The organism is Ensifer sp. KUDG1 (assembly GCF_050434285.1).
Classification (GTDB): Bacteria; Pseudomonadota; Alphaproteobacteria; order Rhizobiales; family Rhizobiaceae; genus Ensifer.
Genome location: NZ_JBNDIG010000011.1, coordinates 56,205 through 171,547, shown reverse-complemented (window position 1 = coordinate 171,547; position 115,343 = coordinate 56,205). Strand labels below are relative to the sequence as shown.

Here is a 115,343-nt window from a genome sequence, read left to right as displayed (position 1 = left end):
TGACGGAAACGACATCGAGCAGCTGATGAAGGCGGCGGACATTGCGCTCTATGCCGCCAAGAAGGACGGACGGGGCCGGGCAAAGACCTTCAGCCGCTCCATGCTGATCGTGCTGGAACAGCGCGAGATGCTGCGCCGCAGTCTGCGCACCGCGCTGCAGGACAGGCAGTTTTCGATCGAGTACCAGCCGCTCGTCGAACCACCGTTCTCGATCGTCGGCTTCGAGGCATTGGTGCGCTGGCACCATCCGCTGGTCGGCACGATCCCGCCCAACGTCTTCATCCCGATGGCGGAAGCCGACGGCCTGATGAACGAGATCGGCCAATGGGTGCTGGAGGAGGCCTGCCGGCAGGCCGCCACCTGGCCGTCGCACTTCACCGTCGCCGTCAACCTGTCGCCGGCGGAGTTCCTGCGCGAGGGCCTGACGGACCGGATCGCGCAGGCGATCGACATGGCGGGCCTGAGGGCCGACCGGCTGGAACTGGAAGTCACCGAATCGGTGCTGCTTGAACGCACGACCAACAATCTCGACACGCTGAACACGCTCAACGTGCTCGGTATCCAGATCTCGCTCGACGATTTCGGCACCTTCTATTCGTCGCTCAGCTATCTCAAGAATTTCCCCTTCGATACGATCAAGATCGACCGCTACTTCATCAAGGATCTGGAAAGCGACGAAAAGAGCCAGACGATCGTCCGGTCGATCATCGGCCTTGCCCACGGTCTCGGCATGCGCGTGACCGCCGAGGGCGTCGAGACGATCGGGCAGGCCGTCTGGCTTCGAAAAGAGGGTTGCGACCGTCTGCAGGGTTATTTCCTGGGCATGCCCATGCCTGCAGACGCGATCGGCGCCTATCTTCGCCGCTCATCGGCAATGGCGACGCTGTAGCCCCCCGCATCCGTGCGTTGCGCCAGATGCGGCGCGAGGCAAAACCCGGGTTGTCTTCATGCAAGATCCCGGGGTTGCGTGGTTAGAAATCATTATAGAAAGTCGCGTATGGCCGTGGCAGAGTTCGGGGTGCGGAGGGCATTGCTGCATGGGTGCTAGTGTCAACAAGACCACGGAAACGGCTTTCGAGCCGTTGCTTCAGTTCGACATGGAGATGGAAGATTTCCTCTCGGACTGGCACCATTGCGATCATGTCTCGAGCTACCTCGCCCGGATGATCAGCCACAACAGGACCGATCCGGTCCGGCATTCGAACTTCTTTTCCTCCGCCCTCAACGAGCTTCTGGAAGTTTCGTTTCGCGGCGGTACCACCGACGGAAAGATCGGCCTGTCGATCTATCGCCAGGGCGCCACGGAGCGGGTTCAGCTGAGCTTCCCATGCCCGCCTGGTCAGGCGCGCTTCTATCGCGAGGCGGTCTCGAAAACCCGTGAGAGCGATGCCCAGGCCCGCTATCTCGACGCCATCTCCAACGACCTTGCCCCCAGCCGGGAATCGGTGCTTCTGGACCTCGCGGTCAATTATGACGCCCGGCTCCGGCTTGACGAGGATGCCGCTCCAGCCATCACCCTGATTGTGGATCTTCCTCTTGAAGGAATGGTGAGTTGATCGCGGCGAGCCTTCCTCAGCGTTTCAAGGTCGATTTCGATCCGAACAGCCAGATCTTCTCGCTTGCCGGAACGATCCGTCCGCGTTCGATCGATGAGATCGCCGAGAGTATCCATGCGCTGAGGGAAGCGATCGATACGGTGCGCGGCGTTCTCTATATCGATGTGAAGCGCCTCATCCAGATGAACAACACGGCCTTCCAGGCCTTCATCCGGGTGGCCCTCGACGCCTGCCGGGAGCGGTCGGACCTGCGCCTGATCGTCGTCACCTCAAGCGTCGTCAGCTGGACGACGCGCATGTTCCGGCACCTGAGCACGATCGAGCCGCAGATCTCCGTCGAGGTCTACGATTCGATGTTCTATCCCGGCCAGGACTATTTCGAGGATACGAGCTTCATTCCAATCCTGCGCGCGCAGACGAAATTGACCTGGCGTCACGAGCGCACCATCCTGCCGCGCCACGGCATGCGGCCCGGCATCGCCGTGGCCGACATCTGCTGCGGCATCGGCGATTTCGCCGTGCTCGCGCAGAAGGAGTTCCAGCCGTCGCGGATCGTCGCCCTCGACCACTCGAAGCCGAGCCTCGCCTATGCCCGCAAGGTGGCCGCCGAGTTCGGCGTGACGGATATCGAATACACCTACGGCGACGCCTCGGAGATGCTGCTCGAGGACAATCAGTTCGACTTCGTGAGCTGCCGCCACTCGCTGCAGGTCTTCAATCAGCCGGAGCTTCTTCTCAAGGAACTCTATCGGATCGTGAAGCCGGGCGGCCGCGTCTACATCACCAACGAGAAGAACTCGCACTGCCTCGGCGAGCCGCGGGCGCAAAGCATCCAATGGACCTACAATGAGCTCGCGCGGCTTTTGACCAATTTCGAGATCGATGTGGAGTTCGGGCCGAAGAGCCGGCGTTATCTTGCCGACACGGGCTTCGACGACATCCTGGTCGAATCCTTCATGGTCACCAATCTGGACGGTGACCCACAGGATTTCGCCGATATCATCGCCGGCTGGGAGAAGATGTTTGCGGACATGGCGGTGAAGCACGGCGAAACACCCGAATTCATTGAGCGGTTCCGTCAGGGCTTCCGGGATCACGTCTTCGCTGCCCTGCATCCGAAGGGTTATGCGGGCTGGCCGATCTGGGCAGCGTCCGGGCGCAAACCACTATGAACGCGAGCAATATCCAACGTCCCCGGTTCGGTTTGAGATCCTTTCGCGCCAAGTTCGTGCTGGTGGTTGGCAGCGCCGTGCTCTTCGACCTCCTGCTGACAGGCGGCCTGGCGCTCTGGAACGTTCAAAGGCTGTCGCGCGACGCGACGGCGGAGGTCGGACAGGGCCTGCAAAACGCCAACGAAGATTACATGCTCACCTATGCGGAATCGACGGCCGCGCGGGTTAATCTTCTGCTCGGCCAGGTTCACGCCGACGTCGCCACGCTCGCAGGCGTAATCCAGGCGCAGATCGACCGCCCCGTGCGCCGCTCCGACGTCGGTGAAGCGCTTGCGCGGCATGCACCGGAATCCGTTACCGTCACCTACGATGCCAAAGGTGGATGGGCGCAGAACCTTCCGGGGCAGCTCTCGAGCGTAAGCGTGTGGAGCTATCTGCTCGGCCCCGACCACCGACCCCTGCCCGAGGTGCAGGCCGATATCGAGAACAGTGCCGTTCTCGATCTGGTTGCGCCTGCCTTGCTTGCGCACGGCCGCTCCAAACTGCAGATGTACTACGTCGGGCCAAAGGAACGGCCGATCTTGCGGATGGCGCCCTATGCGGACCAGGCGCAGACGTTCGACCGTCTCTACCCCGGCCATAACGAAGCCAACTTCTGGAACTTCTTCTTCCCCGGTCTCTACGACTCCTGGGAGGAATGGGCGAAGAACCCAAGCCTCAGGCCCGTTGCAGCCGATACCACGCAGACGGCGCCCTACACCGATGCGGCCTCGGGCAAGCTGATCGTCAGTTTCTTCCAGCCGCTCTGGACACCCGACCGCAAGGGTGTCGCCGGAGCGACCGGAACCGATATCACGCTCGACCAGCTGGCCGAGGTTGTCGAAAGCGTCAAGGTCGGCGACAGCGGCTTCGGATTTCTTGTCATGTCCGACGGCAACGTGCTTGCCATCAATCCGGTCGGCGAAAAGGTGATCGGCCTGCGGCGGTCCAGCGACACGGGTGGACAAGGCGTCACCGGACTGGAGCGCTCGCTGCGCCGCAGCGCGCAGCCCGCAATCGCAGAGCTGCCGCTCGGCACCGATGGCGCCATTCAGCGGGTGCTGCTCGACGAAGCCGGTGAGAAGGTCCCCTATCTCATTCTCTTAAAGCAGCTCGAGCCGGAGAACCTCTGGGTATCCGGCCCTGTGCGCCGCGAGACCATGTCGATCGGCATCGTCGTGCCGGAGCGGGAGATCTACGCCTCGCTGTTTGCGGCACAGGCGAGTATCTCCGAAGCGACGAACCGCATCCTCATCTACCAGATCCTGGCCCTGCTCGCTTCGCTGCTGTTCGTCACGCTCGCCGTGTTCGGCATCTCCAAGCGGGTGACCCGCGGCATCAGCGCGCTCGCCGGAGCGGCAACCAGCATCGAAGCGAAGGACTATTCCGTCCGTGTGCCCATCACCACGCGCGACGAAGTCGGTGAAGCCGCTATCGCCTTCAACAGAATGGCTGAGGAGATCAGCTACCACACCGAGAACCTCGAAAACCTGGTGACCGAACGCACCAAGCAGCTCGAGGACGCCAACCATCAGATTTCGACGCTGAACACACAGTTGCGCAGTGAGAACCTTCGGCTCGGCGCCGAGCTTGCCGTTGCCAAGCAGATCCAGATGATGGTGCTGCCGAAGGCAGGCGAGCTCGCGGAAATCGCCGATCTCGAAATCGCCGCCTATATGCGACCGGCCGACGAGGTGGGCGGCGACTACTACGACGTGCTGCGCGACGGCGAGCGGCTGAAGATCGGCATCGGCGACGTGACCGGTCATGGCCTTGAAAGCGGCGTATTGATGCTGATGGTGCAGTCGGTCGCAAGAGCCCTGCAGGAAGCCGGCGACATGGACCCGGAGCAGTTCCTCAACCGCCTCAACCGCGCCATCTACAAGAACATCGTGCGCACCAACACCGACAAGCATCTGTCGCTCGCCTTCCTCGACTACGACGCCGGCCGCCTGACGCTGTCGGGGCAGCACGAGGAACTGATCGTCGTGCGCAAGGGGGCTGAAATCGAGCGGATCGACACGCTCGACCTCGGCCTGCCGATCGGCCTGGAATCGGACATTTCGCGCTTTGTTGCCACCCGCGAGATCTCCTTCGGCCGCGGCGACATGATCGTGCTGCACACGGACGGCGTGACCGAGGCTGCGAACGCCAAGGGCGAACTGTTTGGCATCGAGCGACTGTGCGAGAGTGCCGGAAAGTTTTACGGACAGAGCGCCGAGGACGTCAAATCGGGTATCATCGAGGACCTGATGGCGCATATCGGCAAGCAGAAGATCTACGACGACATCACACTCGTCGTCATGAGACACAGGTGATCAGATGACCACGCTCTACGGACTGGCGGACCTGACGATCGGCGCCCACCAGAAGATGACCCGGCTGCGTCTTTACGACGGGCCGCTGGATCTCAGCTGGAAGCATTGCGCCATGGCTTCGGATTTCGTCGCGGAACTGGCGGCGCTGCGCTACCGCGCGTCGCGCAACACCTATCGGGAAGTGCGCCACAACATCGGCTACCTGACCAACGAACTGGTCGAGAATGCCGTGAAGTTCCGCGCTTCCGGGTCCGTAGTCGTCGAGGCCGCCCTCGAGGCCCAAAGCTTCCGCACGAAAGTGTCGAACGTGATCGACAACGAAGCGGCTGCGCGCTTCCAGGATCTTTTGTCCGAGATCGCCGACGGCGACCCGGGCGATCTGCTCATCGAGCGCATCGAAGCCAACGCAACCGGGCTCGGCAAGAGCGGCTCGGGGCTTGGTCTTTTGACGCTGATGAGCGATTATGGCGTTCGTTTCGCTTGGGTTTTTGGCGCCCAGGGTGACGACGGCGAAACCTCATTGGAGACTTATGCCTCCATTGCGGTCCCAGACCTCTCGAACTGATGAGCCGGTGAACATGGAAAACAAGGACGAAGAAGAGTATCGCGTTTGGTCCGAAGGCAACGATATTCATTTTGAAGGCACGATGCGGCTGCCGGGAACGGAAGCCTACGCGCCGATCTTCTCGACGGTGATGGGCGTGCTGGAGACCGAGCCCGAGCACGTCACGATCGACCTCACCGAACTGCAGTTCCTGAACTCGTCCGGGATCAACCTGCTCGCCAAGCTGACGATCGAGGCACGCAACCGCCCGAACGTGCAATTGACGGTGCGCGGAACCTCGGAGATCCCGTGGCAGTCGAAATCGCTGCCGAACCTCAAGAAGCTGCACCCCGGTCTCGATCTCAGGCTCAACTGAGATCGCACCGTGCCGGGAACCCGTTCCCGGAGTTAAAGCCTGAGCATCGCGCGCCCCACCGGCGCGCGACTGCCGTTCTGCGAAGCTAAGGCTCACGCACCAGCCGCCGACAAATCCGGTCGCCGAGACCAGTCGTGCGCCCGCTACACCTTTCTCTCTCTCTCTCTCTCTCTCTCTCTCTCTGTCACGCTTGACTCTCCGAACGCCTCGCCCTATCAGTCAAATCATCTGATGACTTGATGAGCAGACGATGCAACCGATCAATCGTACGAGCCTTGCCGAGAGCGCTGCCGAAAGCCTGCGGGCGGAAATCCTCAGTGGTCGCTGGGCCATTGGCGAGCGCATACCCAACGAGACGGCGCTGACGGAACTCCTGGCGGTGAGCCGCGGGACCGTGCGCGAGGCCGTTCGAGTGCTGATTTCGAAAGGGTTGCTCGACGCCCGCCAGGGCTCCGGCACCTATGTCCGCTCGACGGTCGACAGTTCCGGCGCGCTTGACCGCGTCAAGCGGGCGAGCCTGCGCGACCAGTGGGAGGCGCGCGCGGCCCTCGACGTGGAAGCCGCCCGCCTGGCGGCGCTTCGGCATACGCCCAAGGACCTGGAACAGATGAAGCGCCTTCTTCTCGCCCGCGGCACGGTTGCCGATGACGGGCGTGAGGCCTTCGGCCGACGCGATATCGCCTTCCACCGGTCGATCGTCGAAGCCTCCGGCAACAGGGCGATCGTCGAGCTCTATGACTTTTTCACCTCGGCCATTCTCGAAACCATCCACTCGACGCTGTCGGGCGACCTGCCGGAGCCGGACGACCGGGCGCATGCGGCCATCGTCGAGGCCATAGCGACCAGTGACCCGGACAAGGCCGCGGCCGCCGTTCGGGCGTTCATGGCCCCCGTCCTCGCTGAACTTGATCGGCTACTTTCCCAATGAACCAGACTTTTCGCGACCCCCACAAAGCCGAAGCCGCCGAACCGCTGGACATCGAAGACCAGTTGATCGATGCCGAGGCCGACAGCCTGCCAGCCCCGCAGCCACCGGTGCTGAGCCGCAACGCCCGCATCCTGCTGGGCGCCAGCCTCGTGCTCATCGCCTTCAACCTCAGGCCGCTGTTTTCGAGCCTCTCGGTGCTGCTGCCCGAGGTGATGCAGGCGACCGGCCTTTCCACCGCCAGCGCCAGCGTGCTCACCACGCTCCCGGTGCTCTGCCTTGGCCTCTTCGCGCCGCTTGCGCCGAAGCTCGCCCAACGCTTCGGCGCCGAACGCACGCTTCTCGGGGTCCTCGTCCTGCTCACGCTCGGCACGGGTCTGCGCGGTGTTCAGTCCGTGCCGTTGCTTTTCCTTTCGACATTTGCCGCGGGCGCGGCGATCGCGATCGGCAACGTGCTGCTTCCCGGCCTCGTCAAGCGTGACTTTCCCGACCGAGCCGCGATGATGACGGGGCTCTACACCATGGCGCTGTGCGCCGGTGCTGCCAGCGCGGCCGGCCTGACGCTGACGATCGAACACCATGTGGTCGGCTCCTGGTCCGGCGCGCTTGCGGCCTGGGCGGTACCCGCCCTCATCGTGCTGATGATCTGGGCGCCGCAGGCGCTGCGCGGCAAGGCGCAAGCCCGCCACAGCGGCTTCCGCGTCGTCGGCCTCTGGCGCGATCGGCTCGCCTGGCAGGTGACGCTGTTCATGGGTCTGCAATCCGCGCTCGCCTATTGCGTCTTCGGCTGGATGGCCCCGATCCTGCGTGAGCGTGGCCTCGATGCCGCAACCGCCGGCGCGGTCGTCTCCGCCTCGATCATGATGCAGGTCGTCACATGCCTGCTCGTGCCTTCCTTCGCCGTCCGTCGTCGAGATCAGCGCGCCGTCTGCGTGGCGCTCGTCGCCGCTGCCGTCATCGCGCTGATCGGCATCCTCTTTGCGCCGCTCTCGACGGTGCTCGTCTGGGCCGTTCTGCAAGGGATCGGCCAGGGTGGCCTCATTGCCGCGGCGATGACACTCATCGTGTTGCGCTCGCCGGATTCCCACGTGGCGGCGCATCTCTCCGGCATGGCCCAGGGCGTCGGCTACGTGCTTGCCGCCATTGGCCCGCTGCTTGTCGGCTTCATCCGCAGTTGGACCGGCAGCTTCGCCGCCAGCGCCATTCTCTTCATCGCGCTCGGCATCGGCGTGGCGATCATGGGAATGGGCGCGGGACGGGCGCTGCATGTCGGTGCGCGAACCGTCCGGATAGATGAGCGCTAAGACGGACGGATTGGAGTTAGAACAATCCAAAGGGCTCCCCCTTCCCAGGCGGAGCCCTTTTTCTCGCGGTCAGCGATCAGATCAGGCCGCGGCCGCCACCGGCTGGTAGCGCGGCGCCGGCCGGAAGGTGAGCGCGATCAGGAACGCGCCGAGGCCGATGCCCCAGGAGCCGATGTAGAGCCAGGTGTAGCTCGCCAGCGCATCATAGATCAGACCCCCGGCAATCGGTCCCGTCGCCATGCCGAGGCTGCCGGCCATGGCCGTTCCGCCGATCACCGTCCCCATCATCCGCAGCGGGAAATTCTCACGCGCAAGCACCGCATAAAGCGGCATGACGCCCGCATAGATGAAGCCGAACAGGGCCGCGACCGCATAGAACGAGCCGAGCCCGGCGGCAAAGACATAGGCAAGCGCGCCAAAGGCCTGGGCCAGAAGCCCGAAAACCAGCACGCGCTTGGCCCCGAAACGGTCGCCGAGCAGACCGAAGACGACGCGGCCGCCCATGCCGGCGAGGCCCTCGATGCTGTAGATCGACACAGCCGCCATGACCGGAATTCCGCAGGTAATCGCGTAGCTCACCGTGTGGAAGATCGGGCCGGAATGGGTGGCGCAGCAGAAGAAGTTGGTCAGAAGCAGGATGATGAAGAGCGGCGATTTCAGCACCTGGCTGGTCGTCATCGACGACTGCGGCTCTTCCTCGGGCGACGCCGCGGCAGCGCCGCCGGCAAGGGCCGGTGCCTGGCGAACGAGGAACGAGACCGGGATCATGATGACGGCGACGACGAGCGCGATGATCTGGAGAGCGGTCCTCCAGTCGTAGGCGGAAACCAGCCAGGCGGCGAAGGGCGACATCGTCAACGGCGCCATGCCCATCCCGGCAGACACGAGCGAGACCGCGAGGCTCCGATGCGTGTCGAACCAGCCAGTCACGCAGGCCATCATCGGCGCAAAGATCGCAGCCGTCGCCGTGCCGACGACGACACCGAAGAGGATCTGGAAGGCGATCAGCGAAGGCGCCCAGCTTGCCGCCATCAGGCTGCCGGCCAGGAGCACCGAGCCAATGAGCACGATCGGGCGTGCGCCCCACCGGTCGGAAAGGCTGCCCCAGGCGATGCTGGCAAAGGCCATGGCCAGGAAGCCGATGGTCATGGCGCTCGAAACGCCGGTCACCGACCAGCCGGTGTCACGCGAAATCGGCAGCAGGAACACCGGAAGCGAAAACATGGCGCCGATCGCCAGGCAGCCGAGCAGCCCGCCCGCCGCCACGATGACCCAACGGTAATGCGAATTGGTCATTGCAAATCTCCTTGAAGCTGCCCGGCCGGTCGTCCGGCCACGCCGACAAATTATGCAACCTGATCGCGTGGCGGATCGTACCTGGGACATCCCCCGCATCCGCCCCATTGAAAGACGCTCGCGCCGGCACCGAGCCGACAGGAGCTCCGAAAGAATTTCATAATAGTTGCAGATTCACCTTCGATGCAGCCTTGAAGGCACGCATCGACTGCTTGCCCGACTGTTTCCGCTTGATTGTGCGGCCAAGCTTCTTTCTGTTGTCGGTTGCCACCGGAGAGATAGATAAAGGCTGGGACACGGCTTGCGGGAGTGACAAGTGTGACGGGATTTCGATGGATTCGCTGATCACGGCCGCAGCGCGCGCACTGGCGTCGGGCGATCCGCTCGGCGCGCTGAAGCGGGTGGCGCTGCGTGACGATCCGCCGGCACTGGCGCTGCGCGGCATTGCCATGGCCCAGCTTGGCGACTTCACCCGCGCAAAGGTTCTGCTGAAAAACGCCGCGCGCGCCTTCGGCCCCAAGGAAGCGGTGGCGCGGGCCCGGTGCATCGTCGCCGAGGCGGAGATCGCCATCGTCTCCCGCGATCTCTCCTGGCCGATGCGAGCGCTCGACGCCGCTCGCTCGACGCTCGAAGCCCATGGCGACCACCTCAATGCCGCCCACGCCCGCAATCTCGGCGCGCGCCGGCTGCTCTTGATCGGCCGGTTGGACGAGGCCGAGGGCCTTCTTGCCGGCATCGATACGGCTCGACTGACACCGCTGTCGAAAGCCGCCCACGAACTGGCGCTCGCCGGCATCGCGGTGCGCCGGTTGCGGACCGAGGCCGCCACCGCCGCCTTCAGGCGCGCGGACGCGGCGGCACGGGCGACTGGCATTCCCGCCCTGATCCTCGAAGTCGAAAACGCGGCCGCCGTACTCAGAGCGCCGGCTGCCCGCCTGATGGCGGACGGAGAAGAGCGTTCGCTGCAGCTGGGCGAGGTCGAAGAGCTGCTTGCTTCCGGCGCCCTTGTCATCGATGCCTGCCGGAACCTCGTCAGAAGACAAGCGACCCTGTGCACGCTTGCCACCCGGCCGGTGCTCTTTGCGCTGGCGCGCACGCTTGGCGAAGCCTGGCCGGGAGATGTCTCGCGGCGCACCTTGCTTGCCCGCGCCTTCGGCGCACGGCATGTCGACGAATCCCACCGGGCAAGGCTGCGCGTCGAAATCGGCCGGCTGCGCGAGGAGCTGCGACCGCTTGCAGATATCAAGGCGACGAGCGACGGCTTTCGGCTGGTGCCGCACGGCAAGCACAAGGTTGTCGTCCTTGCGCCGCCCGTCGACGAGCGGCATGCGACCATGCAGGCGCTGCTGGCGGATGGCGAGGCCTGGTCGAGTTCGGCGCTCGCGATCGCGCTCGATGCCAGCGCGCGCACCGTGCAGCGGGCCCTCGAAGAACTCGCCTCGCAAGGCAAGGTTATACCGATCGGGCGCGGGCGGGCACGGCGCTGGGTCGTGCCGCCCATTGCCGCATTCCCGACAGTCTTGTTACTCCCCGGCCCTTTGCCAAACGAATAGGATCAGACACATGAAAAGATCCGAAGCCGAAATCATCCAGATCTATGGCCCGTTCCCCGGGGCAGACCAGGTCCACGGCGTCACCTTCGACGGCCGCAACGTGTGGTTTGCCGCCGGTGACACGATCAACGCCTTCGACCCGGAAAACGGTGCGCCTGTCCGTTCGATCGACGTCGCCGCCCATGCCGGCACCGCGTTTGACGGCAAGCACCTCTTCCAGATTGCCGAAGATCGCATCCAGAAGATCGATCCGGAAACCGGGAAAATTCTCGCAACGATCCCGGCACCGGGCGGCGGCGGCGATTCCGGCCTCGCCTGGGCCGAGGGCACGCTTTGGGTCGGACAGCATCGGGGACGCAAAATTCATCAGATCGATCCCGAGAACGGCGCAATCCTGCGCACGATCGAATCCAAGCGCGTGGTGACTGGGGTGACCTGGGTCGACGGCGAACTTTGGCACGGCACCTGGGAACGCGACGAAAGCGATCTCAGGCGCATCGATCCGCAAACGGGAGCCGTACTTGAAACGGTCGCCATGCCGTCGGGAATGGGCGTCTCGGGCCTCGAGTCCGATGGCGGCGAACGCTTCTTCTGTGGCGGGGGGCCGAGCGGCGTCGTCCGGGCGGTTCGCCGGCCGAAGCGGGCGCGCTGAAACTCGCGATAAGATCCAGGGATCGGCGCGGCTGCGCGCCGCTGTCGGTGCGGCGCCGGCACTACAGCGCCGCGCGCCTTTGAGGCGCATAGAGGGCGCTGTAGCGCTTCGAAGCGCTGCATGTTCCGTCCGCAAAACCGGCGATGAATAGGGAACCATGCAGTAGCGTTGTCCCGGCACGGTCCGCAATACCCGGACACCGCGGACCGTGCCCGAGCTTTAGGCCTTAATGAAGGCGAGCAGGTCGGGATTGATGACATCGGCATGGGTTGTCAACATGCCATGTGGATAACCCTCATAGACCTTGAGCGTGCCGTTCTTCAGCAGCTTCACCGCCAGTCGCGCGCTGTCGTCGATCGGCACGATCTGGTCGTCGTCACCGTGCATCACGAGCGTCGGCACGTCGATCGCCTTCAGATCCTCGGTGAAGTCGGTTTCCGAGAAGGCCTTGATGCCTTCGTAGTGCGCCTTGGCGCTGCCCATCATGCCCTGGCGCCACCAGTTGCTGATGACGCCCTGCGACGCCTCAGCACCCGGCCGGTTGTAGCCGTAGAACGGACCGCTCGGAACGTCGAGGAAGAATTGCGCCCGGTTGGCAGCAAGCGCCGCCCGGAAACCGTCGAACACTTCGATCGGCAGGCCACCCGGATTGTTCTCGGTCTTGACCATGATCGGCGGTACGGCGCCGACGATGATCAGCTTGGAAACCCGGCCGCCGCCATGGCGGGCCACATACGCCACCGCTTCTCCGCCACCGGTGGAGTGGCCGATGTGGATGGCATCGCTGAGGCCGAGCTTGGTGGTCACCGCCGCAACGTCCTTCGCATAATGGGCGATGTCGTGGCCCTCGCTCACCTGCGTCGAACGGCCATGACCACGGCGGTCGTGGGCGATGACGCGAAAGCCCTTGTTGACGAAAAAGAGCATCTGCGCGTCCCAGTCGTCCGCCGACAGCGGCCAGCCGTGGTGAAAGACGATGGGCTGGCCCGAGCCCCAATCCTTGTAGAAGATATCGACGCCGTCTTCAGTCCTGACGAAGTTCTCGGTCATGGGAACGGTTCCTTTGTTTGGGTTGGGTACATGTCTTCGAGATCTGGCCCCCGGCGCGGGATTCGCGCCGGGACGTGCGGTCCGCGTCAACCGAGATGGGGATGGTTGATCGCGAGAAAGTGGTTGACGACCGGCGCGGCCGGCCCCTTGTGGTAGCGGCGGACGTCGTCCTGAATGTCGGCATCGGCCTTCGACACGCGCTTGTGCTGACGCAGGTGTTCGGCCCAGGATTCGACCATGAACCATTCAACGAGGCGCCCGGGATCGGCCGCGTCCTCGGTCACGCCCCAGCCATAAGCGCCGTCGCGCCGCCGCTCGTGCGACAGGCGGGCGAGCGCCTTCAGAAACTCGGACCGATCCGCCTTGTCGATCGTGTATTCGATCAGGACGAGAACCGGTCCGCGGTCGTGTTCGACCGGCTCGCTGGTCAGCGGCTCCGGCCAATGGTTGGAAGGAATGAGGTCCGCCTCGCCTTTCGGCAGCTTCATGGCGTGGAAGGCGAAGCCGACGCAGAGAAGGCCGATGGCCGCAACGGCCAGCGTGAAGGGCACACCGATCGCGGAGGCTGTCGCGCCCCAGGCAAGGCTGCCGCCGGTCATCGCGCCATTGAAGACGGTCAGATAGACGGCGAGCGTGCGGCCGCGCACCCAGTTGGGCAGGATCGCTTGCGCGGTGCTGTTCAGCGTCGTCAACGCCGTGATCCAGGCCGCACCACAAACGAGCAGCGCCGCCACCGCCACCCATTGCGCCGGTGCGAAGGAAAGCACGCCCATGACGGCGGCAGTCAGGACCGCCGACAACAGCAACAGCCCGTCGGCATCCATTCGCGCGCGCAGCCGCGGCATCAACAGCGCGCCGCCGATCGCGCCGGCGCCGACGGCGCCGAGCAGGATGCCGTAGAAGCTGGCGCCACCGCCGAGAAGCTGGCGGGCGACCAGTGGCAGCAGCGCCCAGATCGCACTTGAAAAGGCGAAGAACACGGCTGCGCGCAAAAGCACCACGTGCAGCTCGCGGCTGGCGCGCGCATAGCGCAGCCCGGCGCGGAAGGCGCCAAGAAAGCGCTCGGCGAGCGCGTCGTCCTCCGGCACCTGCCGCCGCCACCAGACCAAGGCGGCAATGACGAAGACATAGCTGATGACATCGACGCCATAGGTGACCGCGGCGCCGAACCAGGCAAGCAGCAGGCCGCCAAGCGCCGGCCCAATCGCGCGGGAGATGTTGATGCCCAGCGAGTTCAGCGCGACCGCACCCTTGACGTCCGGCCGCGACACGAGCTCCGGCACGATCGCCTGCCAGGTGGGGGCAACGAGCGCTGCGCCGATGCCGCCGACGAAGGTCAGCGCAATCAGCGAGGTCACCGACTGCAGTCCGCTTGCGGAGAGGAACAACAGGCAAAGGCTCGCGGAGGCGAGCAGGAACTGTACGACGATCAGGAATTTGCGGCGGTCGAGAATATCGGAGAGAACGCCGGCGGGAATGGCGAGCAGGAAGATCGGCAGCGTCGCGGCCGCCTGAATCATCGAGACGGCAGCGGGGGTTGCCGACAGGTCAGTGACAAGCCAGGAGCTGGCGACATCGCGGATGAAGCTGCCGGTATTGCCGATAATCGTCGCCACCCAGAGGACGGCGAAGACCTTCTGGCGCAAGGGCGCGAAGGTGCCGGCATTGTTGGTCGCTGCCTGCGTCATTGGCCGCCCCTCCCCGTGAATGCACGTTCGCGCAGATCATAGAGTGCAACGAGCACGAAGGCGCCGGCAAGGCCGATATGCTCGAAGAAGCCGTTTGTCGCCATCGCACGCTCCATGCCGGGCGGCAGCTCCCAGAAGCGGAAGGCAAGCAAGGTGGCGGCGAGCGTGAAGGCCGCAAGCGCGCCTGCCGCCGCCCAGCGATAAAATCCCGAGAGGATCAGCGCCGACATCATAAGCTCAAAAACGATGACGCCGACCGCAAAGAGCGGCGCCGGATGGAGGCCGAAATGCTCCATCTCGGCAAGCGCGCCCGGGAAGTCGAAGATCTTCGTCAAGGGTCCCTGGATGTAGGCCGAGCAAAGCGCCAGCAATCCGACGAACATGACGGGGTTGCCGGAACGGCCCGGTCGAAGGCGAGCAGCGAGATGGTTTTCGAGGGAAGAGAGGCTCAAATCTTTCGTTTCCTTGTCAGGCGGTCTTCGGCTTGATGGGCGGCAAGGCCGTCCTCATCGGGTTTTCGGCCACTTCAAAGGCGTGATCGCGCTCTGGGATATGCCCGGGTAGTAGGCACCGTGCTTTGCCGGTGGATGGTTCACGACGACTTTCGCAGAAGGGTGCCGGAGGCCCTCGGTTGGCGAGGCAGAGGCACCCTTCGGTCCGAGCGATGCGTTGATCAGGAGTGAGACCGCGGCCATCGCCACGGTACCGGCTATCGTCCGCATTTTGCGTCTCCCTTCCGCTACACCGCCCAGCAGGAACAGCCGAGCGCGCCGAAGAAGCCCTTGAGGTCGGCGATCGGCAGTTTCGACGTCCAGGCGCCGGCGTGGTCGTGACCATGGACGCCGCAATCGCTGGCGCAGCCGCAGGACGTGATCGCGGTGCGCCGGAGCGAGCGCTCGCCGGCGCCCTCGGGCTCACCCCAGGCGGCATAGCCGCCGAAGGTGCGAACCGGCGACCAGTCGGGCATTGCCGGCGGCACCGAGTTCTCGTCGTGAGAGGCGAAGTCGCCGGCCGCATAGACGATCTTGCCGCCGACCATGGTCAGTTCCGAGGTCAGGAACGAGATCTCGTCCTCGGCGCAGTTGAAAAAATCCTTGTTCGGTACGATCAGGTCGGCGAACTGCCCCTTCTCGATCCGCCCCTTCTTGCCTTCCTCGTTGGAGAACCACTGCACCTTTTCGGTCCACATCCGAAGCGCCGTTTCGCGGTCGAGGCAGTTGGCGCGCGGGTAGAGCTGCAGGCCGCCGACAGTCTTGCCGGTCACCATCCACGACAGCGAAACCCAGGGGTTGTAGGATGCGACGCGGGTCGCATCGGTGCCGGCGGAGACGTTGACGCCCTTTGCCAGCATCTTGGCCACCGGCGGCGTCGCTTCAGCGACACCATGGCCGTAGCGCTCGACGAAGTACTCGCCCTGATAGGCCATGCGGTGCTGCACGGCGATGCCGCCGCCAAGGGCGGCGATCCGGTCGATCGAGCGGTCGGAGATCGTCTCGGCATGGTCGAAGAACCAGTTGATGCCCTCAAGCGGGATATCCCGGTTGACCTTCTCGAAGACGTCGAGCGCACGGGTGATCGTCTCGTCATAGGTGGCGTGCAGTCGCCAGGGCCAGCGGTTCTCGGCAAGGATGCGCACGACTTCTTCGAGTTCGCCCTCCATCTCCGGCGGCATGTCCGGGCGCGGCTCGCGGAAGTCCTCGAAGTCGGCGGCGGAAAACACCAGCATCTCGCCGGCACCGTTGTGGCGGAAATAGTCGTTGCCCTGCTTGTATTTGACCGACGACGTCCATTTCAGGAAGTCGTCCTTCTCCTGCTTCGGCTTCTGGGTGAAGAGGTTGTAGGCAAGCCGCACCGTCATCTGGCCCTCGTCCGAGAGCTTCTGGATGACGGCATAGTCGTCCGGGTAGTTCTGGAAGCCGCCGCCGGCGTCGATGACGCTGGTGACGCCGAGCCGGTTGAGCTCGCGCATGAAATGACGGGTCGAGTTGACCTGATAGTCGAAGGGCAGCTTCGGCCCCTTGGCGAGCGTCGAATAGAGGATGCCGGCATTGGGCTTGGCCAAGAGCAGCCCCGTCGGGTTGCCGCTGGCGTCGCGAGTGATCTCGCCGCCCGGCGGGTTCGGCGTGTCCCTGGTGTAGCCGACGGCGCGTAGCGCCGCGGCGTTGAGCAGCGCCCGGTCATAGAGATGCAGCAGGAACACCGGCGTATCGGGCGCGACCGCGTTGATCTCGTCGATCGTCGGCAACCGCTTTTCGGCGAACTGGTGCTCGGTGAAGCCGCCGACGACGCGCACCCATTGCGGCGCCGGCGTGATCGCCACCTGCCGCTTCAGCATGTCCATCGCATCGGCGAGCGAGCGCACGCCGTCCCAGCGCAGCTCCATGTTGAAGTTGAGGCCGCCGCGCACGACGTGGGTATGGTTGTCGTTCAAGCCCGGCAGGACGCGCTTGCCTTTGAGGTCGATCGTCTTTGTGCCTGAGCCCGCCAGCGCCATGATCGTCCTGTCGTCACCGACAGCGAGGATCAGGCCGTCCTTAACGGCAACGGCGGTGGCCGTCGGGTTGGCGCGGTCGAGCGTCGTCACTTGGCCGTTGTGAAGGATCAGGTCGGGCGTCATCGAGGTATCTCCGGTCTGTTGGGCGCCGGCGGTGCGAGCCGACGGGAAGAGAGCGGGCAGCGCCAGCGACGAGGCAGCGCCGAGGAACGAGCGTCTTGTCGGCATCGTCAGGCCCTCTCGTCGTTGCCGGTTGCATCTTTCACCACGCCAGCCGCGGCCTGCCCGCCGGGCAGATGGCCGAACACATGCGGCATGCACTGCCGATTGAACCAGGAGAGGTTGACCGGCTCGCCCGACAGGGCGCGCTTGACCAGGGGCACGGACTGCTCCCCGATGAGAATGCCGAGCAGACCGATCAGCGCGATGACCGGCGGCGCCGGCGAGCGGACATTGAGCAGCGCATAGATGACGCCGACGAGCAGCCCGGCTCCGAGCGAGAGAAGGTACATCTTCATCGCCACAACTCCTTCACGGGAAAAAGGTGCCGCTCCGGCCGCAGCGCGGCGGCCAGAGCGTTAATCTAGAGCGCGGAGGCGTTCTGTCAGTGGCCTTCGGACGCGCCGAACATCGACTTGGCGTAGATGATGCCGAGGCCATACGAACCGCCGAACTTCTTGGCGATACCGGTGGTCATGTCGTAGGTCTCGGTGCGCGCCCAGTCACGCTGCAGCTCGAGCATGTATTGCAGCGAGGTCATCGGTCGGACGCCGGCCTGCACCATGCGGTCCATCGCCCGCTCGTGCGCCTCGTCCGAAACGTCGCCGCAGGCATCCGCGATGACATAGACCTCGAAGCCCTGGTCGAGCGCCGAAAGTGTCGGGCCGACGATGCAGACCGAGGTCCACAGCCCGCACATGACGAGGCGCTTCTTGCCGATGCGGTTGACCTCTTCGATCACGGCCGCGTCTTCCCAGGTGTTCATCGAGGTGCGGTCCAGCAGTTTCTGGCCCGGGAAGGCATCGGTGATCTCGGAGAACATCGGGCCGGAGAAGGTCTTTTCGGCAACCGTTGTGAGGATGGTCGAAACGCCGAAACCGGCCGCCGCATTGGCGACGAGTGCTGCGTTGTTGCGCAGGAGCACCGCATCGATCGACTTGGTCGCAAAAGACATCTGCGACTGGAAGTCGATCATGATCAGGGTGTGGTCCTTGGGCGAGACGAGGAGTTTGCCGGGGGTCGCTGTCGCAGACATGGTCGTGACCTCTTACTGTTGAAACTGAACTCCGATTGGAGAGGCCCAACTATGCCGCCGACCGGCGACCCGTTCTTGTCGCCAAAGGTGGATTTTTGAAAATTTCGCTCGCCTTCAGCCGGCGGGGCGCGTGTAGTTTCAGAGGGTTACGACTGCCGGCTGCGCCGCCACTGGCGCGGCGTGGCACCCGCGGCCTGCGCAAAGGCCCGGGTAAAGTGGCTCTGGTCCGAAAAGCCGCAGACGACCGCAATTTCACTTAAGGATGCGGGCGAGAACTGCAGCAGATCCTTGGCCCTTTCGATCCTTTGCTGCAGCAACCAACGATAGGGCGTGCTGCCCATGGTCTCGCGAAAGGCACGCAGAAAAGCCGCCTGCGACAGGTTGCAGGTCGCAGCCAATTCCTCGACGGTCAGCTCGCCATCCAGACGGGATTGCACCAGATCGCGGATCTTTGCCTGGCAGCGCTGCGAAAGCCTGCGTCCTCCGGCCAGGCTCTCGCCACGGCCATTGCCGTACTGCCGGACCATGTGCACGCCGATCGCCACCGAGAGCTGGTCGACAAACAGCGCGCTTCGATCCGTGTAGCCGTCCACCGACGCAAACAAAGCGCCGAGCATGCCGCCGAGAACAGGATCGGGCGAGCCGGAAACGGACCGAAGCTCGCTGACGCCGGAGGCATTTGCCGCATCTGCGATGCGCTCGAGCGCTCCGTGGCCGATTTCGAGCAAGGTGAAATCGAACGACCCTTTGAGATCGGCTTTATAATCGTCGGCAAAATTCCTGACGTAGACCGAGTTTTGGCTGAACTCTTGGATCGCCGAGTGGTGCGCTCCGAAAACCCGGCGACTATGACCGCCGACAAGCGACAGGCCGATCAGATAACCCCGCCCGTTGCCAGGTGTCCTGACCTGGCCCGGCGGTCCCGCTGTCGACCGCTTGCGGTGGAAGACCATGTCGCGGCCTTCGATCGTCCTGTCGTCATCAAGCTGATCGAGCGAGCATCCGAGACTGTCGCGCCGTCGCGCTCCGGCCGAGGCAGCGGAAACATTCGTCATCGTCTTCGCTCCTATGTGTCGAGACTGCCCGCCAAACCCTCCTGCCGAGACCACGAAAACGAAAGACGTAAGTCGCCGCGCGCAGGATAATCGTGCACGCAACTCAGTCTCGGATTCACCAAATCATCTGCAGGAGCGGCCCTATGATTGCCCCGGTCGCCGCATCATTCTTGCACGTTTTTCATCTGTTTTGAAAATTTTTCAGAGGGCGCGCCCTCTTTCCACGTTATTGCGGAGGTCGGTCCACAGCGACGATGACCGACCTGTTCCTTTTCCGGAAGCGCGCCGGCGTTTCCCCCGCCTGGCTGGTAAAAACCCGGGTCATGTGGCTCTGGTCGGCAAAGCCGCAATGGATTGCGATTTCAGCAAGGGGTGTGTCCTGAAGCAGACACTCCTTGACCCGCGCGATCCGATATTCGGACAGCCACCTGGACGGTGTGCGCCCGAAGCTCTCCTTGAAGGCCTTGTTGAAATAGCTGCGCGATAGCGCGCACTGGGCAGCGAGATCGCCGATCGAGAACGGCCTGTTGAAATGGGCGACCAGAAACTCCGTCGCCAGCCTCTCCTGCCATGGCGCCAGCGTCCCCTTCTTGTCGACGGGGAAGTGCAGGCCGCCATAGGCCTGGCTGAGATGGGCCAATGCAGCAAGATTGATCTGTTCGACGAACAGCAGATTGGCCCGGTCCGGCTCGTCGAGCGAAGGCAGCAGCGCCTGGGCAAGGCCGAACATGACAGGATCCACACGCCCCTGTACGGGAGAAAGCGACACATATTCGCCGCGCCCGGCCCTTTCGGTGAAGCTGCGCATCGAGGCAAAGGGGATGTGGAAGCGGACATTGTCGAAAGGCGATAGATGATGGCACTGCCATTGGTCGCGAAGGTCGGTGATCGCAAGCGAAGCCTTCGGGTGCCCACCCTCGTAAATGAGTTCGCCGCGCCGCCACAGGCGGTGCGCCTCGAAGTCACACATCTGGACAATGACGTTGAAGGCATCGGCGACCGGGATCAGCGGCCCGACTTCCAAATCGAAGCGATCCGAGAAGGTCCTCGTGACGGTAATGTCGCCGGCGCTGATCCGCTTGACGATTGGACGCGGTGTGCGTTCGTCTGCGCTCATTCCCTCTTGCAAGGCCATCGGTCAGGGTCTCCCGATTTCCAGCTCAGCCGCCCGCTTCAGCGGCCGGGCGGATGCTACAACGGTTGACTGTCGCAATGAAGAGGCGAATCCAGCGATGCATCGCCAAGCGTCAAAGTTCAGCATCATACCCTCACTGCAGCCAGCGCGCGCGCCAGACGGCGGGCGTCACGCCTGTCACCTCGCGAAAGGCCTCGATGAACCGGGCCTCGTCGGCATAGCCGCAACTGGTCGCGGTTTTGCCCAGCGACCATCCCTCTTCGATGAGATAGCGCTTGGCGCGACCGATCCGGTAGCGCATCAACCACTCTTGCGGCGTCTGGCCGGTCACGGATGCAAAAGCCGCGGCAAAATCCTCCTCCGAAAGGTTCGCAGACGCCGCTGCTGACGCAAACGAAAAGTCCTTGGCCCAATGGTCGATCATGAAGTCCTTGGCCGCCTTCTCCTGCCATACGGAGAGACCGGGGTCGCCGGATGCGGTGGCGCGATCCGGGTAGGAATGCAGAAGATGCGCGCAGATGGCGACGGCGATGTGCTGCAACACCGCACCCGGTTGCCCCTCGCCCTCGGCAAGAAGCGGCAACAGCGCCAAGGCGAGATTGTGCATGACGTCGTCGACCTCGCCACGACGGCACCTGAGACTGGTGGCGGCCGGAGCATGCGAAAACTCGCAGACTTCACGAAACAAGGCGCGCGGCAGATGGAAGGCGAGGGAATCGAGATCGCTGACAAGCCGGATACTGGCGCCCTCAGCGAGATCGACGAGACAGATCGACCCCTGCCGGTAGTGGCGAATGTCGCCTTCGCTTTCGCCCGGCACCAGGTCGCAATGCATGACATCCTTGAAGTAGAACATCAGGAAATAGGCGTCGTCGGCCGGCAGGGATACGATGCGGCTCAGTTCTCCGTTCAGCCGGCACTGCAGACGCGTCACCGAAAACCGGGCGTCCCGCACCGGCCGCACCATGAGAAACGGCGCCTTCGGCTCGCCGAAATACGTTCCAATGCCACTTGGCTCTGTCATCTTTCGTCCACCCCCGCCTTCTGGCGATGGAATTCACTGCACGCGCGCAATCCGCTTCGATATGCGAAAGACCCGACGCAAGGGGGCATCTCGCCATTGCCGCTCATATCCGAGAAAACATGGGGTGTGCTGCCAGTAATTTCTTGTATCCTTTGCTCACATTTGGCCGCAAACGGCGCTGTTTTGAGGTCCTGCCGCATGATCCAGCCGCTTCAAAGCGGCCGCGTCTCGGTGACGTAGCTCTCGAAGAAATCGGAGAACTTGGCAACCCTGAGCGGCAGCCGTTCATAGGGCGGATAATACAGGGTCAGCCACAGCTGCGGCGCCTCCCACCCGTTGAGGATCTGAACCAGCGCGCCCCGCGCCAGCGCGTCCTCGACGATGAAGAGCGGCAGAAGCGCGATGCCCTCGCCGTTCTCGGCAAGCCTGGCAACGAATTCGCCGTTGTTGGCGGCGAGCGACTGGCCCGCCCTCACCTTTCGCGTCCGGCCTTCGGACGAGAGTTCCCAGGTCTCTGCGACCGCCTCTCCATCATAGGCAAGGCAACCGTGGCGATCGAGATCATCCGGCGTCTGCGGGGTTCCGAACCTGGCGAGGTAGCCGGGCGAGGCAACGAGCACGCGCCGCACGGGACAGATCCGGCGCCAGATCGTGGATTTGTCGCGTGGCGGCTCCGACACCCGCACCGCAAGGTCGAAATCCTCAGTCACGATATCGATCAGCCGGTCGGTCAGGGACAGCGAAATCCGCGTGCCCGGATGCTCGGCGCGAAAGCCGGTGACAATGTCCGGCAGGATATGCTGGCCAAGCGACAGCGGCGCATTGAGGCGGATCAGCCCGGCGACATCGCCATGCTGCTCACGCAGGTCCTCCCGCGCCTCGTCGAACTGATGGATCAGGGGCTCGATGCGCGCCGCATAGACCGCACCGGCAGAGGTCAACGAGACCTGGCGTGTGGTACGCAGCAGCAACTGAACCCCGAGATCCGCTTCCAAGGCACTGACGGCGCGCGTGACGCTCGGCGCCGTCATCGAAAGCTGACGCGCCGCGGCGGTAAAGCTCCGCTGCTTCGCCACCGCCAGGAAAACCCGGATATCGCTCAAATCGCTCATGCGCTATAATTTCTGAAAATGAAATAATATTGTCAATATTATTACTATTCATTTCGGTTATGAATGCGCCGATCCTTTCATCGGGAGAAGCACATGGGTGCTGGCGGAGATCAGGCAGGCGTGAATGCTGCCACCTCGGCCCCTCGGTCTCCCAGAAGGGAGCGGCAAACATGACATTCTCATCGTCCAGCGAACAGAGAGAACCGTTCAGCCCCGACGCGCCGGTCGTATTCGCGTTCTGCGACCCCGCTCCGAACGATGCGGTCGCCCAGCTGATCGCCCATACGCTGCCGGGCTCCCAATTGGTTGTCGTCAACCAAGGCGCAGGCGATGCGGCGCACTCATCTGCGATCGGCGACGGCTTGTGCGATATCCGGGCACTCGCAGCTTCCGTGGAAGACCTGGCGCACGCGATCGGCAACAGGCGGCGGCTGTATCCGCGCCAAGCCGTCTATGGCATCGGCTACGCCACCGGCGCGACCCAACTCGCCGCACTCCTGGTCAAATATCCTGATCTGTTCGAGCGAACCGCGCTGTTGCATCCTCTCGTATCGTGGGTGCCGCCCGGCAACGCCGAACTTCAGGGCAAACGGATCCTCGTCACCGGCGGCCAGGACGATCCGGCCCGCCCATTGGCACTCACCGAGCAACTGGTCGACTATCTTGCGGGGCAGAAAGCGGATGTCCGGGCCCTCTACATCAGGGGCGGACACGAGATCGGGCAGGAAGAATTGATGGCGCTTCGGGATTTCCTTCAGGCGCCCAGAGACTGAAGCAAGGCGGGCCGCATCAGACGATGCGGCCCGCGGTCGATTTTTTACTGTGCCTTCGCTTCGATATCGACTTGCTCGAGCAGAAGCGCCGGGTTTTCAGCAGCGCCCATCAGTTCGAGCGCGCCGACGCCGGCTTCATCCTTGGCCTTGACCTTCAGCGTGAAGGTGCCAGGCTTGCTGATGAACTGGGTGAACGCCGTTGCGGCGTCCTGCAGCTTTGGCTGGGTGGCGGCAAAATGCTGCACGCCGGCGCTGGTCATCAACACGAGCAGGCCGCGAACGCTGTCCTCGGTCATGTGGTTATCTTCGGCATAGAGCTTGATGCCCTTGGCCATGATGCCCTTGTCCTCGAGCTTGAGCGTGACTTCGCGGGCGGTAAGACCGAACATCGCGATCTGCGCCGCATTCAGGTCGCCGGAGAAGAAGTCCTCCGAAGCGCCGCCCATGACGCCCGAGAAGGAGAGGCTGCCCATGTCCTTGCCATCAAGCGAAATCTGCTTGATGACGAAGTTCTCGTTGGGCTCGTCCCACGACAGTTCGACGTTGGACGAGAAGACCAGCTTGTCGAGGCCGATCTTGCGCAGCATCTTGAAGCCCTCTTCCTGCGTGTCCGCAGGGATCGGAACGCTGAGATCGCGGTAGCTGACGCGGACATCCGTCGGAATGCCGTTGCGCGGCTTCGTCAGCGCGACTTCATAGGTGTCGAGCGTGAAACGAACGCGTTCCGGAACGGACGGCACTGCCGACTGCTCTACCGGCGCCTCCGCCATCGGGTCTTCCGCCACTTCACCGGCTATCTCCGCGTCGCTCGCGGCTTCGCCATCGGTGGCTTCATCCGCCGACTGCTCTGCAGGTGCCTCGGACGTCGAGGCTTCTGCCGCATCGCCCGGGATCGCCGCGTCGCTGGCGGCTTCGCCGTCCGTCGCTTGATCCGGCACCTGCTCGGCTTCCGGCGCCTGTTCGGCGTTGGCCGACGGATCGACCTCGGTTTCGGTCGCGCTCTCGTCCTCGACGGTTTCGCTGTCCGTCACGGCTGCCGGGTCGCTGCCGGGCATGTCCACGTCGAGCCCGGCGATCTTGATCGTGCCGAACTCGGGCATCAGCGTGGTGTAGGGGAAGGTCTCGAACTCCTCCTCCTTCAGGCCTGCAAGCTTCGTCAGCGCCTCCATGGTCGGAGCCCAGGAGAAACCCTTGATGCTGGCTTCGGCAAACTTGAAGTAGTCGGTACCCTCGCCCGCGGTGACACCGTTCATCGTGCCATCAAAACTGCGGCCGTTGAGCTGGAACGTCATCTTGTCGACGGCGAGCTTCACGAGCTTGCCTTCGGTGCTTTCCTGCTCCGGCACTTCCATCTTCAGGCCGAGCAGTTCCATGTCGCCCTTTGCCAGCATGTCGACCAGCGAAAGGATGCGCTTGAAGAATGCCTGGCGTTCCGCCGGCGGCAGGGCTTCCGGGTCGCTGACCGCCTGGAGCTTCTCGAGCGTTTCGAGAAGCGGCTCGGTCGGCATGCGGACACTGAGGCCGCTGCTTTGCACTTCGTCATAGCCGAAACGCGACTTGCTGTCGGCAAAGGCAAGGTTCTTTACCGAGATCGGGCCGTAGAGCAGCTTCGGCTCCTTGTCCTCGGGACCGGCTTTCTGCGTATAGATGCGGGCCATGTAGGCCACATCGAAGCTCTCACCGGTGACGGCGCCCATGGTGCCGTCCATTTTCTCCCGCTTCGTTGCCCCTTCACCGTCAGGAAGATCCATGGAAAAGGCGAACGTGGCGCCGCTCGCCGAATAGCGCGCAACGCGGCCGCTGGCGATATCCTCGAGCCGAACATCCTTGTAGACCGTCTTCTGCTCGGCGCCTGCAACGTTCTGAACGACGGCGACTTCCGGCGCGGAGACCTGTTTTGCCGCGAAACGCTCGATACGCCTCAGCAGATCAGCCTTTTCCCCGCTTGCCATCAGGCCGGCGGCGAAAAAGTCGGGATCTTCAAGCGTTGCCGCCGGCACGGAAAGCTTTGCGGCCTTGAGGTCGAGCTCCAGGCCCTTCACGTCGAGCTTGCCGCTCAGAGAGAAGATCTTCGGGCGGCCGTCGATTGCCGCGATGCGCGCGCTGACGCCATCGGCGAAAGGAAGCGTGACGTCGCGCAGATGGATGCGGCCGAAGAAATCCGCTTCGACCGAGCCGGCCTTCCCGCCGCGCTCGGCGATGAACGTCCCGACCGCCTTTTCAAGCATGAACTTGCCGCCGGCTACGCCGGCAGCCGCGATCGCGATCACCGCGACTGCAGCCCAGAGCGCCTTGCGGCGGCCACTGCCGGTCTTCGTATCTGTCTCAGCCACGATGTCTGTCCTTTCACCACGCGAAAAATAGAAAGCTCTTGAGTCGTTGCGGTGTGACTAACCATTGGCGCTTTCTTCCGCAAGTTTGGCGGGAGTGCAGTGCAACAATTTTCTTGTATCGGCTGCAATCGGCAAACGGTCGCACGTCATCAAAAATGCATGGAGGGCTGCAAGCATGCACCTGCGGAGCCGCGTCCATTAGCCATAGGATTGCCTTATCGTCACAATCAGGAAATCCAACTTAAATTAATGGAACCACTTTGATAGAGTCCGCGGCACAATGAGGGAGACGCAGCCAGTGGCGACACCGCTTCGCGGAACGACAACCACCGACGGCACAAGAGATGCCGGGCCTCGCGCTCGGCTGGCTGCCGGCGCGCGCCTGGCGCTTTTCCTCTGACCCATCCAAAAATCACGTCATCTTGAAGGGAGACAAAAATGGACGCGAAAGCCGAAAAGACGGGCAAATGTCCCGTCATGCACGGAGCCCAGACGAGCGCTCAATCGCCCGGCACCTCGAACCGCGACTGGTGGCCGAACCAGCTCAACCTGAAGATCCTGCACCAGAACTCCTCGCTGTCCGATCCGATGGGCGAAGCCTTTGACTACACCGAGGCGTTCAATAAGCTCGACCTTACGGCGCTGAAGAGCGACCTCACTGCGCTGATGACCGATTCGCAGGATTGGTGGCCGGCCGACTTCGGCCATTACGGCCCGCTCTTCATCCGCATGGCCTGGCACAGCGCCGGGACCTACCGCACCGGCGACGGCCGCGGCGGTGCCGGCGCCGGACAGCAGCGCTTTGCGCCGCTCAACAGCTGGCCGGACAATGTCAATCTCGACAAGGCGCGCCGGCTTCTCTGGCCGATCAAGCAGAAATACGGCAACAGCATCTCCTGGGCCGACCTGATGATCCTCACCGGTAACGTCGCGCTCGAATCGATGGGCTTCAAGACCTTTGGCTTTGCCGGTGGCCGCCCCGACGTGTGGGAGCCGGAAGAAGACATCTACTGGGGCACGGAAAAGACCTGGCTCGACGATAAGCGCTACTCGGGCGACCGGGATCTCGAAAACCCGCTCGCCGCCGTGCAGATGGGCCTGATCTACGTCAACCCGGAAGGCCCGAACGGCACGCCGGATCCGCTGGCGGCTGCGCGTGACATCCGCGAGACCTTCGCGCGCATGGCGATGAACGACGAGGAAACCGTGGCGCTGATCGCCGGCGGTCACACCTTCGGCAAGACCCACGGCGCCGGCGATGCCGCCAATGTCGGCCGCGAGCCGGAAGCGGCCGGCATCGAGGAACAGGGTCTTGGCTGGGCGAGCACCTACGGCAGCGGCCGTGGCGGCGACACCATCAGCAGCGGCCTCGAAGTCACCTGGACGACGACGCCAACCAAGTGGAGCAACAACTTCTTCTGGAACCTCTTCGGCTACGAATGGGAACTGACGAAGAGCCCGGCGGGTGCACACCAGTGGACCCCGAAGCATGGCATGGGTGCGGGCACCGTGCCTGATGCCCATGACAAGTCCAAGCGCCACGCGCCGTCCATGCTGACGACCGACCTCGCGCTGCGCGTCGATCCGGCCTACGAGAAGATCGCACGGCACTTCTACGAGAACCCGGATGCATTCGCCGACGCGTTTGCCCGCGCCTGGTACAAGCTGACCCACCGCGACATGGGTCCGCGCGCCCGCTACCTCGGCCCGGAAGTCCCCTCCGAAGAGCTGATCTGGCAGGATCCGGTTCCGGCCGTCGACCATCCGCTCGTCGACGCCAGGGATGTCGCCGACCTCAAGGCGAAGATCCTTGCCTCGGGCCTTTCCGTCTCGCAGCTCATCTCCACCGCCTGGGCATCCGCGTCCACCTTCCGCGGCTCGGACAAGCGCGGCGGCGCCAACGGCGCACGCATCCGCCTTGCCCCTCAGAAGGATTGGGATGTCAACCAGCCGGCGGAACTCGGCAAGGTCCTGGAAACGCTCGAAGGCATCCAGCAGGCCTTCAACGGCACCCAATCCGGCGGCAAGAAGGTATCGCTTGCCGATCTGATCGTGCTCGGCGGCGCCGCTGCCGTCGAAAAGGCCGCCAAGGCGGCTGGCCACGAGGTCGAAGTTCCGTTCGCCCCCGGGCGTACCGACGCCACGCAGGAACAGACGGATGTCGAGGCCTTTGCCGTTCTCGAGCCGATCGCCGACGGCTTCCGCAACTACCAGCAGACCCAGTACGCGGTATCGCCGGAAGAGTTGCTGATCGACAGGGCGCAGCTCCTGACGCTGACCGCACCGGAAATGACCGTGCTCGTCGGGGGCCTGCGCGTTCTCGGCGCGAACCACGGCCAGACCACCCACGGCGTCTTCACCGATCGCCGGGAAACGCTGAGCAACGACTTCTTCGTCAACCTGCTCGACATGGCCACGGCCTGGACGGCGACGACGGACGCCAAGGATGTGTTCGAAGGGCGCGACCGAAAGACCGGCGACGTCAAGCGGACTGCCACCCGCATCGACCTCGTCTTCGGTTCGAACTCGCAGCTGCGCGCCATCGCCGAAGTCTACGGACAGGCGGATGCCAAGGCAAAGTTCGTACGCGACTTTGTCGCCGCCTGGAACAAGGTGATGAACGCCGACCGTTTCGACCTCGTCTGACGGCTCGATCCGGCAACAGTACAAGCTCGGGTCCCGGCATCGCGCCGGGGCCCGTCTGCCCGATGGTTCCGCGAAACCGTCACCGGAGGTTGCAGAACCGACGCGGCAATTGTGACGATGCGGGCACACGTAAAACGTTCGCCTTCACGCAACGCCCTCAACCGAACCCCGACAGAATCGGGCCGTCGCCCTTCCCTCGCCTTGCACCGGAGGGTGCCCAGCAAATCATTGCTTTTGTGACAAGTTCTCTCTGATCCCGCCTCTCGCGGGTATTTGCGTTATCTTTGCAAGCCCTCGCTTAAATCAATCAATGGTTGCGTGACTTGGGGCGGATAACATGTTCTGATTTCAATGCACTGCCCAGGCGACTGAAGTCATCGCCAGCTGTTTCGTTCAGGGGAAACGTTGCATGCGTCGTTCGAGAATTCTTGCCCTTTCACTTTCATCCGCATTGCTTGTCGCCGTCGGGTTATCCGCGCAAACGGCATTCGCGCAACAGGCGCCGGCCGTGGTCGTGGCGCCGGCCACCATCATGGACCTGCGCGAAAGCGTGGATCTGACCGGTAAGGTGACCGCGATCCAGAAGGTCGATATCCGGGCTCGCGTCTCGGGGTTCCTCGAAGCGGTCAACTTCACCGAAGGGCAGAAAGTCACGGCCGGGACGGAACTCTACCAGGTCGAAGACGGCGCCTACCGCGCCGCCGTGCAGGAAATCCAGGGGCAGATCGAAGCAGCCGAAGCCGCCAAGCAACTCGCCGTCCTCGAGCGCGACCGCGCCGATCAGCTTTTGACCACCAAGACCATTTCCCAGGCGAAGGTGGACGAGGCCAACGCCGAGGTCCAGAAGGCGGACGGTGACCTCACGCGCCTCAAGGGCAGCAAGGACAACGCCGACCTCAATCTCTCCTACACCAAGATCACGGCACCCTTCGACGGCATCGTCGGTCTGACGGCTGCCGATGTCGGCGCGCTCGTCGGTCCCGACAGCGGCCCGCTGGTGACGCTGACCCGGCTCGACCCGATCTATGTCCAGTTCCCCGTCGCCACCGCGCTCTACCTCACCTACCGCGAGCGCGTTCTGAAAGGCGAGATCAGCGGCGGCGCCAATGTCGGGCTCAGCCTGCCGAACGGAACGGAATACAAGCAGAAGGGTACGATCAACTTCATCGCCAGCAACGTCTCACAAGGGACAGACACGGTGATCGTGCGCGCCGAGTTCCCCAATCCGGACAGCATCCTGCTCGACGGCGCACTGGTGCGCGTGATCCTCGAGCAGTCGGACAAGCAGGATGTGCTCGCCGTGCCGCAGCAGGCAATCCAGCGCGACCAACAGGGCGCCTTCGTTCTGGTGGTTGACGCCAGCTCCAAGGTGGAGCTTCGCCGTGTCGACGTGACGCGCAACACCCGCGGCCAGGCGGTCATAAGCAAGGGCCTCAAGGAAGGCGAGAACGTGATTACCGAGGGCGCCGGCAAGGTGCGGCCCGGCATCACCGTCGATGCCGCCACGGCAGCAGGTGGCTAACCGATGATTTCAGAGATCTTTATCGATCGCCCGCGGTTCGCCACGGTCATCTCCATCGTGCTGACGCTGGCGGGTCTGCTTGCGCTCACCCGTCTGCCCGTCGCCCAGTTTCCCGACATCGTGCCACCGCAGGTGAGCGTCACCGCCAGCTATCCCGGCGCCGGCGCCGACGTGGTCGAAACCACTGTCGCCCAGCCGATCGAGAGCAAGGTCGTCGGCGTCGATGACATGCTCTACATGAAATCGACCAGCGGCGCCGACGGTTCCTACACGCTGACCGTCACCTTTGCGGTCGGCACCGACCCCGACATTGCAACCGTCAACGTGCAGAACCGCGTATCGCTTGCCGAAGCCGGATTGCCGTCCGAGGTCAAGCAGAGCGGCGTCAGCGTGCGCAAGAAGTCGTCTGCGCTGATGCAGGTGATCACCATCTATGGTGCTGACGAGAAACAGAATTTCGACAACCTGTTTCTGTCGAACTACGCGACCATCAACGTGCTCGACACGGTCAAGCGCGTGCCCGGCGTCGGCGACGCCCAGCTTTTCGGCGCCCAGGACTATGCGATGCGCGTCGTGCTAGACATCGACCGGATGACGAGCCTCGACCTGACGCCGACCGACGTGATCAACGCGCTGAAGGCCCAGAACGTCCAGGCCGCCATCGGCCGCATCGGCGCCCAGCCGATGACCGACGACCCGCTGTTCCAGCTGAACCTGCAGACGCAGGGCCGTCTTACCGATCCCAAGCAGTTCGAGGATGTGGTGCTGCGCGCAAGGCCGGACGGCTCCTATGTGCGCATCCGCGACGTCGCGCGGGTCGACCTCGGCGCATCCAGCTCGGACTCCAGCGCCCGCTTCAACGGCAAGCCGGTCGCCATGATCGGCACCTACCAGGCGCCGGGCGCCAATGCGCTGGCCGCCGCCGAAGGCGTGCAACAGGCGATGGAGAGGCTGTCGAAATCCTTCCCGCCGGGGGTCACCTACGCGATCTCCTACGACACCTCGCAATTCGTCGAGGCCAGCGTCGACAACGTCGAGGAAACGTTGCTGGAGGCCTTCGTCCTCGTCATTCTCGTCGTCTTCCTGTTCCTCGGAAACTGGCGGGCGACGCTGATCCCGCTCGTTGCCGTTCCGGTCGCGCTCATTGGCACCTTTGCCGTCCTGCTTGCCATGGGCTTCTCGCTCAATACCGTGTCGCTGCTCGCCATGGTGCTGGCGATCGGCATCGTCGTCGACGATGCGATCGTGGTCGTCGAGAACGTCGAGCGGGTGATGGAGGAGAATCCGGGCCTGTCGGCGGCGGAAGCCGCCCGGCGCGCCATGGGCGAAATCACCGGCGCCATCGTCGCCATTACGCTGGTGCTGCTTTCGGTCTTCGTACCGGTCGCCTTCATCCCGGGCCTGAGCGGCCAGCTCTTCCAGCAGTTCGCCGTCGCCGTCTCGGTGTCGATGGTGATCTCGGCAATCAACGCGCTGACGCTGAGCCCCGCACTCTGCGGCGTGCTTCTGAAGCCGCATCACGGGCCCAAGCGCGGCATCCTCGGCTATATCTCGCGCACGATCGACAAGGGGCGCGACGGATATGCTTTCGTCGCCGGCCACATCGCTCGACGCGCGATCATCGGCCTTGTTCTCCTCGCCGCCGCCTTCGTCGCCACCGGCCTGCTCTTCAAGGTCGTTCCGACCGGATTCCTGCCGGCGGAAGACCAGGGTGCGTTCTTCACCGAAATCCGCCTGCCGGAAGGTGCGTCCTACAACCGGACCGATGAGGTGGTGAAACAGGTCGAGACGATGCTTGGCGGCATCGAAGGCGTTGCCAACGTCATCACCGTCACCGGCTATTCCTTCCTTGACGGCCTTTCCAAGTCGAACTCGGCCTTCGCGATCGTCACGATGAAGCCTTTCGCAGAACGTCTGAGCCCGTCTGCAGGCGTCGAAGCGGCGATCCGCACGACCATGGGCAAGGCCCAGGCGATCCGCGGCGCGCAGATCTTCGCCTTCAACCTGCCGCCGATCATGGGTCTCGGTACAGGCTCGGGCTTCGAGTACCAGTTGCTCGACCTGCAGGGCCGCTCGGTCGCAGACCTTGCAGCCACGGCTGGCGGACTGATCATCGCCGCCAACCAGAACCCGGCGCTGGGGCCGACCTTCACCACCTACTCGGCAAGCTCGCCGCAACTCTACCTCGACATCGATCGCGACCGGCTGCAGTCGCTCGGCGTCTCGGTGAGCGACCTCTTCACCACGCTGCAGGGCACGCTCGGTAGTTACTACGTCAACGACTTCAACCTGTTCGGCCGCACCTGGAAGGTGACGCTGCAGGCGGCACAGGCCGACCGCGACGCGGTGGACGACATCCAGCGCCTGCACGTACGCAACGTCAACGGCGACATGGTGCCGGTCGCCTCGGTCGCCAAGGTCGATTACATCGTCGGCCCGCAGTCGATCGTGCGCTACAACAACTATCGCTCGATCACGCTGAACGGCCAACCTTCTGCCGGGCATTCGTCCGGCGAGGCGCTCGCGGCGATGGAGGCACTGTCGGCCTCGACGCTCCCGCCCGGCTACAGCTACGAATGGACCGGAACGGCATTGCAGGAACTTGAGGCCGCCGGCAAGACGACGGCGATCCTGGCGATGGCCGTGCTCTTTGCCTATCTCTTCCTGGTGGCACTCTATGAAAGCTGGACGATCCCCGTACCGGTGCTCTTGTCGGTCGCCTTCGGCGTCTCGGGCGCACTGCTGTCGGTGCTCGTCGCCGGCCTCTCCTTCGACATCTACGCCCAGATCGGCCTCGTCGTGCTGATCGCGCTCGCCTCCAAGAACGCGATCCTGATCGTCGAGTTCGCCAAGGCGCACCGTGAAGCCGGGGCAAGCATCATCGACGCGGCGATCGAAGGCGCGCGCGCCCGCTTCCGCGCGGTGATGATGACGAGCTTCGCCTTCATCCTCGGCCTGGTACCACTGGTGATTGCCAAGGGTGCGGGAGAACTCAGCCGGCGTGCGGTCGGCACCGGCGTCGCCGGCGGCATGCTCGCCGCCGCGGTCGTCGGCATCTTCGTCATCCCGGCGCTCTACGTCGCCTTCCAGTGGCTGCGCGAGCGCGGCCACAAGCTCGTGGGCATTTCCAGGCATCCGGCGGTCGAAGGTGAAGCGGCGGAAGGCAAGGCCGAGACGCCGGCCGGTCACTAAGGCCGGCCTGGCTCAAAGGCTGGGGGACGGGCCTCGCCGGTCCCGCGAGCTTCATCGAGACAGTGCCGGACGGCGACGCCTTTTCGGGAGGCGTTAAACAGAGGTTGCCGACAGGCGGATGCCTTGCTCGGCGAAGTAGGCTTCGAGGGCTTCCGGCCGTGCTCCCTCCGTCACCAGCGCCACGTAGGTGTCCGGGCGCACCAGATAGGCTGCATCCCGCGCCAAGCCCGCGCCCGCCTGTTGCGGCCCCCAAGGGAAGACGTGAAGCGGCACGTGCTTTGCCGCACACCATGTCCGGATGTCGCCGCCTGCTTCGCCGTAGACATGCACCTGCCACGCGATGGCTGCCAACGAAGCATAGTTGTCGAGGCCATTGACGCGTACCCAGGGCAACCGATCACCGCCTTGCACCCGACCGTGCGCGGTGCGGCTTAAGGGGCTGCCGCGATAGTTGAGCTGCGTCTGCGACAGGATGCGGAACAGGAACTCCCTGACACCGCCGACGCGGTAAGCGATGCCCGCCAAAGCGGGAGCAACCTGAACGCGCAGGAAATCCGCAACGCTGCCGTCCGCCGTCACGAAGGTGAAGAGCCGGTCGGTGGTTTCGACGAGCTGCCGGGCAAACTTGATCCGCTCGGCGTCAAAACTGTCGAGCAGGCTGTCGGGCGCATGCCCTTTCAGCACCGCTGCAAGCTTCCAGGCCAGATTGACCGCATCGCCGATGCCGGTGTTCATGCCCTGGCCACCGACCGGACTGTGCACATGCGCCGCATCCCCCAGCAGGAACACACGCCCGCGTCTGAAGCGATCGGCGACACGGTGATGCACACGATAGGTGGAGAACCAGTTGACCTTGTCGACGGTGAGGCGAAGGCTCTCGATGGCGCGATGGCTCACATCGGCGAAGGTGAGTTCGTCTCCATCGTCCCGCGTCTCCCGCACGAGACCGATGAGGCGGCCCCGACCCTCGGCATAGGCGAGCAGAGCGACGAAATCGCCGGTCTCGAGCGAAATATGGGCTTCGCCATTCGCCGTCGCGCCGCTCACGTCAACGTCGGCGACGTAAAAGGTCTGGTCGTAGGTGCCGCCTGCAAAATCGACCTCCAGCCTGTGCCGGACCGGCGAGCGCGCGCCGTCGCAACCGGCCAGATACTGCGCCCTGCAGACTTCCGAGCCGCCATCGGGCAAGCGCAGCCGAGCGCTCACCCCGGCGGCATCATGCTCGAAGTCGACAAGCTCGGTCTGTCGCTCGACTTTCACGCCCAAGGCCTCCAGCCGGGCCTCGAGCAGCCGCTCGTGATGGTCCTGCGGATAGACAAGAACGAAGGGATAGGGGGTCAAATTCCCGCCGGTCGGGCTGAAGGATATGCGCGCCTTGACCCTGCCCTTCGCCCAGAGGTTGACCGAAGGGTTGCGGTGCCCCGCTTCGACCACGGCATCGGCCAGATCGAGTTGCCGATAAAGCTCGAGCGTTCGCGCATGCACCACCATCGCCCGCGACGTCGGGCCGGGACCAGCGTTCTTGTCGATGACGCGGACCTTCACGCCCTGGGCGGTCAGCCAGAGAGCCAGCACCAGGCCGGTCGGTCCTGCGCCGACGATCAGCACATCCTGTTTCACCCTCTCCTCCCCGCTCGCACTGCCGGCGGCCCGGTCGCATCGGGAACTGGGTTTCTCCGCCAGTAACAGCAGCCTACGCGCAGGTGACGGCAGATGCCAAGCAGTGCCGCGGGACTCACCTTGAGCCTTGCCCGACGGGCGCAGCCTTGGATCAGCCGCGCGCCCTCAAATTGGCGATCAACTGCTGCTGGCCGACACGGATCACCTGCTCCATCGCAATGCGTGCGCCTTCCTCGTTGCGCAGGCGGATCTGCTCGACGATGCGGATATGCGCGACGGCGACGCGGTCGATCTCGGCGCCGTCGGCGGCCGCGTTGCTCAGCTGAAAGACGCCCATCAGCGCCGCCTCGATCAGGCTGCCGACCGTCTGCATGAACGGATTGAGCGAGGCGTCGAGCAGGCGCAGATGGAATTCGAGATCCGCGCGCGCCAGCGTCTGCGCACTATGGCCGGCATCGCCCATGGCGACGGCCAGGCGCATCATCTGGGAAATGTCGGCATCCGTGGCGCGGCGTGCCGCCAGTGCGGCTGCGTAGGGTTCGAGCGCCAGGCGGACTTCACTCACATGGCGAAGAAACGCCTCGTCGACGCCGGCCCGGAAATGCCAGGAGAGCACGTCGCCATCAAACAGGTTCCAGTTTGCCTGCGGCATGACGCGCGTGCCGATGCGGGCCCGGGCGACGATCAGCCCCTTGGCGGCGAGCGTCTTCATCGCCTCGCGCAGGACCGTGCGCGAAACGTTGAAACGCGCCGCCAGCTCGACATCGCCCGGCAGGATGTCTCCGACTGCGAATTCTCCTGCGACCACCGCCTGGCCGAGCTCCTCGACCACGAGCCGGTGGCTCGTGCGCTTGCGCGGCTGATGGAAGGACGGCCACATCGCCCTCTGCCTCACGCCCGCTGCTGACGCTGGCGCGAAACGAAGATGATGCCCTTCTGAAGCAGGATGAAAGCAAAGAGCAGAAGTCCGATCAGGATCTTCGTCCACCAGCTCGACAGCGACCCGTCGAAGGTGATGTAGGTCTGGATCAGCCCTTGAATGAGGATGCCCACCAGCGTGCCGGCAACGAAGCCTGAGCCTCCGGTCAGAAGGGTGCCGCCGATGACGACGGCGGTGATGGCGTCCAGCTCGACGCCGACGGCGGCAAGGGAATAGCCGGCCGAGGTGTAGAGCGAAAAGACGATGCCGGACAATCCCGCCAGCAGGCCCGAAAGGGCATAGATGCGGATTGTCGTCGCTGCGACCGGCACGCCCATCAGCCGCGCCGTCGCTGTGCCGCCGCCGAGCGCATAGACATTGGTGCCGAAGCGTGTGCGGTGTGCGATCAGAATACCGATCGCAAAGACGAGCAGCATCAGCCCGCCGATCAGCGTGATACGGCCGCCACCCGGCAGCTTGAAATAGAGCCCCTTCAAGGTCGCGTAGAAAGGATGCTTGATCGGAATGCTATCGATCGACAGCACGAAGGCCATGCCGCGCGCGAGAAACATGCCGGCCAGCGTGACGATGAAGGGCGGCATTTCCAGATAGTGGATGATCGCCCCCATCGCGGCACCGAAGAGCGTCGCGATCACCAGAACCATCGCGAAGGCAATGAGTGGGTGGAGGCTCGTGTGTTCGAGCACGACGGCGAGAAATACGCCGGTAAAGGCGATGACCGAGCCGATCGAAAGATCGATGCCGCCGGAGATGATGACGAAGGTCATGCCGACGGCGGCGATGCCGAGAAAGGCGTTGTCCGTCAGAAGGTTGCCGATAACACGCGTCGACAGCATGTTCGGATACTGCAGCACGCAGAGCGCGTAGCCGAGCAGGAAGATCACAAGCGTCGCGGTGAGCGGAAGATATTTCGGCTTCATTTTGCGGCTCGCTCGCTCGGGTTTCTCGCGCCGCGCGCCGGCACGAGGAAGGCAAAGGCGGTGCGGAACCGCGGCGACTGAAGCACCAGGATGAAGACGATGATTGCGGCCTTGATGATCAGGTTGAACTCCGGCGGGAAGCCGGAGAGAAGAATGCCGGTGTTGATCGCCTGGATGATGATGGCGCCGAGCACAGATGCGGCAATGCTGAAGCGGCCTCCCAGCAGCGACGTGCCGCCGACGACCACCGCGAGAATGGCGTCGAGCTCCAGCCACAGGCCGGCATTGTTGGCATCCGCACCGCGGATATCGGCGGCGGCGATGATGCCGGCGATGGCGGCGCAGAGCCCGGAAAGGACATAGGCGGCGATTAGGAGCACCGGCGTCAGTACGCCGGACAGGGTGCTCGCCTGGCGATTGACGCCGATCGCCTCGATCAGCATGCCGAGCGCGGTGCGCCGGACGAGCACCGCGATCAATATTCCGAAAACCAGCCAGATCACCACCGGCATCGGCAGGCCGGCAAAGGAACCGCTGCCGATGAAGATGAGGCCAGGATCGTTGAAGGTCAGGATCGCACCCTCGGTGATGAGCTGGGCGATGCCGCGTCCGGCGACCATCAGGACCAGCGTCGCGATGATCGGCTGGATGTCGAGCACCGCGACCAGCACCCCGTTCCAGAGACCGCAGAGAATGCCGACGCCGAGCGTAATCAGCAGCGTTGCAGCGAGCGAATGCCCCGAGGTGATCGAGGCGGCAGCGGTTGCGCCACAGATCGCCATGACGGCGCCGACGGAGAGGTCGATGCCCTTGGTGGCGATGACGACCGTCATGCCGATCGCCAGGAGCACCACCGGTGCGCCGCGATTGAGGATATCGATGAGGCTGCCATAGAGGCGGCCGTTCTGGATCTGCAGATTGAGGAAGCCGGGAAACACCAGCGATACGGCCACGACGATGACGCCGAGCGCGATCAGTTGCGGCAGCAACCGGTTGAAATAGAGCCTGAGGAACGACGTCACGACGTCCTCCTTTCATCGGTTGCGGCGATCGCCTCGACGATCTCACCGGCGGTGATCCGACCGCCATCGAGTTCGGCGACATGGGCGCGATCGCGAAGCACGATCACGCGGGTGCTGTAGGCGACCAGTTCCTCGATCTCCGAGGAGACGACGATCAGCGACAGGCCCTTTTCGCGCAGCGCCTCGATCAGCTTGACGATTTCCGCATGGGCGCCGACATCGATGCCGCGTGTCGGCTCGTCGAGGATCAGGAATTCCGGTTCGGTGGCGAGCCAGCGTGCGAGGATCGCCTTCTGCTGGTTGCCGCCGGATAAGAGCTTGATCGGCTTCTCCCGGTCGGCCGTGCGGATATCGAGCGCGCGGATATAGTGGTCGGCCAGACGGTTCTGCTCCGCCCGCGAGATCGGCCGGGTCCAGCCACGACGGGCCTGCAGGGCAAGCACGATGTTTTCGCGCACCGAGAGATCGCCGATGATGCCTGAAGTCTTGCGATCTTCCGGGCAGAAACCAAAGCGGTGCCGGATGGCGGCCCGCGGCGACGAAAGGTCGACCGCACGACCGTCGATTTCGGCCTCGCCGCTATCGGCGCGATAGGCGCCGAAGAGGAGCTCCGCGGTCTCCGTCCGTCCGGAGCCGAGCAGGCCGGCCATGCCGACCACTTCGCCGGCGCGAACGTCGAGATCGAAGGGACGGACACGACCCTTGCGGCCATAGTTGCGAAAGCGATAGCGCAACGGCCCTTGCTGGGCCTCCGCGCGCGGCGCATGGATTTCCGCCGCCAATTCGCGGCCGATCATCATCGCGATCAGTTCGCGGCGATCGAGGCCGGCAGTTTCGCGCGTTCCGACAAGCTGCCCGTTCCGGAGCACGGTGATCCGGTCGGAAATCTCATAGACCTGTTCGAGAAAATGGGTGACGAAGACGATGCCGAGGCCGCGCGCCTTGAGGCGCCTGACAATGCGAAACAGCATCGCCACCTCATGCGCATCGAGGCTCGCCGTCGGCTCATCGAGGATCAGCACCTTGCCGGAGAGATCGACGGCCCGGGCAATCGCGACGACCTGCTGGATGGCGACCGAATAGCTGGCGAGATCGCGAGTGACGTCGATGTCGAGTTCGTAATCGGCAAGCAGATCTCGCGCGCGCCGGTTCATGGCACGGGTGTCGACCATGCCGAAACGGCGGGGCTGGCGCCCGAGGAAGAGGTTCTCCGCAACTGTCAGGTTCGGCAGCAGGTTGACCTCCTGATAAACCGTGCCGATGCCGAGTGCCTGGGCCTCGAAGGTGTCGCGCGGATCGACCTCGGTGTCATCGAGCAGAATGGCGCCGCCGTCGCGCCGGTAGGCTCCGGTCAGGCATTTGATCAGGGTGGACTTGCCGGCACCGTTTTCGCCAAGCAGCGCATGAACCTCGCCGCGCCTGAGGTAAAAATCGACCTTGTCGAGAGCTCTGGTCCCCGGAAAGGTCTTTTCGATCCGGATCGCCTGGAGAATGTGATCACTGGTCTGCATCGATACCGTCTCCGCGATGCTGGTATCTGCGGGCGAAGAGCGCAGCGCCTGGCTGCGGCAAGCTGCGCTCTTCGGCCGGAAATTCGGACAAGAGCGTGGCCCGCGCGAGAAGCAGCGCGGGCCACGGCCGACGTCAGTAGCCGAGGCCCTTCTTTTCCTCGTAGACCTTCAGCGGCTCGTCGGCTTGCGTGTAGAGCTTCGATTCCGTCTGGATCCACTTCGGCGGCGCCGTGCCATCCTTCTGGAAGGCGGCAAGCGCATCGAAGGCGGGACCGGCCATGTTCGGCGTCAGCTCGACCGTGGCATTGGCTTCGCCGGCGGCCATCGCCTGGAAGATATCCGGAACGGCATCGATCGACACGACAAGGATATCCTTGCCCGGCTTCAGGCCGGCTTCCTTAATCGCCTGGATGGCACCGACGGCCATGTCGTCGTTGTGGGCGTAGAGCGCGCAGATGTTCTTGCCGCCGTCCTCGGCCTTGAGGAAGCTTTCCATGACTTCCTTGCCCTTGGTGCGGGTGAAGTCGCCTGTCTGGCTGCGGACGATCTTCAGGTTGTCGTGGCCGGAAAGCGCTTGTTCGAAGCCCTTCTTGCGGTCGATCGCCGGCGACGAACCGGTCGTGCCCTGAAGCTCGACGACGTTGCAGGGCTTGCCCGCGGTCGCATCGACCAGCCATTTGCCGGCCACATTGCCCTCATGCACGAGGTCGGACGTGACCGCCGTCAGGTAGAGATCCTTCGACGAATCGACCGTGCGATCGAGCAGGATGACCGGGATTTCCGCGTCCTTGGCTTCCTGCAGCACTTCGTCCCAACCGGTGGCGACAACAGGGGCGACGAGGATGGCGTTCACCCCTTGCGCGATGAAGGAGCGGATCGCCTTGATCTGGTTTTCCTGCTTCTGCTGTGCGTCAGCGAATTTGAGGTCGATGCCGCGCTGTTCGGCCTGCTGCTTGGTCAGCGTCGTCTCGGCGGCGCGCCAGCCGGACTCCGAGCCGATCTGCGAAAAGCCGACAACGAGGTCCGCGGCCGAAGCGCTGCCGAACGTGCAGGCAGCAAGGATCGTTGCACTCGCAAGTGCCTTGGCGATTTTCATGATTTCCTCCCAAAGAAAGCTGCCTCCACGCAGCCTATGAGAAAAAATCATATAATATTACTTTTGTAAACGGGCACATTTTGCCTGTGGCACGCCACGCGGTCGAATTTTTACGAGAGGTCGGCGTGAAGGGGCGCGGCGCCTGGTGAGGCGCCGGCACCCAGCCGGGATTTTCAGAAGGCCGACTGGCTGCTGCGCGCTAGGCTTTCGCAGCCAGCAAGGTCCCGGTGGCGCTCGCGAGCATGACGAGGACCACGCCGAAGATTTGGTTGAGGGAGAGCGCCTGCCCGAGCACGAGGAAGCCGGCACCGGCACCGATCGCCGGCTCGAGGCTCATCAGGATACCGAAGGCCGACGGCTGCATGCGCCGCAGCGCCATGAATTCGAGCGCGTAGGGCAGCAGCGGCACCAGGATGGCAAGCCCGGCCGTCATCAAGAGCATGTCGAAGGAGAAGCCGGCTTGGACCTGAGACAGGCCGAACGGCGTCGCAAACAACGCTGCAAAGAGCAGCGAAACGGCAAGCCCCTCCAATCCTTTGAAGCGTTGGCCGGCCTGCCTCATCAGGATGATATAGCCGCCCCAGCCGATCGCCGCACCGAAGGCGAACAGAAGCCCGCGCGTATCCGCAACCCAGGAGGAGCCGTCCCAGGAAAGGCAGAGCACGCCGGCGGCTGCGATTAGTGGGCAGAGCAGGCGCCAGCCACGACCGCCGAAAACGGCCGCAACGGTCAGGGGACCGAGAAACTCGATCGCCACCGCAAGGCCGAGCGGGATGCGCGCGATCGCCGCGAAGAAACAGAGCGTCATCACCGCCATCGTCGCGCCGAGCGAAAGCCCGGAAATCCACTGCGCCCGGGTGTAGCGGAAAAAAGGCGGGCGGACGAGAACAAGCAGGAAGGCGGCCGCCCAGGAGAGCCGCAGCCAGGTCGCGCCGAAGGCGCCGACGCTTTCCATGGCCGGTTTCGAGAGTGCGGCGCCAAACTGCACGCTCGACATCGAGAGCAGGCAAAAGACGATGGCGATCGTGACGCGCCCGTTGGCGTCACCCGCCGCACCCCGTTCGCTCCACGCGCTATTCGCTGTCGTCTCCGTTTCCGCCATGTCCGTTCTCCTCTTGGGCTTGAACAGACATAGCAATCCCTGCACAATAAGGAACGCTAATAATTGTGATGCCTTCATAAGGGATCGTTATATGCATGATCTGGATATCGCCCTGTTGCGCGCCTTCGTCGTGACGGCGGAATGCGGCAGCGTCAGCGGTGCGGCGCAGCGGCTGGCACGGACGCAAGCGGCCGTCAGCATGCAGCTGCGCCGGCTGGAGGACGATCTCGGCGCGAGACTGTTGAACCGCAACGCAAGAGGGATGGACCTGACCGAAGCCGGGCATGTGCTCTTGCCCTATGCGCAGAAGATGCTGGGGCTCAGCGCCGGCGCCCGGCGCGCGCTTGCCGGACAGGCCGTCCAGGGACCGATCCGCTTCGGCATGATCGAGGATATCGCGGTCGGCTCACTGCCGAGGGCGCTGCAGCGCTTCGCCGAATGCCATCCGAATGTGGCGCTCGAACTGACGGTGACCGAAAGCACCGTGTTGTCGGAAAAGCTGTCGCAGGGCGAGCTCGATGTCGCGATCGGCGACCCGGCGCTGATCCGCGGCGAGCCGATCCTTACCTGGCGACTGCCGCTCCGGTGGGTTGCCGCACGCGGTTTCGAGGTGCCGCCGGAAGGGCCGCTGCCGCTCATCACCTTCGACGGGGTCTGCACCTGGCGGCAGAAGATGATCGAAGCGCTGAAGGGCGGGGATCGTCCCTGGCGCACGGTGCTGACAAGCGCCAGCCTGTCCTCCATCCAATCGATGATCGAGGCGGGCCTTGGCATCGCCGTTCTCCTGGATCTCAACATCCGCCCCAACACGATGCGGGTTCTCGGCGCCGAAGAGGGCCTGCCGCCCGCCCCGGTGATCGAGCTTGGGCTTTTCGCCGCCGACGATCAGGGTCTGGCGTCCCGCCCGGTCTCGGCCCTTTGGGCGTTTCTTTCCGACGAACTGCAAGCGCAGGCCCTGGCAACCGGCCGCGCCGCGTGACCGCGCGCGGCCGCGCCCCTTTCCATGAACGAAATAAGACGCCCAGAGATTGAAAAAGCCGAGGCAAAATTTTACTAAATAAAAATCGCGCCGCGCCCGAAACGAGGGCAGTATCGGCGGGCAGGACATTGGATATGGTCACAATCAAGGAAATCGCTTCGGCTGTCGGGGTCTCTTCGGCGACGGTCTCTCGAGTGTTGAACTACGATCCGACCCTTTCGATATCGACCAAGAAGCGACAGGCGATCATCGAAACGGCCGAGGCGCTGAACTACGCGACGCCCCGCAACCGCGGCCGCGGCGCCGGGCCGATGCAGGGCCTGAAGTTCGCACTGGTGCATTTCCTTCAGCCTGCCCAGGAACTGATCGACCCGTATTATGTCGGCGTCCGGCTCGGCATCGAAAACCGCTGCCAGGCTCTGAAGATCGAGGTGGTGAAAGTCTTCCACAACGGCAACCTGCCGGAGGCGGCGATCCTGCAGGGGGCGAATGGCGTCGTCGCCGTCGGCCACCACTATGGCGAAGAAGTCCACTGGCTGCGGCGGCACAGCCGCCATCTGGTCTTTGCGGATTTCGCCCCCGACGATGATGTCGACGACAGTGTGATGAGCGACGTCTCGATCGCGATGAACCGCCTGCTGGACGGCGTTTACGGCATGGGATACCGCCGCATCGGCTTTCTCGGCTGGATCGACGCTTTCAGAGACAAGGACGACATCCATTCCGAGCGTCGCTGCCGCGCCTTCATCCACTGGATGACGAAGGCCAGCCTCTACGATCCCGAACTCTGCATGGTCGAGAAGCTGACGCCGGACAGCGGCTATACGCTCGCCAAGGCGATGCTGTCGAAGCCCAATCCGCCCAAGATCCTTGTCACCTGCAACGACAACATGGCGATCGGCGCCTACCGCGCCATTCACGAGATGGGGCTGCGGATTCCCGACGATGTCGCTGTGGCGAGTTTCAACGACATTCCTGTCGCCCAGTTTCTCGGGCCACCGCTTTCGACGGTGAAGATCCCGGCCGAAGTGATCGGCGAGACGGCCGTCGACCTTCTGGTCGAGCGGCTGACCGGACGCGACGTCGCGAAGAAGGTGATCCTCGGAACCGAAATGGTCTGGCGTGGCAGCACGGCTGCCGCCGGCGCGTAAAACGGTCGGTAAAAAACGCGTGGTAAAAATTTACTGAAATATTGCCTTCTCCAGAATTTTGCGAAATACTCCGCGCCGAGACCAGGAGGAACGTCTCGGGGAACGAATTTCGAGGGAGGAGAAACTATGGACATGCGTACCTATCTGCCGCGCTTTGCCGCCATCGCGCTTGCAGGCGCCAGCCTCTTGGCCGTCACGGCCGCCGAGGCCAAGGAAATCACCATCTGGTGCTGGGATCCGAACTTCAACGTCGCGATCATGAAGGAGGCCGGCGCGCGCTACACCAAGACGCACCCGGACGTGACCTTCAACATCGTAGATTTCGCCAAGGCCGACGTCGAGCAGAAGCTGCAGACCGGCCTTTCGTCAGGCACTGCGGACGCCCTGCCTGACATCGTTCTGATCGAAGACTACGGCGCGCAGAAATATCTGCAGTCCTTCCCCGGCGCCTTCGCGCCGCTCTCCGGCACCGTCGATTATTCCGGCTTCGCTCCCTACAAGGTCGAGCTGATGACACTCGATGGCCAGGTCTACGGCATGCCGTTCGATTCCGGCGTCACCGGCCTCTACTATCGCAAGGATTATCTGGAGCAGGCCGGCTTCAAGCCGGAGGACATGCAAGGCATCACCTGGGATCGCTTCATCGAGATCGGAAAGCAGGTCGAGGCCAAGACCGGCAAGAAGATGATGGGTCTCGACCCGACCGACGCGGGCCTCGTGCGCATCATCATGCAATCGGCCGGGCAATGGTATTTCGACAAGGAAGGCAAGGCCAACATCACCGGCAACGCGGCCCTGAAGGCGTCGCTGGAAACGATCAACAAGATCATGGCCGCCAACATCTACAAGCCGGCCGCCGGCTGGTCCGACTGGGTCGGTACCTTCACCTCGGGCGATGTCGCCACCGTCATCACCGGCGTGTGGATCACCGGCACCGTCAAGGCGCAGCCGGACCAGTCCGGCAAGTGGGGCGTGGCGCCGATCCCGGCGCTGTCGATCGACGGCGCAACGCATGCCTCCAACCTCGGCGGATCGAGCTGGTACGTGCTTGAAGGCTCGGCCGAAAAGGCCGAAGCGATCGACTTCCTGAACGAGGTCTACGCCAAGGACGTCGATTTCTACCAGACGATCCTGACCGATCGCGGCGCCGTCGGCTCGCTGCTCGCTGCCCGTAGCGGGGCCGCCTATGGCGAGGCCGATGCCTTCTTCGGCGGCGAAAAGGTCTGGCAGAATTTCTCGGACTGGCTCGCGAAAGTACCCTCGGTCAACTACGGCGTCTTCACGAACGAGGCGGACACCGCCGTCACCGCGCAGCTACCGGCCCTGAACCAGGGCACGCCGGTTGACGAGGTGCTGAAGGCAATCGACGCCGAAGTCAGCGCCCAGATCCAGTAATCGCTCCCGCGACTGACCGCATCCGGCCGTGGCAAAAGCCACGGCCGACGGCTCCTTTTACCCATGAGGATGATGATGGCTCTCGCGCGCCGCGGCGGCATCGGCCGATACTACAACGTCAATGGCTGGCTCTTCGTCGCGCCGGCGCTCGGGCTGATCGCGCTTTTCATGATCTACCCGATCCTCTGGTCGCTCTGGATGTCATTCCAGTCCGGCCGCGGCATGATGCTGAAATTCGCCGGTTTCGCCAACATCGTCCGCCTCTGGAACGATCCGGTCTTCATCAAGGCACTTACCAACACGCTGACCTATTTCGTCGTGCAGGTGCCGATCATGATCCTTCTGGCGCTGATCCTGGCGTCACTGCTCAACAACCCCAAACTCGTTGGCCGAGGCTTCTTCCGTACCGCCATCTTCCTGCCCTGCGTCACCTCGCTCGTTGCCTATTCGGTGCTGTTCAAGGGCATGTTCGCGCTCGACGGCATCGTCAATTCCACGCTCGAGGCGATCGGCCTCATCGCCTCGCCGATCCCGTGGCTGACGCATCCCTTCTGGGCCAAAACCCTCGTCATCATCGCGATCACCTGGCGCTGGACCGGCTACAACATGATCTTCTACCTCGCGGCGATGCAGAACATCGACAAGTCGATCTATGAGGTCGCCCGGATCGATGGCGTGCCCGCCTGGGCACGCTTCACCCACATCACCATCCCGCTGTTGAAACCCGTCATCCTGTTCACAACGATCATTTCGACGATCGGCACGATCCAGCTCTTCGACGAGGTCTATAACCTGACTGAAGGCAAGGGTGGCCCGTCGAACGCGACGCTGACGCTCTCGCTCTACATCTACAACCTGACCTTCCGCTTCATGCCGAATTTCGGCTACGCGGCGACGGTCTCCTATGTGATCGTCGTGCTCGTTGCCCTGCTCGCCTGCCTCCAGTTCTTCGCGGCACGGGAGCGCGACCGATGAGCAACGGAACCACACGTATCGCCGGCACCATCGTCACCTACGGCTTCGTCGGGCTGATGGCCTTTCTCTCGATCTTTCCCTTCGTCTGGATGCTTCTCGGCGCAACCAATTCGTCGATCGACATCATCAAGGGCAGGATGATGCCGGGCAGCGCGCTTGCCACCAACATCGCCACCTTCTTCACCCAGGTGAACGCACCGCTGGTCTTCTGGAATTCGGCCAAGATCGCCATTCTGGCGACGGTGCTGACGCTCGCCGTCTCGTCGCTTGCCGGCTACGGCTTCGAGATGTTCCGCTCGCGCCACCGCGATCGGATCTACAGCGCCATGCTGATCACAATGATGATCCCGTTTGCCGCGCTGATGATCCCGCTCTTCATCATGATGGGCAAGGCGGGGCTGATCAACACGCACCTTGCCGTCGTTCTGCCGACGATCGGCTCGGCCTTCATCGTCTTCTATTTCCGCCAGACCACCAAGGCCTTCCCGTCCGAACTGCGTGACGCGGCCAAGGTCGACGGCCTCAAGGAATGGCAGATCTTCCTGTTCATCTACGTGCCGGTGATGCGCTCGACCTATGCGGCCGCCTTCATCATCGTCTTCATGACGGCGTGGAACAACTATCTCTGGCCGCTGATCGTGCTGCAGTCGAACGAGCAGAAGACGATCACGCTGGTCATCTCCTCCCTCGCGTCTGCCTACTACCCCGACTACGGCGTCGTCATGGTCGGCACCATTCTCGCGACGCTTCCCACCCTCGCGGTCTTCTTCTTCATGCAACGCCAATTCGTCCAGGGAATGCTGGGCTCAGTCAAATAGGAATGATCATGCGTTCTGTTACCTCTTTCAACGACAGCTGGATTTTCTCCGAAGGCTTCGATGCGGCAAGCGCCGGGCGCCTGCAGGTGGGCAAGCCGGTCAGCCTACCGCACAATGCGGTGGAACTGCCGTTCAACTATTTCGACGAGACCTCCTATCACCGCGCCTTCACCTACCAGAAGGTGCTCGCCTGGCGTCGGGAGTTTCACGGCCGCGAAGTCTCGCTCGTCTTCGACGCCGCCATGGCCGACGCCGTCCTCTACCTCAACGGCGAAGAGATCATCGCCCACAAGGACGGTTACACGCCATTCGAAGCGCGCCTGACGGACAAGCTGCGGGAGGGCGAGAACCTGATCACCGTCAAGATCGACGGCAGCGAGAACCCCGAGATCCCACCCTTCGGCGGTCGCATCGATTACCTCACCTATGCCGGCATCTATCGCGACGTCTGGCTGAAGGTCACCGATACCGTTTCGATCGCCAATCTCAAGATCGAGACCCGCGATGCGCTGAGCGAAACCAAGTCCGTCTCGATCCGTTGCGACCTCGCCAATCCGCAAGGACTGGCTTTCACCGGCACAATTACCGCGCTGCTCAAGGACGCGAACGGCAAGGTGCTGGCGGAAGTTGCCGGCGAAAGCCGCGGCGAGAGCGTCACGCTTGAGCTCAAGGGGCTGAAGGGGCTTTCGCTCTGGGATATCGACAGCCCCGTTCTCTATGAAGTCGAGGCGCAACTGCGCAGCGACCGTGGCAGCGACCGGCTGTCGTCGCGCTTCGGCTTCCGCACGGCCGAATTCACCACCGAGGGGTTCAAGCTCAACGGCCGGCCGCTGAAGATCCGCGGCCTCAACCGCCACCAGGCCTTCCCCTATGTCGGCTACGCCATGGGCCGTACGGCACAAGAACGCGACGCGGAACTCCTGAAGAACACGCTGCATTGCAATCTCGTTCGCACCTCGCACTATCCGCAGTCAAAATGGTTCCTCGACCATTGCGACCGCATCGGCCTGCTGGTGTTCGAGGAAATCCCCGGCTGGCAGCATATCGGCGGCGACAGCTGGAAGCGGGAAGCGATCGAGAATGTCCGCCGCATGATCGAGCGCGACTGGAACCATCCGTCGATCATTATCTGGGGCGTGCGCATCAACGAATCCCAGGACTCGCATGATTTCTACGCCGAGACCAACCGGCTGGCGCGCGAACTCGACCCGACGCGGCAGACCGGCGGCGTGCGCTACATCACCGACAGCGAGTACCTCGAAGACGTCTACACCATGAACGACTTCATCCTCGGCAACGAGGAACTGCCGGGCGCGAACCGCCCACGCACGGCGCTGCGGCCGCAGCAGGAATGCACCGGCCTCACCCGCAAGGTCCCCTATATGATCACCGAATTCGGCGGTCACATGTTTCCGACGAAGATCTACGACCAGGAGCAGCGCCAGGCCGAGCATGTGCGCCGGCATCTGGAAGTGCTGAACGCGGCCTATGGCGACCCGAGCATTTCCGGCGCCGTCGGCTGGTGCATGTTCGACTACAACACCCACAAGGACTTCGGCTCCGGCGACCGGATCTGCTATCACGGTGTCATGGACATGTTCCGCCAGCCGAAATTCGCGGCCTATGTCTATGCCAGCCAAGGCGAACCGTCGGAGGGCGTGGTGATGAAGCCGGTCACCTTCTGGGCACGCGGCGAGCGCAACATCGGTGGCGTTCTGCCGCTGATCGTGCTCACCAATTGCGACGAAGTCGAGCTGAAATACGGCTCGCTTGTCAAGCGCGTCGGCCCGGATCGCGAAAACTTCCCGCATCTGCCGCATCCGCCCGTCGTCATCGACCATCGCCACTTCACCAAGGACGAACTCGGCGTCTGGGGCATGAAGTGGGAAGACGCCGCCTTCACCGGTTTCATCGACGGCGAACCTGTCGCCAACCTGCGCATGGTCGCCGATCCGGTGCCGACGACGCTCGAGGTGGTCGCCGACAGCACGACCCTCCGGGCCGAAGGGCGCGACAGCGTGCGGGTGATCGTCCGCGCGCTCGATCAGGCCGGCAACGTGCTGCCGTTCCTCAACGATGCGGTCGATGTGACCGTCACCGGCCCTGCCCGCCTGGTCGGGCCTGAGAGCCTGGTTTTCCAGGGCGGTTCGACCGGCTTCTGGCTGGAAACGACGGGGGCTGCCGGCGGCATCGCAGTCGTGGTGACTTCGACACGGCTCGGCACCGTGAGACTGGAGCTTTCGGCAGTGTCGGACGAGGCGGCGGCTGCATGAGCGAACTCCAACTTAAAGACGTCAGAAAGTCCTATGGCACCTTCGAGGTCATCAAAGGTGTCGACCTCGACATCAAGACCGGCGAATTCGTCGTCTTCGTCGGGCCGTCCGGGTGTGGCAAGTCGACCCTGCTTCGGATGATCGCCGGCCTCGAGGAGATCACCTCAGGTGATCTCACGATCGGCGGCGAGCGCATGAACGATGTCGACCCCTCCAAGCGCGGCATCGCCATGGTGTTCCAGTCCTATGCGCTCTACCCGCATATGACGGTCCGGGAGAACATGGGCTTCGCGCTGCGTTTTGCCGGCGTGCCGAAGGCCGAGATCGAGCAACGCGTCGGCGAGGCGGCGAACATTCTTGAACTCGGACCGCTGCTCGACCGCAAGCCGAAGCAGCTTTCCGGCGGCCAGCGCCAGCGTGTGGCGATCGGCCGGGCGATCGTGCGGCACCCGAAGATCTTCCTCTTCGACGAGCCGTTGTCGAACCTCGATGCGGAACTGCGGGTGCACATGCGCATCGAAATCGCCAGGCTGCACAAGAAGCTTCAGACCACGATCGTCTACGTCACCCACGACCAGGTCGAGGCGATGACGCTTGCCGACAAGATCGTCGTCATGCGCGGCGGCGTGGTCGAGCAGGTCGGCTCGCCACTCGACCTCTACGACGATCCGGCCAATCTCTTCGTCGCCGGTTTCATCGGATCGCCGAAAATGAACTTTTTGAAGGGGATCGTCGAAACGGGTGCCGGCGGGGAAAAGCATGTCCGCCTGCCGGATTTCGGCAATGCGACGCTGCCGATTGCGGTCAAGGACGCAACGCCCGGCAGCACCGTCACCATCGGCATTCGCCCGGAGCATTTCGGCGACAGTGGCTCGGCGAGCCTCGATCTGACGATCGATATGCTGGAGCATCTGGGCGGCGAGACCTTTGCCTATGCCCGGCACGGCGACGGCGAGCTGATCATCATCGAAACGAAAAACGGCCGCGGCCTGAAGTCCGGCGACAGCATCGCCGCCCGCTTCGAGCCCACGGCCGCTCTGGTGTTCGACGCGGACGGCAGGCGCCTGCGCTAGAAAATATCCACCATGGCAGAACGGCGCCGCCTGTGAAGATGGCGCCGTTCGTTGTTGTTACGGGAACATGCCCTTCGGCGTCTCACCCTTCAGGAAGGGCTCGATGAAGGCGTAGAGCAGGCCCGTCTGATTGATGACCGCCGTGTGCGACGTTGCCGGCAGGATGGCGAGACGCGAAGCCGAAAGCGGCTTGCCCATGTCGCCCATCGCGCCGCCACCGAGCAGGCGGAACATCGCAACGTTGTGATCGAGCGTCGCCACATCGGCGTCGCCGGCAATGATCAGAACCGGTGCCTTCAGCGCCTTGACGTCCGCCTCCCAGGCCATGGGCTCCTTTTCGAGCTGGATGAGCTTGCGGGCCAGTTCCGGGAAACCGTCCGGATTGGCTGCGAGCTTGCGATAATCCTCGGCAAAGGGCAGGCCGACGATCATCTCCACGGTCATCTGCGGGATCACGGCCTTGAATTCCGGCTGCCAGCCCTCAGCATCATAGGCGACGGATGCCGCCGCAAGCTTGTTCACCTTTTCCGGGTGGCGGATCGCCAGCTGCAGGGCGGCAGCCGCACCCATCGAGTAGCCGAAGACATCCGCCTTTTCGAGCTTCACCGCATCCATGAAGGCGGCGACGTCGTCGGCGAGGTTCGGATAGGTGATCGGCCGGTCGATATCGGTGGTGCGGCCATGACCCTGCAGCTCGACCGCATAGACTTTGTGGGTCTCGGCCAGCTTCGGGATGATCGCCCCCATCGACGGAATGTTCATATAGGCGCCGTGCAGAACGACCAGCGGCTCGCCCTCGCCCGAGACCTCGTAGTACATCTTCATGCCGTTGACATCGACAGTCTCAGCCGTGGCAAATGCGGTGCCGGACATCAGCAGGGCGCCAGCGATCAATGCGGTACGAAACATTCTCAATCTCCTTGTGGTCGGTGCGGTTGAACACCGCCTTCGAGATTAAGACGCATGACGTCGTCACATCCCGACATCGACGCCCAAGAAAATTTCGCGCATTCGTTGCGGTGCCCAGAAAATGCTTCGCGCCTTGGTCCGCCGGCACTTCAGCCTGTCGGGTTGAGGCTCAGTCGCAGGGGCGCGAATTGCGACACGGCAAAATCCATGAGTTTTCGCACCCGCGGCAATTCACGTAATTCCGGGTGAACACCGAGCTTCAGCGGCAGAACCGGCGCGGCAACGCCGAGGTCAAGGGACACAAGGCCATTCCGGCCGGCGGCTATAAAGTGCGGCAGCGTGGCAAGTGCCTGTCCGGTCTCAACCGCACTCAATTGCGAGCGGATCGAATTGGTGCGCAGCAGCACTCTCGCTTCCGGCAAAAGATCTTTAAGCCAGGTCGAGAGCGATACCCGCACAGGCGTCTCCACCAGCTCGACAATCGTCTGGTTCCTGCCTTCGCCCGCAACATCCGGGTGGCCGAAACGATCAAGGTAGGCTTCCGTTGCAAACAGGCCGTAGGCGACATCGACAACCTTGCGCTCGACGATATCGTTTTGGTCGAAACTGCCGAAACGCAAGGCGATGTCCGCGTCCCGCCGGGACAGGTTGAAGCGCCGGCCATCGTTCAAAAGGTGAATGCTGACGCCCGGATGCATTGCTGCAAACTTGGTCAGGATCGGCGCCAGGAGGTAGTCTCCGATCCAGTCGAGGCTGGTCACGGTGATGGTGCCTTCTAGTGCGTCGTCCTGCACCGCAAGGCGCCGCTCCACCGCAAGCGCGTTTGCCTCCATGTACTCGAGCGCAGAAAGGATGGAGAGGCACACGGCGGTCGGCACGAGGCCGCCCGGTTGCCGCTCGAACAGTGTTTTGCGCGTCTTCTGCTCAAAAGCCTCGAGGCGACGGCTGAGCGTCGGTTGCGTGGTGCCCATCGCACGGGCGGCTGCACTCAGCGAGCCGTGGCGGACCAAGTGCTGAACAAGATGGAGTTCTTCCCAGTCCACAGGCACCTCAGGGTTCAGCCGGCCGAGGCGGCTCGCCTCGACGATAATTCATAGGCACTTTCGTGCCCGCCGTCATGCCCCCGTCGATCGGCAACACCACACCGGTGATGTAACTCGCCTCATCGGAGCAGAGCCAGAGCACGCTTGCGGCCACCTCCTCCACCCGGCCAAGCCGGCGCATCGGCGTCGAAAGTGCTGCCTGCCGCTGGATGTCCGCGCCGGCGGCCTCGAGATGGTGGGTGAGGATCGGCCCGGGCGCAACGACATTGATCCGGATGCCCTGGTCGGCATAGTCCAGCGCCGCAGCCTTGCTCAGCCCGATGATCCCGGCCTTCGCACTGACATAGGCGGAAAGCCCAGAGGTGCCGTTGATGCCGGCAACCGACGCCATGTTGACGATCGCACCGCCACCGCCCCTCGCCATCGCCTCGATCTGGTAACGCATGCCGAGAAAGGTGCCGCGAATGTTGGTGCGGATGCCGCGATCGAACCCTTCGATATCGAGATCGGCAAGCGGGGCCGGCATGGTTCCATCCGTCGCATTGTTGAAGGCGGCGTCGAGCCGGCCATAGTGCTGCATCACGGTTGCAAGCGCCTGCTTCATGGCACTCTCGTCGCCGACATCGGCCGCGATCGCCAGTGCGTCCCCGCCCGCCTCGCGAATGGAAATTGCCAACACCTCGACCGCCGTCTTCGAACGGGAAAGAAGGACAACGGATGCGCCGGCCTGCGCAAAGGCGCGGGCGGTGGCCGCACCGATACCCTTGCTGGCGCCTGCGACTAAGGCGACTTTGCCTGCAAATCCCAGATTGTTTGTGTTCATCAACCCGACTCCATCTGACGTTGTCGCACCGTTTTTAGCGCCGGACGACGACGGCTGCCTCGTGCAGGCGCGTATGCCTCCCATACGGGAACAGACGATCGACTTTCGCTGCGAACGGGCTTTGCCTTTGTCCGGTAACCCGTCTTTCGCCCTGAAGCGTCGATCGGGCCGCAGTTTCGAGAAGCACAGGAGACGATCATGGGTGCGACAAGACAGGGAAGATCACAGCGCAGAACGCGGCTGAAGGCCGAACTCGACCGGGTGATTGCGGAAGCCCTGGATGAACAGCGCATCGTCGGCACGGTCGTCGAGATCCTTATCGACGGCGAGCCCGCCTACCGACATGCCGCCGGGCTCGCGGACCGCGAAGCCGCCCGGCCGATGACCGAGGACAGCATCTTCCTGCTCTCCTCGGTCGCAAAACCGATCGTCACGGTCGCCGCTCTCCACCTGGTGCAATGCGGCACCATCGGTCTCGACGATATCGTGTCGGAACGGCTGCCCGCGTTCAGGCCGCAGTTGCCGGACGGCAGCGAGCCTCGGATAACCATTCGCCAACTCCTGACGCACAGTGCCGGTTTGAGCTACGTGTTCATGGAGCAAGGCGATGGACCGTACCACCGGCACGCCATCAGCAGCGGCCTCGACGACACCGACGATGATCTCACGGCCCTCATCGGCAAGCTCACCGCCATCCCGCTATCCTATCCGCCCGGACACGGCTGGGGCTATTCGATGAGCCTCGACGTGCTCGGTGCGGTCATCGAACAGGCGACGGGATCAAAGCTGTCGGAGGCGATCGCGGCGATCGTCACAGGCCCGATGGGAATGAGCGACACCGCCTATTCGGTGGCCGATACACGCAGGCTTGTGGCCCACTATGGCGATGCCTCGCCGCGGCCACGGCGGCTCGTTGGCGACGATGCGGTTCCCTTCTTCGGCAATCCCGTGCGCCTCTCGCCCGGGCGGATCTTCAATCCTCGAGCCTTTCCCTCCGGAGGAGCCGGCATGGCAGGCACGGCAGGCGACCTGATCCGCCTACTCGAAAGCCTCAGGACCGGACACTCGCCGGTGCTCGACGCCGCCAGCACCCGCTCGATGTTCGACATTCAGGCAAGGACGGGCGGATTGGCCGCCGGCGCCGGGTGGGAGTTCGGTTTCGGCGGCGCCGTGCTTGTCGAACCCGAGATGGCGGGAACACCGCAGTCGCGCGGCACACTGCAATGGGACGGCGCCTACGGGCACAAGTGGTTCATCGACCCGGCCCGCGGCCTGTCAGTCCTTGCGCTCACCAACACCGCTTTCGAGGGCATGAACGGACGTTTCCCGGACGATCTTCGCGACGCCATCTATCGGAGCCTCTAGCCATGCGGAGCGCCCCATTTCCCGTCGACCTCGGCCGCTACTTCGCCCGCATCGGTCATGTCGGGCCGCTGTCGCCCGATCTCACAACGCTTGGCAGGATCATCGCCCGCCATGCAGCGTCGATCCCCTTCGAGGCCATCGACGTGCTTCTCGGCGGTCGGATCGACCTGTCGCCGCCGGCGGTCGACGCCAAGCTCATCGACCGCCGGCGTGGCGGCTATTGCTTCGAGCAGAACAGCCTGTTGCAGCGCGTGCTCACATCGCTCGGCTACCGGGTGGATCCCTTGATCGCCCGCGTCCTGTGGATGCGCGCCCCGGGCGCGCCGCCGCCGGCCTGGTCGCACATGGCGCTCCGCGTCTTCGTGGACGATGTCGGCTATCTGGTCGATGTCGGTTTCGGCAGTTGCGTGCCGACCGCGCCGCTGCGTTTCGACCGGACCACACCGCAACCGACGCCGCATGAGCCGTTCCGTCTGAGCCGAACGCTCGATGGCTACCTGCTGGAGGCATCGCTTGGTCGTGACTGGGTACCGGTCTACGAGGTATCGCCGAGCATTTGTGGAGAGGACGCGTATCGGATCGCAAACATCGCGACATACACGGATCCGCATTCGCTTTTCCGACAGACCCTGTTGGTGACGTTGACCACGGAGGAGACACGTAACATCCTGCTCGGAAACCGGCTGACGATCCGTGACAGGAACGGCACCGTCACGCGCCAGGAATTCGATGCACCGGCAATCGAAACTGCCCTTATCGACGTCTTCGGATTACCCCTCGACGGCGACTGGCGCCGGATCACTGCGCGCGTCGGCGGCGCATTCGAGGCATCCATTCCAACGACATGACGTGAACCCGGCGCCTCGTCTATCGATGGGCGAGGATGTAGCTTTTGAGGATCTCCGCATGATTGCGGGCCTCATCCTTCACGCTGTAAAGCAAAGTCACCGGGCCCTCAGCGATGCGCTGTCGCAACAGGTCAACTGCCGCCGGATTGCCGTCGAGTTCGGCAAGGTAGCGCTCGCGAAACTCTTCCCACGCGCCTTCATCCGCATGGAACCAGCGGCGCAGCTCCGTGGTCGGCGCGATGTCCTTCAGCCAGAGATCAACCGCGGCTTCCGCCTTTGTCAAACCGCGCGGCCACAGGCGATCGACCAGGATGCGCATCCCGTCGCCATCGGCCTTCGGCTCATAGACACGTTTCGTCTTCAGCTGCATGAACGCCCCTCATTGGTCCTGATTTGAGGACCATAGCTGCCGCCGATTGGCGATCCAAGCGCGAAGGCGCTTGCCGGCAAGCGGTAAAGGCGCGCCTGCCGCCTACACCCCGCGCCTGTTGCCCCAGAGCAGGACGTGCAGCTGCGGCAGGACGCGGGCCTCGAACCAGCGATCCTCCGTCACCTTGCCGACCAGCCACAGCATGCGATCGATGATGCCGTCGATGTCGACTTTGGCGTCGTCATCGTCAGGGGGTGGAGGCGTATGGTTGCCGGGCTGCAGGTAGAGCGGCAGATGCGGGTAGCGGGACGCCGCATCGCGAGCATAGGCATAGTCGCGGTCGTCGAAGATGACGACCTTCAGCGCCACCGTGGGCTTGCCCGCCGCCATCTGCAGACAGCCGTCGAACGCATGCCAATCCGTCTCCATGCCGCTCGACGGCGGCTTCGGACTCAAGACCAGTACGTCGAGATCGGCAAACCAGTCCTTGGCGAGGCTGCCCTGCGTCTCCAGCGCGAAGCGGTACCCCTCCTCGCGTCCACGTGCGATCAGGGGAGCCAGCGGCTGGATCGCCGGGTTTCCGCCGGAAAGCGAGACCGTCAGCGGCTTGCCGCCGGAAAGCTTGACGACCTCCTGCCAGATCTGCTCGACACCCATCGGCAGCCATTGCTCACGGTATTCGCTATCGACCGCGTGCAGCGTGTCGCACCAGCTGCAGCGATAATCGCAGCCGCCCGTGCGCAGGAACACGGTCGGCAGCCCGATCAGGATTCCCTCGCCCTGGATCGTCGGCCCGAAGATTTCGCTGACACGAATGCGCGCTTCTGCCGGCCCGCTCATGGCCGGTATTCCGCCCAGGTCTTCGGCGTCTCGCTGACACGCACGGCCGACGTTTCCGGAAGCCTTGCCTTGCACCAGTCGTAGAAATGCTTCGCCAGGCATTCGGCCGTCACCCGGTCGTGGCCGAGAACCTCGTTCAGATGACGGTGGTCGAAGCTCTCGTCGATGTAGCGCTTCAGCGGCGAAAGCTCGTGATAGTCGCGCACGAAGCCGTGTTCGTTGAGCTCGGCGCCGGCAAGTTCGACTTCGACGACGTAGTTGTGGCCGTGTAGCCGGGCGCATTGATGGTCAGCGGGCAGGCTCTTCAGTTGGTGCGAGGCCGAGAAATGGAATTCCTTGGTGATCCGGAACATCACTTCACCTCCTCGGCCGCGAAGGCCGACGTCGCCGCCACCCAGAAATCCGGATCCTCGTAGTCGGTCGGGTCGGCGACCCCGGCCAGGTGAAAAGCTTCGCGCCGCTCGACGCAGGTGCCGCAGCGCCCGCAATGGCGCGCCCCGCCCTTGTAACAGGACCAGGTCTCGGCAAAGGGCGTTCCGTGGCCCGCACCGTCGGTGACGATGTCCGCCTTGGAGATCGTCACATAGGGCGCGTAGAGCCTGACGTCGGCGTAGCCGTCGAGTGCGTGGTTCTGCATCGCCTGAAACGCGTCGATGAAGCCGGGGCGGCAGTCGGGATAGATGAAATGGTCGCCGCCATGCACGGCGACCGCCACCGCATCCGCTTTCTGTGCCGCCGCCAGCCCGAAGGCTATGGCGAGCATGATGGCGTTGCGGTTCGGAACCACCGTCGCTTTCATGGTTTCTTCGGCATAGTGGCCGTCGGGCACGTCGACATCGTCCGTCAGTGCCGATCCGGTGAGATGGGCGCCGATGGCGCGGATGTCGATGACCTGATGCGGAACGCCGAGCCGCTTGGCGCAGGCGACGGCATAGTCCAGTTCCTTGCGGTGTCGCTGGCCATAGTCGAAGGAGAGCAGGCCAATGAGTTCTTGCTCGGCTGCGACCTTGTGGGCAAGCGATACCGAGTCCAATCCGCCGGAGCAGATGACGATTGTCTTCATGATAGGTGTCCTTGTTTTGACCGGGTAGGCTGCGACCGGATTACGGCGCGCCTTCTAGGGCAAAGCAGGACCGATGGGAAGCGTTATGTTGGCCCCCCCCCCCGGGAATAACGCAGCCTCTTCCCGCGCGCCACACGCGCGACCGACGCATTCTCAAACTGAGCCAGAAAACGCACGCGTCCCACCCTTAAATGCAAGGGTAGGACGCGCAACCATCAGGTTTGGGGGATCTTTCGATGGCTACTGCTGCAAACCCGGATAGGCCCATACGCCCGAAACACGCATCAGATCACGGGTAAATGACCAACCGCTCGTCAGCCCCGACCTTTGCGGCTTCATCCTGGGTTGGCGCGTCCAGTGCATTCAGCGGCACCACGGCCGATGGCAGGTCGCGCTGGTTCAAGGCATCCTCCATGACGGTGCGCGCACGGCGCATGTGGCTGGAACTGGTTACCAGGATCACCGTGTCGGCCTGATGCCGCACCAGGAGGTTGGCGGCATTGATCACATTGCCGATCGTGTCTTTCGACTTGTCCTCAATCATGATGCGATCGCGGCTGATACCCTTGTCGACCAGCCACTTGGACATGACGTCACCTTCCGTAACGCCATTTTTCGGCACGCCGCCACTCACCATGACAAGCGCTGTCGGGTTGGCCTCGGCGGCCTTCAACGTCACCTCGAGACGGTCGAGCAGGGTTTGCTGCGCCTTGCCGTCATCGGCGAGCGCATAGCCCAGCGCGACGATCACGACTTTGCCCGGCACGGTCGGGACGTCGAAGTTCGGCTTTTCAGCCATGATCTGTTCTGCCCGAACGAACCTCTTGCGGTACTCCTCCGCCCGCTCGCGATCGAGACCGGCCAGGGCCTGGTGGGCAAGCGCCGCGCTGGTCTCATCGCCACGAATACGGGCAATGGCCTCCAGCCAGCTTTGCGCATCAAAAGCGGTCGGGTCCTTGCCAAGGATGCCCTGGAAGGTCGCCTGGGCGTCGTCGAGCTTCTTCTGGATGATCTGGGTCGCCGCAACGGCATACTGGAAGTCCAACCGCTCGGGCGCGAGCGTCGCCGCTTCCTTGAAGGCTTCCTCCACGACATCATACTTGCCGTGCAGCGTAATGCCCTTGAAGACCTCGGCTTCCGCTTTTTTGACGTCGCCGCCCGACCAGTAATACTGCATGCCGGTGTCGACCAGCTGTTTGATACGGGCAGCGTTGGCCTGGTCAAAGGCGCCGGCCGGAAAGGTTGAAATGAGACACGCAGTCGCTGTCAACAGTCCGAGGAGGCGGCGCCTCGTGCTGCGCGCCTTTACCGAACGCGGGGCGCCCGATGCAGTCACGGTCGACCCCGAGGGGGCAAAAATGGAACTCGGCTTCATTTAAATCTCCCAGTTTTCCGGTTGCCCGCCGGCTTTCTCGCCCTCGGGCCGATAGCGTTTCCGTATTCACTTGCGATTTGGCCGTCTCCTTGCGGCCAATATTAGAAATACCAAAACATGACCACCTGTCCAGCTCGCGGCAGCGCAACCAGCCGGAATGGCGCGCAAAGCCGCAACAATTCGTGTTACATTTCTTACAGATAGCGAATACAAGTTGCGCGCGCGTTCCGAAACAGTCGCTGATTGGCGTTATATTGGTATTATCCAATTGCGCAGCAGGCGCGCACAGCGAGCGGGCGCAATCGCTGAATGACCAAGGTGTCATGGCGGGCCGGTAGTAAGTGCAAAGCCTGCTTCAACGACCTCGCTGCTGACGGGCAGTCGAGAACCTACCCCGCCGCTCGGAAAGTCTCAGCGCACTCTTTGCGCGCCGCTGTCGAAGGCACCATAGCGGGGGGCCGATGCGCCGACCCGTTTGACGGTTCGAAGGGACCTGAGGTTTGAAGTCACGCAAATCCGAAGAGGATGGCTCCTCGCGGTTTTCAGATTTGCTCGCGGCCCGGCGCTGCGGCGCCGGGCCGCGAGCCTTCTCTGCTCATCGTCATGCATGCGCATGCGGATGCTGACGTTCGTCCCAGACGGCCCAGATCGCGAGCACGGTCACCAGCGCCCCGAGGACGACATGCGTCCACATGGGGTTGGGACTGGTCGAGAAACCGAGCAGCCAGGGTGAAGCGATCAGCCAGAGCCCGACGATGAGGCTTGCCCATTCTTCCCATTCCGCAAACATGGCAAGCGTCGCGATCGCCAGAACGCCGAGCACGACGCCGGCGCCCCAGGCGTTCCATGCCGGAACGCTCTCGACAACGAAACCCATGATCCAGGGGGAGACGAACAGGCAGATTGCAAGAACCAGATTGATCCAGTCCTGTGCTTTCTTTCCTTCCATCAGTGCCATGACAACCTCCACGAATGAAGCTTGGCCAAAGCGTACGATCGCGTGCGGTCGCACGCTCTGAAAACATAATAAATTCAACCGGAACCGCTTTCAAATCTTTTTCGCGTGAGCACGTGGTGGTGGCATGCGCGAAATCGAGCGGCGAACCGGCGATCCGCCGCCCTTAATCGGTGCCAAGGCACGGTTTGTGCGCCGTTTCGCGCGGGCTCTAGTAGCCGCGCGCAGCGCCCGCGCCGATGCGGCTGTCGACCGCGCCATTGTAGCGGGCGCCACCTCCGGCCTTGATGTCAGACAGGCTCTCGCCGCCAACGAGAATGCCGGTCGCCTGCCCCCAGATCGTCCAGCTTTCGTCGATCTGGACATTATGCCCCATAGCTGACAGCAGCTTGCGGGTATCGGGCGAGAGCGCATAGGGCTCCATGAACACCTTGTCCGGCAGCCACTGGTGGTGAATGCGCGGTGCGTCGACCGCCTCCTGGATGTTCATGCCGTGGTCGATGACGTTGAGGATCGCTTCGAGCGTGATGGTGATGATGCGCGCGCCGCCGGGGCTGCCGATCACCATGAAGGGTTTGCCGTCCTTGGAGATGATCGTCGGGCTCATCGACGACAGCGGCGTCTTGCCGGGCGCGATCGCGTTCGCCTCGCCCTGCACCAGCCCGTAGAGATTGGGCACGCCGGGTTTGGCGGTGAAGTCATCCATCTCGTTGTTGAGCAGAATGCCGGTTCCGGGCGCCACCACGCCGGCCCCGAAGGAGCCGTTCAGCGTGTAGGTGACGGCGACGGCATTGCCCTCGTCGTCGATGATCGAATAGTGCGTCGTCTCCTTGCTTTCGCCGAAGCCCTTGGGGATCAGCGTCGCCGAAACGCCGGCGCGAAACGGGTCGATCTTGCCGCGGATTTCCTCGGCGTAGGCCTTGTCGGTGAGCTTGCTGACGGGGTTCTCGACGAAGTCCGGATCGCCGAGCGCCGTGTTGCGGTCGACATAGGCGTGGCGCATGGCCTCGATCATCACATGCACGGTCTCGGCGGCGCCATAGCCCATGTAGGAAATCGGATAACCTTCGAGCACGTTGAGGATTTCGCAGATGATCACGCCGCCTGAGGACGGAGGTGGCGAGGAGACGATGTCATAGCCGCGGTAGTTGCACTTGACCGGCTCCAGTTCGCGCACGGCGTAACGCTCGAAATCCGCTTTCGCAAGAATGCCGCCCTTCTCCGCGCTCGCCTTGACGATCTGGTCGGCAATCGCACCCTTGTAGAAGGCGTCGGTGCCCTTCTCGGCAATGCTCGAAAGCGAAGCGGCAAGGTCGGCCTGGATCAGCTTCTCGCCGGCGACGAACGGCTTGCCGTCCTTGAGGAAGATGGCGGCGGCGGCCGGATCCTTGGCGAGCCTGTCCGTCTCGCCCTCGAAGGAATCGATATCGCCCTGCTCCAGCACGAAACCGTCCCTGGCAAGCGCGATCGCCGGCGCGATCAATTCGGAAAGCGGCTTGGTGCCATAGCGACTGCGCGCCGTTTCGAAGCCCATGACCGGCCCCGGCACGCCGACGGCGAGATAGCCCTCGGTGCTGAGGCCATCGACGACATTGCCCTTGGCGTCGAGATACATGGTCTTGGTCGCAGCTTGCGGCGCGCGTTCGCGGAAGTCGAGGAACGTCGTCTTGCCGTCCTTGAAGCGGATCGTCATGAAACCGCCGCCGCCGATATTGCCGGCGGTCGGATAGGTGACGGCAAGCGCATAGCCGACGGCAACGGCCGCATCCACCGCGTTGCCGCCGCTTTTCAGCACGGCAACACCGACATCGGACGCCAGGTGCTGGGCGGAGACCACCATGCCATGCTCCGCCTTCACGGGCTCGGGTGAGGCCGCCTGCACCGCCCAAGGCGTCAGGCTCGATGCAATGAGCAACGTAATCGACAGGGTCTTCAAGCGGGAACTCGGCATGCGTCTCTCCCTCGCAGGCTCGCGGCGCATTGCCAAAATTCAATGACCGTGGCCTCGCCGCGTCGAGCGCGGTGGCAACGATCGTTCGGGTAGGGGCAAGCACCTGATGTGGGCGGCTATGAAGTGCGGGAAGTATAGTCACGCTCAATCGACGATGGCAAATCACAGGTGACCGCGGCCGACGCCCGAGCGCCGCCCGTCGGTCCGCGTCCGCTTCCCCCGCCTTCGAGAGGGGGAAGCGTCGCGCACGCGTCAGGCTGCATCCGCAAGGATGAGATCCGCGCCCTTTTCCGCGACCATCATCGTCGGCGCGTTGATGTTGCCGGCGGTGATGTTGGGGAAGATCGAGGCATCGACGACGCGCAGGCCGGCAACGCCGTGGACTTTCAGGCGGCTGTCGACCACCGAACTCGCCTGGTCCGGCCCCATCGCGCAGGTACCGCAGAGGTGGTAGATCGAGCCCGAGTTTTCACGGAAATAGTCCATCAGCGCTTCGTCGCTTTCGACGCGCGGCGTCGGCGAAATTTCTTCCGCGGTCAGCGAGGAGAGCGCCGAGGCAGATGCGATGCGCCGGACGAGCCGGCTGCCCTGCAACACCTCGTCGATGTCGCGATCGGTCGTCAGATAGTTCGGTCGGATCAACGGTTTCGCCGAGGGGTCGCCGGACGCAATCGAGATGCTGCCGCGGCTGGTCGGCCGGCAGGAGTTGAAGCAGATCAGGTAGCCGGGATAGGGCTCCGGCTTCAGCCCGGCCTTCGGGTCTTTCGGGATCCGGTAGGAGAGCGGGTTGAAGTAGAGCTGGATGTTCGGCCGCTCTTCGTCGGGCCGGCCGCGGAAGAAGCCGCCCGCCTGGTTGACGCTCATCGAGAACGGTCCCTTGCCGGTCAAGAGATATTGCAGGCCAAGACGCATCTGGCCGAACAGGCTGCCGAACTCGTCATTGAGCGTCGGGATCGTTGCGCGATAATAGAAGCTGGCGCAGAGGTGATCCTGCAGGTTCTGGCCGACCGCCGGCAAATGCCGCCGCGTTTCCACGCCCGCTGACGACAGCGCCCTGCCGTCGCCGATGCCCGAGACTTGCAGCAGTTGCGGGCTACCGACCGCGCCGGCGGCCAGAATGACCTCGCGCGCCGCCGTGAAGCGCCGCCGCGTCCCATTCTGGATGACGTCGACGCCGGTCACGCGCCCGTCTTCGCCAAAGACCAACCGCTCGGCCTGCGCGTAGCGTTCGATCGTGAGGTTAGGACGCTTGAGCGCTGGCCGCAGGTACTCCGCGCTCGAATGCGAACGGCGGCCGTTGTTGGTGTTGACGTCGTAGACGCCGGCGCCCTCGATCGAGGCGCCGTTGAAATCCTCATTCAGCGGCAGTTGCAGCGATCCGCAGCTTTCCAGAAATGCGTCGGTGATCGGGTGCGTCATGCCGCGCATCGGCGTGATGTGGATCGGGCCTTCGGCGCCATGCCACTCCGATGAGCCGCGCGCATGGGTTTCGAGCTTGCGAAAATAGGGAAGCACCTCGTCGTAGCCCCAGCCCGTGTTGCCGGCGCTCTTCCAGTCGTCGAAGTCGTCGCGCGCACCGCGCACATAGATCATCGCGTTGATCGATCCGGAGCCGCCCTGGACCTTGCCGCGCGGCACATAGATGCTGCGGTCCTGAAGCGCGGCCTCGGGCTCGCTCGAATACATCCAATTGACCGCGGGATTGTAGTAGCTGCGGGCATAACCGACCGGGATCTTGAACCAGAAGGAATTGTCGTTGCCGCCGGCCTCGATCAGAAGCACCGTGTGGCGACCGTTTTCGCTGAGCCGGCTCGCAAGGATGCAGCCCGCCGACCCGGCGCCGACGATGATGTAATCGTAGATCATCTCGAAGTCCTATCGTCGCTGTTATCCGCGTGCCGGCGCAAATTGCTTCACGTCCGCCGGCCGGCTGTCCATCTGCAGGTGCAGGCGCTCGCCGGTATAGGGCGTGTGCTTTTCGACGACGTCCATGTTGAGCTCGATGCCGAGACCGGGTTCGCGCGACGGGATGATATAGCCGTCCTCGACCACGAGCTTGGTCTTCAGCACATCGGCGTGGAAACCACTGAAATCGAGGATCGCCTCGTGGATGAGGAAGTTCGGTGTCGCGGCCGAAAGCTGGATGCTGGCGGCAGCCCCCACCGGACCGTTGTAAAGGTGCGGCGCGATCTGGGCGTAGTAGGCCTCGGCCATGCCGGCGATCTTCTTCGCCTCCAGAAGTCCGCCGACGCGCGCGACGTTCATCTGCAGGATCGATGCCGCCTTCAGCTCGAGCACGCGCTGGAACTCGTATTTCGTCGTCAGCCGTTCGCCGGTCGAAATCGGTATGGAGGTCGCGCGCGCCACCTCGGCCATCGCCGCTTCCTGGCCCGGAGGAACCGGCTCTTCGAACCAGAGCGGGTCGTATTTTTCGAGACGCCGGGCCAGCCGGATCGCCGAAGACGGCACCATCTGGCCGTGGGTGCCGAAAAGCAGATCGGCGCTGCTTCCAACCGCGTCACGGATCTTGCGGCAGAATTCCTCCGAGCGGTCCATCACGCCGAGCGAAAGCTGGTGGCCCGAATAGTTGGTGTAGGGACCTGCCGGGTCGAACTTGACGGCGGTGAAGCCCATCTCGACCATTTCGACGGCACATTCGGCGGCGAGATCCGGATCGTTGAAGTCGAACTCTCCGGCCGCGTTCTTCGGGTAGAGATAGGTATAGGCGCGGAGCTTCTCGTGCACGGTGCCGCCGAGCAGGTCCGCGACCGGCCGGCCGGCGGCCTTGCCGATGATATCCCAGCACGCAATCTCAAGGCCCGAGACGATGCCCATCATCGTCGGGTCCGGGCGCTGGGTGAAGCCGCTCGAATAGGCCGAACGCCAGAAGCGTTCGATCTGGTGCGGGTCATGCCCGAGCAGATGCCGCTCGAAGACGTCCTCGATCAGCGGTGTCAGCGCCTTCGGATGGAACGAGGTGGCGTAGATCTCGCCGATGCCCTCGATGCCGCAGGCGGTCGTCAGCCGCACGAAGATCCAGTACATGCCACCCACATGCGGCGGCGGGACGGCGACGGCATAGGTCTTGAGAGACGCGATCTTCATGGGTCATCCCTTTTTCTTGAGGCGGGCCATCAGCGCCAGGGTGGCGATGGCGCCGAGGACGCAGATGGCGGCGATGTAGCCGAAATAGAACTGGTAGCCGGCGATGCCGGGGTAGCGGTCCGACAGGTATCCGTTGACCAGCGGCAGGTAGGTGTCGGGCGCGTAGCCGACGAGCGAGATGATGCCGATCGCAAGGCCGGTGATATTTGCCGGCACCTGGCAATCGTCGAGGATCGCCCAATAGAGGCCGCGGATCGTGTAGGTGATGAGGCCGACGAGCAGCACCAGTCCGACGAAGAGGACCGTGGAGCCGATGCCCGGCAGGGCGATCATCGCCACGAGGCTGGCGGCTGCGACGAGGAAGCTCAGGAGCAGGATGCCGGTCTTGCCGTAGCGGTCACCGAGCAAGCCGCCGCCGATACCGCCGACCGGGCGCAGCCAGAGCTTGATCGTGACGATCAGACCGGCCATGGCGGCGGAAATGCCGAAGCCGCCTTCCTGTAGATAGGCCGAGAAGCTGTAGGTCGCGAGGAACACGTGATAGCCGCAGAAGATGATGGCGGCGACGAGCCAGACCTCCGGGATGCGGAGCAGCGTCTTGATGTCGGCGAGCAGGTTGCCCTCGCGCTTGCGCGGGCTCTTGTCGACAGCGACGGGCTGCGACACGGCGAAATAGGCGATGCCGACCACGATGCAGAAGACGGCATAGAGCAGCACGACATCACGGAAACCCATCGCAAGCCCGGCACCGCGCGTTTCCGTCGTGAAGACGAAGAGCGCGATGGCGACGCTCGCCAGCAGCGCCTCGACCAGGCCACGGCCGCCGTCGAGAATGCCGAAGAAGCGTCCCTGCTCATTGGCGCCGGCGATCAGGTTCACCTGCTTCAGCGTCGCCGCCCAGAACGTCAGGCCCGTCGTGACGCCGAAACCGCAATAGATGACGAGCAGCGATGAGTAGCCGGGCAGCGTCGCGTACCAGAGGCCGAGCAGACCGGTGCCGACCATGGAGATGAGAATGAGGATGCGCGGCTGGACGCGGTCGGCGAGCCAACCGCTCGGCAGGTAGCCGACGAGGAAGCTGGTGCCGAGGATGGAATAGAGGACGCCAAGCTCGGTGTTCGAGAGCTTCAGCACCTCCAGCATCGTCGTCTGGTAGGATTGGCGCAGATAGAGGATCGGATAGATCGCACCGGCGGCGATTACGATCAGCGCCAGTTGCAGGTAACGGCTGCGGGCCGACACGGACGGCGCAGCGATGTCTGTTTCGGAAATTGAGCTCAAGGGTCGTCTCCTCCCCGACCGATGGCGGGAGCGTGCCATCGGCCCGGTCTTGATGTTGATGTCCGAACAATTCCGGTTCCCGTCCGGAATTGCGTCATTTCAAATGATCAGTGTTTCAGGACGACGAGGCGCGTCTGGGTGAATTCCAGCATGCCGTGCTTGCCGTCGTCGCCGCCGAGGCCCGAGCGTTTCCAGCCGGCGTGGAAGCCCTGATAGGGATCCGCCGGGAAGCGGTTGACGTAGAGCTCGCCGGCTTCGATAGCGTCGCTGGCCCGCATGACAGTGCGATAGTTCTCGGTGAAGAGCACCGAGCTCAGGCCGAACTGATGATCGCTCGCCAGCGCCAGCGCTCCCTCGAAGGTGGAATAGCGGATCACCGCAAGCACCGGACCGAAGACTTCTTCGCGCACGATTTCCATCTCCTGCCGGCAGCCGGAAATCAGCGTCGGCGGATAGAAGTAGCCTGGTCCGTCCGGCAGGTAACCGCCGGTCTCGATCGTTCCACCTTCCGCCTTCGCCTGTTCGACCATTTCGTGCACGCGCTTTTGCGCGGCGGCATTGGCAAGCGGTCCCATGCGGGTCGCATCCTCGGCGCGGTCGCCGAAGGCACGGGCTGCAAAGCCCTCCCGCAGCTTGGCGAGCAGCTTGTCATGCACGCTTTCGTGCACATAGAGCCGCTCGGCGCTGGTGCAAACCTGGCCGCAATGGGCGGTCTTGGCGGCAATGATCGCCTGCGCCACAGCATCGAGATCGGCGTCCGGTTCGACGATGACAGGCGTCTTGCCGCCGAGCTCGAGCGAGGGCTTGGCGATGTTTTCCTTGCAGTAGTCGAGCACGATGCGGCCGGCCGAAACGCTGCCGGTCAGCGTGATCATGCCGACGCCGGGATGGGTGCAGAGCGTTTTGGCAACGTCATGCGACATGGTGAGGATATTGACGAGCCCCTCCGGCAGGCCGGCCTCGACGATCGCTTCGGCAAAGGCGAAGGCGGAGGTCGGCGTGTTGTTGCTCGGGCGCACAACGACGGCGTTTCCCGCGATCAGCGCCGGGGCGATTTTGCGCACAAGCGTGTAGATCGGATAGTTGAACGGGATCAGACCGGCAACGACACCGATCGGAACACGCTTCAAGAGCAGCGTTTCGCCGGGATTGTCGCTCTCGATCACTTCGCCCTCGATGCGGCGGGCCCATTCGGCATGATAGCGCGTCAGTTCGGCGCCGTAGATGACTTCGGCGGTCGCGTCGGCGAGGCTCTTTCCCGACTCCTTCGCCAGGGCAGAACCAATGCTCTCGGCCCGGTTTTCCAGCACCGCCGCCAGCCGGCGCAGCGCGTCACCGCGCTGGATGGCCGGCAGTGCCGCCCAGGCGCGCTGCGCCTTCACGGCTGCCTCGACCGCCGCTGTTGCCTCGTCGTCCGTTGCCGCCGGCACCGATGTGAAGACCTGGCCGGTTGCCGGATTGCGGACGTCGATCGTCATCGCAGACGTGCTTTCGATGAAACGACCGCCGGAAAAGTTGCGATAGGGGCTCATGGCATCTCGGATGTGTTGGCCGCGGCTCCGGGCGCCAAAAGCGCGCGGGACAAGCGGACTGCGCGGGAGAGAGCACAACGAGCGACGGCCCGTCTCTCTCCCCGACCGAGACCGTCACGAAACTGTTGCGACGATAGGACCGGAGGCACAAGCGAGTAATTTTCAGTGAGAGCATTCCAAAATGGAATGCTTGGCTCAGGCCGCGCGGTCGGCCGAAACTTCCGTAAGCAGCCAGGCACGGAAAGCATCGACTTTGCTGTCGGTTCCTGCCTGGGGCCGCGTTACGAACCAGTAGGATTCATGCCCCTCGACTTCGACATCGAAGAGTTGCACGAGCTGCCCAGTTTCCAACTGAACCCGCACCATCGAACGATCGGCAACGGTGACGCCCAGACCCGCACAGGCCGCCTCGATCGCAAGGTCGAGCAGGTCGAACTCCAGCCCGCCGCGCGTATCGACATCCTGGAACCCGGCCGCATCCAGCCAATGGCGCCAGGTCAGATAACGCCGGTCGGGCGAGGCCAATACATGCAGGAAGGTAAAGCGCTGAAGATCCGTCGGACCCTCGACTTTCACGCCCTCGAGCAGCGACGGCGCGCAGACGACGACATGCCGCTCGGTCATCAGGATGCTGGCATCCAGCATCGGCCACTCGCCGTCGCCGAAGCGGATGGCGCAGTCGAGAAGCCCCCGCTCGGCAAGCGTGTCCGTGGCTTCCGTGCTGAGGCTGATATCGACGTCGGGCAAGGCTGCGCGCAGCCGGGCAAGACGCGGCAGCAGCCAACGCTTGGCAAAGGTCGGCGGAACGTTGACCCGCAAGCGGTTCTGGTTGCTCTTCTCGGTGATGCTGCGTAGCGACACCTCGATGCTGTGAAACGCCTCCTGGATCGTCGCCAGCAATTCGGCGCCGGCCGGCGTCAGTTCGAGATGGTGGTGGCGGCGAATGAGCAGGTCTTCGCCAAGCTCGTCCTCGAGATTGCGGACCTGACGGCTGACCGCACTTTGCGTGAGGTTGAGCCGCTCAGCCGCCCGCGTGAAGCTGCGGGTCTGCCCGACCACCTCGAAGACCTTCATCGCCGACAGTCCAGGAAGTCTTCGCATCGATAACGTGGCCTCGGGAAACTACTATATCTCCGCGGATTGCCGCGGATCGATGCTTACTGTTGCGTGCCGCGCTCTAGCGCACAAGCACGAAAATCCAAACCGCACCTACTGACCACAGGCATGCGCCCGGTTGCCTCGCAACGACAAACGGCGGCTCTCGCCGCCGTTCACCTATCCAATCCATCGCCTGGCCAAGCCCAGACGAAAACTGGAAACTCACTCGTTCTTACTCCACGGCATAGAAGCCGTAGAGCACCGGCATCAGCCCGACCACGGCCTCGAAACGTTTGAAGGACTTGCGCTCCGGCCGCGTCCAGCCGGTTTCCGCCAACGCCGAAAGACGCGGGAAGACCAGCCGATCGAAGACGGCGCGGTCGGTCATCGGTTCGGACCAGATGCAGCACTGCACGCCCAGCAGATGCTTCTTCTGCGCGTCCGTCCAGCCCTCCACGGGGTCAAATGTGTAGAGCTTTTCCGGATCCGACCAGCCGGCCCAGCTGCCACCCGGCTCCGACCAGGCCGGGCTGTTGGCCATGTCGAGGTAATAGACCTGGCCCGGGCAGACGACGATGTCGTAGCCTTCCTCGGCAAGGGCAGCCGACGCCTCGACCGTGCGCCAGCCAAAGAGCAGCGATTTTGCCTTGTCGATGACATTGCCGTGGGCGGCCTCCTGCCAGCCACCGGTGACGCAATTTCGGCTCGCCAGGAACGCCTGGACGCGCGCCAGGAACTCGCCCTGCAGCACCGCGGCACCCGAACCGTCGATTTCGTCGGCGCCATGGGTGTTGGTGACGACGTTCAGGCGCTTGGCGTGGGTTTCGGCAACCTCGTCACCAGCAAGCGCCCGAAGCCGCGTGAGCGCTTCCGGCGAGCCGGACCAGGCACCAAGCGGCACCTCGTCGGCGCCGACATGGATCGCCCGCATCGGGAAGAGCTCGATCAACTCGTCGAAGATGATCTCCAGCACGCGATAGGTCTCTTCGCGCGCCGGGTTGAGGCAATTGTCCGGGAAGCCCTGGACCGAATGATAGCTGCCCTTCTCGTCGGGGTCGCGCAGCTCCGGGATCGCCTGCAGCATGGCATAGGAATGTCCGGGAATGTCGATTTCCGGCATCACCTCGATGCCGAGGCTCGCTGCCAGCGCCACGATCTGGCGGACCGCCACCTTGGTGTAATAGCCGCCGGTCGGTTCAGGACCGGAGCCGAGCAGCGGCGGGATCTTGCGGCCGTGGCCGCGCCAGGCGCCGATTTCGGTCAGCGCCGGATAGGCATCGATCTCGATGCGCCAGGCCTCGTCGTCGGTCAGGTGCCAGTGGAAACGATTGAGCTTGTTCCAGGCCATCAGCCGCAGGAAACGCTCGACTTCCGCTGTGCTGTAGAACTGCCGGGCGACGTCGAGATGGGTGCCGCGCCAGGCGAGTGCCGGCTCGTCCTTGATCTCGCCGCCCGTCGGAAACACGAAGGTGCCCGGATGCGACCGCGCCCCGCGCAGGACCTGACCGAGCGTGATCAGTCCGTAGAGGATGCCCGTCTCGCTACCACCCGAAACGGCAACGCCGGCGGGCGAGAAGCGGATCTTGTAGGCCTCCGGACCAAGGTCTGCTGCCTTGGACAATTCGACCGGGAAACCGCCTTCCGCCGCCGGCCGGACGATGCCCTCGACCGGAAACAGGCTGGTCGTGAGATCGGCAAAGGACTTCGCCGCGGCTGACGCTTCACTGCCTTCGGCCTTCAGGTCAAGGCCCGGAGGCGCCAGCAACTGACCGGAGACCGCAACAGCCTGCGGCCAAGGCACGATCGAGACCGGCACCGGCGCCACCTTCGGCACCGGATAGACGGCAGCGCCGCGCTTCAGCTCGGCATTGTCGCCGTGCGCCCGCGAGGCAAGCACGGCCACCGGCGCATTCGTGCCGTCGGACAGAACGAGGAAAGCGGCATTGGCGCCATCGGTCCAGTGGCGCGGCTCAAAACTCATGCCGAGGGCCTTGAGCGTCCAGGTCGCGCCGGGCTTCAACTCAAACCCTTCGGGTGGCGCGAATTCGGCATAGTTGGAGAGCCGGACGAGCAGCTGCCCGCCCTCGACCTCGGCGGCAGGATCGATGCGCGCGGGGCCGGAGACGCCGAGGCGAAAACCCTTGATCGTCCGGTCCGAATTGTTGGTGAGCGTCAGCGCATAGACCGACCTGTCGGCAGTGCCGACCGGCACCCAGAGCGTTTCCAGAAGATAGTCAGATTTGGCGGCAAACGTCATCAAATGGCTCCATGAATGATTGGTCTCTGCGATCGGCCGGAAGGCCAGCGCGTTTCTTGGCGAAGGCGTGTCCTCGGTTCACATAGCTCCCGTCGGCGTTTGGCCAAGGGCACGGACGAAGTGATTCACGGTAACTTCTTCCACGTCGTCGGAGGCCGGACGGCTCTTTCGCCGCACCTCGTCGGCATGGGCGAGGAAGCGGGCGCTCTGCCCCGGCACAAAAGGGCGATCGGGGTCGGGAACCGCGGAAAGAAGCAGTTGCGTATAGGGATGGCGGGGATTGCCGATGACGGCGCTGGTCTCGCCCCACTCGACCATTTGGCCTGCAAACATCACGACGACCTCCTCGGCGATGTGGGCGGCCGTGGCGATATCGTGGGTGATGTAGAGCATGGCGAGGTTGCGCTCGCGCTTGATGCGCGCAAGCAGTTCCAGGATGTCGAGCCGGATCGAAACGTCGAGCATCGACGTCGGTTCATCGGCGACGAGCACGTCCGGCCCGACGGCGAGCGCCCGGGCAATGTTGACGCGTTGGCGCTGGCCACCGGACAGTTCGTGCGGAAATTTTCGCGCGGTCACACTGGGATCAAGACCGACATCGGAGAGCAGGCGCGCGACCGCCGCCCGTGCTTCGGCCCCGGTCTTCGCATGACCGTGCAGCAGGAGCGGCCGCGCAAGATGGTGGTAGATGGAGAATACCGGGTTGAGTGAGGCGAACGGATCCTGAAACACCATCTGGATCGCCCGGCGACGCAACTTCTCCTCGGCACGGTCGCCGGCCTCGGTGACGTCGGCGCCGCGAAACGCCATCCTCCCCGATGTCGGCGCATCGAGCCTTGCTACGATGCGGGCACAGGTGGTCTTGCCGCAACCGGACTCGCCGACCAGCGCCAGCGCCCGGCCGGGTTTCAAGGCGAGCGAAATCCCTCGCAATGCCTCGACGGTGCCAAAGCTGCGCCTGATATCCTTGAGGCGTACGATCGCGTCGTCTTCACCAGCCATCGTCGTCGCTAGCGGCATCACGTTCATTCGACGCCCCCCAGGCTGCGGACGGATGACGGCAGTTGCGGGATCGCGCCCCAGAGTTTCCGCGTGTAGTCGTGCTCCGGCGTCCGGCTGATCTGCTGCGTGTCGCCGACCTCGACCAGTTGCCCTTTCAGCATAACACCGATGCGGTGGCAGAGCTGCGCCATCAGGTGCAGGTCATGGGTGATGAACAGCACCGAGAAGCCGAGGCTGCGCTGCAGGTCGACGATCTGCTCCAGGATCTCTCGCTGCACCACCACGTCGAGCGCCGTCGTCGGCTCGTCCATAATGATCAGCTCCGGCTTCAGCGCCAGGCAGATGGCGATAACGATGCGCTGCCGCATGCCGCCGCTGAACTGGTGCGGATAGTTGTCGAGGCGCCCCACCGGAATGCCGACGAGGCGGAACATTTCTTCTGCCCGCGCACGCGCCTGGGGCCGCGTCGCGCCGGTGTGCCGGCGCAGCACGTCGAAGAATTGCGCCTCGACCCGCATCAGCGGATTGAGCGAATTCATCGCGCTCTGGAACACCATGCCGATCCGCCGCCAGCGCACACTCTGCAGCGCCGCTTCCGGCATCTTCAAGAGGTCCTGCCCATCGAGCAGGATTTCGCCGCCGGCGACCCAGGCGGGCGCCTTCGACAGCCGGGTGATCGCATAGGCGATCGTGCTCTTGCCGCAGCCGGATTCGCCGGCAAGGCCGAAGAGTTCGCCGCGGCGGACCTCGAAGGAGACGTCGTTGACGGCACGGAACGCGCCGTCGTCGAGCAGATAATCGACGTTGAGGTTGCGGATTTCCAGAAGTGCATCGCTCATCGGGCCGCCTCCAGCTCGCGACGGCGCAGTCGCGTCAGCCGCAGCCAGCGGCTGAGCGCCGGCCCGGAGCGAAGCTGCGGGTTGGCGATCTCGTCGAAGGTGAAGTTGATGAGCGCAAGACCGAGGCCGACGAGCGCAATGCCCGCGGCCGGGACAGCAATATCCCACCAGGCGCCGACGATGATCGCCGATGAGTTCTGGGCGTTGTAGAGCATGGTACCCCATGTGACGCGCAGCGGATCGCCGAAGCCGAGATATTCGAGCGTCGTCTGGGCGACGATCGCATAGATGATGCTGCCGACGACGTTGATGCCGATCAGCGGCACCAGATTGGGCAGGATCTCGACGAAGATGACCCGCCAGTGCGGCTCGCCGACCATGCGTGCCGCCACCACAAATTCACGCTGCCGGAGCGCCATGGTCTGCGACCGGGTCATGCGCGCACCCCAGGGCCAGGAGGTGAGCGCGATGATCGCCATGATCGCCATCGGCCCGACCGTGCCGGCAAAGGAAGCGAGCAGGATCAAGAGCGGAATGTTGGGGATGACCAGCACGGCGTTTGTCGCAAGGTCCAGCGTCGCATCCGTGCGGCCGCCGAAATAGCCGGCGACGAGGCCGACGATGGTGCCGAGCGCGGTAATCGCAAGCCCGGTAGCGAGACCGACGGCAAGCGACGGCCTGGCGCCCCAGACAAATTGCGAGAAGACGTCACGGCCCATCTTCGTCGTGCCGAAGACATGCTCGACGGTTGGCGGCTGATGCGAACGGCCGACACGTTCGCTCGGATCGCCCGGTGCCAGAACCGGAGCGAACAGCGCCATCAGGCAGAGCGTGAGGATGATGACAAGGCCGGCGACGGCTTTCTTCTGCCGCCAGAACAAGGAGACGCCCGCGTTCATGCCCTGCCCTCCCTGATGCGCGGATCGACCACGCCGTAGATGATATCGACGAGGAGATTGGCGCCGAGTGTGGCGATCGTCATCAAGAGAAGCTGCCCCTGGATCACAGGATAATCGCGGGCGACGCTCGCGGTATAGAGCGTCAGGCCGAGGCCCGGATAGTTGAAGACGATTTCGGTGACGATCGAACCGCCGAAGACGGCTCCCAGCATCAGCGCCAGATTGGTCAGCACCGGCAGCATGGCGTTGCGCGCCGCATAGCCAAACATCACGGCCGCTTCCGACAATCCCTTGGCCCTGCCCATGGTGACATAGTCCTCGCCGAGCACCGAGATCATGCTGGAGCGCATGGTCGTCTGGAACTCGCCGATCAGATAGGGCGAGAGCGTCAGCACCGGCATGATCGCATGCAGGAAGACGCTGCCGAAAAAGGTGAAGTTGAGCCCCGGATCAAGGCTCGGATCATAGGCGTAACCGACCGGCAGCAGCCGGAGCGTCACGCCGAAGGTGAAGAGAGTCGCGAGCGCGATGATGACAGGCGGAACGGCGATCATCACCACCGAGAAGGGCGAGACGAAACTGTCGAAACGCCCACCACGACGCCAGGCGGCAATCGCGCCGAGCAGCACGCCGACGCAAAGCGAGAAGACGATGGCGGTCACCACGAGGAATGCCGTCCACCCGGCCGAGCGGCCGAGCACTTCGAGCACGGTTTGCGGATAATATTTGACCGAGACGCCGAGATCGAAATGAGCGAGCCCGACGACATAATCGACGAACTGCTGCCAGATCGGTTGCTCGATCGCACCGAAGCGCGCCTTGATCGCCTCGACGGCCGCGGGCGTTGCCCGCGGTCCGAGTTGGGCGATCATGCTGTCGACGGGGGACCCCGGCATCAGCCGGGGAACCGCGAAATTCATGACGATCGCGAAGAGGAACGCCACGCAGTAGACGGTAAGCCGTCGACGGGAAAGTCGCATCGCTGAAACCCGCTTTCGCTTATTGTACAGGCTTCAGGCGAAGCAGATGCACCAGCCGCATCCGGTTGTTGTCGTGATCCTCGGGGTTCATGACCGGCTCGTCCTTCGTCACCCAGCCGGTGAAGCGCTTGGTCGAAAACTGGTACCAGGTCGGACCGTTGAAGACGGGCACGACGGGCAGATTGTCGGCGACGATCACCTGCACCTGGTCGAACAGCTTCTTGCGCTCCTCATCCGTTGCGGCGCGGCGGTAATCATCGAAAACCTTGTCGAGGTCCGGGTTGGAATAGCGCGAGGGCGCGCTGGTGATACGCCCGCCGAAGCCGGTCGACAGCGACTGGAAGTAGCCGCGGAAAGGCGTCGGCCCGTCGGCGCGCGAATTCATCACCGCCTCGAAGCTGCCGTCGAGGATCTGTTTCTGCCACTGCTCGTATTCGGGCGTGGCAACGGAAGCGTTGACGCCGATCTTGCGCAGGCCCTCGGCCGCGATCTGCACCGCGTCGATCCAATCGGTCCAGCCGTTCGGCACGATGATCGGGAAGGCGATGGGCTTGCCGTTCGGCGTGGTGCGGAAGCCTTCGCCGTCCTTCTTGTAGCCGGCATCGTCGAGCAGCTTGTTGGCCTTGTCGATGTCATAGGCGAGCCACTCGTCCTGCGCGCCCTCGGCGGCCTTGTTGCGCCAGCTGTCGAAGCGCGGCGGCAGGCCGCTCGCATGGGTGTTGACGACCGGGTAGCCGAACCCGGCGATATCGACCATCGCGGTGCGGTCCATGGCAAGGCTGAAGGCGCGACGGAAGGTCATGTCGTTAAAGGCCTCGGCATTGCCGGGGTTCGACGACTTGAAGTTCATCTGGAAGGCAACGGTTTCGGCCGGCGGCTGCCAGTAGCCGTTGTGCTCGGCATCGAGGCCGACATAGGTCTTGTCTATCTGTGGCAGGAACGAACCGAACCAGTCGATCGCGCCTTCCGGCAAGAGCGCCAGCATCTGGTCGTTGCCGGAGATCTGCGGCAGCTTCAGGCAATCGACCTTCAGTGTCGCGGCGTCCCAGTAGTTGGGGTTGCGGCACTGCTCGTAGACCTGCGGCGTGAACCGGCGGATCTCGGTCATCGGGCCGGAGCCGACGGGCGTCTCGTTCTTGAAGGCCAGCGGATCCTTGACATCCTTCCAGATGTGCTCGGGCACAACCGGGAAATCGGCAAGCGACTCCGGAAAATGCGTGTCCACGTCCTTGAGATTAATCTTCACCTCGGTCGGCGACGGCGCCTCCACGGAAGCGACGGTCTCACCGACGCCGACGGTATCGACGGCCGGGTTCTTGAGCATCATCTCGAGCGTGAATTTCATGTCGGCCGAGGTCAGCGGCTTGCCGTCCGACCAATTCACGCCGTCGCGCAGCGTGTAGGTGATCGACTTCAGGTCGTCGGCAAACTTGTAGGCCGTCGCCAACCGAAAGACCGGCTTGCCGCCGTCGTAATCGTTGAAGATCACCAGCGGCTCGTAGACGAAATCCATGGTGCTCTGCCGACGACCGCCAAGGTCGAACGGGTTGAAATTCTGCACCCAACTCGTCTGCTCTTCGATGTGCATGGTGAGCACGGATTCGGCGCGCGCCTCAGCGGCGGCGATCATCATCAGCACGGTCGCGAGCGTCCCAAAACGCCATGCCGTACCGCTCCTCCCGACCCCCGACGCATTGCGCAAAGGCCGCATTTCCTCGACTGCCGTCATGACGAATTCCCCCTCAGGCTTCGTTGATCGAACTATTAAGTCAAGTAATTTGACTTAACGATAAGTCCGCCAAAGTCGCGCTGTCAATCGGGGTATTTTCGCCGAGACTAAAGTTATGATCAGAACCGCCAAGTGGTATTTCGAACGGGAATACCACTTCCGAAAAAGCGGCGTTCAGCGGTTCGTTCAGGCCGCCAAATTGGTCGCAGACGCACCCAGGCCGGATCATGAAAAGCGAGAATCACTGCGCGGACCGGCGAAGTTTGGTGGCTGCCGGGGCTGCCATGCCGGGCTCGCAGCGGCCGTGTGCTAGGAGACGGTGCGCGTGCGACCGAAGGCGCGCAGCAAGAGGTTCACGGAAACCGCGACCTTGTCGATATCAGGAATGTCCTGCGAGTAGCGCCCGGTATAGAGCTTGACGATCATCCGGTCGCGCTCCTTGCCGTCGAGGTCGTAGTAAAGGTGAAGGTAGAAGCGCCGCTTGTCGCCGGTACGCGATATGTCGCCGCGCCGCTGCGTCACTTGCCTGAGATCAGCCTGCAGTGGCTCGAAACCGTCGAGCCTGAGGGTCACCTGCGCAGACTGGAAGCGCACGTCCGGCGGAACCGCGACCACCGCCTTGTCGAGCGAGAGGCTGACCACGCGCCCCGGCGTCCCATCGACATTGGCGGGCTCGTCGAGCTTGAAAGCCTGGAAAAGGCGGCGTGGCTTTTCGAAACAGATCAGCGACGCGATGACGAGGACGACGATGTTGATCCCCGACCAGACGGCTCCGATCGCCGAGAACGCCCCTTGGACCTGCGCCGTTTCCGGCACAAGGTTGATCAGAAGTCCGAGCGCCGTGACGGCGATGAAAGCGGCAATCCATGTAAACGTGTAGGCGTCGAAGCTGTTCGCCTCGTTGCCGGTGCCTTTCGGGGTTACCTTGAACGGCTTGCCGAAGGGCCGCACGAGGCTAGAGAGAACCGTCGGCAGCATGCGGAACGTAGCGAAGGTCCCGACCGCGCTGGAGACCACGGGCAGATAACGTGTCGGCGTGATCCAGAGCATCAGGAGGAAATAGGCCGCGAGCACCGGAAGCTGATTTGAGACATAGTCGGCAACGCCCGTGAAGTGCAGCGGCAAAGCGCCGAACCAGAGATAGGCGATCGGCACGAGCAGGACGATCAGGCGCACCACGTACTGAACCAGCCAGGACATGGGGAGAAACATGATCCGCTGGAACAACGACAGGCCCGGTCCACGCAAGGGACCGTTGTGGAGGTAAAGCGTCTGGATGCCACCCTGGCACCAGCGTTCCCGCTGGACGAAATAGCCCGTCAGATTCTCGGCCGCCAATCCCATTGACAGCCGTTCGTTGAGGTAGCGGGTCTTGTAGCCCTTGTTCAGCATAGACAGCGTCGTCAACAGGTCTTCCGTGATCGACTCCGTCGGGAAGCCTCCGATCGCATCGACAGCCTTGCGACGGGCGATCGAGCACGAACCGCAGCAGAAGCTGACATCCCAGACGTCACGGCTGGGCGCGATCTCGTCGAAGAATAGTCGCTGTTCGTCCGGCCAGATGTTCTCCAGGCCCAGGTTGGATTGGACCGGATCGACGTTGAAGAAGTGCTGCGGGGTCTGGACGATCCCGATCCCCTCGTCCGAAAAGAACGGCAAGGTGCGCTTGAGAAAATGGCGATAGGGGACAAAGTCAGCGTCGAAGATGGCGATGAAATCGCCCGCACTCGCGCGCAGCCCATTGTTCATGTTCCCGGCTTTCGCGTGCGCATTGTCCGTCCGTGTCAGGTGGACCGCGCCCCGCTCTGCGCAGAAGGTCTTCAGCCAATCACGCCGGCCGTCGTCGAGGACATAGACCTTGAACTTGTCCTTGGGATAGTCGAGCGCCAAAGCCCCGACAATCGTGCGCTCCAGGACATCGAGCGGCTCGTTGTAGGTCGGAATGAATACATCGACCGTCGGCAGATCCTGCGCCTCGCGCGCGAAGAACGTCTTTCCCAAACGGTCCGCCTCGAGACTGCGATCGACGTATCGGCTCATCAGAATGAGGAAGAGAACGACCTCCGTGAAGGCAAGGAGCTCGATGATGAAGACGATCCAAACCCACCAGACGTTGGCGCCATCGGCGGGATAGGGAAGGACAGTTTCGAAGAGGCGCCAGACCATGTAGCGCAAAGCGACCGCCCCGACGACCGCGCAGGTGATGGTGCGCGCCCAGCTTTGGTGCCGAGACCAGTTCGATGGCCCAAGCAGGAAGAAGGCGATCACCAGCAATGTGGGCGCGAGCGCTAGAAGAGGTTGAACCACAGCCCTTTGATCCACTGTGTCAGTTGCAGATTGTGCCGGGAGATGCGGACCTGGGCGGACCGCCCCACCTGGCAAAAATTGCCGAAATCGGTATTGAGAGCAGAGGGGAGGAGTTGAACGCGGATTCTCGCATCGCGCTCCTCGGCCTCCGGCTCCTTGGCGGCGAGATTGTCTTTCTCGACGACTGCGGATGAGCCTTTGACGGCCTGCACCTTTCCTATGAAGACTTCGCTGCGGCCGAGAAGCCGGACTTCCGCTTCGCGGCCCGGATAGATCTCGTCGTAATCGACTTCGGGAACGAGAATATCGACGAACAGTTCGCGGCAGTCGAGGATACGCAGCAGTTCGTTGTTCAGGATGACATTGGAGCCGTTGACGACGTTGCGGGTCCACACCACGCCGCTGAACGGCGACGCGATTTCTGCCAGTTCGAGACTGCGAACGCGCTTCTCCTCTTCCTCCAGTTGTCGTTCGGTCTGGTCGGCGCGCGTGCGGTTTTCGACGATGCGGGTGTTGATGTCGTTTATGCGAACGATCACCTCGTCCTGACGCTGACGCGAATAGGGCACGTCGTTTTGACCATCGCCAACGATGAATATCCCCTCCCGCAGGGCCATCAGCCGTTGTTCGAGAAGATCGAGCGACAAATTGCTGATCTCGACCTCGCCGCCTGTGGCCGCGCCGGCGGCGGTTGCCGCCTCGACCATCTTGCGGGTGAAGATCCCCTTGGATTCCAGCTCCTGCCGTCTGTCGAGGTCTACCCGTGCAACGACGTCCTGGGCACGCGACACCTCCACCCGCTTCTGCAGGATGCGAAGTTCTCGTTCCAGACTGGCAATGGTGGCGTTCTTGAATTTCTCGAGCCGATGGGCAAGCTGGTTGCGCAAGGCGACGAGTTCGTCCCGTTCACGCTCCAGCGCCGAGACGCGATCGGCAGCCGTCTTTCCTTCCGCCTGCAGGGAAGCAAGGATCGCCCGATTGACGCGTTCGTTGCGTATGGTCAGAAGTGTCTCGTCTTCGGCAACGGGCGTGCCGATCCGTGGCGGCGCCTGTCCTATTTCGCCATCGATCGGCGCATTGATGACCGCAAAGCGTGCATTTACAGTGCCGTCGAGGCTGGTAAAGCCCGTGAGGCCAGGCAGGAGCACGGCGATTGCAAGCGTGAGCAGCAGGACGCCGACGGTTATGCGTGTGATGCGATGGTTCAGGAGCATGCCTGCTGTTCCCACTCTCGAAATGCCAGGGCGGCAGACATTGGCGCGTCAATCTCGCGCGCAACTGCGGCTCCGGTCGCGTAAGCAAGATTGTGCGCAAAGGCGCGGAGGGCAACCCTTAGAAATTGGTGCTTTTGGCATTCGGTTAACCAGTTGAGAACGATCAGCGCCCCCTGACACAACAGGGCGACTTCTCGATCCGGAACGATCATGCCGCGCAAATGCTTCGGGTTAATGTGAGAGTGGTCTTCAGGCGGCCGATCTGGACGGCAAAGCAACCTGACAGATCATGGCGAGGAAGATGACCACGCAGCCCAGGATCTGGGAAAGGCTCAAGGGCGTCCCCAGAAAAGCCAGCGTGAAGATGAGAACCCACACCGGCTCGCAGCACATGATCACAGATGCCCGCGCCGCCGAGATCAGCTGCTGGCCGCGAAACTGCAGGACGAAACGCAGGCAGGTCGAGACCAGGATGCTTGCCAGGAACCAGCCCCAGGTCTCGATCGAAGGGACTGCCGCGGGCATCTCTTCGACGAGCAGCGAAACGGCGAGGATGAGCACCCCTGCGACCACCAGCTGGATCGCGGCTACGGCCACCGCGCCGACCTCGGCGGAATTGCGTTTGACCAGCGCGATGCTCGCCGCCCAAAGCAGGGCCGAGACGACAAAATAGAGGTGAGCCGCCTCGACGCGGGCGCCGGGGCCAAGAAACAGCAAGCCCATCCCGGCAAGCGCGACGGCGATCGAGATCCAGAGCGCTCGACCGACCGGCCAGCCGAAGAACAGCAAGCCGAAAACCGGTACCAGCAGGTTGCCGGTCGAGGAGATGAAGGCTGCAACGCCGGGGTTTGTCGTCTGTTTCAGGCCGAAAATCCAGGCCATCATGGCGACGGCAAAGGCGAGCGCGCCTGGAAGCAGCAGGCGCACCGCCCTGCCGAGTTCGGCAAAGGTTGCAAACCGCGCCAGGAGACCGATCAGCAGGCCGGCGATGACGAAGCGGCTGCCGAGGAAGAGTAGCGGCGGCAGCTCGGCTAGCGCATGGATCGAAAACAGCCATCCGGCCCCAGCCACGAAGGCCGCGATTGCGATCTGCAGGTCGGCAATCGGCTGGGAAGGGTACTGGGCGGAACGATCAGAAGACATCTGTTGGACACGAGAAAAGCCGGCAGGCCCGTATCGAGCGGCCTGCCGGCTTCTCTATCGCTTAAAACCGGGATCTACCAGTGATTGTTTGACGCCAAAGGCCGTCTATTGGTTCGCCTTGGCGTAGTCCTTCATGTTCTCGGGCGTTACCAGTTCGAACGGAACCCAGATCTGCCGTTCCGTCTTTTCCTCCCGCGCCAGGGCCACGGCGGCATCCATCGCGGTTGCGCCCTGCGCGATTGCGTTCTGGAAGACGGTAACGTCGAGATCGGCGGCAGCCATGGCGGCAAGCCCATCCGGCGTCGCATCGATGCCGCCGACCACCACCTTCGACATGTCCGTGCCTGCCGCCTTCATCGCCTGGATCGCGCCGATCGCCATCTCGTCATTGTTGGCGATGACGGCATCGAATTCCCGTCCGGTCGACAGCCAGTTGGTCATGATGTTGCTGGCCTCGAGGCGATCCCAGTTGGCGCTCTGCTCCTCGATCACGCTCATGCCCTTGCAGCCGTCGGTGGCGATGACGTCGTGGATATCCTTCGTGCGGGTCAGCGACGAATGGTTGTTGAGCGGGCCCATCAGCACGTAGACGGCACCCTTGCCGCCAAGCAGCCGGCACACTTCCTTCGTTTCCAGCGTGCCGGAGTCCACCTCGTTCGATCCGACAAAAGCCGCCGTTTCGGGAAGCGCATCGACATCGGCCGGCGGATGGTTGGCATAGACGATCGGAATGCCGGCAGCACTCGCCATCTTCGTCAGCGCCGGAGTGCCGTCACCATCGACGGCGACCACGACGATCGCATCGACGCCGGAGGAAATGAAGTTCTGCACCTGGTCCAGCTGCTTGCTCGGATCGTTCTGGGCGTCCTCGACCTGGACCGACACGCCATCGAGCTTGGCCGCCCGGTCTTCCATGCCCTGACGCAGGATGGTCAGGAAAGCGCTGTCGGAACGGGCAACGGTGATGCCGATGTTCTCGGCGTGGGCGGTGCCAGCCAGCAGAACCGACATGGCGGCAAACAGCAACTTCCTCATTCGAAACCTCCCAGGGGACCAGACGACTTATGAACGCTAAACGGAATGCATGATCCATTAAATGTCAATAATGAAACGCACATTTCATTATGCGCAACGATGGAATGATAAAAAACCCTTCGAAACCCAGGATTTTCAGCGTGCATAATCCTGATAATATAAACCTATACGTGTGTCATCTTGACACACGCACCGCGGTCGCCGGGGAGATTTCGACTGCCCCCTCGGGAAACGAGGGCGCCGCTTTCGGCTGTCGTCTCACCGGACATATCGGCGGCGCGCGGCGCATGCATCCGTGACTTTCACCCACCCAACCCAAGCTGTCGGCAGGAGATCCCGATGACCGTACAGGAAGCAATTCTCAACTTCGGCTATGATCCCACGATCAAGGAAGACGGCCCGCTGCTCCGGCCGCCGATACCGGCATCGCTGCCGAGCGCGGCAAGCGTCAACGCGCTTTATCTGCCGCCGCCCAAGGCGCAGGGCACACCGAGCCATGTCGGCAGTCCCGGCAGTTGCGCCGCCTGGGCCACGACCTACGGGCTTGCCACCTATTGGGCGGCCGTTTCGACCGGCGAGGCGCCGTTGCAACCCGTGCGGCAGGCAAGTCCGGCCCATATCTACATCGAAGTGATGAAGAGCTACGGGAAGACGGGCTGCGCGGGATCACAGCTGGCCTCCTATCTCAATCTGCTTACGCAGGGCGGCACCCCGAACTGGAAGACGGCGCCCTATTTCCCGAATTGTCCCGAGCTCTGGTCGCGCTACGATCCCAACGCCCTTGCCGATGCCAGCTTCCAGATCCCCGGCTGGGCGACGGTCGAGACCAGCGATCTCGACGCGATCAAGGCCGTCATCGTCGCGGGCGGCGCGCTTTGCTACGGCACGTCCCTGAACAAGGGCTTCATGCAATATGAAGGGCCAGGTGCGTTGAGAGGCCTGCTCGAAAAGTTGCCGAACACCGGCCATTGCATGTTGATCATCGGCTATGACGACGAGCAGCAGGCCGTGCTCATCCAGAACAGCTTCGGTCAGAATTGGGGCTGCGAATGGAACGGGCGCCGCGGCTATATCTGGATGGGCTATGAGCTGTTCCAGTGCCTCGCCCAGGGCCAGGCGATGTACATCACCGGCTGACGTCGGACGGCTTGCCCGCCGCCCGATCTGCCATCTTCGAAAGGTGCCGTGGCGCTACTCTGCCGCCACGGCTGCGGGATAGGCTACGGTCTTTGCGTCCTCGGCCTCGAGGCTTTCCGCCGTCTCAGGCTCGGCGGAACCCTTCTTCGGTTCGCGACCGAAGAAGAGGGCATAGCCGGCCGGAAGAACCAGGATCGTCAGCACGGTGGCAACCAGAATGCCGCCCATCATGGCGTAGGCGAGCGGTCCCCAGAAGACACCGCGCGAGATCGGGATCAGCGCCAGCACCGCCGTCAAGGCCGTGAGCGTGATCGGCCGGAAGCGCCGCACGGCCGACCCGACGATCGCCTCGGCACGGTCCATGCCCGCCGCGATATCCTGGTCGATCTGGTCGACGAGGATGATCGAGTTGCGCATGATGATGCCGAGCAGCGCGATGACCCCGAGGATCGCGACGAAGCCGAAGGGCGCGCCGCTGATCAGAAGGGCAGCCGCCGCACCGATGATGCCGAGCGGACCGGTTGCGAGAACCAGCATTGCCTTGCCGAAATGCTGCAACTGGATCATCAACAGGATGACGATGACGCCGAGCATGATCGGCGCCTTGGCGGCGATCGACGCCTGGCTTTCGGCCGAATCCTCGGCACCGCCCTGGATTGCGATCGAATAGCCGGCAGGCAGGCTGTCGCGCAGCGGCTGCATCTCACCGAACATCTTCATCGCCACGTCGTTCGGCTGCACGCCATCCGGCAGCGTGCCGCGCACCGAGATCGTCGGCAGCCGGTCGCGCCGCCATTCGATGCCCTGTTCGAGTACCGGCACGACCTTGGCCACCTGCGAGAGCGGTACGAAGCCACCGAAGTCGGTCGGGATGTAGATGGAGTCGACCGAGCTCAACAGCTTGCGGCTGTCCGCCGGCTCGCGGGCGACGATCGCCACCGTCTCCTCGCCGTCGCGGAAATTGTCGAGCGGCGCACCGGTGACGCTCGCCTGCAACATCTGGCGGATGCGCTGCGAGGTGACGCCGAGCGCGCGGGCGCGGTCCTGGTCGATCACCAGTTTCATGCCCGGCACCGGCTCCAGCCAGTCGTCATGCACGGCGCCAAGCTGCGGGTTCTCGTGGAACTTCGCCTTGACGCGGTCGGCGATGCGCCTCACCTCTTCTCGGTCCGGTCCCATGATGCGCATCTGCACCGGCCAACCGGTCGGGGGCCCCAGGAACAGGCGATCGACCTTGGCGCGGATCGACGGGAAATCGGCGGCTAGAATTCCGCGCATCTTGGCGATCAGCCGTTCGCGCGCCGGCTCGTCCTTGGCCATCACGAGAAGCTGGGCGAAGTTCGGATTGCGAAGCTGCTGGTCGAGCGGCAGGAAGAAGCGCGGCGCACCCTCGCCGATGTAGGTGGCGATGAAGCGCTTGTCCTCGTCGTCCATCATGCGGGCTTCGAGTGCCTTGGCCTGTTTCTCGACTTCCTTGATGCTGGTGCCTTCGGGCAGCCAGAGGTCGACGAGGATTTCCGGCCGTGACGATTGCGGGAAGAAGTTCTTCGGAATGAACTGGAAGGCCCAGAGGCTGACGAAGAAGAGGGCGAGCGTCGTCGACAGCACGATGATGCGATGGCGCACGGCCCACGTCACCGTCGTGCGAAGATGGCGATAGAAGCGCGTGTCGAAGACGTCGTGATGGTTGCCCGCGTGGCTGCGCTGCTTCAGGAGCATGTTGCCGAGCCAGGGCGTGAAATAGACGGCGACGAACCAGGAAACGACGAGCGCGATGCCGACCACGTAGAACAGCGAGCGCACATATTCCCCGGCGGTCGAGGCGGCAAAGCCGACAGGAATGAAGCCGGCCGTGGTGATCAGCGTGCCCGTCAGCATCGGGAAGGCGGTGGAGGTATAGGCGAAGCTCGCAGCTTCGACCTTCACCAAGCCCTCTTCCAGTTTTCGCTCCATCATCTCGACCACGATCATGGCGTCGTCGACCAGGAGCCCGAGCGCAATGATCAGGGCGCCGAGCGAGATGCGCTGCAGGTCGATGCCGAGCTCGTACATGATGGCGAAGGTCGCGGCCAGAACCAGCGGGATGCTGATCGCGATCACCAGGCCCGAACGCCAGCCGATCGACAGGAACGACACGACCAGCACGATCGCCAGCGCCTCGCCGAGCGCCTTCATGAATTCGCCGACCGCTTCTTTCACCACTTCGGGCTGGTTGGAGACCTGGTCGACCTTGACGCCATAGGGCAGCGACGCCTCGAAGCGCTCATAGGTCACCTCCACCGCGTTACCGACATCGGTCACCTTGAAGCCCTTGGCCATGACGACGCCGATCTGCACGCTGTCTTGGCCGTTGAAGCGGAACTTGCGCGAATAGGGATCCTCGAGACCGGAGCTGACCGTGGCGATGTCGCCAAGCCGGGTGATCTGGCCGCCGGCGCGAAGCCTCAGGTTCTTCAGGTCCTCCACCTTGTCGAGACTGCCTTCGACCGAGATGCGCACCGAGCGCGTGCCGGTATCGACGGAGCCGGCCGGATCGATGTTGTTCTGTCCGGCAATGGTCGAGCGCAGGTCGTTGAGCGTCAGACCTCGCTCGGCCAGCACCTGCGAGGACACGTCGATATAGATCTTCTCCGGCTGGTCGCCGATGATGACGGCCTTCTCGACGCCGGGCGTCGTCAAAAGCATGTCACGCGCCTGGATGGCGAACTTCTTCAGCTCCGGATAGCTGTAACCTTCGCCGCTCAGCGAATGCAGCGTGATGAAGGTGTCGCCGAACTCGTCGTTGAAATAGGGACCGAGCAAGCCTTCGGGCAGCTCGTTGGAGATGTCGCCGACCTTCTTGCGGACCTGATAGAAGGCGTCCGCCACCTGCTGCGCGTTGGTGTCGCCTTCGACCTGCAACGTGATGATCGCGCTGCCGGCACGCGTATAGGAGCGCACGAAATCGAGATGCGGCGTTTCCTGCAGCTTGCGCTCGATCTTGTTGACGACCTGGTCCTGCATCTCCTCGATCGAGGCGCCCGGCCAGAAGGCCTGCACGACCATGACGCGGAAGGTGAAGTCCGGGTCTTCCTTCTGCCCCATGCGCATCAGGCCGAAGACGCCGGCAAGGATGATCAGGCCGAACAGGAAACGCGCCATGCTCGGATGCGCGATCGCCCAGCGGGAAAGGTTGAAGGGCCGCTTTTCGTCGGAAGAGGAGGTGGTCATCGGCTCGGTTCCGCGGTTTTCGGGTGTCAGCGCAGGAGGGGGACTTCGGCCTGGGCCGAAGCGGAGTGCTGCATTGTCGCGTTCGAGATCGTCACCTTGAGATCGTCGGCCATGAACTGCGTCCCGGCGGCAACGACAAGGTCGCCGACCGCAAGGCCGTCGGTGACGCGCACGCCGTCGGTGGTGAAGTCGGAAAGCGTGACCGGGCGGCTGCGGACGGTTTCCGTACCGCGGTCGACAACCCAGACGATGGTGTAGCCGTCCTTCTGCGCAAGCGCGCTCAAGGGAACAGAGACATAAGGCTTGCCGCTGCCGGCCGAAGCCTCGACGGTGGCGGTCATGCCGAGCAGCACCCGCGGATCGTTCGGCAGGCTCACCCGCACGGAAAAGGTCCGCGACTGCTGGTCGGCGCTACCCGCCACCTCGCGCACCGTGCCATCCAGCGACAGGTCGGTGTCGGACCAGAGCCCGACCTTCACCGGAAGACCGGTCTTGAAGTTGGCGATCTCCGTCTCGGGCACGGCGACCTGCACTTCCTTTTCGCCCTCGACGGCGACGGTCGCGACAGGCGTGCCCGAGCCGACGACCTGGCCGACATCGGCATTGATCGTGGTGACGATGCCCGGCCGGTCGGAGACGAGGTTCGTATAGGTCACCTGGTTTTCCGCCTGCGACAGCGCCGACTTCGCGGCGTCGCGGGTCGCCACGGCCTGGTTGTAGCTCAGCACCGACTGATCGAACTGGGCCTGCGAGGCAAACTTCCGGGCGAGCAGCTGCTCGGCGCGGTCGCGCACCAGCTTGACCGTCTCGACCTGGCGCTCGGCCGCTTCCAGATTGGCCGAGGCACTGCGCACGGCGAGCTCGTAGTCGGTAGCGTCGATACGGGCGAGCAGATCGCCGACCTTGACCCGGTCGCCGACATTGACGACCCGCTCGACGATCTTGCCGCTGACGCGGAAGCCGAGGTTCATTTCGGTCCGCGCCCGAACCGAGCCGGAATAGCTGAGCTGGCGGGCCGTGTCGGCATCGGCGATCTCGACGACCTTGACCGGGCGTACGACCGCGGCGACTTCGGTCTTTTCCTGCGAGCAGCCGGCAAGGGTCGCCGTGAGCGTCGTAAGGAGTGCAGCAGTGGCAAAGAATGAAATACGGCGGCGAAATTCTAAGGGCTTAAACATGTTCGCACTCCCAAAACAGGCTGGCGCAGGCAGAAGCCGCGCCGGAAATATTTCTGCTAAACTTTCAATGCGTTAATCGCGAACTCGACCAGCTCTTCGGGGCTTGCACGGTTCGATTTGCTCAGACACTGGGCGACCATTTGCGGGTGACAGAGCGTGACGGTCGCAGCCCCGAAACAGCGGGACGCGGCATCGGCGTCCTGGTCGCGGAACTCGCCCGCGGCAATGCCTTCGCGGATGACGTCGGCAAGCAGCGCGTCGATCCGGTCGATATGCTTGTCGATGACGTGCCATTCGCGCTCGATGGCAACGATCACCATCTCGTGCACCTTGGTATCGTCGAGCATGAGCTCCACCGTCATGCGGTGCTGGGCATGGACGTAGCGGCGCAGGCGCTCGCTAGCGGTGAGCGGCAATTGGCAGATTTCCTGCGCCTGCTGGTAGCTTGCGGCGAGCATGCGCGCGCAAAGCGCCTGGTGGATCTCGGCCTTCGACGCAAAGAAGCGGTAGATGTTTGCCGGCGACATGCCGAGCTCGCGGGCGATGTCGGCCACGTTGGTCTTGCTGTAGCCGAAATGCCGGAACAAGCCCTCCGCCGCATCGAGGATGCGCGTGATGTTGTCCTGCCGTGTCTGGTCGACGACGATATCGTTGCTCACCGGATCGCTGGCCTTTCGATTTACGACTGACGAATTTTGTATTTCGTCAGTCGTAAATCGAAACGAGGTGTGCGTCAATGGCACAGGCGGGCGACGCGATCACGTTTGAAGACCAGAATGGCCGGCGCCGGACCGCCGGAAGCCTCCGCGATCCGAGACCGCGATTGCTGCAACCCCGGCTGCCGTTGACTCGACACGCTATGGTGGTTACTGGCGACTTAACCGCCTCTTTTCGGATTTCTCTCAAAGGTTCAGCCATCAATGGCCACAGGTCTCATCGCCCTCCTCGACGATATCACCGCGATCGCCAAGATGGCTGCCGCCTCGCTCGACGACGTCGCCGCCCAGACGGTGAAGGCCAGCACCAAGGCTGCGGGCGTGGTGATCGACGATGCGGCGGTGACGCCACGCTATGTCGTCGGCCTGACACCGGAGCGGGAACTGCCGATCATCGCGCGGATCGCCTTCGGCTCCCTCAAGAACAAGCTGCTTTTCCTTCTGCCCGGTGCCCTTCTGCTCGGCTACTTCGCCCCCTGGGCAATCACGCCGCTGCTCATGGTCGGCGGCATCTATCTCTGCTACGAGGGCGCCGAGAAGCTCTATGGCGCGCTTTTCCCCCATGCCGCCCATGCGCATGAGGAAGCAGTGCTCGGCGCAACCAGCGATCCGGCAGCACTTGAAAATGAGAAGGTTGCCGGCGCCATCCGCACCGACTTCATTCTTTCCGCCGAGATCATGGCGCTGACGCTCTCGACGGTTGCCGACGCCAGCATCTACATGCAGGGCGCGGTTCTGGCCGGCGTCGGCATCCTCATCACGCTCGCCGTCTACGGAGCGGTCGCCCTGATCGTGAAGGCCGACGACGCCGGCGTCGCGCTTGCCAAGAACCCCGTCTCGCTCCTGCGTCCGCTCGGCCGCGGGCTCGTGCTCGGCATGCCGGTCTTCCTCAAGCTGCTCGCCGCCATCGGCACGGCCGCCATGCTCTGGGTCGGCGGCAGCATCCTCGTGCACGGAATGGCGCAGATGGGCCAGGCCGGTCCGGAACATTTGATCCACGACATCTCCGAGCACGTCGCCCTGGCGCTTCAGGTTGCCCCCGGCCTCGTCGGCTGGCTCGCAACCGCGGCGCAGCAGGCCCTGCTCGCCATCGTCGTCGGCGCCGCGACCATCGTCGTCATGGGCAACGTCGTCGCGCCGATCTGGAGCCGGCTGCGACCAGTGCGGGATCAGCGCGGCTGAAATCATCGGCTTGATAGCGCTCTCCCCGCCTGAAGGGCCAAACGCATGGCTAAAGACAACAGCGGATACCGCCCCGCAGGAACGCACCTGCTGCTCGATTTCTGGGGGGCGACCGGGCTCGCTGACGCCATCGGCATCGACCAGGCCCTCCGCGAGGCTGCCGATGCCTGCGGCGCGACCCTGCTCGACGTGCGCTTGCACGAGTTCGGCGGCGAGGGCGGCGTGACGGGCGTCGCCTTGCTCGCGGAATCGCATATCAGCATCCACACCTGGCCGGAGACCGGATATGCGGCGCTCGACGTTTTCGTGTGCGGCGGCTGCGATCCGAGGGATGCCATCGCCCCGCTCAAGCGACGTTTCAACCCGACGGATATCAAGATCACCGCGGTCGCCAGAGGTTCCGAGCCACTTCTTTCAGCCGAGAGTTGCATCGCACCTTGAACGACGACGCGAAGCCGCATAAGCCTCTTCCAGCATTTTCACAGCCTACGATCTAACGGGCCTTCCATGGACTTCAGGAACTTCGTTTTCGACGATGTCGCGCGGGCGCCGGCATTCGTCCTTCTCTATCTCGTTCTGTTCCTGCTTTCGAAATGGCTGAAGGGCATGCTCCGGCCCTATGACATCGATCACGAGCTGGCTTCGAAGGACAACCAGGCGATCGCGATCGCGACCAGCGGCTACTATCTCGCGACAGCCGTCATCTATTGCGCTGCACTCGTCGGCCCCTCAAACGGATTGACGCAGGACCTGCTTTCCGTCGGCGGCTATGCATTGCTCGGCCTTGTCATGCTGAACCTCAGCGGCTGGATCGTCGATGCGGCGATCCTGCGAAGGTTCAGCGACACCGAACAGCTCGTCCACGAGAAGAACACCGGCGTCGGGGCGGTCCATTTCGGCGTCTACTTTGCCACCGGCCTGATTGCGGCGGGGGCGATATCGGGCGAAGGCGGTGGCGTTGTATCCGCCGTCGTCTTCTTCGTGCTCGGGCAGGTTTCCCTGTTCGTCTTCGCCTTTGTCTACGAGAAGCTTTCGCCCTACGACATCCACGACGAACTTCTGCGCAAGAATTCCGCAGCAGGCATCGCCTTTTGCGGCCACGTGATTGCGCTCGCGATCATCGTGATGAACGCTTCGGCCGGCAACTTCAGCGACTGGAAGAGCGACCTGCTGCAATTCGCGACCGCGAACCTGATCGCCTTCATCTTCCTGCCGGTCATCCGCGTGGCGATCGACCGGTCGATCATCCCTGGCCAGTCGCTGGCGCGGGAAATCCGCGACGATGGCAATATCGGCGCCGGGATCCTCGAGGCGTCCAGCGCCATCGCGTTCGCCACCGTTCTCGCATTTCTGTTGTAGGCGGGCGCAAGCGTGGCAGATGCGTATCGCAAGCAAACCACCGGCAGCGGGCCGACCATCGCGGCCGGGCTCGATTACGGCCGGATCGCATCGGTTTACATATGCTTCGGCCTCTTGAGCCTGTTCACCGCCTGGGTCTTCAGCTGGGAATCGCAGAAGATCTTCACCGGCCCGGCGAGGATGGCGGCGAGCTCGCCGGCGGCGGTCGAAGCGGACGAAGCGGGCGAACGCGTGCCGACGCAGAATTATGAGCTGATCGGCCCCTTCATGGTCACGCGCGCCAACCAGGTCTTCCGGGTTCAAGTGACGGCCGACGTCCAGGTGAACAGGTGGTCTTTCGTCGAAGTGGAACTGCTCGATGCCGAAAAGGACTACATGCTGTCCTTCGGCCAGGAGCTTTGGCATGAAATCGGAGCCGACAGCGATGGCCCTTGGGAAGAGGCTGACGAAATCTATGAAATGAAGCTCACAATTCCGCAGCCGGGCGCATACTACCTGAACGTCAAGGCACAGGGCCCCGTCCGCGCGAACGCCATCAGGGTGGCTATCAGCCGAAGCTATGGCAGCAGCATCCCACACCTGATCTTCGGCGTCCTCACGCTCTCGATCGGTCTCCTGGTCAACGAAATCGTCAACCGGACGATTATTCGGCTGGCAACGAGGTTCCGCTCATGACGAACGAGACCAGACGCGTGGTATATGTCACGGCGACGATCCTGGGCGCGATCTACATCGCCCTCTTCTATTTCGCGCTCGACGGCTATGGCTATTCCGGCCACGGCGGTTCTAGTTCCGGCTCATCGCGCTGGTACTGGGGCGGCCCTGAAACCTACCACGAGCCAAGCAATCGCGCCGGCAGCGTCAACGGAACCAACCGGCTGGGCGGCGGTCCGGAAAGCGGCAAGTGACCGAGATCCCGGAAAATGCGCCCGATGAACGATCGACAGGCAGCTCCAGGCGCTCGCTGACGCTCGTCTTCTGCGCCTTCATCTCCGGGCTGTGCTCGATCATCTACGAATTGTTGATCGCCACCACGGCCTCCTATTTCCTCGGCGACAGCGTGAAGTTCTTCTCGCTGACCATCGGCATCTACATGGCTTCGATGGGGGTCGGGACCTATCTGTCGAAGTATATCGAGCGGAATCTGCTGGTCCGCTTCGTCCAGATCGAACTGGCACTCGCCTTCCTTGGCGGCGTGAGCATTCCGGTTCTCTACTTTGCCTATGCCTGGACGAGCTTCTTCATCCATTTCTACCTGATCTTCACCGTCACCATCGGCGTGCTGATCGGTCTGGAGATCCCGTTCCTCACCCGGCTGATGGAGCGCTACAACCAGCTCAAGGTGAACATCGCCAACATCCTCTCGTTCGATTATTTCGGCGCGCTGATCGCCACCATCTCCTTCCCCTTCTTCCTGCTGCCGTTCTTCGGGGTCTACCAATCGTCGCTGCTCTTCGGCTTCGCCAACATGTCCATCGGCTTTGCGGTGCTCCGGGTCTTTGGTGACGAGATCGGCGAAAGGTCGCGGCCGCTCATGCGGCTGACGCTTGTCCTGACGGTGCTGCTCGCCGCGCTGATCGCGCTCTCGCACTACTTCCTCGAACGCTGGGACCAGAGCCTCTACGAAGATCGCATCGTCCATAGCGACCAGTCGCGCTACCAGCGCATCGTCCTGACCAAGGATCGGGACGACGTGCGGCTCTATCTCGACGGCAATCTTCAGTTTTCATCGATCGACGAATATCGCTACCACGAGGCGCTCGTTCACATTCCGCTCTCGCTGGCGACGCGGCCGGCCGGCCGCGTGCTTCTGCTCGGCGCCGGCGACGGCCTCGCCGCGAGAGAGCTGTTGAAATATCCCGATGTCCGCGAAGTCGTGCTGGTCGATCTCGACCCGGAGATGATCGACCTCGCCCGGAGCAACCCGCATATTCTGGCGCTCAACGGCGACGCGCTCGCATCGGACAAGGTCAGGGTCGTTCTCGGCGACGCCTTCGGCTTCCTGCAGGAAAATCGCGCGCCCTTCGATTTCATCATCGCCGACCTGCCGGACCCCAACAACAGCGGGCTCGCCAGGCTCTACAGCAAACAATTCTACCGATTGGTCCGCAACAATCTCGTCCCCGGTGGGCTGCTCGTGACCCAGGCGACGAGCCCCTATTTCGCACCAAGGGCCTTTGCGAGCATTGCCAAAACTGTGGAGGCTGCAGGCTTCGCCAATCTCTACCCCTACCACGCCAACGTTCCCTCGTTCGGCGATTGGGGGTTCGTGCTGGCGAGTGACACCGCTCTCGATCCGGCGCGACCGGCACTCAAGGTGGAAACGCGCTATCTCGACGAAGCAAACTTCGCCAAACACTTCCTGTTCGAGAAGGACGTGATCGCAGACGGGGTCGAGGTCAACACGCTCGATCGCCCCGCCTTGCTCGATTATTACCTCGCCGGCTGGCGGAATTATCGATAGCGCTGCGGAAAGCAGCGCTATCGCCACCAACGACCGGCGCTAGCGCTTGTACTTCACGCCCGGCAGCACGCAGAGCATTTCGTAAAGCAGGTTCGCCGCGGTGATCGCGGTCGTGCCCGTCGTGTCGAAGGGCGGGCTGACCTCGACGAGATCGGCGCCGACGAGGTTGAGGCCGCGGCAGCCGCGGATGATCTCGATCGCCTGGATAATGGTCAGGCCGCCGATCTCCGGCGTGCCGGTGCCCGGCGCATAGGCCGGATCAAGGCTGTCGATGTCGAAGGTCAGGTAGGTCTTGTGGTTGCCGATCTTCGCGCGGATACCTTCGATCAGCGGCACCAGCGACTTGTGCCAGCATTCCTCGGCCGGGACGACCGTGAAGCCCTTGTCGCGCGACCAGTCGAAATCATCCGACGCATAGCCGGTGCCGCGCAGGCCGATCTGGAAGACGAGATTGGGATTGAGGCAGCCGTCCTCATAGGCGCGGCGGAACGGCGTTCCATGCGCGATCTTTTCGCCGAACATCGTGTCGTTGATGTCCGCATGTGCGTCGACATGGATGAGGGCGACAGGCCCGTGCTTTTCGGCGACCGCCTTCAGGATCGGGTAGCTGATCGTGTGATCGCCGCCGAGCGTCAGCGGAATGCAATCGTGCTTCAGGATCTCGCCGATGCCGCGGGTGATGATCTCCATGTTGGCCGGCAGGTTGAAGGTGTTGATGGCGATGTCACCGATATCGGCAACCTGCAGGCTCTCGAAGGGTGCTGCACCCGTCGCCATGTTGTAGGGGCGGATCATCACGGATTCCGCGCGGATCTGGCGTGGTCCGTAGCGGGTGCCGGAGCGGTTGGACGCGCCGATATCCATGGGGATGCCGACGAAGCACGCATCGAGGCCTTCAGCTGACGTCGCCGTCGGGAGGCGCATCATCGTGCCGGGGCCACCGAACCGGGGCATGTCGTTGCCGCCGAGCGGCTGGTTGAATTTTTCGTCCATGGAAGTTCTCCCTTTCTGTCGCCGGAACCCTAGCAGCCATTGGCACCGGAGAAATGCCCTTCGATCGAACGTTACTTCGATCGCGGTCAAACAAACATGCCCGATGCAGCGAAGGCAGGCGTCGATTGCCGTTTACGCCGCCGCCACCTCTCCCGCACCTAGCCAAAGGGAGTGTTGTCCTCCAAGGACCCGCCAATCACTTTGGCGAAAACAAAAATACCGTGTCCTTGGGAGGAACCATGCAAAACTTAACCCGCACCGCCCTGCGCTCCATGTTTGCGGCGTCGCTCGTCGCCCTTGCGGCCTCAACGGCGGCCCACGCGCAGGACAAGCTGTTCATCTACAATTTCTCCGACTACTTCGCCGAAGACACCGTTTCGAACTTCCAGGCGAAGACCGGCGTCGAAACGCGGGTCGACTTTTACGATTCCCTCGAAGTGCTCGAGACCCGGCTGCTTGCTGGCGGCAGCGGCTTCGACGTCGCCTTCCCGAGCGCCACGGTCGGCGAGCGTCTCATCCAGTCCGGCGCGCTGAAGCCGATCGACGTCACGGCGCTCAAGAACTACGGCAATCTCGACAAGGACCTCCTCAAGCTTGTCGCCGAGCACGACCCCGAGAACAAATACCTCGTGCCCTATATGTGGCTGACGACGGGGGTCGCCTATAACGCCAAGCTCGTCGCCGAGCGCCTGCCCGATGCGCCCACCAACAGCCTCGACATGTTCTTCAAGCCCGAGGTCGCGGCAAAATTCCAGGACTGCGGCATCGGCATCGTCGACGCCCCGAACGAGGTCATCCCGATCGCGCTCAACTATCTCGGCCTCGATCCCTATTCGACCAAACCGGATGACCTCGACAAGGCGAAGGAGCTCTTGCTCAAGCTTCGTCCCTACATCCGCCATATGCAGAGCGGCCAGCTCGTCGCCGACATGGCATCGGGCCAACTGTGCCTGGCGCTGATGTGGAGTGGCGACGCCGGCATTGCCGCTGCCCGGGCCGAAGAGGCGGAGACCGGCGTTGCGGTCGACTATTCGATCCCGAAGGAAGGCACGATCATCTCCTTCGACACGATGGCGATCCCGGCCGACGCGCCGGATCCGCAACAGGCGCTCGCGTTCATCGACTACATTCTTGAGCCGAAGACGGTCGCGGCGATCAGCAACCATGTCTTCTACGCCAACGCCAATGCGGCGGCGACGGCAGAGGTCGACGCCGGCATCCGCGACAACCCGAACATCTATCCGCCTGCCGAAGTCCGCTCGAAGCTCTTCGTCGACAAGTCGCTGCCACCGCGCCAGACGCGCGAGCGCACCCGCGTCTGGTCCGCATTCCGGGCCGGCCAATAGGCGAACCGTCAACAGCAGGACCAGATCCCGTGCCATCCTATATTTCGATCGAGAACCTGGCGAAGTCCTATGGCGTCGTCACGGCCGTCAACAACATCAACTTGGGCATCGAGAAGGGCGAGTTCTTCTCGCTTCTCGGCCCCTCGGGCTGCGGAAAATCGACGCTGCTCAGGATGATCGCCGGCTTCGAGACGCCGACCTCGGGCGCGATCAGGCTGGAAGGGGCCGATGTCACCGACGTGCCGGCGCACAAGCGCCCGACCAACATGATGTTCCAGTCCTATGCGCTGTTTCCGCATCTGACCGTTGGCAAGAACATCGCATTCGGATTGCAACAGGACGGGCTCGACAAGAGCGAAATCCGGAAGCGGGTCGACGAGGTGGCTGAAAAGCTGCAACTGACGGCACTTCTCGATCGCAAGCCGGTGCAGCTTTCCGGCGGCCAGCGCCAGCGCGTGGCGCTTGCCCGCGCGCTGGTCAAGCGGCCGAAGGTGCTGCTGCTCGACGAACCCTTGGGCGCGCTCGACAAGAACCTGCGCACGGAAACCCAGCTCGAACTCGTGCGCCTGCAGCGCGAGCTCGGTCTCACCTTCATCATCGTCACCCACGACCAGCACGAGGCGATGACCGTCTCCACCCGCATCGCCATCATGAAGCAGGGACAGGTGCTGCAGGTCGGTTCACCTTCCGAAGTCTATGAGGCGCCGCGGTCGCGCTACGTCGCGAAGTTCCTTGGCGAAACCAATGTCTTTGCCGGTGGACGCGCGGAGCGGAGCGGCGAAGAACTGCGGATCGACAGCGATGAGGCTGGCGGCGGCGTCCGCGCCGCCTTCACCGACCGGGTGGCGCTCGACCGGCCGTTCTGGGTTTCCGTCCGCCCCGAACGGGTGGAACTTGCGACTTCGGGCAGCGGCCTTGAAGGCACCGTGGAGCAGCTCACCTACACCGGCGTCGAGCGGCACTATCGCGTGCGGCTGAAGTCGGGCGCGACACTCGACGCGCGTCGGGTCAACCTCGGCGCCGAAAGCGATCTCGCGGTCGGCGATCAGGTGTTTGCAAGCTGGCCGCCGCAGGCAAGCCGGCTGCTGGCCGAATAGGAGAGCACCATGACTTCCGTTTCGGCATCGCCCGCAAAGGCGAACTGGGGCAAACGCCTGCTGATCGCCATTCCCTATGCCTGGCTTCTCGTCCTTTTCCTCGCCCCCTTCGCACTGGTCGCCGGCATCAGCCTCTCGACCGTGCGGCTCGGCATGCCGCCCTTCGAGCCGCTGACCGCCTGGGACGGATCGATCCTCAATCTCAGGCTCAACTTCGAGAACTTCCTCTACGTTCTCACCGACGACACCTATCTGCTCGCCTATCTGACGAGCCTGAAGATCGCGGCGATTTCGACGGCCGCCATGCTGTTCATCGCTTATCCGCTCGCCTATGGCATCGCCTCCTGCTCGCCCTCCTCCAGATCGCTGCTGGTTTTCCTGGTAATCGTGCCGTTCTGGAGCTCGATGCTGATCCGCGTCTATTCCTGGATGAGCATCCTCAGGAACGACGGCCTCTTGAACATGCTGTTGTTGAAGATCGGCCTCATCAGCGAGCCGCTGCGCATCCTCAACACCGAGACGGCGATCTATATCGGCATCGTCTATACCTACCTGCCCTTCATGGTGCTGCCGATCTATTCGACCTTGAGCAGCGCCGACCGCACCCTGATTGAGGCCGCCCGCGATCTCGGCTGCTCGCGCATCTCCGCCTTCTGGCGGGTCACCCTCCCCTTGAGCCTGCCGGGCGTGCTCGCCGGCTGCGCGCTGGTCTTCATCCCGGTCGTCGGCGAATTCGTGATCCCGGATTTGCTCGGCGGGGCCGACACGCAGATGATCGGCCGCGCCATCTGGCTCGAATTCTTCAACAACCGCGACTGGCCGATGGCGGCTGCCGTGACGATCGTGCTGCTCGCCCTTCTGGTCGTGCCGATCGTCTATTTCCAATCGCGCCAATCGCGCGAACAAGGCTGAGGAGCAAGCGATGACCAAACCAAGCTGGTTCAATCGGCTGTCGATCCTGTTCGGCCTTGCCTTCCTCTATCTGCCGATCGTCGTGCTCGTCGTTTACAGCTTCAACGGTTCGAAGCTCGTGACAGTCTGGGGCGGCTTCTCCACCCAATGGTACGCGACCGTTCTCAACAATCCCTCGATCATCGAGGGCGCGAAGGTCAGCTTCCTGGTCGCGGCGGTCTCTGCCACCGCCGCAACCCTTCTCGGCACGCTTGCCGCCGTCGTCATGGTGCGGCTGCGACGCTTCCGCGGTCGGGCGCTCTTGAACGGCATGCTGCTTGCGCCGATGGTGATGCCCGAGGTGGTGATGGCCGTCTCGATGCTTCTGATGTTCGTGACGCTCGGGATCGACCGCGGGCCGCTGACGATCACGCTGGCGCACACGACCTTCACGCTCTGCTTTGCGACCGTCGTCTTGCAATCGCGGCTGGTCGAACTCGACCCGTCGCTCGAAGAGGCCGCCCGTGACCTCGGTTGCCCACCGGCGAAAGCCTTCGTCAGCGTCGCCTTACCGAACATGATCCCGGCGCTCGTCTCGGCCTGGCTTCTGTCCTTCACCCTGTCGCTGGATGATCTGGTGATCTCAAGCTTCACCACCGGGCCGGGTGCCTCGACCCTGCCGATGAAGATCTATTCGCAGATCAAGTTCGGCGTGACGCCGGAGATCAACGCGATCTCGACAATCATCCTCGGCATAGTCGTGCTGGGATTGGTGGCAGCCCAACTCGTCTCGCGGCGCTCCGAACAACGGGTAAGCGCCGCTACTTGAGGTATCTCCGGGGAAGAGGGTCTTCTCCGGAATTGCCGACGCAAAGCGCGAGGGTCAGTGCGGTCTCAGCGCGCCAGCCGGCGAAAGATAGGTAGCCAGCGGATCTTCAAACGCGTTGCTCGCTGAAGACACGGCGTCGATGAACAGCGAGAACAGCGCCGTCTGCGACGTGATGTCGAGCTTGGCGTAGAGGTTGCGGCGATGCAGCTTGACGGTTGCCGGCGAGATGCCGAGTTTTTCGGCGGCACCCTTGACCGAGTAACCGCGCAGGATCATCTGCGCCACCTGGCACTCGCGGTCGGTCAGCAGGCTCCGGCCAAAATTGCGCACCGCCTGCGCCAGGGCGCTTTGCAGCGGCGAGCCGTCGTCGCCCAGACTTTCGGGCCTCAGATCGCGATAGTGCCGAAGCACGGCCATGCTGATGAGCGGGGCGGCACTCTGCAGGAAATCCTGGTCTTCGCCACTGAAAGCCGCATGCGCATGGCGCCGCGCCAGAGAGATTGCGATCTTCGTGTCGGCATCGATACCGATGAAAACGTTGAATTCGTCGTGCAGGCCCGAATGCCGGTAGTAGTCGCGATAATATTGCGACCGGTCGAAGGACGGATCAATCTGCCGCAGGCGGTAAAGCCCGTCGTCGCCGTTGTCGAGCGCCAGCCGGTAGAACGGGTCCATCCGGTACGGCCCCTGCAGATAGGCACGGATATCCGACAGCCCCCTGTCCGTGCGCCAGTCGTTGTAAAGGATCTTCGGCGCGGCGTCGCGTCGGTAGAGGAGCATCAGGCCGGCATCGATCGCGATGTGCCGCTTGAGCGAGTGTGTCAGACGGTCCTGGAAATCCGAGCGGCCCACCCCCTCCATCAGCGACAGCGCCAGATCGCCCACGCCAGACACCTGCTGCGTCGGCGCGCAGACTTTGATGATCGTATTATCGTTCATGTTGTTCTCCTCCAAGCACAGACTAGGTGAAGGTTCGGCCGGTCGCAAGTAACGGATTTTCACTACGGGATTTCCAAAACTATCTTTTGGCGAACCAAAACAACGTCCTAGGTGGCGGACACCCGGCCGTGCGGGGCCTTGCGGCGCGGGACAGACAGCGTGCCGAGGCCCGAACCTAGCCCTTTGGCGTATTCCGACCTGCGATCCCGGCGCCTAGAAAAATGATGCAAGCCGGACAGTAGATCCGCGGCAGGCAAGGCGGCACGGGACTGCCGAGACGGCATATTGCTCTCGGCCATCTGGTCGTTCCGCAGAAGAATGAAGCAACGAAACCCTGGCGCGTGGCCGATCGACTTGGCGCTCGTCTTTCTGAACTGGAGTGAACATGTCGAAGGTCATCAAACTCGGGCGCGATGGTGTCGGCCTCAACGCGCTCGAAAAATGCAGCGTCGTGCCGCCGGAGGCGATCCTCTCGGGCTTTGCGGACGAACTCGGCGACGTGCATTTCGAAAGCCCCGACAAGGCCGTCATCATCGGCACATGGCAGTCGACGCCCTACGCAGAAATGCTCTCCTATCCCGATGGCAACGAATACAGCGTCATCCTCTCGGGCAAGGTTGCGATCACCAACCCGGACGGATCGGTCGAGACCTTTTCAGCCGGCGAAAGCTACATCCTGCCGGCCGGCGTCGAGGTTCGTTTCGAGGTGATCGAAACAATGCGCAAGGTCTACGTCCTCTACACCGCCCCTGCAGCGAAGTGATGTGAGGCGTCCCCATGACCAAGGTGAGAAGCAAAGCTCTTGCAGATGTGACGATGACGCCCTTCTGGCTCGACCGGCCGGATGCGCCTGAGCCGCGAGAGCGCCTGTCGCGACATCTGAAAGCCGACCTGCTCGTCGTCGGCGGCGGTTTTACCGGATTGTGGGGCGCCATCCAGGCAAAGCAGCGCCGGCCCGAGATCGAGGTCGTGCTGATCGAGAAGGGCTCGGTCGCCAACGGCGCTTCGGGCCGGCCGGGCGGCGTGGTCTCGACCTCGGTGATGCATGGGCTTTCGAACGCCGTGCGCATTTTCCCGAAGGACATCGCGGCTCTCGAGAAGCTCGGCCAGGAGAACATGCACGGCTTCCTTGCGACGCTTGAGGAGCATGCGATCGACTGTCATGCCGAGTGGGGCGGGGAGCTGACCGTCGCGGTCGACGATGCTCATATCGAGGCGCTGCACGAGGAGCACGAACTTCACCTGAAATACGGTCATGAGGCGGCCTTCCTCGATCAGAGCGCCGTCCGCGCCGAAATCAATTCACCGCGCTACAAAGCCGGCGTCTGGTCGAAGCATATCTGCGGCACGGTCCACCCTGCCCTGCTCGCCTTCGGGCTGAAGCGGGTCGCGCTCACGCTCGGTGTCCGGATCTTCGAGAACACCGAACTGACCGGTCTCGAAGACCTCGGCGACCGGATGAAGGCGCACACGCCTTCGGGCAGCGTAACCGCGCCGAAAGTGCTGCTCGCCACCAATGCCTTTGCCTCGGGCCACAGGAAGATCAAAAACAGGGTCGTCGCCGTGCGCGACCGGGTGCTTGCGACGGAGCCCCTGTCGGCAGACCAGATGGCATCCATCGGCTGGAGCCATCGCCAGGGCGTCTACGACACGCGCACCCAGATGAACTACATGCGGCTCACCAAAGACAACCGCATCATCTTCGGCGGGCGCCTCGCCTATGCCTTTGCCGGCGATCCGTTTCCATCGGTCGACCGGGAGCTCGATACCTATGAGCCGCTGGCCGCAGCGTTCTTCGATACCTTCCCGCAGCTCGAAGGCCTGCGCTTCACCCATGCCTGGAGCGGTCCGATCGATCTCAGCACCCGCATGGCCGTACATTTCCAGCGCTACCATGACGAGAAGGTCGTCTACGCCGGCGGCTATTCCGGCTTCGGCGTTTCGGCCTCGCGTTTCGGCGCGCGCATCGCGCTCGACATTCTCGACGGCTCGAAGACCCCGGAGAGCCGGCTGGATTTCGCCACCAGCCTTCCGAACACGATCCCGCCCGAGCCGTTCCGCTGGCTCGGCGCACAGATCACCATGTATGCGCTCGACACCGCCGACAAATCCGGCGGCTGGCGCAGGCCGTGGCTGAAGATGGTCTCGGCCATGGGCTTCCCGCTCAGTTGAGCATGTGTTTTCCGGCGCTTTCGACGGGCAAGCGGAGCCGAAACCTTCGGCTCCGTCACCGGCCGATGGCGGCGTCGCATCCGGCCCGGGCGCAGCGGTGGTAGTAAATCGTTAACCATGATTAGATAGCCAAAGCTACCCATTCCGCTGGCTGATTCGCGAGCGTTCGTAGCACCGGCGGCACCCATGCGACAAACACCGCTCGCGGTTCTTTCCAAACGCCTCGGCCTTTTCACGGCACTAGCTTCCCTTGCCTTCTCGACGCCTGCGCTTGCCCAGTCCGTTTGGACCGGGGGAGCCGACAATGAATTCGGCAACGGCGCGAACTGGGCGCCGGCCCTGCCCGGTGCTAACGACGCAGCGGAGGTCAACGCCGGTTCTCCGCAGGTCAACGACAGCCGCACGATCCGCCAGCTCGGCGTCGACGGCGGCAATGCCACCATCTCCAATACCGGCGCGCTGACCGTCAAGAACGGCAGCACGATCAATTCGGGAAGCGTCAGCATCAACGCAGGCGGCGCACTCACCTCCGATGTCGAACTGAACGGCGGCAGCCTGTCGATCGACGGGGACCTCAACGGACGGCTGACGCTGAACAACGGCAACGTGTCGGTGAACGGAACGCTGGACAGCGCCAGCGTCGGCAACGCCACGTCGCTCTCCAACAACGGCCAGGTCGGTGACGTCAACGTCTCGGCCGGGGGTACTTTCGTGAACAACACCGGCGCCGTCGCCGGCGCGACGGTGAATGCCGGTACCGCCTCCAACGCCGGAACGATGAGCTCGCTCACCAACACCCAAGGGAATTTCACCAACAACACCGGCGGCACCATCACCGGGAAAACGACGGTGTCGGGCGGAACCGTCACCAACAACTTCGTCGTCACCGATGCGGATGTCGCGGCCGCCGCAGCCTTCGTCAACAACAATGGCGCAACGGCGGGCGCGATTACCAACGCCGGCACGGTCTCGAACGCCGGCACCATCGCGTCGGTGCGCAACGACGCCGGAAGCTTCACCAACAATTTCGGCGGCAAAGTAACCGGCGAGACGACGGTCTCTGGCGGCGCCGTTACCAACAATGCGACACTTGGTACGGTGACCGTCGGTGCGAACGGCACCTTCACAAATACCTCGGGGGCGAACGCAGGAGCCGTCACCAACAGCGGGTCCGCGTCGAATGCCGGCACGATCGCCGGACTGACCAACACGGCCGGAAACTTCGCCAACAATGCCGGCGGCACCATCACCGGGAAGACGACGGTTGCAGGCGGCACCGTGACGAACAACTTCGTCGTCACCGACGCCGACGTCGCGGCCGCCGCCGCCTTCGTCAACAACAGCGGCGCCGTCGCCGGCAACGTCACCAACGCCGGCACCCTGTCGAATGCGGGCACCATCGCATCCGTGCGCAACGATGGCGGATCCTTCACCAACAACGGCAACGGCATAGTGACCGGAAAGACAACCGTTGCCGGCGGCAGCGTCGTCAACAATGCGGCGCTCGCAGACGTCGAGATCGGCGCCAACGGTACGTTCACCAACAACAGCGGTGCGACTGCCGCGGCCGTCTCCAACGACGGCACCGGGTCGAACGACGGAACCATTGCCTCGCTCGCAAACAGCGGCGGCCTGTTCCAAAACACCGGCACCATCAGCGGCGCGGCAAGCATCACCGGTGGCACGCTCGTCAATCAGGGCACCATCGCCGGGACGGTCCAAATCTTCGACGGCGGTCTCTTGTCCGGCAGCGGCATCGTCGGCGGCCTGACGGTCAATGCCGGCGGCGTGGTCTCGCCAGGCCCGGGCATCGCGGTTGCCACCGTCAACGGCGACCTGACGTTCCGTTCGGGCTCGATCTATCAGGTGGATGTGGATGCGGCGGGGCAATCCGACCGCCTGGCCGTTTCGGGCGCGCTTTCGATTGAGGGGGGCAGGCTCGCGGTCCTCGCAGGCAGCGGCGTCTATGACCTGTCGACGAGTTACACGATCGTTTCCGCCGGCACGGTCAGCGGCCGGTTCGACGCGGTGACCAGCAATCTTGCCTTCCTTTCGCCGACGCTGACCTATGGCGCCACCGGCATCGATCTGACGCTCGACCGCAACGACGTTGCCTTCGCCGACCTTGCAGAAACCGCCAACGGGCGCGCAACGGCAAGCGCCGTCGAAGCATTGGGCGTCACGAACCCGCTCACGCTGGCCGTGCTCTCGCTGGATGATGCAACGGCCGCTAGCGCCTTTTCCCAGCTGAGCGGAGAAGTCCACGCCTCGGTCAAGAGCGCGCTGATGTGGGACAGCCGCTTTCCGCGAGACGCCATTCTGGAGCGCGCGAGCTCCGCCGTCTCGACCCTTCAGGAAACCGAGGACGCCATCTTCTGGACGTCGGGTTTTGCAGGCACGGGCCATTTGTCCGGTGACGGCAACGCCGCCGCTATCGATAGCCGTACGACAGGTGTTCTCGTCGGCGCCGATATGGCGGTTTCCGACGATTGGCGCCTCGGCGGGATCCTCGGCTACAGCCATCTCACCGTTCAGCCGCAGGCGCGCGTCGACGCCTACCATGCCGGCCTCTACGGATATGGGAACATCGGGGCGCTGAACCTTGCAGGCGGTGCAATCTATAGCCACAACGAAGTCTCGTCCAAGCGTGACCTCGCCTTCGGCTCGTTCGCCGATCACTTGACCGCCGACTACGACGGCACCGTTGCACAGGTTTTCGCCGACCTTTCCTTCACGCTGAGTGCGGACGACGTCAGGCTGCAGCCGTTCGCAAACCTGGCCTATGTCTATCTGGATACCGATGCGTTCAAGGAAAACGGTGGCTCCGCGGCACTGTCGGGAGAGGCGGCCTCCGACGACGCCATGCTCACGACCATCGGCCTGCGCTGGTGGGCGGATCTGCCGGTAGACCAGATGCCGGTTTCGGTTTCTGCCTCCGGCATGCTCGGATGGCGCCATGCGGAAGGCGACCTTTCGCCGTCCGCGCGCCTCGCCTTTGCCGGTGGTAGCCCCTTCACCATTGCGGGCGTTCCCATCGCCCGCGATGCGCTGGTCGTGGAAGCGGGCATTTCCGCCCGGCTCTCCCAATCAACCCGGTTGGCAATCACCTATCTCGGCGAATTCGGCGACGGCGCGCGGTCGAGCGCCGGCCGCGCAAACCTGATCGTCGATTTCTAAATCGCATGTCCACCAAGGCCGGCAACGACCGACCGAGGCCGCTTCACGGCTGAACCTTGGCGACCGACCCGGCTCCGGCAAAGAGGTCCGGGTAGGAGCGTTCCAGCGTTCCGGCGATCGCAGCGGCGAAGCGTTCGTTGGCGATCCGGTTCGGGTGTGCATCCGACGGCGACACCCACAGCGTTTCGGGAACGAGATCCTCGACCGACGGGCGAAGATCGAGGAAGGGAACCTTCTCGCTTTCGGCGATCTTTTCGACCGCGCCGGTGACTTCCGGGAACGGATACTGCTTGACTTCGTGCAGTTCTGGATAGTTGACGATCACAAGCTTGATGCCGCGCTCGCGGCAGAAGCTGATCAGCCGCCGCATGGCATCCTGCCCTTCCGTCCAGCCGGGCTGGTCGGCTTCATAGAGGCCCCGGTAATAGGCCTTCCAGTCCGCCCGGCCGAGGAAGATGCGCGAGATCTTGTCGACCGCCGAGGCGAGCACGACATAGGCCTGCGAATATTCGCCCCAGCCGACCTGGTGACGACGCGGCGTCGGCTCGGCATCGTTGATGAAATAGTTGAGCACGACCACATCCGGCTTGAGCTCGATGCCCTTGGTCATGAAGTAGGCGACTTCCATCTGGGTGTTGTAGTTGCCGACACCGGTGTTGATCACCTCGTATTTCGGCGCCCCCTGGCTGCCGCCGTTGAGGACCGTTTCCAGCAGCCTGGACGGCGTGTCTTCCTCTTTGACGCCCCAGCCGAAGGTCAGCGAATCCCCGAGCATCATCACGCGCGTCGTTCCCGCGGTCACCGGGCCGATTTCGCGATTGCGCAGACCGACGGAGTTGATGCTGACCGGCACACCCATGAACACGCCGCTCGAATTGGGAATGTGCTCGTGGCCGATCGCCGGCTCGGCGCTGACCCGTTTCAGGTCGCGGGCGTATTTCCACATCTCGAGGTCGAAATCCATGCCGTTGTCAAAGACGGTGCGCGCCATGCCTTCGATCATGAGACCGCAGAGCGCCAGGCTGAAAGCCGTCGCGAGAACAGCAAGCAGGGCACGTTTGAGAATGGAGGACTTCCGGACGCTGTTTTGTTCCATTTGAACGACACGTGTTGCATTGGAATTCATCGGATCTTCCTTTCAGGTCCGCCGATTACTGTCCGACCTGAGAAAACTTCAGGCAATCAGGCTCCACAGGAGCGGTTTTTACGAAGGGGTGCTCGCCGACCGTCAGGCCCTTGCCGCCGCTCCAATCATTGACCAGCCACTGGTCGATCGCTTCCGCGACAAGGAAATGTCCGAGCGGAGAAAGGTGCTTGTCGCCGATGCCATAGGTTTTCATCGGATCGTTGGCAGAGAGCTTTTCGGTCGGATCGACCACGTACACGCCGGGCGTCGCAGCGGCGAACGCCTTGATCATTTCACGTTGTTTTTCCGGCTGCAGGCCGTCGTCGCGGCCAGCCAGTTCCGCCCAACCCGGCAGGATGACGACGAGCAGCTCGGCGCCGTTGGCGCGGGCGTCGTCGGCAAGCCGGACGAACAGGCGCCGCGTCAGCTCGATCGCGTGGCCGATGTCGCGGCGCGACGCCCGGTCGCCGACATAGGGTCTGAGCAGCGTCGAATAGAACCAGTTGTAGAGCTTGCTGTTCTGCCACAGGTACAGATGCGCCTGCAAAGCGAGGCTGGGCTTCTTCGTTCCGCTGCCGGCCGGCTCGACGGTGATGTCGACCGACGACGGCGTCAGCACCGCGCGCTCGGCATTGTCCTCGAGGTCGGTGCTGAGCGAGAGGCCGACGACGACGAGTTTATGAGGGATGCTGTGGCCCTTGTCCTCGTAGACCCGGATCTCGTTCGGCTGGCCGTAGCCGCCGGTGCCGTAGTTCTTGAGAAGCAGCTGCGGGTGCCATGCGTTCAGCAGCGAACTGAAGGTTTCGCTTTCCTTGACGAGCGAGCCGCGCACCATGGAATCCCCAAGCACGAACACCGGAGACCCCGTTCCCGTCGCATTGTCGCGGAAACCGTCGCTGTTGATCTGGACGCGGTTCCAGGGGTCGAGCGGGCTGAAGCGCTCGAAATAGCTGTTGCCCGGTATTTCGGTATAGCCATAGAGCGGATGCGACTGATGTCGCGCCCGTGGCACGCCGCAATAGACATATTCGCCCTCGCCGACCGGAAGCTGCAGGCTCGGCACCATACGTAGCAGCATCTCGCACAGCAGGATGGCGACAAGGCCCGAGACGAGAATGATCAGCCCATCCATGATGCCGCCGAAATTGCGCGAACGGCGCATGCGCTTCAGGGTGCCGCTCGACGAGGGCTTGTTCTGATCGATGAAATCCGCAGGCGTCGCCGTCGGATTGTTGTTGTTGAGCGCATCCTGACGTTCGGCTTTTCGGGACATGTCAGCTGACACCTTGATTGTGCGATCAGTGTTGAAACATTTCAGATTGTTGCCGCATCGCCCGCTTCAGGCGCTTCCGGCCTCGCGCCAATAGGATCGTGCCAGGCTGGCGAGATAGGTGGTCGTACGCCTCGCCGTCTTTGCGACGGAGGGACGCTTTGGTTCGCCGGAGCTTGCGTGTTCGCCCGATTTTGCGAGCCGGATGCGCTTGGATGCATCCGGCCGCAGCAGCTCGATCGGTCGAAGCAGTCCGGGCAAAGTCCCGTACCCCGTCAACTGGTCGCGAAACAGGCTGGTCGCGGCATAGACGACATCCGCCGTCTCGACCGCTTCCCGCACGCGGGCATCATCCGAAATCTTGACGTAAAGCACGCCGGGAATGAAAAGAGGCAACGTCGGTACCACGGGATCCAGGATCCGGTTGACCGCGGCCGGCGTCACCTCGTTTAAAACGAAGACGGTAAGCCGCTTCTGGCTCAAACGATAACCCTTTATGATTATCTCGACCGGAAGCCGACCGTCTGTTTCAGCTATTTCAATAACACTTTGAACATGCATAGTGGCTCTCCGGAACAGAGAAGAACACCGTCAATATTTTCAGAATACGAGAACATGAATCTATTCGTTATATAGCGACATTAGCTTCGGAGGTTTCACTTCGCTGCCGGAGACGCCCTACAATTCCGAACTCTATCCCAGGATTTTCGTTCTGAATATATCCAGATGGATATACTCCGGCCCTGTTTCTTACAGTTCGCTTGCGGCAAAAAACGCCGATCGCGGCGTCTCGTTGCCGCGGGTTCGATCGTTTTTGAAGGAGGAGGGTCAGCGCAAAGGCAGGAGGCCCGCAAGCGCGGCCGGCGCCGTCACGAAGGGCTTTTCGGGAGCCGGTTCGCCAGATTGGCCAGCTCGACGCGCGTCGAGATGCCCAGCTTGCTGTAGATGCTGTGGAGATGCAGCTTGACCGTGCCCGGCGATATGCCGAGCCGGGCGCCGATCTCCTTGCTTCGGATCCCCGAGGCCGCCAGCCGCGAGACCTCGATCTCGCGCTGCGTCAACAGGTCGACGCCCCTGGTCTCAACGGCTTCCTGCGCGCGTATCCGCTCGATCGCGGACTTCAGCGCCTGGTCCTGGAAATAGGTCTTGCCGCTGGCCACGACATTCATGCAGTCGATCAGGGTGTCCGGAGCCTGTTCCTTGAGGACGATGCCGTTCACCCCGAGCCGGATCGCTTCGGCAACCTGGTCGTCGCCGATATCAGCCGTCAGGATGACGATCGCGATCTGCTGTCCGTGAGTGCTGCGCACCTGGCGTATGAACTCGAGTCCGTCCATATGCGGCATGCGAAGGTCGGCGACGACGATATCGGCGCCCCGCTCGGACAGGACCTGCAGCGCATCGGTTGCACGCTCGCAGGTCGCCACCACCTCCCAGCCGGGCACGGTTTCGATCAGCCGGCGCAGCCCGTCGAGCACGATCAGATGATCGTCGACGACGACCGCGCGCAACGCTATTGCGGCATTGGCAGCATGACGACCACTCGAGTCCATTCCGCTATCCTTTCGATCGCAAGCTTTCCGCCACGCGCTGCCGCCCGTTCGCGCAGGCTCCGCGGTCCAATTTTTTCCCGTTCCAGCTCGGCATGGTCGAGGCGCTCACCATAACCAAAGCCGACCCCGTCGTCGTCGATCGTCAGCACGATCGATCCGTTGTCGATCCTGACCATGATCCTGACCTTCTGCGCGCCGCCGTGCCTGACCGCGTTGGCTGTCGCCTCGGAGGTCATGCGCGCAAGCTCGTAGGTTAGCGCCAGCGGCAGGTCGATGCCGGACGCCGGGTCGAAGGCGATCGAGACATCGATCTGCCATTGCTGCCGCAGCCGCGCGGCAACCGCTTCCAGTTGTCGCTCGAGCTGCATTTCGCCGGTAGCCTGGAGATTGCCGCCCGGCTCGAGCGCGCGAATGAAACCGCGAAGCTCCCGCTGTTCTTCGAGCAGCATCGCCTGGATGGCCTCGAGGCGTTCGGCAATCACCTCCGGCCCCGCATCCTTGAGCTTGCGCAGCGACTGAAGCTGCAGTGCAGTGCCCGCAAGTGCCTGAAGCACGCCGTCGTGCAGGTCGCGGCCGATGCGGATGCGCTCGTCGACGGCCGCCTCGTCGCTCAGGCGCCTGACCAGGATCGCCTGTTCGAACAGCGCCTTGATCCTGTCGGCGATGATTTCGGCGATCGCCACGTCATCGAGCGTGAGCGCCGGCGGCTCCAGAACGAAGAGACGCGCCTGCAGGTCGTCGACCTGAAAGTAGGTCGAGACCGCAGCGTTGATGTTGAAAGCCTCCACAAGCGCCGGCGAGATCGGCGGGTCTGGAGCCGACCATTGATGAAACCGCCCCTCGCCCACGTGCACGAGAAGCCGGCCACGGGCGGCCTCGGTGATCAGCAGGCTGCTTTGCAGCAATTTTTCATCCGTCCAGGTGCCGAAGGCATCGGGCGGCATCTGCATGACCTCAAGCTCGCCTTCGCTCCACAGGGCGGCATAGGTCCAGGGCTCCTCCGCATCGGTCCACAACAGGAGAGCCCGCGGCACCAGCATGACATGGGCGGCATAATCGAGCGCCGCGCGCGCCGGCCACTCGCGGCCACGCGGCTGGCTCGGTGTTCGCTGTACCAGCCGAAGCAGCTCGGCCCGGACCGCCTCCTGGTGGGCGCCCAGCCAGACGAGCAGCGTGGCCGCAACGAAGATGAAGAGAATGCGAGAGGCGTTCGTCGTCGTGTCGGCATCCGGATCGAGCATATCGCCGGCATCGAAGTAGCCGAGATAGAGCAACGCCGCGAGGCAGACGAGACCGGTGTAGAGCGCCCCGCGCCAACGCCAGTGCAGCGTCGCGGACAGCAATGTGAACGGCATCAGCATGAAGAACGGGCTCGCCGGACCGTCGGTCATCGACATGAAGATCGCAAAGGCGGCGACATCGATGATGTGACGCACCAGCGTGCCGCGCACCCGCGAAATCTCCGTGCGCCAGACGAGGAAGGCGGCGGCGACCGCATAAAAGAGATAGCCGATCAGCAGGAAGTAGATGGGCTCTGGCGGCAGCGGCACGTGGACGGAATCGAGCCATGCGATCCAGACGCTGCCGAGCGCCAGCAGGATGCGCCCGACGGCGATCACCTTGTCGGAGCGGGCCCGGAAAGTGTTCGTCCAGACCTTGCGGCCGGAGGCCTGGTCCAGATCCATCGGCGCGCCGGTATGCGGCGGCGCGGCCGTCGCCGGGCTCACGCGGCGGGCGCTGAAACGGTTTGACGGCTCTAGCCTCATGCCAAGTCTCCGCTCTGCGCCGCCCCTTGGAAAACAACCCTGCGCGTGACGAGCGAGAATAAATCAAATCGCGGCCACCGACCCACACCGTCCGCATCTTCGACGACAAGGACGGCACGGCCCTGGCAGCCGCTGCAATCTGCATATTCAAGTGTCGCCAGCATACGCTCGTCTCTTCCAGCGCTCAAATGCATTTGCCACCAGTATAGCCAAGGTTACGCACGCGCGCCCGGAACACACGAACCTTGCACTGCTGCAGGCATGCCCTGGAACAGGGCCGACCAGCGGGCATCAACCCGAGTATCAGAAGATCGCGCCAAGAATCGAAAGCCGGATATGAGCCTCTATATCCATTGGCATATTGACCTACCCCAGTATTTGCCGCTCATATTCTCCCAATATAAATGACTAAAGAGTTTTTCATTCGTCGGCACAATGAAAATTGTGCGTTTTTTAGCTAACCGCTTTGAGGTGGATAGCAATGAGCATTTCTCACGGACCACTGCACGAGAGGCCCCCGGAAGGACCGTCGAACAGAAGTTTCGGCTATACCGTCGGTGGCATCCTTACCCTGATTGCGCTCGTAAAATGGTGGCGGGCTTCCGAGATTACGACCGTAACGGCTGTGCTCGCCCTGATCGGCGTGGTTCTGGTCGTCCTGGCCCTGATCGCGCCCTCCACCCTGACACGCGCCAACCATCTCTGGATGCGGCTCGGCCTTGTACTGTTCAAGATCGTCAATCCGGTCGTGATGTTCCTGATTTACGTCACGACCTTCGTGCCGATCGGCTTTTATCTCAGGCTGCGTGGCAATGACGCGCTGACCGAACAGTTCGACAAGAACGCCAAGACCTACTGGATCGACAAGCCGCAGGCCGAAGCAGCCCAGGCAACGATGAAGAACCAGTTCTGAATTTTGAAGAACCTATCCCTTATTGTATCGGACAGAGGACACGAAAATGGACCTTGCTAGGGAACTCCTGTCTTACATGGGCAACCGGAAGAAGTACTGGTTGCTGCCGATCCTGGTCATGACGACCATCTTCGGAACCCTGGTGGTACTGACGCAGGGAACGGCCGTCGCCCCCTTCATCTATACGCTGTTCTAGGGTGGCACCATCGTGCGTATCCTCGGTATCTCGGCCTTTTACCACGATAGCGCGGCCGCGCTCGTCGAAGACGGGCGCATCGTAGCCGCCGCACAGGAAGAGCGCTTCACGCGCCGGAAACACGACCCCGACTTTCCGGCGCGGGCAATAGAGTACTGCTTGTCGGAAGCAGGCTGCACCATGAACGACATCGACCATGTCGTCTTCTACGAGAAGCCGTTCCTGAAGTTCGAGCGGCTTGTCGAGACCTATCTTGCGACAGTGCCGCACGGCTTCAGCTCGTTTCGCGTGGCGATGCCGGTCTGGATCAAGGAAAAGCTCTTCCAGAAGAAGATGCTGCGCAAGGATCTCGGCAAGCTTGTCGGCAAGAAGGAATGGGAAGGCTCGCTGCTTTTCACCGAGCACCACCAGTCCCACGCGGCGAGCGCTTTCTTTCCTTCGCCCTTCGCCTCCGCTGCGGTCCTCACCATGGACGGCGTCGGCGAGTGGTGCACCACGTCGCTTGCCCATGGCCATGACAATCGCCTCGACTTCCTGAAGGAGCTGCATTTCCCGCACTCCCTCGGCCTGCTCTATTCGGCCTTCACCTATTATACGGGTTTCAAGGTCAATTCGGGCGAGTACAAGGTGATGGGGCTTGCGCCCTACGGGCGTCCGCGTTTCGCGCAGACGATCCTCGACAACCTGATCGATCTCAAGGACGACGGTTCCTTCCGTCTGGATCAGCACTATTTCGGCTATTGCACGGGCCTGAGGATGACCTCGCCGGCCTTTAACGACCTCTTCGGAGGCGAACCCCGCAAGCCGGAATCGCCGCTGACCCAGCGTGAGATGGACCTGGCGGCTTCCGTTCAGGTCGTGACCGAAGAGGCGGTCATGCGGCTCGCCCGCTATGCCCGGCGCCAGACAGGCGAAAAGAACCTCTGCCTTGCCGGCGGCGTCGCGCTCAACTGCGTGGCGAACGGCAAGTTGCTGAAGGCCGGGATCTTCGACGACATCTGGATCCAGCCTGCCGCCGGCGATGCGGGCGGCGCGCTCGGGGCGGCTCTCTCGGTCTGGCACGAATACCTCGGAAGCACGCGCGTCGTGAAGGACGGCGATGCCATGTCCGGCGGCTATCTCGGGCCAGCCTTCGCGCAAGGCGAAGTCGAGCAGCGACTTGCCAATGCCGGGGCGAACTTCGAGGTCCTTTCGGACGAGGAGATCACCTCCTCCACCGTCTCGGCACTGACCGAGGAAAAGGCGGTCGGCTGGATGCAGGGGCGGATGGAATTCGGCCCGCGCGCACTCGGCGGTCGGTCGATCCTCGGCGACGCCCGTTCGCCGACGATGCAGAAGATGCTCAATCTCAAGGTCAAGTACCGCGAGAGCTTCCGCCCCTTCGCGCCGTCGATCCGGCGCGAGGATGTGTCGGACTGGTTCGACATCGACACCGACAGCCCTTACATGCTGCTTGTCGGCGACGTCCTGGAAAGCCGCCGCCTGCACGCCAATCATCCGCAGGAAAACCTGTTCGGCATCGATCTGCTCAACGTGCCGCGCTCGGAAATACCGGCGGTGACCCATGTCGATTACTCCGCCCGCATCCAGACGGTGCACCGCGAGACCAACCCCCGTTACTGGGAGCTGTTGACCCGGTTCAAGGCGCGCACCGGCTGCCCGGTGCTCGTCAACACCAGCTTCAACGTGCGTGGCGAGCCGATCGTCTGCAATCCGGAAGACGCCTATCGCTGCTTCATGGGAACGGAGATCGAGCGCCTCGTCGTCGGCAATTGCATGCTGAAGAAAGAGGACCAGCCCGCGCACCTGAAGCAGGACTACAAAGAGAACTTCGAGCTCGACTAGAACGGCCGGGCAATGTGTTCCTTCAGCGCGCCGGGCCGCAGCAGCGACCCGGCGTTCTAACGTCCTGCACGCAGGCGCGAGGCGCTCCGGCCGGAGGGCGCGACGCCGAACTCGCTCGTCAGCAGCTTGACGAAAAACGGCACCAGCCCCGACTTCGCGCGCGCCTTGTCGAAGGCTGCCTGGAACGGCGCCCTGTAGCTGAAGAGATCCGGACGGATCGGCCGCAGCAGCCCTTCGCTGACATAGCGGTTGGCGAAGTGATCGGGCAGATAGCCGAGATAGCGCCCGGAAAGGATCAGCCGCGCTTCCGCCTCCATATCGCTGACCGTCGCGCGCGGGTTGGCGATCGAGAAGATCTTGAGGTCGCGGGCATTCCAATAGGAGCGGCCGATCAGATTGTGGGACCGGATGTCGTCGATTTCGATCGTGCTGTCGTCGCGGGAAAACAGCGGATGCTCGGCCCCGCAATAGAAGCGCTGCGTCTCCTCGTAGAGATCGACATATTCGAGCCCCAGCGTCGTGCGCGGGAAGCTGGCGATCGCGATGTGAAGCTCGCCCGTTATCACGTCGCGCAGCAACTCATGGGGCGGCCGGGTGACGATCGAAAGCGCCACCTCCGGCGCCTCGTCCGTCATCCGGGCAAAGACGCGGGTCAGGCGGGAGGCCGGGTCCGACAGGGTGTTGTCGATGAGGCCGACGGAAAGCGTGCCGTTCAGCCGGTGCTGCAGGCCCTTCATGCGGGTATCGAACTGGTCGATCGTGCCGAACAGGCGCTTGGCCTCCTCGTAGACGGCACGCCCTTCCTCGGTAAGGCGGAAGCCAGACCGGCCACGCTGGCAGAGGATCAGGCCGAGGCGGCTTTCCAGCGCCGAGATATGATTTGAGATCGTCGAGAGCGACAGGTTGAGCTCTCCCTGGGCGGCGGCAAAACCACCCGCCTCCACGATCGTCACGAAGATCCGCAGTAGCCGCACATCCAACGAGTCCAATGCCATTCGATCGCGCCCTTAGCTTGCGAAACTCCAAAATGAAGCGCAATTATTATGAATTTTCAGGCACTAAGCTAGTGCACCATGGACCCAGCAAAAAATCGGCCGGCGCAGGGAGCGCCGGCCGTGCGTGATCTGGATCGATGGGACGTCGCCACAAAAGGCTGCCGATCGACGTGTCCTCGCACGGCGACCGGTAGGCGACCGACGCTTTCGCTCCCGATCAGGGCCGGCGATAGACCTCGTTTCCGGCGAGATAGGTCGCCTCCACCTTGCGTTCGCGGATGGAGCGGTCGAGCGGATCTGCGAGGGTGCCGTCGATCACGACGAAATCCGCCCACTTGCCGACGCTGATCGAGCCGATCTGAGCCCCCCAGGGCGTCATGTCGGCACCGGCCTGGGTGAGACCGTGCAGGGCCTGGTCGAAGGTGACGGCCTGCTCGGGATGCCAGGGACCGTCACCCAAGCCAAATGGGCTTTCGCGGAAGACGGCGTCGTTGATCTGGGTGAGCGGGCTCAGCGGCGATGTCGGCCAATCCGAACCGAACACCAGCGGCACGCCGGCGTCGAGCATCGAATGCCAGACATAGGCCCGCGGCTCGCGATCGGTACCGATGCGTTCGGTGATGTACTTGCCGATCGTGCCGGTCGCATGGTTCGGCTGCATCGAGGCGACGACGCCGAGATCCTTGAAGCGCTGGATGTCCTTGGTCTCGACCACCTCGATATGCTCGATGCGGTTCGGCTGCGGCCGCGGCACCGAGGCTTCGGCAAAGGCGTCGAGAACGAGGCTGACGCCGCCGTCGCCGATCGCGTGCACCGCGGTCGGGAAGCCATTTTCGTTCGAGGCCTTGATTGCCGCCGCCAGCTGCTCCTTGGTCTCGAAAGGCTTGCCCTTCCAGCCGTGCTGGTCGGAATAGTCCTCGTGCATGTAAGCGGTGCGGGTCGAGAGCACGCCGTCGATCACCGACTTGGTGTAGCCGAGCTTCAGCATCGGCCCCTTCACCTCCTGCTCGCCGGAATCGGCGGCTACCTTGTCGACCTCGTCGCGGTCCTTGACCGCTGCGGCAATCTTCTTCGGATCGCCCTCGAAGAAGCCGTACCAGACGCGAAGCGGCATCTTCTTTTCAGAGAGGATCGCGG

Annotated in this window: 96 protein-coding genes (2 of these 96 cut by a window edge); 40 read left to right on the top strand and 56 right to left on the bottom strand. The window is 63.4% G+C overall.

The window, feature by feature from the left end:
- The 8 genes from M2267_RS24805 to M2267_RS24770 all read left to right on the top strand — a co-directional run.
- On the top strand, positions 1-889 hold the 3' portion of the coding sequence (locus M2267_RS24805; RefSeq protein WP_429118095.1) for a putative bifunctional diguanylate cyclase/phosphodiesterase. 788 nt of this gene lie to the left of the window's left edge; only the last 889 of its 1,677 coding nucleotides appear in the window; its start codon lies beyond the left edge, outside the window; its stop codon occupies positions 887-889.
- Between the two features lie 148 nt (positions 890-1,037).
- Complete coding sequence (locus tag M2267_RS24800) at positions 1,038-1,556, top strand: hypothetical protein (RefSeq protein ID WP_034790260.1); 519 nt, start codon at positions 1,038-1,040, stop codon at positions 1,554-1,556.
- The gene (locus tag M2267_RS24795) at positions 1,553-2,728 is read left to right on the top strand and encodes a methyltransferase domain-containing protein (RefSeq protein ID WP_429118091.1); all 1,176 of its coding nucleotides are present in this window, start codon (positions 1,553-1,555) and stop codon (positions 2,726-2,728) included. Before M2267_RS24800 ends, M2267_RS24795 begins: the two co-directional genes overlap by 4 nt.
- On the top strand, positions 2,725-5,085 hold the full coding sequence (locus M2267_RS24790) for a SpoIIE family protein phosphatase (RefSeq protein ID WP_043624450.1): 2,361 nt from the start codon (positions 2,725-2,727) through the stop codon (positions 5,083-5,085). The genes M2267_RS24795 and M2267_RS24790 overlap by 4 nt, the downstream gene beginning before the upstream one ends.
- A 4-nt stretch (positions 5,086-5,089) precedes the next feature.
- Positions 5,090-5,650, top strand: coding sequence for a slr1658 superfamily regulator (locus tag M2267_RS24785; RefSeq protein ID WP_043624452.1), 561 nt, complete (start codon positions 5,090-5,092; stop codon positions 5,648-5,650).
- 13 nt (positions 5,651-5,663) lie between these two features.
- A complete protein-coding gene (locus M2267_RS24780) occupies positions 5,664-6,005 on the top strand; it encodes a slr1659 superfamily regulator (protein WP_043624455.1) in 342 nt (113 codons plus the stop codon).
- A gap of 250 nt (positions 6,006-6,255) precedes the next feature.
- Positions 6,256-6,933 (top strand): FadR/GntR family transcriptional regulator, encoded by a 678-nt coding sequence (locus tag M2267_RS24775; RefSeq protein WP_429118087.1) that lies wholly within the window; start codon positions 6,256-6,258, stop codon positions 6,931-6,933.
- A complete protein-coding gene (locus M2267_RS24770) occupies positions 6,930-8,234 on the top strand; it encodes a CynX/NimT family MFS transporter (RefSeq protein WP_429118084.1) in 1,305 nt (434 codons plus the stop codon). Before M2267_RS24775 ends, M2267_RS24770 begins: the two co-directional genes overlap by 4 nt.
- Positions 8,235-8,315: 81 nt before the next feature.
- Here the strand turns inward: M2267_RS24770 and M2267_RS24765 are convergent, their stop codons facing one another.
- Positions 8,316-9,530, bottom strand: a complete 1,215-nt coding sequence (locus M2267_RS24765) for an MFS transporter (RefSeq protein WP_429118082.1) — start codon at positions 9,528-9,530, stop codon at positions 8,316-8,318.
- Positions 9,531-9,862: 332 nt separating this feature from the next.
- On the opposite strand from M2267_RS24765, the gene M2267_RS24760 reads away from it, so the two are divergent.
- Positions 9,863-11,083, top strand: a complete 1,221-nt coding sequence (locus M2267_RS24760; RefSeq protein ID WP_429118080.1) for a helix-turn-helix domain-containing protein — start codon at positions 9,863-9,865, stop codon at positions 11,081-11,083.
- Positions 11,084-11,093: 10 nt separating this feature from the next.
- Positions 11,094-11,735: a DUF5074 domain-containing protein gene (locus M2267_RS24755; protein ID WP_429118078.1), complete on the top strand. Its 642-nt coding sequence runs from the start codon at positions 11,094-11,096 to the stop codon at positions 11,733-11,735.
- 219 nt (positions 11,736-11,954) lie between these two features.
- Here the strand turns inward: M2267_RS24755 and M2267_RS24750 are convergent, their stop codons facing one another.
- The 10 genes from M2267_RS24750 to M2267_RS24705 form a co-directional block, all read right to left on the bottom strand.
- The gene (locus M2267_RS24750; protein ID WP_429118075.1) at positions 11,955-12,785 is read right to left on the bottom strand and encodes an alpha/beta fold hydrolase; all 831 of its coding nucleotides are present in this window, start codon (positions 12,783-12,785) and stop codon (positions 11,955-11,957) included.
- An 86-nt stretch (positions 12,786-12,871) separates the two neighbouring features.
- Positions 12,872-14,473, bottom strand: a complete 1,602-nt coding sequence (locus M2267_RS24745; RefSeq protein WP_429118072.1) for an MFS transporter — start codon at positions 14,471-14,473, stop codon at positions 12,872-12,874.
- The gene (locus M2267_RS24740; protein ID WP_429118326.1) at positions 14,470-14,856 is read right to left on the bottom strand and encodes a DoxX family protein; all 387 of its coding nucleotides are present in this window, start codon (positions 14,854-14,856) and stop codon (positions 14,470-14,472) included. Before M2267_RS24740 ends, M2267_RS24745 begins: the two co-directional genes overlap by 4 nt.
- A 356-nt stretch (positions 14,857-15,212) precedes the next feature.
- Entirely contained in the window at positions 15,213-17,195 is a 1,983-nt protein-coding gene (locus tag M2267_RS24735) for an amidohydrolase (RefSeq protein WP_429118069.1), read from the bottom strand.
- A 2-nt stretch (positions 17,196-17,197) separates the two neighbouring features.
- On the bottom strand, positions 17,198-17,485 hold the full coding sequence (locus M2267_RS24730; protein WP_429118066.1) for a XapX domain-containing protein: 288 nt from the start codon (positions 17,483-17,485) through the stop codon (positions 17,198-17,200).
- 86 nt (positions 17,486-17,571) lie between these two features.
- Positions 17,572-18,222: a hydrolase gene (locus tag M2267_RS24725; RefSeq protein WP_043623178.1), complete on the bottom strand. Its 651-nt coding sequence runs from the start codon at positions 18,220-18,222 to the stop codon at positions 17,572-17,574.
- A 146-nt stretch (positions 18,223-18,368) separates the two neighbouring features.
- On the bottom strand, positions 18,369-19,277 hold the full coding sequence (locus M2267_RS24720; protein WP_429118063.1) for a helix-turn-helix domain-containing protein: 909 nt from the start codon (positions 19,275-19,277) through the stop codon (positions 18,369-18,371).
- Positions 19,278-19,503: 226 nt separating this feature from the next.
- Complete coding sequence (locus tag M2267_RS24715) at positions 19,504-20,412, bottom strand: helix-turn-helix domain-containing protein (protein WP_429118061.1); 909 nt, start codon at positions 20,410-20,412, stop codon at positions 19,504-19,506.
- 133 nt (positions 20,413-20,545) lie between these two features.
- Positions 20,546-21,436 carry a helix-turn-helix transcriptional regulator gene (locus M2267_RS24710; protein WP_429118058.1) on the bottom strand — a complete coding sequence of 297 codons (891 nt, stop codon included), beginning with the start codon at positions 21,434-21,436 and terminating at the stop codon, positions 20,546-20,548.
- 212 nt (positions 21,437-21,648) lie between these two features.
- Positions 21,649-22,548 (bottom strand): LysR family transcriptional regulator, encoded by a 900-nt coding sequence (locus tag M2267_RS24705; protein WP_429118055.1) that lies wholly within the window; start codon positions 22,546-22,548, stop codon positions 21,649-21,651.
- A gap of 170 nt (positions 22,549-22,718) precedes the next feature.
- Between M2267_RS24705 and M2267_RS24700 the strand changes: the two genes are divergently transcribed.
- Positions 22,719-23,321 carry an alpha/beta hydrolase gene (locus tag M2267_RS24700; RefSeq protein WP_429118053.1) on the top strand — a complete coding sequence of 201 codons (603 nt, stop codon included), beginning with the start codon at positions 22,719-22,721 and terminating at the stop codon, positions 23,319-23,321.
- 44 nt (positions 23,322-23,365) lie between these two features.
- On the opposite strand, the gene M2267_RS24695 is transcribed toward M2267_RS24700, so the two are convergent.
- A complete protein-coding gene (locus tag M2267_RS24695; RefSeq protein WP_429118050.1) occupies positions 23,366-25,654 on the bottom strand; it encodes a hypothetical protein in 2,289 nt (762 codons plus the stop codon).
- Between the two features lie 438 nt (positions 25,655-26,092).
- Here M2267_RS24695 and katG point away from each other — a divergent pair, with 438 nt between their 5' ends.
- The 3 genes from katG (at position 26,093) to M2267_RS24680 (ending at position 33,014) form a co-directional block, all read left to right on the top strand.
- On the top strand, positions 26,093-28,300 hold the full coding sequence (gene katG / locus M2267_RS24690; RefSeq protein ID WP_429118047.1) for a catalase/peroxidase HPI: 2,208 nt from the start codon (positions 26,093-26,095) through the stop codon (positions 28,298-28,300).
- A 409-nt stretch (positions 28,301-28,709) separates the two neighbouring features.
- On the top strand, positions 28,710-29,822 hold the full coding sequence (locus tag M2267_RS24685) for an efflux RND transporter periplasmic adaptor subunit (protein ID WP_429118044.1): 1,113 nt from the start codon (positions 28,710-28,712) through the stop codon (positions 29,820-29,822).
- Positions 29,823-29,825: 3 nt separating this feature from the next.
- The gene (locus M2267_RS24680; protein WP_043610987.1) at positions 29,826-33,014 is read left to right on the top strand and encodes an efflux RND transporter permease subunit; all 3,189 of its coding nucleotides are present in this window, start codon (positions 29,826-29,828) and stop codon (positions 33,012-33,014) included.
- 93 nt (positions 33,015-33,107) lie between these two features.
- Here the strand turns inward: M2267_RS24680 and M2267_RS24675 are convergent, their stop codons facing one another.
- From M2267_RS24675 to M2267_RS24645, 7 genes are all read right to left on the bottom strand, one after another.
- Positions 33,108-34,634: an FAD-dependent monooxygenase gene (locus M2267_RS24675; RefSeq protein WP_429118040.1), complete on the bottom strand. Its 1,527-nt coding sequence runs from the start codon at positions 34,632-34,634 to the stop codon at positions 33,108-33,110.
- Positions 34,635-34,785: 151 nt separating this feature from the next.
- A complete protein-coding gene (locus tag M2267_RS24670) occupies positions 34,786-35,514 on the bottom strand; it encodes a FadR/GntR family transcriptional regulator (RefSeq protein WP_402321322.1) in 729 nt (242 codons plus the stop codon).
- A gap of 11 nt (positions 35,515-35,525) precedes the next feature.
- Complete coding sequence (yjfF, locus tag M2267_RS24665; protein WP_429118037.1) at positions 35,526-36,494, bottom strand: galactofuranose ABC transporter, permease protein YjfF; 969 nt, start codon at positions 36,492-36,494, stop codon at positions 35,526-35,528.
- Positions 36,491-37,516, bottom strand: a complete 1,026-nt coding sequence (locus M2267_RS24660) for an ABC transporter permease (RefSeq protein WP_429118034.1) — start codon at positions 37,514-37,516, stop codon at positions 36,491-36,493. Before M2267_RS24660 ends, yjfF begins: the two co-directional genes overlap by 4 nt.
- Positions 37,513-39,027 carry a galactofuranose ABC transporter, ATP-binding protein YtfR gene (ytfR, locus tag M2267_RS24655; protein WP_429118032.1) on the bottom strand — a complete coding sequence of 505 codons (1,515 nt, stop codon included), beginning with the start codon at positions 39,025-39,027 and terminating at the stop codon, positions 37,513-37,515. The genes M2267_RS24660 and ytfR overlap by 4 nt, the downstream gene beginning before the upstream one ends.
- A gap of 133 nt (positions 39,028-39,160) precedes the next feature.
- Positions 39,161-40,123, bottom strand: a complete 963-nt coding sequence (gene ytfQ / locus M2267_RS24650) for a galactofuranose ABC transporter, galactofuranose-binding protein YtfQ (protein WP_043610998.1) — start codon at positions 40,121-40,123, stop codon at positions 39,161-39,163.
- Positions 40,124-40,322: 199 nt separating this feature from the next.
- Positions 40,323-41,225 carry an EamA family transporter gene (locus M2267_RS24645; RefSeq protein ID WP_429118029.1) on the bottom strand — a complete coding sequence of 301 codons (903 nt, stop codon included), beginning with the start codon at positions 41,223-41,225 and terminating at the stop codon, positions 40,323-40,325.
- A 91-nt stretch (positions 41,226-41,316) separates the two neighbouring features.
- Between M2267_RS24645 and M2267_RS24640 the strand changes: the two genes are divergently transcribed.
- The 7 genes from M2267_RS24640 to M2267_RS24610 all read left to right on the top strand — a co-directional run bounded on the left by M2267_RS24640 (position 41,317) and on the right by M2267_RS24610 (position 49,889).
- Positions 41,317-42,204, top strand: a complete 888-nt coding sequence (locus M2267_RS24640) for a LysR family transcriptional regulator (RefSeq protein ID WP_429118026.1) — start codon at positions 41,317-41,319, stop codon at positions 42,202-42,204.
- A 134-nt stretch (positions 42,205-42,338) separates the two neighbouring features.
- A complete protein-coding gene (locus tag M2267_RS24635) occupies positions 42,339-43,355 on the top strand; it encodes a LacI family DNA-binding transcriptional regulator (protein WP_429118023.1) in 1,017 nt (338 codons plus the stop codon).
- Between the two features lie 126 nt (positions 43,356-43,481).
- Positions 43,482-44,750: an ABC transporter substrate-binding protein gene (locus tag M2267_RS24630; RefSeq protein ID WP_043611004.1), complete on the top strand. Its 1,269-nt coding sequence runs from the start codon at positions 43,482-43,484 to the stop codon at positions 44,748-44,750.
- Between the two features lie 75 nt (positions 44,751-44,825).
- Positions 44,826-45,725 (top strand): carbohydrate ABC transporter permease, encoded by a 900-nt coding sequence (locus tag M2267_RS24625; protein ID WP_429118019.1) that lies wholly within the window; start codon positions 44,826-44,828, stop codon positions 45,723-45,725.
- On the top strand, positions 45,722-46,543 hold the full coding sequence (locus M2267_RS24620; RefSeq protein WP_043611007.1) for a carbohydrate ABC transporter permease: 822 nt from the start codon (positions 45,722-45,724) through the stop codon (positions 46,541-46,543). Before M2267_RS24625 ends, M2267_RS24620 begins: the two co-directional genes overlap by 4 nt.
- Before the next feature lie 8 nt (positions 46,544-46,551).
- Entirely contained in the window at positions 46,552-48,816 is a 2,265-nt protein-coding gene (locus M2267_RS24615) for a glycoside hydrolase family 2 protein (protein ID WP_429118016.1), read from the top strand.
- A complete protein-coding gene (locus M2267_RS24610) occupies positions 48,813-49,889 on the top strand; it encodes an ABC transporter ATP-binding protein (RefSeq protein WP_429118014.1) in 1,077 nt (358 codons plus the stop codon). The genes M2267_RS24615 and M2267_RS24610 overlap by 4 nt, the downstream gene beginning before the upstream one ends.
- 57 nt (positions 49,890-49,946) lie before the next feature.
- Here M2267_RS24610 and M2267_RS24605 read toward each other — a convergent pair whose 3' ends face one another.
- The 3 genes from M2267_RS24605 to M2267_RS24595 form a co-directional block, all read right to left on the bottom strand.
- A complete protein-coding gene (locus tag M2267_RS24605) occupies positions 49,947-50,798 on the bottom strand; it encodes an alpha/beta fold hydrolase (RefSeq protein WP_429118012.1) in 852 nt (283 codons plus the stop codon).
- 149 nt (positions 50,799-50,947) lie between these two features.
- On the bottom strand, positions 50,948-51,841 hold the full coding sequence (locus M2267_RS24600) for a LysR family transcriptional regulator (protein WP_429118010.1): 894 nt from the start codon (positions 51,839-51,841) through the stop codon (positions 50,948-50,950).
- Positions 51,842-51,848: 7 nt separating this feature from the next.
- Complete coding sequence (locus M2267_RS24595) at positions 51,849-52,664, bottom strand: SDR family NAD(P)-dependent oxidoreductase (protein ID WP_429118008.1); 816 nt, start codon at positions 52,662-52,664, stop codon at positions 51,849-51,851.
- 198 nt (positions 52,665-52,862) lie between these two features.
- Here M2267_RS24595 and M2267_RS24590 point away from each other — a divergent pair, with 198 nt between their 5' ends.
- Together M2267_RS24590 and M2267_RS24585 are read left to right on the top strand one after the other, a co-directional pair.
- Positions 52,863-54,029, top strand: a complete 1,167-nt coding sequence (locus M2267_RS24590; RefSeq protein ID WP_429118005.1) for a serine hydrolase domain-containing protein — start codon at positions 52,863-52,865, stop codon at positions 54,027-54,029.
- Positions 54,030-54,031: 2 nt separating this feature from the next.
- Entirely contained in the window at positions 54,032-54,877 is an 846-nt protein-coding gene (locus M2267_RS24585; RefSeq protein ID WP_043611020.1) for an arylamine N-acetyltransferase family protein, read from the top strand.
- Between the two features lie 19 nt (positions 54,878-54,896).
- Here the strand turns inward: M2267_RS24585 and M2267_RS24580 are convergent, their stop codons facing one another.
- From M2267_RS24580 to M2267_RS24475, 22 genes are all read right to left on the bottom strand, one after another.
- Entirely contained in the window at positions 54,897-55,247 is a 351-nt protein-coding gene (locus M2267_RS24580) for a DUF488 domain-containing protein (protein WP_043611022.1), read from the bottom strand.
- Positions 55,248-55,349: 102 nt separating this feature from the next.
- Positions 55,350-56,087 (bottom strand): 7-carboxy-7-deazaguanine synthase QueE, encoded by a 738-nt coding sequence (queE, locus tag M2267_RS24575; RefSeq protein ID WP_429118000.1) that lies wholly within the window; start codon positions 56,085-56,087, stop codon positions 55,350-55,352.
- Positions 56,084-56,440, bottom strand: coding sequence for a 6-carboxytetrahydropterin synthase QueD (gene queD / locus M2267_RS24570; protein WP_429117997.1), 357 nt, complete (start codon positions 56,438-56,440; stop codon positions 56,084-56,086). Before queD ends, queE begins: the two co-directional genes overlap by 4 nt.
- Entirely contained in the window at positions 56,440-57,150 is a 711-nt protein-coding gene (queC, locus tag M2267_RS24565; RefSeq protein ID WP_429117994.1) for a 7-cyano-7-deazaguanine synthase QueC, read from the bottom strand. Before queC ends, queD begins: the two co-directional genes overlap by 1 nt.
- Before the next feature lie 289 nt (positions 57,151-57,439).
- Entirely contained in the window at positions 57,440-58,525 is a 1,086-nt protein-coding gene (locus M2267_RS24560) for an ElyC/SanA/YdcF family protein (RefSeq protein WP_429117992.1), read from the bottom strand.
- 601 nt (positions 58,526-59,126) lie between these two features.
- Complete coding sequence (locus M2267_RS24555) at positions 59,127-59,483, bottom strand: SPW repeat protein (protein ID WP_043611028.1); 357 nt, start codon at positions 59,481-59,483, stop codon at positions 59,127-59,129.
- A gap of 208 nt (positions 59,484-59,691) precedes the next feature.
- A complete protein-coding gene (ggt, locus tag M2267_RS24550; RefSeq protein ID WP_429117989.1) occupies positions 59,692-61,431 on the bottom strand; it encodes a gamma-glutamyltransferase in 1,740 nt (579 codons plus the stop codon).
- 252 nt (positions 61,432-61,683) lie between these two features.
- Complete coding sequence (locus tag M2267_RS24545; RefSeq protein ID WP_429117987.1) at positions 61,684-63,297, bottom strand: GMC family oxidoreductase; 1,614 nt, start codon at positions 63,295-63,297, stop codon at positions 61,684-61,686.
- A 21-nt stretch (positions 63,298-63,318) separates the two neighbouring features.
- Entirely contained in the window at positions 63,319-64,536 is a 1,218-nt protein-coding gene (locus M2267_RS24540; protein WP_429117984.1) for a mandelate racemase/muconate lactonizing enzyme family protein, read from the bottom strand.
- 3 nt (positions 64,537-64,539) lie between these two features.
- Positions 64,540-65,817, bottom strand: coding sequence for an MFS transporter (locus M2267_RS24535; protein WP_429117982.1), 1,278 nt, complete (start codon positions 65,815-65,817; stop codon positions 64,540-64,542).
- A 107-nt stretch (positions 65,818-65,924) separates the two neighbouring features.
- Positions 65,925-67,349, bottom strand: a complete 1,425-nt coding sequence (gene aldA, locus M2267_RS24530; RefSeq protein WP_429117979.1) for an aldehyde dehydrogenase — start codon at positions 67,347-67,349, stop codon at positions 65,925-65,927.
- A 195-nt stretch (positions 67,350-67,544) separates the two neighbouring features.
- Positions 67,545-68,450, bottom strand: coding sequence for a LysR substrate-binding domain-containing protein (locus tag M2267_RS24525; protein WP_429117977.1), 906 nt, complete (start codon positions 68,448-68,450; stop codon positions 67,545-67,547).
- A gap of 229 nt (positions 68,451-68,679) precedes the next feature.
- Positions 68,680-70,704 carry a beta-N-acetylhexosaminidase gene (locus M2267_RS24520; protein ID WP_429117975.1) on the bottom strand — a complete coding sequence of 675 codons (2,025 nt, stop codon included), beginning with the start codon at positions 70,702-70,704 and terminating at the stop codon, positions 68,680-68,682.
- 78 nt (positions 70,705-70,782) lie between these two features.
- Complete coding sequence (locus M2267_RS24515; protein ID WP_429117973.1) at positions 70,783-71,733, bottom strand: ABC transporter ATP-binding protein; 951 nt, start codon at positions 71,731-71,733, stop codon at positions 70,783-70,785.
- Positions 71,730-72,545: an ABC transporter ATP-binding protein gene (locus M2267_RS24510; RefSeq protein WP_429117972.1), complete on the bottom strand. Its 816-nt coding sequence runs from the start codon at positions 72,543-72,545 to the stop codon at positions 71,730-71,732. Before M2267_RS24510 ends, M2267_RS24515 begins: the two co-directional genes overlap by 4 nt.
- Positions 72,542-73,444, bottom strand: a complete 903-nt coding sequence (locus M2267_RS24505) for an ABC transporter permease (RefSeq protein WP_429117970.1) — start codon at positions 73,442-73,444, stop codon at positions 72,542-72,544. The genes M2267_RS24510 and M2267_RS24505 overlap by 4 nt, the downstream gene beginning before the upstream one ends.
- Complete coding sequence (locus M2267_RS24500) at positions 73,441-74,424, bottom strand: ABC transporter permease (protein WP_429117967.1); 984 nt, start codon at positions 74,422-74,424, stop codon at positions 73,441-73,443. Before M2267_RS24500 ends, M2267_RS24505 begins: the two co-directional genes overlap by 4 nt.
- A gap of 19 nt (positions 74,425-74,443) precedes the next feature.
- Positions 74,444-76,057: an ABC transporter substrate-binding protein gene (locus M2267_RS24495; protein ID WP_429118324.1), complete on the bottom strand. Its 1,614-nt coding sequence runs from the start codon at positions 76,055-76,057 to the stop codon at positions 74,444-74,446.
- A 405-nt stretch (positions 76,058-76,462) separates the two neighbouring features.
- Positions 76,463-78,460, bottom strand: coding sequence for a glycosyltransferase (locus M2267_RS24490; RefSeq protein ID WP_429117965.1), 1,998 nt, complete (start codon positions 78,458-78,460; stop codon positions 76,463-76,465).
- Positions 78,442-79,674, bottom strand: a complete 1,233-nt coding sequence (locus M2267_RS24485; RefSeq protein WP_043611048.1) for an HlyD family secretion protein — start codon at positions 79,672-79,674, stop codon at positions 78,442-78,444. Before M2267_RS24485 ends, M2267_RS24490 begins: the two co-directional genes overlap by 19 nt.
- Positions 79,675-79,923: 249 nt before the next feature.
- A complete protein-coding gene (locus tag M2267_RS24480) occupies positions 79,924-80,817 on the bottom strand; it encodes a DMT family transporter (RefSeq protein WP_429117962.1) in 894 nt (297 codons plus the stop codon).
- A 105-nt stretch (positions 80,818-80,922) separates the two neighbouring features.
- On the bottom strand, positions 80,923-81,852 hold the full coding sequence (locus M2267_RS24475) for a substrate-binding domain-containing protein (RefSeq protein WP_429117959.1): 930 nt from the start codon (positions 81,850-81,852) through the stop codon (positions 80,923-80,925).
- Positions 81,853-82,191: 339 nt separating this feature from the next.
- On the opposite strand from M2267_RS24475, the gene M2267_RS24470 reads away from it, so the two are divergent.
- The gene (locus M2267_RS24470) at positions 82,192-82,989 is read left to right on the top strand and encodes a C1 family peptidase (protein ID WP_429117956.1); all 798 of its coding nucleotides are present in this window, start codon (positions 82,192-82,194) and stop codon (positions 82,987-82,989) included.
- A 54-nt stretch (positions 82,990-83,043) separates the two neighbouring features.
- Here the strand turns inward: M2267_RS24470 and M2267_RS24465 are convergent, their stop codons facing one another.
- Genes M2267_RS24465 through M2267_RS24455 form a run of 3 tightly spaced genes read right to left on the bottom strand, consistent with a single transcriptional unit; the run spans position 83,044 to position 88,036 of the window.
- Entirely contained in the window at positions 83,044-86,199 is a 3,156-nt protein-coding gene (locus M2267_RS24465; RefSeq protein WP_429117953.1) for an efflux RND transporter permease subunit, read from the bottom strand.
- 26 nt (positions 86,200-86,225) lie between these two features.
- Positions 86,226-87,377, bottom strand: coding sequence for an efflux RND transporter periplasmic adaptor subunit (locus M2267_RS24460; protein ID WP_429117950.1), 1,152 nt, complete (start codon positions 87,375-87,377; stop codon positions 86,226-86,228).
- A gap of 56 nt (positions 87,378-87,433) precedes the next feature.
- Entirely contained in the window at positions 87,434-88,036 is a 603-nt protein-coding gene (locus tag M2267_RS24455) for a TetR family transcriptional regulator (protein ID WP_043611063.1), read from the bottom strand.
- Positions 88,037-88,297: 261 nt separating this feature from the next.
- Between M2267_RS24455 and M2267_RS24450 the strand changes: the two genes are divergently transcribed.
- From M2267_RS24450 to M2267_RS24425, 6 genes are all read left to right on the top strand, one after another.
- Positions 88,298-89,275, top strand: a complete 978-nt coding sequence (locus tag M2267_RS24450; RefSeq protein ID WP_429117947.1) for a DUF808 domain-containing protein — start codon at positions 88,298-88,300, stop codon at positions 89,273-89,275.
- A 45-nt stretch (positions 89,276-89,320) separates the two neighbouring features.
- A complete protein-coding gene (speD, locus tag M2267_RS24445; RefSeq protein ID WP_429117944.1) occupies positions 89,321-89,716 on the top strand; it encodes an adenosylmethionine decarboxylase in 396 nt (131 codons plus the stop codon).
- A gap of 66 nt (positions 89,717-89,782) precedes the next feature.
- Positions 89,783-90,634, top strand: a complete 852-nt coding sequence (locus M2267_RS24440) for a DUF350 domain-containing protein (RefSeq protein WP_429117941.1) — start codon at positions 89,783-89,785, stop codon at positions 90,632-90,634.
- Between the two features lie 12 nt (positions 90,635-90,646).
- Positions 90,647-91,309, top strand: a complete 663-nt coding sequence (locus M2267_RS24435) for a hypothetical protein (protein WP_429117939.1) — start codon at positions 90,647-90,649, stop codon at positions 91,307-91,309.
- Complete coding sequence (locus M2267_RS24430) at positions 91,306-91,542, top strand: hypothetical protein (RefSeq protein WP_429117937.1); 237 nt, start codon at positions 91,306-91,308, stop codon at positions 91,540-91,542. Before M2267_RS24435 ends, M2267_RS24430 begins: the two co-directional genes overlap by 4 nt.
- Positions 91,539-93,098: a polyamine aminopropyltransferase gene (locus M2267_RS24425; protein ID WP_429117934.1), complete on the top strand. Its 1,560-nt coding sequence runs from the start codon at positions 91,539-91,541 to the stop codon at positions 93,096-93,098. The genes M2267_RS24430 and M2267_RS24425 overlap by 4 nt, the downstream gene beginning before the upstream one ends.
- 39 nt (positions 93,099-93,137) lie before the next feature.
- Here M2267_RS24425 and speB read toward each other — a convergent pair whose 3' ends face one another.
- On the bottom strand, positions 93,138-94,091 hold the full coding sequence (gene speB, locus M2267_RS24420) for an agmatinase (protein ID WP_043611074.1): 954 nt from the start codon (positions 94,089-94,091) through the stop codon (positions 93,138-93,140).
- A gap of 239 nt (positions 94,092-94,330) precedes the next feature.
- On the opposite strand from speB, the gene M2267_RS24415 reads away from it, so the two are divergent.
- Genes M2267_RS24415 through M2267_RS24400 form a run of 4 tightly spaced genes read left to right on the top strand, consistent with a single transcriptional unit; the run spans position 94,331 to position 98,254 of the window.
- Positions 94,331-95,437: an extracellular solute-binding protein gene (locus M2267_RS24415; RefSeq protein ID WP_043611077.1), complete on the top strand. Its 1,107-nt coding sequence runs from the start codon at positions 94,331-94,333 to the stop codon at positions 95,435-95,437.
- A 29-nt stretch (positions 95,438-95,466) separates the two neighbouring features.
- A complete protein-coding gene (locus M2267_RS24410; protein WP_429117930.1) occupies positions 95,467-96,534 on the top strand; it encodes an ABC transporter ATP-binding protein in 1,068 nt (355 codons plus the stop codon).
- A 9-nt stretch (positions 96,535-96,543) separates the two neighbouring features.
- Positions 96,544-97,446 carry an ABC transporter permease subunit gene (locus M2267_RS24405; protein ID WP_429117927.1) on the top strand — a complete coding sequence of 301 codons (903 nt, stop codon included), beginning with the start codon at positions 96,544-96,546 and terminating at the stop codon, positions 97,444-97,446.
- Positions 97,447-97,456: 10 nt separating this feature from the next.
- Entirely contained in the window at positions 97,457-98,254 is a 798-nt protein-coding gene (locus M2267_RS24400) for an ABC transporter permease (protein ID WP_429117923.1), read from the top strand.
- A gap of 54 nt (positions 98,255-98,308) precedes the next feature.
- On the opposite strand, the gene M2267_RS24395 is transcribed toward M2267_RS24400, so the two are convergent.
- Positions 98,309-99,193: a helix-turn-helix transcriptional regulator gene (locus tag M2267_RS24395; protein ID WP_402321194.1), complete on the bottom strand. Its 885-nt coding sequence runs from the start codon at positions 99,191-99,193 to the stop codon at positions 98,309-98,311.
- A 385-nt stretch (positions 99,194-99,578) separates the two neighbouring features.
- Between M2267_RS24395 and M2267_RS24390 the strand changes: the two genes are divergently transcribed.
- The 3 genes from M2267_RS24390 to M2267_RS24380 all read left to right on the top strand — a co-directional run bounded on the left by M2267_RS24390 (position 99,579) and on the right by M2267_RS24380 (position 104,542).
- Positions 99,579-99,956 carry a cupin domain-containing protein gene (locus M2267_RS24390; RefSeq protein WP_429117919.1) on the top strand — a complete coding sequence of 126 codons (378 nt, stop codon included), beginning with the start codon at positions 99,579-99,581 and terminating at the stop codon, positions 99,954-99,956.
- A 14-nt stretch (positions 99,957-99,970) separates the two neighbouring features.
- On the top strand, positions 99,971-101,365 hold the full coding sequence (locus tag M2267_RS24385) for an NAD(P)/FAD-dependent oxidoreductase (protein ID WP_429117916.1): 1,395 nt from the start codon (positions 99,971-99,973) through the stop codon (positions 101,363-101,365).
- Positions 101,366-101,551: 186 nt separating this feature from the next.
- Positions 101,552-104,542, top strand: coding sequence for an autotransporter outer membrane beta-barrel domain-containing protein (locus M2267_RS24380; RefSeq protein ID WP_429117913.1), 2,991 nt, complete (start codon positions 101,552-101,554; stop codon positions 104,540-104,542).
- 43 nt (positions 104,543-104,585) lie between these two features.
- Here M2267_RS24380 and M2267_RS24375 read toward each other — a convergent pair whose 3' ends face one another.
- The 5 genes from M2267_RS24375 to M2267_RS24355 all read right to left on the bottom strand — a co-directional run bounded on the left by M2267_RS24375 (position 104,586) and on the right by M2267_RS24355 (position 110,257).
- Entirely contained in the window at positions 104,586-105,668 is a 1,083-nt protein-coding gene (locus M2267_RS24375; RefSeq protein WP_192449369.1) for an SGNH/GDSL hydrolase family protein, read from the bottom strand.
- 25 nt (positions 105,669-105,693) lie between these two features.
- On the bottom strand, positions 105,694-106,941 hold the full coding sequence (locus M2267_RS24370; protein ID WP_429117911.1) for a hypothetical protein: 1,248 nt from the start codon (positions 106,939-106,941) through the stop codon (positions 105,694-105,696).
- A gap of 66 nt (positions 106,942-107,007) precedes the next feature.
- Entirely contained in the window at positions 107,008-107,421 is a 414-nt protein-coding gene (locus M2267_RS24365) for a hypothetical protein (RefSeq protein ID WP_429117908.1), read from the bottom strand.
- 386 nt (positions 107,422-107,807) lie between these two features.
- Positions 107,808-108,491, bottom strand: a complete 684-nt coding sequence (locus tag M2267_RS24360; RefSeq protein ID WP_043611089.1) for a response regulator — start codon at positions 108,489-108,491, stop codon at positions 107,808-107,810.
- On the bottom strand, positions 108,452-110,257 hold the full coding sequence (locus M2267_RS24355) for a sensor histidine kinase (RefSeq protein ID WP_082005850.1): 1,806 nt from the start codon (positions 110,255-110,257) through the stop codon (positions 108,452-108,454). Before M2267_RS24355 ends, M2267_RS24360 begins: the two co-directional genes overlap by 40 nt.
- Positions 110,258-110,738: 481 nt before the next feature.
- On the opposite strand from M2267_RS24355, the gene M2267_RS24350 reads away from it, so the two are divergent.
- Genes M2267_RS24350 through M2267_RS24340 form a run of 3 tightly spaced genes read left to right on the top strand, consistent with a single transcriptional unit; the run spans position 110,739 to position 113,211 of the window.
- On the top strand, positions 110,739-111,170 hold the full coding sequence (locus M2267_RS24350; RefSeq protein WP_043611091.1) for an SxtJ family membrane protein: 432 nt from the start codon (positions 110,739-110,741) through the stop codon (positions 111,168-111,170).
- A gap of 46 nt (positions 111,171-111,216) precedes the next feature.
- Positions 111,217-111,366, top strand: coding sequence for a DUF5989 family protein (locus M2267_RS24345; RefSeq protein ID WP_089043047.1), 150 nt, complete (start codon positions 111,217-111,219; stop codon positions 111,364-111,366).
- 12 nt (positions 111,367-111,378) lie between these two features.
- Positions 111,379-113,211, top strand: a complete 1,833-nt coding sequence (locus M2267_RS24340; RefSeq protein WP_192449363.1) for a carbamoyltransferase family protein — start codon at positions 111,379-111,381, stop codon at positions 113,209-113,211.
- A 56-nt stretch (positions 113,212-113,267) separates the two neighbouring features.
- Here M2267_RS24340 and M2267_RS24335 read toward each other — a convergent pair whose 3' ends face one another.
- Both M2267_RS24335 and M2267_RS24330 read right to left on the bottom strand, forming a co-directional pair.
- On the bottom strand, positions 113,268-114,206 hold the full coding sequence (locus tag M2267_RS24335; RefSeq protein ID WP_205236895.1) for a LysR family transcriptional regulator: 939 nt from the start codon (positions 114,204-114,206) through the stop codon (positions 113,268-113,270).
- 217 nt (positions 114,207-114,423) lie between these two features.
- A protein-coding gene (locus M2267_RS24330) for an amidohydrolase (RefSeq protein WP_429117903.1) crosses the window boundary here: on the bottom strand, positions 114,424-115,343 show its 3' portion. Its footprint extends 784 nt past the window's final position; 920 of the gene's 1,704 nt are visible here — the last part of the coding sequence; the start codon falls outside the window, past its right edge; its stop codon occupies positions 114,424-114,426.

Coding starts and splice junctions, on each gene's coding strand:
- M2267_RS24375 (WP_192449369.1), bottom strand. CDS start 105,668: ATGAATTCCAATGCAACACGTGTCGTTCAAATGGAACAAAACAGCGTC.
- M2267_RS24640 (WP_429118026.1), top strand. CDS start 41,317: ATGCATGATCTGGATATCGCCCTGTTGCGCGCCTTCGTCGTGACGGCG.
- M2267_RS24370 (WP_429117911.1), bottom strand. CDS start 106,941: ATGTCCCGAAAAGCCGAACGTCAGGATGCGCTCAACAACAACAATCCG.
- M2267_RS24770 (WP_429118084.1), top strand. CDS start 6,930: ATGAACCAGACTTTTCGCGACCCCCACAAAGCCGAAGCCGCCGAACCG.
- M2267_RS24800 (WP_034790260.1), top strand. CDS start 1,038: ATGGGTGCTAGTGTCAACAAGACCACGGAAACGGCTTTCGAGCCGTTG.
- M2267_RS24525 (WP_429117977.1), bottom strand. CDS start 68,450: ATGCGAAGACTTCCTGGACTGTCGGCGATGAAGGTCTTCGAGGTGGTC.
- ytfR (WP_429118032.1), bottom strand. CDS start 39,027: ATGCAGACCAGTGATCACATTCTCCAGGCGATCCGGATCGAAAAGACC.
- M2267_RS24630 (WP_043611004.1), top strand. CDS start 43,482: ATGGACATGCGTACCTATCTGCCGCGCTTTGCCGCCATCGCGCTTGCA.
- M2267_RS24400 (WP_429117923.1), top strand. CDS start 97,457: ATGACCAAACCAAGCTGGTTCAATCGGCTGTCGATCCTGTTCGGCCTT.
- M2267_RS24505 (WP_429117970.1), bottom strand. CDS start 73,444: ATGAACGCGGGCGTCTCCTTGTTCTGGCGGCAGAAGAAAGCCGTCGCC.
- queE (WP_429118000.1), bottom strand. CDS start 56,087: ATGAGCGGGCCGGCAGAAGCGCGCATTCGTGTCAGCGAAATCTTCGGG.
- M2267_RS24710 (WP_429118058.1), bottom strand. CDS start 21,436: ATGACAGAGCCAAGTGGCATTGGAACGTATTTCGGCGAGCCGAAGGCG.
- M2267_RS24495 (WP_429118324.1), bottom strand. CDS start 76,057: ATGATGATCGCCGCCGCTGAGGCGCGCGCCGAATCCGTGCTCACCATG.
- M2267_RS24385 (WP_429117916.1), top strand. CDS start 99,971: ATGACCAAGGTGAGAAGCAAAGCTCTTGCAGATGTGACGATGACGCCC.
- M2267_RS24790 (WP_043624450.1), top strand. CDS start 2,725: ATGAACGCGAGCAATATCCAACGTCCCCGGTTCGGTTTGAGATCCTTT.
- M2267_RS24720 (WP_429118063.1), bottom strand. CDS start 19,277: ATGACGAATGTTTCCGCTGCCTCGGCCGGAGCGCGACGGCGCGACAGT.
- M2267_RS24700 (WP_429118053.1), top strand. CDS start 22,719: ATGACATTCTCATCGTCCAGCGAACAGAGAGAACCGTTCAGCCCCGAC.
- M2267_RS24635 (WP_429118023.1), top strand. CDS start 42,339: ATGGTCACAATCAAGGAAATCGCTTCGGCTGTCGGGGTCTCTTCGGCG.
- M2267_RS24765 (WP_429118082.1), bottom strand. CDS start 9,530: ATGACCAATTCGCATTACCGTTGGGTCATCGTGGCGGCGGGCGGGCTG.
- M2267_RS24775 (WP_429118087.1), top strand. CDS start 6,256: ATGCAACCGATCAATCGTACGAGCCTTGCCGAGAGCGCTGCCGAAAGC.
- M2267_RS24380 (WP_429117913.1), top strand. CDS start 101,552: ATGCGACAAACACCGCTCGCGGTTCTTTCCAAACGCCTCGGCCTTTTC.
- M2267_RS24520 (WP_429117975.1), bottom strand. CDS start 70,704: ATGACGTTTGCCGCCAAATCTGACTATCTTCTGGAAACGCTCTGGGTG.
- katG (WP_429118047.1), top strand. CDS start 26,093: ATGGACGCGAAAGCCGAAAAGACGGGCAAATGTCCCGTCATGCACGGA.
- M2267_RS24590 (WP_429118005.1), top strand. CDS start 52,863: ATGGGTGCGACAAGACAGGGAAGATCACAGCGCAGAACGCGGCTGAAG.
- M2267_RS24415 (WP_043611077.1), top strand. CDS start 94,331: ATGCAAAACTTAACCCGCACCGCCCTGCGCTCCATGTTTGCGGCGTCG.
- M2267_RS24405 (WP_429117927.1), top strand. CDS start 96,544: ATGACTTCCGTTTCGGCATCGCCCGCAAAGGCGAACTGGGGCAAACGC.
- M2267_RS24480 (WP_429117962.1), bottom strand. CDS start 80,817: ATGTCTTCTGATCGTTCCGCCCAGTACCCTTCCCAGCCGATTGCCGAC.
- M2267_RS24515 (WP_429117973.1), bottom strand. CDS start 71,733: ATGAACGTGATGCCGCTAGCGACGACGATGGCTGGTGAAGACGACGCG.
- M2267_RS24510 (WP_429117972.1), bottom strand. CDS start 72,545: ATGAGCGATGCACTTCTGGAAATCCGCAACCTCAACGTCGATTATCTG.
- M2267_RS24685 (WP_429118044.1), top strand. CDS start 28,710: ATGCGTCGTTCGAGAATTCTTGCCCTTTCACTTTCATCCGCATTGCTT.
- M2267_RS24760 (WP_429118080.1), top strand. CDS start 9,863: ATGGATTCGCTGATCACGGCCGCAGCGCGCGCACTGGCGTCGGGCGAT.
- M2267_RS24610 (WP_429118014.1), top strand. CDS start 48,813: ATGAGCGAACTCCAACTTAAAGACGTCAGAAAGTCCTATGGCACCTTC.
- M2267_RS24560 (WP_429117992.1), bottom strand. CDS start 58,525: ATGAAGCCGAGTTCCATTTTTGCCCCCTCGGGGTCGACCGTGACTGCA.
- M2267_RS24715 (WP_429118061.1), bottom strand. CDS start 20,412: ATGGCCTTGCAAGAGGGAATGAGCGCAGACGAACGCACACCGCGTCCA.
- M2267_RS24500 (WP_429117967.1), bottom strand. CDS start 74,424: ATGCGACTTTCCCGTCGACGGCTTACCGTCTACTGCGTGGCGTTCCTC.
- M2267_RS24345 (WP_089043047.1), top strand. CDS start 111,217: ATGGACCTTGCTAGGGAACTCCTGTCTTACATGGGCAACCGGAAGAAG.
- M2267_RS24395 (WP_402321194.1), bottom strand. CDS start 99,193: ATGAACGATAATACGATCATCAAAGTCTGCGCGCCGACGCAGCAGGTG.
- M2267_RS24585 (WP_043611020.1), top strand. CDS start 54,032: ATGCGGAGCGCCCCATTTCCCGTCGACCTCGGCCGCTACTTCGCCCGC.
- M2267_RS24740 (WP_429118326.1), bottom strand. CDS start 14,856: ATGTTCGTCGGATTGCTGGCGCTTTGCTCGGCCTACATCCAGGGACCC.
- M2267_RS24485 (WP_043611048.1), bottom strand. CDS start 79,674: ATGCTCCTGAACCATCGCATCACACGCATAACCGTCGGCGTCCTGCTG.
- M2267_RS24755 (WP_429118078.1), top strand. CDS start 11,094: ATGAAAAGATCCGAAGCCGAAATCATCCAGATCTATGGCCCGTTCCCC.
- M2267_RS24625 (WP_429118019.1), top strand. CDS start 44,826: ATGGCTCTCGCGCGCCGCGGCGGCATCGGCCGATACTACAACGTCAAT.
- speB (WP_043611074.1), bottom strand. CDS start 94,091: ATGGACGAAAAATTCAACCAGCCGCTCGGCGGCAACGACATGCCCCGG.
- M2267_RS24725 (WP_043623178.1), bottom strand. CDS start 18,222: ATGTCTGCGACAGCGACCCCCGGCAAACTCCTCGTCTCGCCCAAGGAC.
- M2267_RS24620 (WP_043611007.1), top strand. CDS start 45,722: ATGAGCAACGGAACCACACGTATCGCCGGCACCATCGTCACCTACGGC.
- M2267_RS24705 (WP_429118055.1), bottom strand. CDS start 22,548: ATGAGCGATTTGAGCGATATCCGGGTTTTCCTGGCGGTGGCGAAGCAG.
- M2267_RS24465 (WP_429117953.1), bottom strand. CDS start 86,199: ATGACCACCTCCTCTTCCGACGAAAAGCGGCCCTTCAACCTTTCCCGC.
- queD (WP_429117997.1), bottom strand. CDS start 56,440: ATGTTCCGGATCACCAAGGAATTCCATTTCTCGGCCTCGCACCAACTG.
- M2267_RS24555 (WP_043611028.1), bottom strand. CDS start 59,483: ATGGCACTGATGGAAGGAAAGAAAGCACAGGACTGGATCAATCTGGTT.
- M2267_RS24390 (WP_429117919.1), top strand. CDS start 99,579: ATGTCGAAGGTCATCAAACTCGGGCGCGATGGTGTCGGCCTCAACGCG.
- speD (WP_429117944.1), top strand. CDS start 89,321: ATGGCTAAAGACAACAGCGGATACCGCCCCGCAGGAACGCACCTGCTG.
- M2267_RS24440 (WP_429117941.1), top strand. CDS start 89,783: ATGGACTTCAGGAACTTCGTTTTCGACGATGTCGCGCGGGCGCCGGCA.
- M2267_RS24350 (WP_043611091.1), top strand. CDS start 110,739: ATGAGCATTTCTCACGGACCACTGCACGAGAGGCCCCCGGAAGGACCG.
- M2267_RS24670 (WP_402321322.1), bottom strand. CDS start 35,514: ATGTGGCCGTCCTTCCATCAGCCGCGCAAGCGCACGAGCCACCGGCTC.
- M2267_RS24645 (WP_429118029.1), bottom strand. CDS start 41,225: ATGGCGGAAACGGAGACGACAGCGAATAGCGCGTGGAGCGAACGGGGT.
- M2267_RS24605 (WP_429118012.1), bottom strand. CDS start 50,798: ATGTTTCGTACCGCATTGATCGCTGGCGCCCTGCTGATGTCCGGCACC.
- M2267_RS24595 (WP_429118008.1), bottom strand. CDS start 52,664: ATGAACACAAACAATCTGGGATTTGCAGGCAAAGTCGCCTTAGTCGCA.
- M2267_RS24360 (WP_043611089.1), bottom strand. CDS start 108,491: ATGGACTCGAGTGGTCGTCATGCTGCCAATGCCGCAATAGCGTTGCGC.
- yjfF (WP_429118037.1), bottom strand. CDS start 36,494: ATGAAGCCGAAATATCTTCCGCTCACCGCGACGCTTGTGATCTTCCTG.
- M2267_RS24355 (WP_082005850.1), bottom strand. CDS start 110,257: ATGAGGCTAGAGCCGTCAAACCGTTTCAGCGCCCGCCGCGTGAGCCCG.
- M2267_RS24730 (WP_429118066.1), bottom strand. CDS start 17,485: ATGAAGATGTACCTTCTCTCGCTCGGAGCCGGGCTGCTCGTCGGCGTC.
- M2267_RS24545 (WP_429117987.1), bottom strand. CDS start 63,297: ATGATCTACGATTACATCATCGTCGGCGCCGGGTCGGCGGGCTGCATC.
- M2267_RS24785 (WP_043624452.1), top strand. CDS start 5,090: ATGACCACGCTCTACGGACTGGCGGACCTGACGATCGGCGCCCACCAG.
- M2267_RS24540 (WP_429117984.1), bottom strand. CDS start 64,536: ATGAAGATCGCGTCTCTCAAGACCTATGCCGTCGCCGTCCCGCCGCCG.
- M2267_RS24430 (WP_429117937.1), top strand. CDS start 91,306: ATGACGAACGAGACCAGACGCGTGGTATATGTCACGGCGACGATCCTG.
- M2267_RS24780 (WP_043624455.1), top strand. CDS start 5,664: ATGGAAAACAAGGACGAAGAAGAGTATCGCGTTTGGTCCGAAGGCAAC.
- ggt (WP_429117989.1), bottom strand. CDS start 61,431: ATGCCGAGTTCCCGCTTGAAGACCCTGTCGATTACGTTGCTCATTGCA.
- M2267_RS24460 (WP_429117950.1), bottom strand. CDS start 87,377: ATGTTTAAGCCCTTAGAATTTCGCCGCCGTATTTCATTCTTTGCCACT.
- M2267_RS24745 (WP_429118072.1), bottom strand. CDS start 14,473: ATGACGCAGGCAGCGACCAACAATGCCGGCACCTTCGCGCCCTTGCGC.
- M2267_RS24615 (WP_429118016.1), top strand. CDS start 46,552: ATGCGTTCTGTTACCTCTTTCAACGACAGCTGGATTTTCTCCGAAGGC.
- M2267_RS24450 (WP_429117947.1), top strand. CDS start 88,298: ATGGCCACAGGTCTCATCGCCCTCCTCGACGATATCACCGCGATCGCC.
- M2267_RS24750 (WP_429118075.1), bottom strand. CDS start 12,785: ATGACCGAGAACTTCGTCAGGACTGAAGACGGCGTCGATATCTTCTAC.
- M2267_RS24475 (WP_429117959.1), bottom strand. CDS start 81,852: ATGAGGAAGTTGCTGTTTGCCGCCATGTCGGTTCTGCTGGCTGGCACC.
- queC (WP_429117994.1), bottom strand. CDS start 57,150: ATGAAGACAATCGTCATCTGCTCCGGCGGATTGGACTCGGTATCGCTT.
- M2267_RS24470 (WP_429117956.1), top strand. CDS start 82,192: ATGACCGTACAGGAAGCAATTCTCAACTTCGGCTATGATCCCACGATC.
- M2267_RS24680 (WP_043610987.1), top strand. CDS start 29,826: ATGATTTCAGAGATCTTTATCGATCGCCCGCGGTTCGCCACGGTCATC.
- aldA (WP_429117979.1), bottom strand. CDS start 67,349: ATGAGCCCCTATCGCAACTTTTCCGGCGGTCGTTTCATCGAAAGCACG.
- M2267_RS24735 (WP_429118069.1), bottom strand. CDS start 17,195: ATGCCGACAAGACGCTCGTTCCTCGGCGCTGCCTCGTCGCTGGCGCTG.
- ytfQ (WP_043610998.1), bottom strand. CDS start 40,123: ATGAAAATCGCCAAGGCACTTGCGAGTGCAACGATCCTTGCTGCCTGC.
- M2267_RS24580 (WP_043611022.1), bottom strand. CDS start 55,247: ATGCAGCTGAAGACGAAACGTGTCTATGAGCCGAAGGCCGATGGCGAC.
- M2267_RS24335 (WP_205236895.1), bottom strand. CDS start 114,206: ATGGCATTGGACTCGTTGGATGTGCGGCTACTGCGGATCTTCGTGACG.